The sequence below is a fragment of the Proteus sp. G2626 genome (assembly GCF_009915985.1).
GTDB lineage: Bacteria > Pseudomonadota > Gammaproteobacteria > Enterobacterales > Enterobacteriaceae > Proteus > Proteus vulgaris.
On the sequence record NZ_JAABNH010000013.1, the window covers coordinates 115,343 to 230,685 of the forward strand.

The 115,343-nt window shown below is 37.3% G+C and carries 91 protein-coding genes and 1 riboswitch (2 of these 92 running past the window's edge); of the genes, 50 read left to right on the forward strand and 41 right to left on the reverse strand.

Annotated features, from left to right (window positions below):
• From mraY to leuO, 10 genes are all read right to left on the reverse strand, one after another.
• Positions 1-493, reverse strand: the beginning of a protein-coding gene (mraY, locus tag GWJ05_RS07195) for a phospho-N-acetylmuramoyl-pentapeptide-transferase (protein ID WP_036934981.1). 590 nt of this gene lie to the left of the window's left edge; the window shows 493 of its 1,083 coding nt (coding positions 1-493); its start codon is at positions 491-493; its stop codon lies beyond the left edge, outside the window.
• Positions 487-1,869, reverse strand: coding sequence for a UDP-N-acetylmuramoyl-tripeptide--D-alanyl-D-alanine ligase (murF, locus tag GWJ05_RS07200; protein ID WP_161681251.1), 1,383 nt, complete (start codon positions 1,867-1,869; stop codon positions 487-489). Before murF ends, mraY begins: the two co-directional genes overlap by 7 nt.
• Positions 1,866-3,353 carry a UDP-N-acetylmuramoyl-L-alanyl-D-glutamate--2,6-diaminopimelate ligase gene (gene murE / locus GWJ05_RS07205; protein WP_161681252.1) on the reverse strand — a complete coding sequence of 496 codons (1,488 nt, stop codon included), beginning with the start codon at positions 3,351-3,353 and terminating at the stop codon, positions 1,866-1,868. The genes murF and murE overlap by 4 nt, the downstream gene beginning before the upstream one ends.
• Positions 3,340-5,136 (reverse strand): peptidoglycan glycosyltransferase FtsI, encoded by a 1,797-nt coding sequence (gene ftsI, locus GWJ05_RS07210; protein ID WP_036934985.1) that lies wholly within the window; start codon positions 5,134-5,136, stop codon positions 3,340-3,342. The genes murE and ftsI overlap by 14 nt, the downstream gene beginning before the upstream one ends.
• 11 nt (positions 5,137-5,147) lie before the next feature.
• A complete protein-coding gene (ftsL, locus tag GWJ05_RS07215) occupies positions 5,148-5,465 on the reverse strand; it encodes a cell division protein FtsL (protein ID WP_036934986.1) in 318 nt (105 codons plus the stop codon).
• Positions 5,466-6,413, reverse strand: coding sequence for a 16S rRNA (cytosine(1402)-N(4))-methyltransferase RsmH (gene rsmH / locus GWJ05_RS07220; protein ID WP_036934988.1), 948 nt, complete (start codon positions 6,411-6,413; stop codon positions 5,466-5,468).
• Between the two features lie 3 nt (positions 6,414-6,416).
• The gene (gene mraZ / locus GWJ05_RS07225; RefSeq protein ID WP_036934989.1) at positions 6,417-6,875 is read right to left on the reverse strand and encodes a division/cell wall cluster transcriptional repressor MraZ; all 459 of its coding nucleotides are present in this window, start codon (positions 6,873-6,875) and stop codon (positions 6,417-6,419) included.
• Positions 6,876-7,560: 685 nt separating this feature from the next.
• A complete protein-coding gene (gene cra / locus GWJ05_RS07230; protein WP_036934990.1) occupies positions 7,561-8,568 on the reverse strand; it encodes a catabolite repressor/activator in 1,008 nt (335 codons plus the stop codon).
• Positions 8,569-8,791: 223 nt separating this feature from the next.
• Complete coding sequence (locus tag GWJ05_RS07235; protein WP_036934991.1) at positions 8,792-10,597, reverse strand: AMP-dependent synthetase/ligase; 1,806 nt, start codon at positions 10,595-10,597, stop codon at positions 8,792-8,794.
• Positions 10,598-11,100: 503 nt separating this feature from the next.
• A complete protein-coding gene (gene leuO / locus GWJ05_RS07240) occupies positions 11,101-12,045 on the reverse strand; it encodes a transcriptional regulator LeuO (protein WP_036934992.1) in 945 nt (314 codons plus the stop codon).
• An 868-nt stretch (positions 12,046-12,913) separates the two neighbouring features.
• Between leuO and leuA the strand changes: the two genes are divergently transcribed.
• The 6 genes from leuA to mutH all read left to right on the forward strand — a co-directional run bounded on the left by leuA (position 12,914) and on the right by mutH (position 20,867).
• Complete coding sequence (gene leuA / locus GWJ05_RS07245; protein ID WP_036934994.1) at positions 12,914-14,473, forward strand: 2-isopropylmalate synthase; 1,560 nt, start codon at positions 12,914-12,916, stop codon at positions 14,471-14,473.
• A gap of 2 nt (positions 14,474-14,475) precedes the next feature.
• Positions 14,476-15,567, forward strand: coding sequence for a 3-isopropylmalate dehydrogenase (leuB, locus tag GWJ05_RS07250; protein WP_036934995.1), 1,092 nt, complete (start codon positions 14,476-14,478; stop codon positions 15,565-15,567).
• Position 15,568: 1 nt separating this feature from the next.
• Positions 15,569-16,978, forward strand: coding sequence for a 3-isopropylmalate dehydratase large subunit (gene leuC / locus GWJ05_RS07255; RefSeq protein WP_036934996.1), 1,410 nt, complete (start codon positions 15,569-15,571; stop codon positions 16,976-16,978).
• Between the two features lie 8 nt (positions 16,979-16,986).
• Entirely contained in the window at positions 16,987-17,592 is a 606-nt protein-coding gene (leuD, locus tag GWJ05_RS07260) for a 3-isopropylmalate dehydratase small subunit (RefSeq protein ID WP_036934997.1), read from the forward strand.
• Between the two features lie 264 nt (positions 17,593-17,856).
• Positions 17,857-19,566 carry an HTH-type transcriptional regulator SgrR gene (sgrR, locus tag GWJ05_RS07265; RefSeq protein ID WP_115370719.1) on the forward strand — a complete coding sequence of 570 codons (1,710 nt, stop codon included), beginning with the start codon at positions 17,857-17,859 and terminating at the stop codon, positions 19,564-19,566.
• A 623-nt stretch (positions 19,567-20,189) separates the two neighbouring features.
• Entirely contained in the window at positions 20,190-20,867 is a 678-nt protein-coding gene (mutH, locus tag GWJ05_RS07270; RefSeq protein ID WP_103004921.1) for a DNA mismatch repair endonuclease MutH, read from the forward strand.
• An 87-nt stretch (positions 20,868-20,954) separates the two neighbouring features.
• On the opposite strand, the gene GWJ05_RS07275 is transcribed toward mutH, so the two are convergent.
• The 3 genes from GWJ05_RS07275 to speA all read right to left on the reverse strand — a co-directional run bounded on the left by GWJ05_RS07275 (position 20,955) and on the right by speA (position 25,002).
• Positions 20,955-21,734: an acetoin reductase gene (locus GWJ05_RS07275; protein WP_087803189.1), complete on the reverse strand. Its 780-nt coding sequence runs from the start codon at positions 21,732-21,734 to the stop codon at positions 20,955-20,957.
• A 336-nt stretch (positions 21,735-22,070) separates the two neighbouring features.
• Entirely contained in the window at positions 22,071-22,991 is a 921-nt protein-coding gene (gene speB, locus GWJ05_RS07280) for an agmatinase (protein ID WP_087803187.1), read from the reverse strand.
• 103 nt (positions 22,992-23,094) lie between these two features.
• On the reverse strand, positions 23,095-25,002 hold the full coding sequence (speA, locus tag GWJ05_RS07285) for a biosynthetic arginine decarboxylase (protein WP_103004922.1): 1,908 nt from the start codon (positions 25,000-25,002) through the stop codon (positions 23,095-23,097).
• 688 nt (positions 25,003-25,690) lie between these two features.
• Between speA and metK the strand changes: the two genes are divergently transcribed.
• Positions 25,691-26,845 (forward strand): methionine adenosyltransferase, encoded by a 1,155-nt coding sequence (gene metK, locus GWJ05_RS07290; RefSeq protein WP_036935002.1) that lies wholly within the window; start codon positions 25,691-25,693, stop codon positions 26,843-26,845.
• Between the two features lie 180 nt (positions 26,846-27,025).
• On the opposite strand, the gene bcsG is transcribed toward metK, so the two are convergent.
• Complete coding sequence (gene bcsG / locus GWJ05_RS07295; protein WP_087803185.1) at positions 27,026-28,759, reverse strand: cellulose biosynthesis protein BcsG; 1,734 nt, start codon at positions 28,757-28,759, stop codon at positions 27,026-27,028.
• Between the two features lie 860 nt (positions 28,760-29,619).
• Here bcsG and bcsR point away from each other — a divergent pair.
• From bcsR to bcsC, 5 genes are read left to right on the forward strand one after another with little or no spacing between them, the layout of a single operon-like run.
• Positions 29,620-29,811 (forward strand): cellulose biosynthesis protein BcsR, encoded by a 192-nt coding sequence (gene bcsR / locus GWJ05_RS07300; protein ID WP_036935006.1) that lies wholly within the window; start codon positions 29,620-29,622, stop codon positions 29,809-29,811.
• Positions 29,812-29,819: 8 nt separating this feature from the next.
• Positions 29,820-30,557: a cellulose synthase operon protein YhjQ/BcsQ gene (locus GWJ05_RS07305; protein ID WP_036935008.1), complete on the forward strand. Its 738-nt coding sequence runs from the start codon at positions 29,820-29,822 to the stop codon at positions 30,555-30,557.
• Complete coding sequence (gene bcsA, locus GWJ05_RS07310; RefSeq protein ID WP_052038459.1) at positions 30,557-33,142, forward strand: UDP-forming cellulose synthase catalytic subunit; 2,586 nt, start codon at positions 30,557-30,559, stop codon at positions 33,140-33,142. The genes GWJ05_RS07305 and bcsA overlap by 1 nt, the downstream gene beginning before the upstream one ends.
• Before the next feature lie 59 nt (positions 33,143-33,201).
• Positions 33,202-35,523: a cellulose biosynthesis cyclic di-GMP-binding regulatory protein BcsB gene (gene bcsB, locus GWJ05_RS07315; RefSeq protein WP_161681253.1), complete on the forward strand. Its 2,322-nt coding sequence runs from the start codon at positions 33,202-33,204 to the stop codon at positions 35,521-35,523.
• Between the two features lie 3 nt (positions 35,524-35,526).
• A complete protein-coding gene (gene bcsC, locus GWJ05_RS07320; protein ID WP_161681254.1) occupies positions 35,527-38,835 on the forward strand; it encodes a cellulose synthase complex outer membrane protein BcsC in 3,309 nt (1,102 codons plus the stop codon).
• An 87-nt stretch (positions 38,836-38,922) separates the two neighbouring features.
• Here bcsC and GWJ05_RS07325 read toward each other — a convergent pair whose 3' ends face one another.
• The 3 genes from GWJ05_RS07325 to GWJ05_RS07335 are packed head-to-tail and all read right to left on the reverse strand — an operon-like array spanning position 38,923 to position 40,102.
• A complete protein-coding gene (locus GWJ05_RS07325) occupies positions 38,923-39,336 on the reverse strand; it encodes a DUF6691 family protein (RefSeq protein WP_087803177.1) in 414 nt (137 codons plus the stop codon).
• A 4-nt stretch (positions 39,337-39,340) separates the two neighbouring features.
• Positions 39,341-39,775: a YeeE/YedE family protein gene (locus GWJ05_RS07330; RefSeq protein WP_087803175.1), complete on the reverse strand. Its 435-nt coding sequence runs from the start codon at positions 39,773-39,775 to the stop codon at positions 39,341-39,343.
• A 3-nt stretch (positions 39,776-39,778) separates the two neighbouring features.
• Positions 39,779-40,102 carry an ArsR/SmtB family transcription factor gene (locus GWJ05_RS07335; RefSeq protein WP_036935017.1) on the reverse strand — a complete coding sequence of 108 codons (324 nt, stop codon included), beginning with the start codon at positions 40,100-40,102 and terminating at the stop codon, positions 39,779-39,781.
• Between the two features lie 105 nt (positions 40,103-40,207).
• Between GWJ05_RS07335 and GWJ05_RS07340 the strand changes: the two genes are divergently transcribed.
• Positions 40,208-40,714, forward strand: a complete 507-nt coding sequence (locus tag GWJ05_RS07340) for a SprT family zinc-dependent metalloprotease (RefSeq protein WP_141124184.1) — start codon at positions 40,208-40,210, stop codon at positions 40,712-40,714.
• Between the two features lie 78 nt (positions 40,715-40,792).
• Here GWJ05_RS07340 and mgtE read toward each other — a convergent pair whose 3' ends face one another.
• The 4 genes from mgtE to hcp form a co-directional block, all read right to left on the reverse strand.
• Complete coding sequence (mgtE, locus tag GWJ05_RS07345) at positions 40,793-41,866, reverse strand: magnesium transporter (RefSeq protein WP_036935022.1); 1,074 nt, start codon at positions 41,864-41,866, stop codon at positions 40,793-40,795.
• 75 nt (positions 41,867-41,941) lie between these two features.
• A riboswitch (M-box (ykoK) riboswitch) is annotated at positions 41,942-42,113 on the reverse strand.
• Positions 42,114-42,329: 216 nt separating this feature from the next.
• A complete protein-coding gene (locus GWJ05_RS07350) occupies positions 42,330-42,665 on the reverse strand; it encodes a DUF6694 family lipoprotein (protein WP_036935025.1) in 336 nt (111 codons plus the stop codon).
• A 269-nt stretch (positions 42,666-42,934) separates the two neighbouring features.
• Complete coding sequence (gene hcr / locus GWJ05_RS07355) at positions 42,935-43,939, reverse strand: NADH oxidoreductase (protein WP_036935027.1); 1,005 nt, start codon at positions 43,937-43,939, stop codon at positions 42,935-42,937.
• A 57-nt stretch (positions 43,940-43,996) separates the two neighbouring features.
• Positions 43,997-45,649, reverse strand: a complete 1,653-nt coding sequence (gene hcp / locus GWJ05_RS07360) for a hydroxylamine reductase (protein WP_161681255.1) — start codon at positions 45,647-45,649, stop codon at positions 43,997-43,999.
• A gap of 492 nt (positions 45,650-46,141) precedes the next feature.
• Here hcp and GWJ05_RS07365 point away from each other — a divergent pair, with 492 nt between their 5' ends.
• A complete protein-coding gene (locus GWJ05_RS07365) occupies positions 46,142-47,623 on the forward strand; it encodes an aldehyde dehydrogenase family protein (RefSeq protein ID WP_036935032.1) in 1,482 nt (493 codons plus the stop codon).
• A gap of 184 nt (positions 47,624-47,807) precedes the next feature.
• Here the strand turns inward: GWJ05_RS07365 and GWJ05_RS07370 are convergent, their stop codons facing one another.
• Positions 47,808-49,208 carry an alanine/glycine:cation symporter family protein gene (locus tag GWJ05_RS07370; RefSeq protein WP_161681256.1) on the reverse strand — a complete coding sequence of 467 codons (1,401 nt, stop codon included), beginning with the start codon at positions 49,206-49,208 and terminating at the stop codon, positions 47,808-47,810.
• 195 nt (positions 49,209-49,403) lie between these two features.
• On the opposite strand from GWJ05_RS07370, the gene clcA reads away from it, so the two are divergent.
• Entirely contained in the window at positions 49,404-50,825 is a 1,422-nt protein-coding gene (clcA, locus tag GWJ05_RS07375) for a H(+)/Cl(-) exchange transporter ClcA (RefSeq protein ID WP_036935036.1), read from the forward strand.
• Between the two features lie 70 nt (positions 50,826-50,895).
• On the opposite strand, the gene tehB is transcribed toward clcA, so the two are convergent.
• The 6 genes from tehB to GWJ05_RS07405 form a co-directional block, all read right to left on the reverse strand.
• The gene (gene tehB / locus GWJ05_RS07380) at positions 50,896-51,750 is read right to left on the reverse strand and encodes an SAM-dependent methyltransferase TehB (protein WP_161681257.1); all 855 of its coding nucleotides are present in this window, start codon (positions 51,748-51,750) and stop codon (positions 50,896-50,898) included.
• A 78-nt stretch (positions 51,751-51,828) separates the two neighbouring features.
• Positions 51,829-53,001: an NAD-binding protein gene (locus tag GWJ05_RS07385; RefSeq protein WP_036935041.1), complete on the reverse strand. Its 1,173-nt coding sequence runs from the start codon at positions 52,999-53,001 to the stop codon at positions 51,829-51,831.
• 22 nt (positions 53,002-53,023) lie between these two features.
• Positions 53,024-54,109, reverse strand: coding sequence for a linear amide C-N hydrolase (locus GWJ05_RS07390; RefSeq protein ID WP_036935043.1), 1,086 nt, complete (start codon positions 54,107-54,109; stop codon positions 53,024-53,026).
• Between the two features lie 244 nt (positions 54,110-54,353).
• Positions 54,354-54,932 (reverse strand): YceI family protein, encoded by a 579-nt coding sequence (locus GWJ05_RS07395; protein WP_036935045.1) that lies wholly within the window; start codon positions 54,930-54,932, stop codon positions 54,354-54,356.
• A gap of 33 nt (positions 54,933-54,965) precedes the next feature.
• A complete protein-coding gene (locus GWJ05_RS07400) occupies positions 54,966-55,520 on the reverse strand; it encodes a cytochrome b (protein WP_161681258.1) in 555 nt (184 codons plus the stop codon).
• Between the two features lie 322 nt (positions 55,521-55,842).
• Positions 55,843-56,043, reverse strand: a complete 201-nt coding sequence (locus GWJ05_RS07405; protein ID WP_036935049.1) for a hypothetical protein — start codon at positions 56,041-56,043, stop codon at positions 55,843-55,845.
• A gap of 494 nt (positions 56,044-56,537) precedes the next feature.
• Here GWJ05_RS07405 and GWJ05_RS07410 point away from each other — a divergent pair, with 494 nt between their 5' ends.
• The 8 genes from GWJ05_RS07410 to GWJ05_RS07445 all read left to right on the forward strand — a co-directional run bounded on the left by GWJ05_RS07410 (position 56,538) and on the right by GWJ05_RS07445 (position 70,357).
• Complete coding sequence (locus GWJ05_RS07410) at positions 56,538-57,368, forward strand: MurR/RpiR family transcriptional regulator (RefSeq protein WP_161681259.1); 831 nt, start codon at positions 56,538-56,540, stop codon at positions 57,366-57,368.
• A 230-nt stretch (positions 57,369-57,598) separates the two neighbouring features.
• Positions 57,599-58,348 (forward strand): YadA-like family protein, encoded by a 750-nt coding sequence (locus tag GWJ05_RS07415; RefSeq protein ID WP_036935053.1) that lies wholly within the window; start codon positions 57,599-57,601, stop codon positions 58,346-58,348.
• Positions 58,349-58,576: 228 nt separating this feature from the next.
• The gene (locus GWJ05_RS07420; protein ID WP_036935055.1) at positions 58,577-59,068 is read left to right on the forward strand and encodes a hypothetical protein; all 492 of its coding nucleotides are present in this window, start codon (positions 58,577-58,579) and stop codon (positions 59,066-59,068) included.
• Between the two features lie 326 nt (positions 59,069-59,394).
• Positions 59,395-60,951 carry a sulfatase-like hydrolase/transferase gene (locus GWJ05_RS07425; RefSeq protein ID WP_161681260.1) on the forward strand — a complete coding sequence of 519 codons (1,557 nt, stop codon included), beginning with the start codon at positions 59,395-59,397 and terminating at the stop codon, positions 60,949-60,951.
• Positions 60,952-61,097: 146 nt separating this feature from the next.
• Complete coding sequence (locus GWJ05_RS07430; protein ID WP_036935059.1) at positions 61,098-61,982, forward strand: OmpG porin family protein; 885 nt, start codon at positions 61,098-61,100, stop codon at positions 61,980-61,982.
• A 36-nt stretch (positions 61,983-62,018) separates the two neighbouring features.
• On the forward strand, positions 62,019-64,184 hold the full coding sequence (locus GWJ05_RS07435) for an autotransporter family protein (protein ID WP_036935061.1): 2,166 nt from the start codon (positions 62,019-62,021) through the stop codon (positions 64,182-64,184).
• An 11-nt stretch (positions 64,185-64,195) separates the two neighbouring features.
• Positions 64,196-67,261, forward strand: coding sequence for a chondroitinase family polysaccharide lyase (locus GWJ05_RS07440; protein WP_036935063.1), 3,066 nt, complete (start codon positions 64,196-64,198; stop codon positions 67,259-67,261).
• A 54-nt stretch (positions 67,262-67,315) separates the two neighbouring features.
• Complete coding sequence (locus GWJ05_RS07445; protein ID WP_161681261.1) at positions 67,316-70,357, forward strand: chondroitinase family polysaccharide lyase; 3,042 nt, start codon at positions 67,316-67,318, stop codon at positions 70,355-70,357.
• A gap of 695 nt (positions 70,358-71,052) precedes the next feature.
• Here the strand turns inward: GWJ05_RS07445 and GWJ05_RS07450 are convergent.
• The 11 genes from GWJ05_RS07450 to agaR all read right to left on the reverse strand — a co-directional run bounded on the left by GWJ05_RS07450 (position 71,053) and on the right by agaR (position 81,071).
• Positions 71,053-72,114, reverse strand: a complete 1,062-nt coding sequence (locus tag GWJ05_RS07450) for a glycoside hydrolase family 88/105 protein (protein WP_036935067.1) — start codon at positions 72,112-72,114, stop codon at positions 71,053-71,055.
• Positions 72,115-72,131: 17 nt separating this feature from the next.
• Positions 72,132-72,887, reverse strand: coding sequence for a 2-dehydro-3-deoxy-D-gluconate 5-dehydrogenase KduD (kduD, locus tag GWJ05_RS07455; protein ID WP_036935070.1), 756 nt, complete (start codon positions 72,885-72,887; stop codon positions 72,132-72,134).
• Positions 72,888-72,966: 79 nt separating this feature from the next.
• On the reverse strand, positions 72,967-73,797 hold the full coding sequence (gene kduI, locus GWJ05_RS07460) for a 5-dehydro-4-deoxy-D-glucuronate isomerase (RefSeq protein ID WP_036935072.1): 831 nt from the start codon (positions 73,795-73,797) through the stop codon (positions 72,967-72,969).
• A gap of 43 nt (positions 73,798-73,840) precedes the next feature.
• Positions 73,841-75,010, reverse strand: a complete 1,170-nt coding sequence (gene nagA / locus GWJ05_RS07465) for an N-acetylglucosamine-6-phosphate deacetylase (protein WP_036935074.1) — start codon at positions 75,008-75,010, stop codon at positions 73,841-73,843.
• The gene (gene agaF / locus GWJ05_RS07470) at positions 75,007-75,441 is read right to left on the reverse strand and encodes a PTS galactosamine/N-acetylgalactosamine transporter subunit IIA (RefSeq protein ID WP_036935076.1); all 435 of its coding nucleotides are present in this window, start codon (positions 75,439-75,441) and stop codon (positions 75,007-75,009) included. Before agaF ends, nagA begins: the two co-directional genes overlap by 4 nt.
• A 99-nt stretch (positions 75,442-75,540) precedes the next feature.
• Entirely contained in the window at positions 75,541-76,431 is an 891-nt protein-coding gene (locus tag GWJ05_RS07475; RefSeq protein ID WP_023581442.1) for a PTS system mannose/fructose/sorbose family transporter subunit IID, read from the reverse strand.
• The gene (gene agaW, locus GWJ05_RS07480; RefSeq protein ID WP_036935079.1) at positions 76,421-77,188 is read right to left on the reverse strand and encodes a PTS N-acetylgalactosamine transporter subunit IIC; all 768 of its coding nucleotides are present in this window, start codon (positions 77,186-77,188) and stop codon (positions 76,421-76,423) included. The genes GWJ05_RS07475 and agaW overlap by 11 nt, the downstream gene beginning before the upstream one ends.
• A 47-nt stretch (positions 77,189-77,235) precedes the next feature.
• Positions 77,236-77,730 (reverse strand): PTS N-acetylgalactosamine transporter subunit IIB, encoded by a 495-nt coding sequence (gene agaV / locus GWJ05_RS07485; RefSeq protein WP_036935083.1) that lies wholly within the window; start codon positions 77,728-77,730, stop codon positions 77,236-77,238.
• A gap of 24 nt (positions 77,731-77,754) precedes the next feature.
• Positions 77,755-78,945: an SIS domain-containing protein gene (locus tag GWJ05_RS07490; RefSeq protein WP_036935086.1), complete on the reverse strand. Its 1,191-nt coding sequence runs from the start codon at positions 78,943-78,945 to the stop codon at positions 77,755-77,757.
• A 12-nt stretch (positions 78,946-78,957) separates the two neighbouring features.
• Positions 78,958-80,238, reverse strand: a complete 1,281-nt coding sequence (kbaZ, locus tag GWJ05_RS07495) for a tagatose-bisphosphate aldolase subunit KbaZ (protein ID WP_036935088.1) — start codon at positions 80,236-80,238, stop codon at positions 78,958-78,960.
• A gap of 53 nt (positions 80,239-80,291) precedes the next feature.
• The gene (gene agaR, locus GWJ05_RS07500) at positions 80,292-81,071 is read right to left on the reverse strand and encodes a transcriptional repressor AgaR (RefSeq protein WP_036935089.1); all 780 of its coding nucleotides are present in this window, start codon (positions 81,069-81,071) and stop codon (positions 80,292-80,294) included.
• A 535-nt stretch (positions 81,072-81,606) separates the two neighbouring features.
• On the opposite strand from agaR, the gene GWJ05_RS07505 reads away from it, so the two are divergent.
• The 8 genes from GWJ05_RS07505 (at position 81,607) to GWJ05_RS07540 (ending at position 90,711) form a co-directional block, all read left to right on the forward strand.
• On the forward strand, positions 81,607-82,842 hold the full coding sequence (locus GWJ05_RS07505; protein WP_036935092.1) for an anaerobic sulfatase maturase: 1,236 nt from the start codon (positions 81,607-81,609) through the stop codon (positions 82,840-82,842).
• Between the two features lie 38 nt (positions 82,843-82,880).
• The gene (locus tag GWJ05_RS07510) at positions 82,881-84,491 is read left to right on the forward strand and encodes a sulfatase-like hydrolase/transferase (RefSeq protein WP_161681262.1); all 1,611 of its coding nucleotides are present in this window, start codon (positions 82,881-82,883) and stop codon (positions 84,489-84,491) included.
• A gap of 54 nt (positions 84,492-84,545) precedes the next feature.
• Positions 84,546-86,021, forward strand: coding sequence for a DUF2264 domain-containing protein (locus GWJ05_RS07515; protein WP_036935098.1), 1,476 nt, complete (start codon positions 84,546-84,548; stop codon positions 86,019-86,021).
• A gap of 114 nt (positions 86,022-86,135) precedes the next feature.
• A complete protein-coding gene (locus GWJ05_RS07520) occupies positions 86,136-86,990 on the forward strand; it encodes a tagatose bisphosphate family class II aldolase (RefSeq protein ID WP_036935101.1) in 855 nt (284 codons plus the stop codon).
• On the forward strand, positions 86,987-87,958 hold the full coding sequence (locus tag GWJ05_RS07525; RefSeq protein ID WP_072024196.1) for a sugar kinase: 972 nt from the start codon (positions 86,987-86,989) through the stop codon (positions 87,956-87,958). Before GWJ05_RS07520 ends, GWJ05_RS07525 begins: the two co-directional genes overlap by 4 nt.
• A complete protein-coding gene (locus tag GWJ05_RS07530) occupies positions 87,939-88,580 on the forward strand; it encodes a bifunctional 4-hydroxy-2-oxoglutarate aldolase/2-dehydro-3-deoxy-phosphogluconate aldolase (RefSeq protein ID WP_103004935.1) in 642 nt (213 codons plus the stop codon). The genes GWJ05_RS07525 and GWJ05_RS07530 overlap by 20 nt, the downstream gene beginning before the upstream one ends.
• 5 nt (positions 88,581-88,585) lie before the next feature.
• The gene (locus tag GWJ05_RS07535; RefSeq protein WP_036935106.1) at positions 88,586-89,167 is read left to right on the forward strand and encodes a DJ-1/PfpI family protein; all 582 of its coding nucleotides are present in this window, start codon (positions 88,586-88,588) and stop codon (positions 89,165-89,167) included.
• Positions 89,168-89,973: 806 nt separating this feature from the next.
• Positions 89,974-90,711: an ankyrin repeat domain-containing protein gene (locus GWJ05_RS07540; protein ID WP_179951908.1), complete on the forward strand. Its 738-nt coding sequence runs from the start codon at positions 89,974-89,976 to the stop codon at positions 90,709-90,711.
• Between the two features lie 110 nt (positions 90,712-90,821).
• Here the strand turns inward: GWJ05_RS07540 and GWJ05_RS07545 are convergent, their stop codons facing one another.
• A complete protein-coding gene (locus GWJ05_RS07545) occupies positions 90,822-91,115 on the reverse strand; it encodes a helix-turn-helix domain-containing protein (protein ID WP_036935109.1) in 294 nt (97 codons plus the stop codon).
• A gap of 760 nt (positions 91,116-91,875) precedes the next feature.
• Here GWJ05_RS07545 and GWJ05_RS18785 point away from each other — a divergent pair.
• Complete coding sequence (locus tag GWJ05_RS18785) at positions 91,876-91,983, forward strand: DUF2569 family protein (protein WP_072024218.1); 108 nt, start codon at positions 91,876-91,878, stop codon at positions 91,981-91,983.
• 65 nt (positions 91,984-92,048) lie between these two features.
• Here GWJ05_RS18785 and GWJ05_RS07555 read toward each other — a convergent pair whose 3' ends face one another.
• Positions 92,049-93,464, reverse strand: a complete 1,416-nt coding sequence (locus tag GWJ05_RS07555; RefSeq protein ID WP_036935111.1) for an NAD(P)/FAD-dependent oxidoreductase — start codon at positions 93,462-93,464, stop codon at positions 92,049-92,051.
• Positions 93,465-94,392: 928 nt separating this feature from the next.
• Here GWJ05_RS07555 and GWJ05_RS07560 point away from each other — a divergent pair.
• The 18 genes from GWJ05_RS07560 to GWJ05_RS07645 all read left to right on the forward strand — a co-directional run.
• Positions 94,393-94,734, forward strand: a complete 342-nt coding sequence (locus tag GWJ05_RS07560) for an RHS domain-containing protein (protein ID WP_036935114.1) — start codon at positions 94,393-94,395, stop codon at positions 94,732-94,734.
• Positions 94,731-94,877 carry a hypothetical protein gene (locus GWJ05_RS07565; protein ID WP_158482376.1) on the forward strand — a complete coding sequence of 49 codons (147 nt, stop codon included), beginning with the start codon at positions 94,731-94,733 and terminating at the stop codon, positions 94,875-94,877. Before GWJ05_RS07560 ends, GWJ05_RS07565 begins: the two co-directional genes overlap by 4 nt.
• 744 nt (positions 94,878-95,621) lie before the next feature.
• Complete coding sequence (gene tssB / locus GWJ05_RS07570; RefSeq protein WP_036935117.1) at positions 95,622-96,119, forward strand: type VI secretion system contractile sheath small subunit; 498 nt, start codon at positions 95,622-95,624, stop codon at positions 96,117-96,119.
• A gap of 20 nt (positions 96,120-96,139) precedes the next feature.
• Positions 96,140-97,618, forward strand: a complete 1,479-nt coding sequence (gene tssC, locus GWJ05_RS07575) for a type VI secretion system contractile sheath large subunit (RefSeq protein ID WP_036935118.1) — start codon at positions 96,140-96,142, stop codon at positions 97,616-97,618.
• 5 nt (positions 97,619-97,623) lie between these two features.
• Positions 97,624-98,061, forward strand: coding sequence for a type VI secretion system baseplate subunit TssE (gene tssE / locus GWJ05_RS07580; protein WP_036935121.1), 438 nt, complete (start codon positions 97,624-97,626; stop codon positions 98,059-98,061).
• Between the two features lies 1 nt (position 98,062).
• Entirely contained in the window at positions 98,063-99,847 is a 1,785-nt protein-coding gene (gene tssF, locus GWJ05_RS07585; protein ID WP_161681263.1) for a type VI secretion system baseplate subunit TssF, read from the forward strand.
• Positions 99,811-100,860, forward strand: a complete 1,050-nt coding sequence (tssG, locus tag GWJ05_RS07590) for a type VI secretion system baseplate subunit TssG (protein ID WP_036935126.1) — start codon at positions 99,811-99,813, stop codon at positions 100,858-100,860. The genes tssF and tssG overlap by 37 nt, the downstream gene beginning before the upstream one ends.
• 5 nt (positions 100,861-100,865) lie before the next feature.
• Entirely contained in the window at positions 100,866-102,107 is a 1,242-nt protein-coding gene (gene tagH, locus GWJ05_RS07595; RefSeq protein ID WP_087803163.1) for a type VI secretion system-associated FHA domain protein TagH, read from the forward strand.
• A 1-nt stretch (position 102,108) separates the two neighbouring features.
• Positions 102,109-102,663 carry a type VI secretion system lipoprotein TssJ gene (gene tssJ, locus GWJ05_RS07600; protein WP_161681264.1) on the forward strand — a complete coding sequence of 185 codons (555 nt, stop codon included), beginning with the start codon at positions 102,109-102,111 and terminating at the stop codon, positions 102,661-102,663.
• Between the two features lie 2 nt (positions 102,664-102,665).
• Positions 102,666-104,024, forward strand: a complete 1,359-nt coding sequence (gene tssK / locus GWJ05_RS07605) for a type VI secretion system baseplate subunit TssK (RefSeq protein ID WP_036935135.1) — start codon at positions 102,666-102,668, stop codon at positions 104,022-104,024.
• Positions 104,017-104,772 carry a type IVB secretion system protein IcmH/DotU gene (icmH, locus tag GWJ05_RS07610; RefSeq protein ID WP_103004936.1) on the forward strand — a complete coding sequence of 252 codons (756 nt, stop codon included), beginning with the start codon at positions 104,017-104,019 and terminating at the stop codon, positions 104,770-104,772. The genes tssK and icmH overlap by 8 nt, the downstream gene beginning before the upstream one ends.
• A gap of 9 nt (positions 104,773-104,781) precedes the next feature.
• Entirely contained in the window at positions 104,782-107,418 is a 2,637-nt protein-coding gene (tssH, locus tag GWJ05_RS07615; RefSeq protein WP_161681265.1) for a type VI secretion system ATPase TssH, read from the forward strand.
• Complete coding sequence (locus tag GWJ05_RS07620) at positions 107,415-108,212, forward strand: hypothetical protein (protein ID WP_036935142.1); 798 nt, start codon at positions 107,415-107,417, stop codon at positions 108,210-108,212. The genes tssH and GWJ05_RS07620 overlap by 4 nt, the downstream gene beginning before the upstream one ends.
• Positions 108,209-108,859 carry a type VI secretion system-associated protein VasI gene (gene vasI / locus GWJ05_RS07625; RefSeq protein WP_036935145.1) on the forward strand — a complete coding sequence of 217 codons (651 nt, stop codon included), beginning with the start codon at positions 108,209-108,211 and terminating at the stop codon, positions 108,857-108,859. Before GWJ05_RS07620 ends, vasI begins: the two co-directional genes overlap by 4 nt.
• 5 nt (positions 108,860-108,864) lie before the next feature.
• Entirely contained in the window at positions 108,865-110,328 is a 1,464-nt protein-coding gene (tssA, locus tag GWJ05_RS07630; RefSeq protein ID WP_036935147.1) for a type VI secretion system protein TssA, read from the forward strand.
• Between the two features lie 2 nt (positions 110,329-110,330).
• Positions 110,331-113,879: a type VI secretion system membrane subunit TssM gene (tssM, locus tag GWJ05_RS07635; protein ID WP_161681266.1), complete on the forward strand. Its 3,549-nt coding sequence runs from the start codon at positions 110,331-110,333 to the stop codon at positions 113,877-113,879.
• 39 nt (positions 113,880-113,918) lie between these two features.
• Positions 113,919-115,250 carry a VasL domain-containing protein gene (locus GWJ05_RS07640; protein ID WP_087803153.1) on the forward strand — a complete coding sequence of 444 codons (1,332 nt, stop codon included), beginning with the start codon at positions 113,919-113,921 and terminating at the stop codon, positions 115,248-115,250.
• 48 nt (positions 115,251-115,298) lie between these two features.
• Positions 115,299-115,343 carry the 5' portion of a type VI secretion system baseplate subunit TssF gene (locus GWJ05_RS07645; RefSeq protein WP_036935156.1) on the forward strand. The gene runs 1,692 nt beyond the window's last position, so 45 of the gene's 1,737 nt are visible here — the first part of the coding sequence; its start codon is at positions 115,299-115,301; its stop codon lies beyond the right edge, outside the window.

Consider the following 115,343-nt stretch of genomic DNA (forward strand, 5'->3'; position numbering starts at 1 on the left):
AGAATGGAACAACTAGCTGTGTTGCAGATGTATCTTTACCAATGGCATACATACTAAAGGCAACCACTAACGCCAGTACGGATTGCCAGAAATATTTCCAGCGTGCGATTAAACCACGCGTATCTTTACGCACAACTTTGCGATAATCATCAACAAAGCCGATAACACCATAACCAATTAAAACCAGCAACACGCACCAAACATAAGGGTTATCTAATCTTGCCCAAAGTAGCGTGGAGATAGAGATAGAGAACAGGATCATAATCCCGCCCATTGTCGGTGTGCCACGTTTACTAAAATGAGACTCAGGCCCTTCACTACGAACCACTTGTCCAATTTGCATTCTTTGTAACCAAGCGATGAGATGAGGTCCCATCCACAAAGCAATAATTAAAGCCGTCAATAAACCAACAATCGCCCTGAATGTCAGATAAGAAAACACATTAAAAAATGTATGGTATTTAACCAAATATTCGGCTAGCCAAACTAACATTCAAAGCACTCCTTTAATGCGTTCACGATATCTTCCATCGCGGAGCTTCGTGAACCTTTTACTAAAACTGAAACAACATCATGCTGCTGTAATAATGGAATCAATTGAGCAAGTAAGTCGGCTTTAAATGTAAAATGCTGACCACCTTGGTTTTCATCACTAATAAAGTGGCTATGCTCCCCTACGGTAAAAACACAATCAATCCCTGCATTGTGTGCAAAACGCCCTACATCACGGTGACATTTTTCTGAATCTTTACCTAACTCAGCCATATCTCCCGCAACAAAAATCTTATATCCCGGCAATTGTGATAAAACTTGTAAGCCCGCGATCATCGAACCATCGTTCGCATTATAGGTATCATCTAACACCATTTTTCCTGTGGTTAACGCCACAGGATACAATCTTCCCGGTACTGCTTTTAATGTCGATAAACCAAGGCGAATTGTATCAAGCGTTGCGCCTGCTGAAAGAGCTAACGCACTAGCAGCTAAAGCATTGGCAATATTATGACGTCCAGGCAATGGGAGTGTGACTTCAACACAGCCTTCTGGCGTATGTAGGGTAAAGTTAGTGGCGAATTGCTTAACAACAATATCAGTGGGATAAAAATGAGCGTTGCTTTGCGCAGATAAAGAGAACGACCATTGCGTTTGACGCGCATTTAGATGGTGTTGCCATAGAGGTAAGTCATTACTATCAAGATTAATAATGGCTGTACCTTGCTCTTTTAAATGAGTAAAAATTTCACCTTTCGCTTGAGCTATGCCTTCAAGTGAACCGAAACCTTCAATATGTGCAGAAAAGAGATTATTTACCAAGGCACTATCTGGTTTAACCATATCCACGGTATAGGCAATTTCACCAATATGGTTAGCACCTAGCTCGATAACAGCAAAACGATGCTCTGGCGTTAAACGAAACAGTGTTAAAGGTACACCAATATCATTATTTAAATTACCGTAGGTATATAAAGTTTCACCGCAATGACGCAAAATTGAAGCCGTCATTTCTTTGACGGACGTTTTTCCTGAAGATCCTGTCAATGCTACGATTTTTGCATTGCTTAGTGAACGAATATGAGTGGCAATCGCCCCCATTGCTAGACGAGTATCTTTCACAATGATTTGTGGGCAATCAATATCAATTTCACGATTAACCAATACAGCAACAGCGCCCTTTTCTTTGACATCAGCAATAAAGTCATGCGCATCAAAACGCTCACCTGCCAATGCAATAAAGAGGCAATATTCATCTATATTGCGACTATCCGTCGAAATTGACTTAATCGTTAATTGATTCGCTTGGCTTTGAGCCATGTGGCTCAATTTACCATCAGTGACTTGTACAATGGTTTCTAGGGATAAAGGGATCATGCAATCACCCCCAATAACCGTGCAACGGTTAATCTATCTGAATAGTCAAGGCGACGTGAACCAACTAACTGGTAATCTTCATGTCCTTTACCTGCGACTAAAATCATATCATTCGCGTCGGCTTGCATAATTACGTTAGTCACTGCTTCAGCACGACCTTCAATAGCAATTGCACGGCCGGGATCCATTAGACCAGAAAGAATATCTTGAATAATAGCTTGTGGCTCTTCACTACGCGGATTGTCATCAGTGATAACAACTTTATCAGCCAATTCTTCTGCAACCGCTCCCATTAGTGGGCGCTTACCTTTATCTCGATCACCCCCACACCCAAACACACACCACAATTTACCGCTACAGTGTAAGCGAGTAGCTTGAAGTGCTTTTTCTAGCGCATCAGGGGTATGAGCATAATCAACAATAACGGTAGGGCGATTATCAGCACTAAATACTTCCATTCGCCCACAAACAGGAGTAAGTGCTGATGACGCGTTAATCACGGCATCTAGTGGATATTCCAAAACCAACAATGTTGCTAAAGCACATAAAAGGTTACTGACATTAAATGCCCCAATTAATGGACTTTCAATTTCCCCTTCCCCCCAGCTTGAACTAAAGCGAATGGTTGCCCCCTCATCGTGGTAATTAATGTTTGTTGTTTTAACAAAGCGACCTTGCCAATTTGCTGGCAATTTATTGTCCATTGTCACTGCAACAGCATCTGGCACACGTGATAACCATTTTTGACCAACGGTATCATCAGCATTAATGATTTTTTCACCACTATGGTGTGTAGAGAAAAGTAACCATTTTGCCTCTTCATAATTTGCCATATCACCATGATAATCGAGATGGTCACGGCTTAAATTAGTAAATACGCTCGCCACAAAAGGTAAAGCACTAACGCGACCTTGTACTAAGCCATGAGAAGAGACTTCCATCGCGGTTAATGTCGCGCCTTGATTGAATAGTTGTTGTAACTCTAATTGAATATCAACTGCCGAGCCCGTGGTGTTCATAGCTGGAACAACGTGACCTAACAGTCCGTTACCGACTGTTCCCATCACAGCACTGGTTTCGCCTAATCCTTGAGCCCACTGCGCTAACAATTGTGTTGTTGTCGTTTTTCCGTTAGTCCCAGTAACACCTATTAATTTTAATTTTTCAGCGGGTTGATAATAGAAATGACCTGCTAATCTTGATAACTCTGCATTAAGATTATCAATGTAAACAACAGGAACGCCGTGGCTTTCACGAATTTCCCCATGCGTTGCAACACCTTGTGCCTCCGCTAATACCGCTGAAACACCTTGAGCAATAGCTTGAGGAATATAGCGTCTACCATCAGTTTCATGACCTTTAATGGCGATAAAAAGATCACCGCTTGCCGCTTTTCGGCTATCGAGTGTCATGTCTTTGAGCATCAATGACGGTGCTTGTATCCCGAGTGCCCCTAATAGGTCACTTAAGTTAGGATCGGCCACTTGTATCCTCTTCTTTTTTAATTACAAATTCATTTTTATCGTCTGGCATCAATGCATCAGGTTCTACGTTCATCGTTCGTAAAACCGCGCCCATAATTGTGCCAAACACCGGTGCAGATACTGCGCCCCCGTAATATTTACCCGCTTTAGGTTCGTTGATTATCACAACCAACGCAAAACGTGGACGACTCGCAGGCGCAACACCCGCAGCATAAGAGATATATTGATTGATATATTTTCCGTCTGGCCCTACTTTTTTCGCCGTACCCGTTTTAATCGCAATGCGATAACCTTTAATAGCCGCACTTACGCCACCGCCACCAGGCAATGCAACACTTTCCATCATATGTACGACAGTTTTCATCACAGGCTCAGGGAATACGCGTGTTCCCGGTACAGGAGGGTCAACTTTCGTAATTGAGAGCGGACGATAAATACCAAAACTACCAATCGTTGCGTAGACACGCGCTAATTGTAACGGCGTTACCATAAGCCCATATCCGAATGAGAAGGTGGCCCTTTCAAGATCGGACCACCGTTGTTTTTTTATTGGAAATATGCCACTACTTTCACCAACTAGCCCCAAGTTAGTTGGCTTCCCGAATCCAAAGCGTGAATAAACATCCACAAGTTCAGATGCAGGCATCGCTAACGCCAGTCTTGAAACACCAACGTTACTCGATTTCTGTAATATTCCTGTTATCGACAGCTCATTATATCGCCCAACATCTTTGATTTGATGCCCGTTAAGTCGATAAGGAACAGTATTAATAACACTATTTTCTTCAATAATATGATTGTTAAGTGCACTCATCACAACCATCGGTTTTACTGTAGAACCTGGCTCAAAAATATCGGTAATAGCGCGATTACGCATCGCATCTTTAGGCGTACCCGTTAAATTATTTGGGTTATAAGATGGGCTATTTGCCATCGCCAAAACTTCGCCTGTATTCACGTCAACTAAAACGGCTGTCCCAGATTCGGCTTTATTCTTGATAACGGCATTGGTTAATTCACGATAAACCACGGATTGCAGGCGCTCATCAATACTTAACATCAAGTTATGGGCAGCTTGACTATCCGTTTGAGCGATATTTTCAATGACACGGTTGAAACCATCTTTACGAACGACTCGCTCGCCAGGAGCCCCTGTCAGCCATTGATTAAAGCTTTTTTCAACACCTTCAATACCATCACCATCAATATTCGTTACACCAATTATGTGAGCAGTAACTTCACCTGATGGATAATAACGTTTCGATTCTTGACGCATGTTAATCCCTGTAATTTTTAATTTACTGATGTAATCGCTAATTTCAGGGTTAACTTGACGGGCAAGATAGATAAAACGAGCAGAAGGCGCTGCGACAATTTTCTGTTCAATTTGATTCACGGAGATTTTTAGTGCATCAGCGAGGGCTAACCAACGTGAGTCGGTCATATCAGGGTTAGCATCTAGTACAACTTTAGGATCCGCCCAAATGGCATACACAGGAACACTGACTGCAAGAGGCCTACCCATTCTATCGCTGATCATCCCCCTTGCTGTTGGGACTTTTTGCACACGTAGAGAACGCATATCCCCTTCACGAATAAGAGGATCTGGATTAATAATTTGTAAATAAGCAACACGGATTAATAGCGCGACTAAAGCGATACCAATACCAGTACAAAGCAACGCAAAACGCCAACTCACAAACCCTGTTTTTTCCTCAGGTTTGCGTAGTTTGGCATTTGACTTTGTCTTTGCTTTCGCTTTTGCCGAACGTGAAAATTTCATACTTACCTTATTTATTTAGTAACCACGATGTTCTCTTTTGTTGGATCAACATGAATCATTCCCAAACTATCACTTGAAAAACGTTCTACTCGGCTATGATCAGCCAGTGCATTTTCTTCAAGAATGAGGTTACGCCATTCTATATCCAATACATTTTTTTCTAGCACTAAGCGCTCTTTCTCTGCTGTCAATAAACGCGTCTTATGTGCTGTCGTCACGACATACACCGCAGAAATAATCACAGCAATCAGTAAACATACAGGTAATTTGCTATGACGCAGTAAATCCTGCCATATAACTCCTGGTAGTGTGTGTCGTTCTGTAGACATTTATTCCTCAATACGTTGCGCGACACGTAATACAGAGCTTCGTGCTCGTGGATTTTCTTCCACTTCTATACCTGTCGGTTTCATCTTGTGAATACTCGATAAGCGAGCACTTCCTAACTCTTTTATCTGAGCTTCTGTGAGTGGGATCCCCGCTGGAACCACAGGCCCTTTGCTCTCATCACGAATAAATCGTTTTACTAATCGGTCTTCTAACGAATGGAAGCTAATCACCGATAAGCGCCCTTCTGGCGCTAAAACTGAAACGGCACCTTTTAATGCTTTTTCAATTTCATCCAATTCGCTGTTGATATAGATTCGAATTGCTTGAAAACTTCGTGTTGCTGGATGCTTATGGCGTTCTTTTACAGGGCTTGCTTCACTAATTAAATCAGCCAATTGCTTAGTTCGAGTCAACGGCTCTTCTGTTTTATTACGAGCAACAATGGCGCGAGCAATACGTTTAGCAAAACGCTCTTCACCAAATGTTTTCAATACCCAAGTAATGTCATCTTCTGCTGCTGTCATTAGCCATTGTGCTGCTGATTGGCCCGATGTTGGGTCCATCCGCATATCAAGAGGCCCGTCACGCATAAAAGAGAAACCACGTTCAGGATCATCCAGTTGAGGAGAAGACACTCCTAGATCCAGTAAAACACCATCAACTTTCCCCACTAAACCTAACTCATTGACATACTGTTCAATATTTGAAAAAGGCCCATGAACAATAGAAAATCGTGCATCATCTATTTCTTTAGCAACTGCAATAGCTTGTGGATCTCTGTCTATCGCTATCAAGCGACCTTTCTCACCTAATTGCGATAAAATTAAACGGGAGTGGCCTCCGCGACCAAATGTTCCGTCGATATAGATACCTGAAGATTTAATGTTCAAGCCATTCACTGCTTCATCCAGTAATACACTGGTATGACTAAAATTATTTGTTGTCATTATTTAAAGTGATAAGTCCAATAGTCGTGTCGATAACGGTTCCTGTGAGGTTTGCTCGGCAACAATGTCTTTTTCAATCTGGTTATACCAGACCTGTTCATCCCACAATTCAAATTTATTGAATTGACCGACTAACATGACCTCTTTGGTTAGCCCGGCATGCTGTCTTAGCGTGCTAGCTAACAAAAGACGTCCTGCACTATCCATTTGGCATTCGCTGGCATGTCCTAATAACAAACGTTGAACTCGACGCTCAGACGGGTTCATGGAAGACAAAGCGGCCAATTTTAATTCAATCTTTTCCCATTCAGGCAGTGTATAAAGCAATAAACACGGCTGATTGAGATCAATGGTACAAACCATTTGACCTTCAGAAATCTCACTCAGCGTTGTTCGATAACGGGAAGGAACTGTTATTCGCCCTTTGCTGTCAAGATTAACGAGTGTTGCTCCACGAAACATCCTCATTACCCCCAGCGTTATAATTTACACCACATTATCCCACAAATCCCCACAAATAGAGTTTACGGATGGTATGAAAACGTTGTCAAGCCAGATATAGGAAGCTTTATTTATATTTACAGTAATTTGATAGGCGTACCGAAATGTTTAAATTATCGACAAAGAGGAAAAAAGAAATATTAACATCATGATTAATAGAGGTTATTTTTCAATTTCTATTTTTAGTTACGAAAAGTAATTATTTATAACGATTACAAGGAAGAAAAACAGATAAAGAAATCATAATGAGTAAATAATAATTTTAATGATAAAAAACTAATTTATTGCAGTTCATTTACCTTTAGCCAACATAATAATTTGGGGGTACTTTTATATAAATAAAAGCTGAACAATCTAAAAAAAACAATTCAATATCATGAAGATAATTATTTGTTTTCTTCTTATCCCTCCAAAAATAAAATTACTTACTTATTAAATTTAAGCAATATCACTTATGGGTAAGTCAAAATTTAATCTATTCACTTAATGAAATAAGAGAAATAGTAAAAAAAGGCTTAAGATTAATCTCAAATTTAATATTCTCTAAGCTATTCGACATTCTTAAATCAAATAAAGCATCCCTGTTTTAATTTAATAAAACAGGGATGAGTATAAATGCAGATAATGGCCAACTAAGGGATATCAATTAACGCGCTCGCCCCAAACTACCACGACGACATAAGTCACGACGAATACGCGTAATACCTGCTTGTGGCTTTTGCTCTTCTTCAAGACTAGCAAGAACAAGTTCTAATACACGCTCTGCAATATCTCGATGTCGTTGAGCAACAGATAAAACAGGACATTCAAGGAAATCCAATAGTTCATGATCACCAAAAGTCGCAATAACCAATTGTGTTGGTAAACGGCCACTTCGTTGTAATGTCACATCCATAACTCCTTGCAACAAAGCAAAAGAAGTCGTGAATAATGCATCAGGCATTGGATTGTTGTTTAGCCATTCAGAAAAAGCAGCCGCGGCAGCTTCTCGTTCATAACTATTTGCATACAAGTAGGTTACTTCACGAGGATCATCTTTCCAAACCTGACGAAAACCTTGTTCACGTAAAAAACTCACGGAAAGTTCAGGAAGAGCCCCTAAGTAGAGTACAGATTGCGAAGGAAAAGCATTTAGTTCAGTTGCCAACATTTTAGCATCTTCTAAGTCATCACCGACAACGCTGATGAAATGCTCACTTTCTAATGCCCTATCTAGCGCAATAATCGGTAACGAACGATTAGCCCAACGCTGGTAAAAAGGGTGTTCAGGTGGTAATGCTGTTGAAACAATAATAGCATCAACTTGGCGTTGTAATAAATGCTCAACACAACGAATTTCGTTGTCAGGTTGGTCTTCTGAACACGCAATCAGCAACTGATAACCGCGTTGGCGTGCTTGTCGTTCAAGGTAATTTGCGATCCTGGTATAACTGGTGTTTTCCAAATCAGGAATAACCAAACCAATAGAACGCGTACGACCAGCACGTAATCCCGCGGCAACAGCGTTCGGGTGGTAATTATGCTCTCTGACCACCGCCATCACTTTTTCAACAGTCTTGTCACTTACACGGTACTGTTTCGCCTTACCATTAATGACATAACTTGCCGTTGTTCGTGAAACACCAGCCAAGCGGGCGATTTCATCCAGTTTCACATTAGCCTCTTTTAATTATTAAATGTGTTATTTATTACATATTGCTATGAATTTCAGTCATTATGCTGATCTGATTTTGCATTTTAACACAATTTACTGATAAAACCGTATGCGTCAACGTTTCCGTTTATGTCTTTTATCAATTATTTCAATCATCATTATCTATCAGCCAACGATTTTACAAGAAAAAAGCACCTCTGCGGTGCTTTTTTCTCACTTAAATTTAATCTTGATACATCAATTCGATTTCATTTCGATAGCGTTCTGAAATAATTTTACGACGAAGTTTTAATGTTGGTGTTAATTCACCAGATTCCATTGAAAAACCTTCAGGAAGTAATGTAAAGCGCTTCACTTGATGAAAACTTGAAAAGTTTTTTTGCATTTCACGTAAACGTTCATCAAACAGCTCTTTAATTTTGGTATGACGCAATAATTCGATACGATCTTGGTATTTTAGATTTAATGCACGAGCGTGCTCTTCTAGTGCATCAAAACAAGGCACAATGAGCGCTGAAACAAACTTACGCGTATCAGCAATCACCGCAATATGCTCAATAAAACGGTCTTGTCCTAAAGTACCTTCAATCATTTGTGGCGCTATATATTTACCATTCGACGTTTTCATTAAGTCTTTTAAACGTTCAGTAATAAATAGTACACCATCACTATCAAGTGCGCCGGCATCACCGGTACGTAACCAACCATCTTCTGTAAAAGCTGCGGCCGTATCTTCTGGCTTATTGAAATACCCTTTCATCACAATGCTGCCACGGACTTGGATTTCATTTTCAGCCCCAATCCGTACCTCAACACCAGGTAATGGTGTGCCAATAGAGCCTAACTTATACGTATTTTCTTCCCAGCATGAAACCGTGGCACAGGTTTCTGTCATGCCATAACCGTATTTAATATTAATGCCCGTTGCTAAAAAGAAACGAATAACCGTATCATCTAAACGTGCACCTGCCGCGGGTAAAAAGCGAACACGTCCACCTAAAATTTGACGTAATGGTTTTAAAATCTTCTTATCAGCAAAGCGATAACATAAGCGAGAAATAAAACCAAGCTTGCGCTGACTAAGCTGTGCTTCGCGCTGCTTCTCACCCTGTTTGATTGCCCATTTAAAGATAAATTGGCGCAACATTGAAGCCTGAGACACTTTGTCTTGAATTGCGCTATACACTTTTTCATAGAAACGCGGAACAGCACACATCACGGTAGGCTTAACGGTACTCATTGCTTCTCTAACAGCATGTGTATCCGTTAAATACACATTAACAGCCCCCGTGTGCATAACATAGAAGCTCCACGCACGTTCAAAAACATGAGAAAGTGGTAAGAAGCATAATGAAACGTCTTCATCTGATAACGAAAGGCGTTCGTCATGGAGATAGAGTTGAGATGCAAGGCTCGTATAATCGAGCATTACACCTTTAGGTTCGCCAGTTGTTCCTGATGTATAAATCAAGGTAAACAGATCGTCTAAGTTACATTCATGAATACGTTGTGCTAACACGTCATCATGCTGATATTGTGTATTATTTATTAAACTATCGAGGTAACATGAAGGTGTATTTGCGTTTAATACAACATCAGAATTAAACACAATAATATGTTCAAGTTGAGGACATAACGCTAATAATGCAGAAGCGATATCGTATTGTTTTTGGTCACCAACAAAAAGAATGCGAATATTTGCATCATTTAAAATATAAGCGGCTTGTTCAACACTGCTTGTAGCATAAAGAGGAACCGTTACCGCACGCAATTGCAAAGAAGCAATATCAGCCAAAGACCAATCAATGGTATTTTGAGAAAAGATCCCAATATTTTCTTGAACACTCACACCCATTTCTAATAATGCATTTGAGAGCGCGCGTGTTTTCTTTTCAACCTCTTCCCATGACATTTCGATATTGTGCTTAACATCCCACTGACGATAAGCAATATTATTCCCGCGGTGTAAAAACTGCATTTGCAATCTTCTAATTATATGATAATCATGAAGATTATTATTAGTTATCATAATTTTCCTGCTATTTATGGAAAAGCGACCGTGTTATGAAACTGAAATGGGTAAAACACGCCACTTACAATTTCAGCTTACACATGTTCGCTGACTCGAATAAAAGTCTAAGTGATCCACCAAAATAAAGGAATTCAATTTTACATAAATTTGTAAAATTGTGAGTTATGAAAAGTTTTGTCAAAAGACGCTATCTCACAAAAGTAAGAAAACGAGATCTTAAGATCTTATTTTTTATGAAAGGAAAAAAGGAAAAGCTGATAAATAACAATAAGTAATTGTTACAACTTAATCAGTGATAATATAAAGAAGCATAGGTTCTTGTAAAAAACAGGTTTAACGTAGTAATAATACGAATAAGAGTTATTATGACAAATAAAGGGCAAAAATAGTGACAGCAATCCAATTTTAAACGCTATCTTGGTCATTAGCCGAATGGCTAACGTTATCTGCCACTATTTCTGCATAATTAGTAATAAATACTAATTATGAGCGAAAACACTCTAGTTTTGGCAAACTTCACTTAATAAGTTTTTCATCCATAAGTGGCCTTTATCACGTGCTGTTGACTCATGCCAAATTAAGTAACATGGACGTTCTGTTTTTTCCCAAGGTAATGACACTGCTTTAATATCTAATTGCTCAGAGTAATACTCAACTAACCATCTTGGTGCAATAGCAACCAAATAAGTTTTAGAGACAATATTTAATACGCTATTTAAATCGGTTCCCTGATAAGTGATTAAATCTTCTAAATGAGTATCTTTATAATAAGGTGTGCTAAATGAACCAATATCATCTAAAGAAACAATTGAGTGTTGCTCATTTAATAACATATCTTGAGTGACACTCTCTTTAATACGAGGATGTTTATTTGAAACCACTAAAACAACTTCATCATTAAATAAAGGCTGAGAATGAAACTCTGTTCTTTCAAATTCTTTATAATTAATAAAGAATTCGACTTCTTGATATTTTAACTGGTGTTCTATATTGCTATTTAAATAAGATTTAATATTAACATTAATATTAGGTGTTTTGTTTTTAATTTGTTCAACTATTTGGGGTGCTAATTTTATATCTAGAGGGCTACAAATAGATAAATTAAATATACGTTCACTTTGCTCGGGTTCAAATCCAGCACCAGGAAGTTCATTATGAACCAATTGTAAAGCTTGTCTTACTGGGCCAAAAAGTTGTTTAGCTCTTAATGTTGGTTGAATACCACGTCCATAACGGACAAATAATTCATCATTAAACATAACTTTAAGTCGAGAAACAGCATTACTTACTGCGGGTTGTGACATACCTAGCACCTGTGCGGCACGGGTAACATTTTGCATTTGCATGACAGCATCAAATACCGTTAATAAATTGAGATCAACATTACGTAAATGCATATCTGTTGATTCTCTGTTGGTAACTGTTGCTGATGTGTAATCCGTCATTTCTTACTCCACTATGTTATCATAATAACTAAATAAATATTATTAACTAAAATATTATTAATAATAGATATGTTTTAACTATTACTTTAACTATTTATTAAAATTTATTATTCATCATCCATGCATATAACTAAACATATAAGTTTCATATCAATAAAAAAACATACTTCATATAAAAAGTTTAAATTAATATCGAAATTAAATGTATAGAAAATGATTATATCAATATATATTACAACCTGTTTTACCTTCTGCCTTGCAAATAATAAAACAAAGTATGATAAAAATCATAATAAAATAATGTACTTTCATTCCTAAAATAGGCAATCAATAGTGATTATCTTTTATAATACAATGATTTTTATTCTTACATTCAAAACGTTGCTCACATTCCTCTTCTCCTCTTTCTCTTACCTTTCTTTTTTTCTGACTTGCTTAGTTGGTGAAAAAAAAAGCAAACAATTGTTTAATTTTGTATTTCACTCCTTTTTAAACCATGCACGGAACATTAACCCAATCAATGATTCACCGATAGTCATAATCATTAGTAAAAATTTAGATATTAGTCAGAATCACTATGAAAAACTTATAAATAATCAGGTCAAATGATTTAATAAATTCCAACACTTGACATCTTTATTGGTATTAGGTATCAATAAATAAAGATTATTGAGAACTTATCTAGGGATGTTTCATGCTGAACGCAATTTTACTATCAAGCCTACTACTACTCGCAACGTTTATGCGCGGTCGGCTTATGGGTAAAAAGTGAAACACACCTGCCCTTAGAGAGAAAACCCGCGCTAGTCGCGGGTTTTTTTATACCTGGGAGAGCGCAAACACTAAATAAAAAGAGAAGGAACAAATTATGAGCAACAACGTGATTATTTTTGATACCACATTGAGAGATGGTGAACAAGCGTTACAAGCAAGCTTAAGTGTGAAAGAAAAATTACAAATTGCTTATGCCTTAGAGCGTTTAGGTGTGGATATCATTGAAGCTGGTTTCCCTGTTTCTTCTCCGGGCGATTTTGAATCGGTGCAAACTATTGCACGTGAAATCAAAAACAGCCGTATTTGTGCATTAGCACGCTGCGTTGATAACGATATTGATGTTGCCGCAGAATCTTTAAAAATCGCAGACGCTTTTCGTATTCATGTTTTTTTGGCAACGTCAGCATTACATGCTGAACATAAATTAAAAAAATCATTTGAAGACATTATTGACATGGGGGTAAGTTCAATAAAGCGAGCCCGTCGTTATACTGATGATGTAGAGTTTTCTTGTGAAGATGCAGGTCGTACTCATATTGATAATTTATGTCGAATCGTTGAAAGCGCAATAAATGCGGGTGCAACCACAATTAATATCCCAGATACGGTGGGATATACGACACCTTATCAATTCGGTGGCATTATCACGAATTTGTTTGAGCGTGTACCCAATATTGATAAAGCCATTATCTCTGTTCATTGCCATGACGATTTAGGTATGGCGGTTGCTAACTCTATTACCGCAGTACAAGCAGGAGCAAGACAAGTAGAAGGCACGATTAATGGTTTAGGCGAACGCGCGGGCAACTGTGCATTAGAAGAAGTTATTATGGCGATAAAGGTGCGTGAACAGATGATGAATGTTCAAACACGCATTAATCACAAAGAAATTTATCGAACCAGCCAATTAGTAAGCCAATTATGTAATACACCCATTCATGCGAATAAATCAGTTGTTGGCTCCAATGCATTCGCACATTCCTCTGGTATTCACCAAGATGGTGTACTGAAAAACCGCGAAACCTACGAAATTATGACTCCGGAATCTATCGGATTAAAAGAAGTACAATTGAATTTAACTTCGCGTTCTGGCCGAGCGGCTGTCAAACATCGTATGGAGGAAATGGGATATCGCGAACAAGATTATAACTTGGATAATTTATATGCGGCCTTTTTACGTTTGGCCGATAAAAAAGGCCAAGTCTTTGATTATGATTTAGAAGCGCTAGCGTTTATTGGTCAGCAACAACAAGAACCTGATGAGTTTGTTATGAACTATTTTAATACACAGTCAGGCTCATCAACCGTTGCCACCGCAAGCGTTAGTATTACTCATGGCAATAAAGAAATTACCGAAGCGGCAACAGGTAACGGCCCCGTAGATGCCGTATATCAAGCAATATCCCGAGCAACAGGTTACCCATTAAAGTTAGTGACTTACCAATTAACGGCTAAGGGTGAAGGTCGAGATGCTTTAGGACAAGTTGATATTGTCGTTGAATATCAAGGACGTAAATTTCATGGGATGGGCTTAGAAACGGACATTGTCGGCTCATCCGCCAACGCCATGATCCACGTTATCAATAGCATTTGGCGCTCAGAGCAAGTCGAAATAGAAAAACGCAAACAACATACAACACAAGAAGCGGTTTAATTATGTCAAAAAATTATCATATTGCAGTATTACCCGGAGATGGTATTGGCCCTGAAGTCATGGCCCAAGCACAAAAAGTAATGATGGCGGTAAGTGAACGTTTCTCACTTAATATCACCACAAAAGAATACGATATCGGTGGTATTGCCATCGATAATCATGGCACCCCCTTACCAACAAATACCTTAGCCGGTTGCGAGCAAGCCGATGCTATTTTATTTGGCTCTGTCGGTGGCCCTAAATGGGAGCATTTGCCCGCAAATGAGCAACCTGAACGTGGCGCGCTATTACCTTTGCGTAAACATTTTAAATTGTTCTGTAATTTACGCCCAGCTCGTTTATATGAAGGTTTAGAAGCTTATTGCCCATTACGTGCTGACATTGCACAACGTGGCTTCGATATTTTATGTGTTCGCGAATTAACTGGCGGTATCTATTTTGGTCAACCTAAAGGCCGTGAAGGTGAAGGTGCTCAAGAGCGCGCTTTTGATACTGAAGTTTATCATCGTTATGAAATCGAACGTATTGCCCGTTTTGCGTTTGAATCAGCGCGTAAACGTCGCCATAAAGTGACCTCAATTGATAAAGCGAACGTTTTACAAAGCTCTATTTTATGGCGTGAGGTCGTAACAGGCATTGCCAAAGAATACCCAGATGTTGAAATTCAGCATATGTATATCGATAACGCAACAATGCAGTTAATTAAAGATCCCTCTCAGTTTGATGTATTACTGTGCTCCAATATTTTTGGCGATATTTTATCTGATGAATGCGCCATGATCACCGGTTCAATGGGGATGTTGCCATCCGCAAGCGTTAATGAAAAACGCTTTGGCTTATATGAGCCAGCCGGTGGTTCAGCACCAGATATTGCAGGTAAAAATATTGCTAATCCTATTGCACAAATTTTGTCTGCTGCGTTATTACTGCGTTACAGCTTTAATGAAGACAAAGCGGCCCAAGCCATTGAAGATGCTATCACTCAAGTATTAGCAGAAGGCCATCGTACCGCAGACTTAGCTGGAGATGGTAACGCAATCACAACCGCCGAGATGGGTGATCGTATCGCACAATATATTCGTGAAGGGGCATAATATGGGTAAAACATTATATCAAAAAATCTATGATGCACATGTTGTCAGAGAAGTGAGTGATGAAACACCCATTTTATATATCGATCGACATTTAGTGCATGAAGTGACATCACCTCAAGCCTTTGATGGATTAAGAACAAAAGGTCGCCCTGTTCGTCAACCTAATAAAACCTTTGCAACGATGGATCACAACGTATCAACACAAACAAAAGATATTAACGCTTGTGGTGATATGGCTAGGATCCAAATGCAAGAGTTGATGAAAAACTGCCAAGAATTCGGTGTCACACTGTATGACTTAAACCATCCTTATCAAGGAATAGTCCACGTGATGGGCCCAGAACAAGGCTTGACCTTGCCGGGAATGACGATTGTTTGTGGTGATTCACATACCGCAACACATGGTGCTTTTGGATCATTAGCTTTTGGGATCGGTACTTCAGAAGTTGAACATGTTTTAGCAACTCAGACCTTAAAACAATCTCGCGCCAAAACATTAAAAATTGAAGTTCAAGGCAAGACCGCCATTGGGATCACTGCAAAAGATATCGTTTTAGCCATTATTGGTAAATTAGGTAGTGCAGGTGGTACAGGTTATATCGTTGAATTTGCAGGCGAAGCAATTGAGGCATTAAGCATGGAAGGTCGAATGACCTTATGCAATATGGCCATTGAAATGGGAGCAAAAGCAGGATTAGTCGCACCTGATGACACGACATTTGCGTATTTAAAAGATCGCCAATTTGCTCCTAAAGGTCAATCATGGGATGAGGCTGTCGCTTATTGGAAAACCTTAAAATCTGATGACGATGCAACCTTCGATGCTACTGTTACCATTAATGCTGCTGACATTGCGCCACAAGTCACCTGGGGCACTAACCCGGGGCAAGTTATTGCTATTGACCAAATTGTTCCCTTATTAAACAGCTTTAATGATCCTGTTGAACGAGCTTCGGCTGAAAAAGCTTTGGCTTATATGGGATTAAGTGAAGGCATCAATTTAACAGACGTTGCTATTGATAAAGTCTTTATTGGCTCTTGCACCAATTCCCGCATTGAAGATTTACGTGCGGCAGCTGAAATTGCGAAAGGCCATAAAGTTGCCTCTCATGTTCAAGCGATTGTTGTTCCTGGCTCAGGACCTGTTAAAGCACAAGCTGAAGCAGAAGGCTTAGATAAAATCTTTATTGAAGCGGGTTTCGAATGGCGCTTACCGGGTTGTTCAATGTGTTTAGCCATGAATAACGATAGATTAAATCCAGGCGAGCGTTGTGCATCCACCAGCAACCGTAACTTTGAAGGTCGCCAAGGTCGTGGAGGCAGAACGCATTTAGTTAGCCCAGCCATGGCAGCAGCTGCGGCCATTAATGGTCATTTTGCAGATATTCGTACATTTGCAGTGGCATCTTAAAGGAGAGCATGATGAATAAATTTACTCAACATACAGGTATTGCGGTTCCTTTAGATGCTGCAAATGTGGATACCGATGCCATTATTCCTAAGCAATTTTTGCAAAAAGTCACCCGTACTGGCTTTGGTAAACATCTATTTCACGATTGGCGTTTTTTGGATGACGAAGGTACACAGCCTAATCCAGCTTTTATTTTGAATCAGCCTATTTACCAAGGTGCTTCTATTTTATTAGCACGAGAAAATTTTGGTTGTGGCTCATCACGTGAACATGCTCCTTGGGCATTAACAGATTATGGTTTTCACGCTGTTATCGCTCCGAGTTTTGCTGATATCTTTTATGGTAATTCATTTAATAACCAACTATTGCCAATCAAATTAAGTGATGATGAAGTCTCACAATTATTTGATTGGGTAAAAGAACATGCCGGTATTCCAATTACCGTAGATCTCGTCGCACAAGAGGTCAGAGCGGGTGAATTATGTTTCTCTTTTGAAATTGATTCATTTCGCCGTCATTGCATGATTGAAGGATTGGACAGTATTGGATTAACACTGCAACACCAAGATGACATTAGCGTTTATGAGGCAAAACAACCTGCCTTTATGCGCTAATAAGGGCAATTTTTCACCTTCTTCTACTTTCTGTGATGTTTACTTTGTTATTCTTGCCGTAAATTCATTTACGGCTTTTTTTACCAAATAAAAAAGCCAGCGATCAATTATCACTGGCCGGCAATCACCGAATGCTCAAATGGGGAGTCTGTCAGTATTCATAATTTGTGATAACTAACATAAGAGCTAACTTTAAACACAAACATTATCGGTCTAATATAAGGAAATTAAAATTGATCACTTTATTAAGGGATTTCCTCTTTTATGACCACCCCCCGCTTAGAGTTGCAATTTATTCGCCTATGGCAAGCCTTTCAGGGAAAGACATCTGAAACTACCTTACAAGAATTAGCACAAACGCTACATTGTACGCGTCGTCATGTCCGTTCTTTATTAAATAAAATGCAAGAAATAGGCTGGATAAATTGGCAAGCAGAAGTAGGTAGAGGCAAAAAATCCACACTGAGTTTTCAATCTAATGCACAAGAAATTCAACAAAATCGTGCTGAGCGTTTAATAGAAGAGAACGATATTGAAAAGCTTGTTGCACTGATGGGTGATAAAGACTCTGTACGCCAAATGGTACTCTCACAAATTGAAAAAAGCTTTCACCCCGGTCAACAATTACTGCGCATTATTTACTATCGCCCTTTTAGGAATTTATTACCTGGAACACCATTAAGACGTTCTGAATTACATTTAATGAGTCAAATATTCAACTCATTAGTCCATCTAAAAGAGGAAAATGGGGAAGTCGAAGCTGAATTAGCTCATCATTGGCAGATGATCACAGAGCAACATTGGCGATTTTATTTACGCCCTTCTATTTATTTCCATCATGGTCGCGAGCTCACACTTGAAGATATCAGCTCTTCTTTAATGCGCATGAAACACTGCAACCCACTTTATGCACATATAGAACGTATTTCCTCGCCCCAACCTTATGTGCTTGATATTTTCTTAAACGAAGCCGACAAACAATTTGCAACGCTATTAGGAAGTCCACAAGCGGTTATTTTGCCAAAGGAATGGGCATCACTTCCGACCTTTGCACAGCACCCAATAGGAACTGGTGCTTATCAAGTCATGGCTAATGATCAACATAAACTGCAAATCAAAGCCTTTAATCGCTATTTTGGCTTGCGTGCATTATTAGATGAAATTGATATATGGGTTGTACCTGAACTAAATAAAAAAATGGTCTGTTCAACCATTCATTTAACAGATGATGATACCAACAAAGATCCCCTAGAAAGCCGTAAAGAAGAAGGATGTTATTTTTTACTTTACGACAGTCGCTCAGCGCAATGTCAACAAACAGAAATAAGAGCTTGGTTAAGTAGCGTACTAACCCCGGTTAATATGCTGACGCATTGCGATCCGTTCTATCAACGCCATTGGTCTCCTGCTTATGGATTATTACTTCATTGGCATCACAGTAAATTAATCCGCCAACATCCTAAACCAACTTCATTAACCAAACTGACTGTCACTCTTTATAAAGAGCATCATGAATACAGTACTATTGCAGATTTAATAGAAAGTATTTTATCTCAATATGATATTGAACTTACTATTCAAGTCCTCGATTACGAACAGTGGTATTATGGTGAAGCAGAAAGTGATATCTGGTTAGCGACAGTAAATTTCTATAAACCCTTAGCGTTTTCTATTTTTGCAACCCTCTATGAATTACCCCTTTTTCATCAATGTTTAGGGCGTTCGTTTACACAAGACCTCTCTTTATGGCATCAAAAAGCACTACCGCTAGAAGCGTGGTGTCGTCAACTGACACACGATATTTGGCTTTATCCTTTATTTCATCATTTACTTGAGCTACAAGGGCAAAGAACCATACGTGGTGTCAAAATGAATACTTTTGGTTGGTTTGATTTCAAATCGGCATGGTTTACACCTGATACTGATACTGATACTGATACTGATACTGATACTGATACGCCAAAGTTAACATAAGCTACCGACCTCTTACGATAATTCAATGAGTCATTATTTGTGTTAATTCACAGAAATCTTGAAAGTTATAAACACCCACACAAATGCTTAGGGGATTTATTCACTTTTTCTGTGGATATCTATGTGAAAAAGGGTGAGATAATCAGGGTATAGTTTTTATATTGTTAAAAAGGTTGTTGATATAAATTTTAAAATATCACTTATAATTCAAATTAGTAGCTAGTTTTTAATGCCTATTTCTACGATTGGATAAAACAATTAAAAGCCCCTCTCGCTTAAATCGTACAAAAAACAACCACAGAATGTTTTATCCACAGGTTATGCCGATTAGTTAGGCAAAATGGGATAATTTTGGCAAATATCTGCAAAAGTCAAGGCTGTAAATCAGAACAGTGATCTCACTTTCTGTGAGTTATCCCATAAAGCTGTGGATAACCTAGTGTAAAAGCCTGTTTATGATTTCAGGATAACCGTGCACAACTTGAAATTATAAATTTCAATGCGAGAATTAACCCAAAAAAATGATGATATATCATGCTATTATGATTTAAATAAAATAAAGCTAAATACGTTACCAACAACCTGTTTTTTCTGTCTATTATTTATACAAGAAGATAATAACTATGTTTACGCCACCTGTAGCACCTGAAAATGAGCACGTTTTATTTGAACGAGCAAAAGCACTTGCAGGTTACACTTTTGGTGAACTTGCAGCTTTTGCACAATTGCCTATCCCAATTGATCTTAAAAGAGATAAAGGCTGGGTAGGCATGTTGTTGGAGTATTATTTAGGTGCAAGTGCAGGTAGCAAACCTGAGCAAGACTTCAGTGAATTGGGTATTGAACTTAAAACAATTCCAATTGATAGATTCGGTATGCCTTTAGAAACCACCTTTGTGTGTGTTGCCGCATTAACCGGAAACAGTGGTATTACATGGGAAAATAGCCATGTAAAACATAAACTCTCTAAAGTATTATGGGTGCCTGTTGAAGGTGAAAGAGAGATCCCATTAGCACAACGTCGCGTTGCCTCTCCACTACTCTGGAGTCCCAATCATCTAGAAGAAGAATTATTACGCCATGATTGGGAAGAATTAATGGATATGATTGTACTGGGCAAAGTAGAAAGTATTACGGCACGTCATGGACAGGTGTTACAAATTCGCCCCAAAGCCGCAAACAGTAAAGCCTTAACCGAGGCTATCGGTGAAAATGGGCAACGCATCATGACATTACCTAGAGGATTTTATTTGAAAAAGAATTTTACAGCCCCGTTGCTTGCCCGTTATTTTCAGCTTTGATTTCGTTATAAATCACCCACAAAAAATACCCTGTGTCATTATCTTAAATAACACAGGGTATTAACAAGTCACACTCTATTTTAGTGATTAACGATAAACAATACCGCCATCAGTTAAAATCGCTTGGCCTGTAATATAGTCAGAATCATCACTCGATAAGAAAGCAACGAGGGCTGCAACATCATCAGGAGTTTGAGCGCGCCCTAATGCAATACCTTCAACATACTTCTTATAGGTTTCGCCTTTTGGTGCTCCGGTTATCTCGGCAAAGCGCTCATCAATTTCAACCCACATATCTGTGCCCACGATACCTGGGCAGTAAGCATTTACAGTAATGCCAGCGCTGGCATACTCTTTTGCTGCAGCTTGTGTAAGCGCACGCACAGCAAATTTAGTTGCTGAATAAACACCTAACATTGCAAAACCATCATGCCCGGCAATAGAAGATGCATTAATAATTTTACCTTTATGGCCTAATGCTTTAAATTTCTCCGATGCTGCTTGGATCCCCCACATAGTACCATTTACGTTAATTTTGAAGATCCTATCCATATCTTCGGGTGTTACGTCAGCCAGAGGTTTAACTTGTGCAATACCGGCGTTATTGATCATCACATCAAAACCACCTAACGTCTTTTCAGCATGTTCAACAGCAGCAAAAACCTCATCACGATGGCTAATATCAGCAGCAAAAATTGTTGTTTTACGTCCTAGTGCTTCAATTTCTTTTGCCACATCTGCTAGCTTATCTGCCTTCAAGTCAACCAGAGCAATATCAGCACCTTCTTTTGCTAAACGCAATGCAATGCCACGGCCAATTCCCTGAGCAGCGCCTGTAACCAAAATTACTTTACCATTCAAAGCCATTGTCTTTCTCCTGAATATTCACAGATGAAAAAGCTCTTCTAAAAAAAGAACTTTGTTAATAGATTAACAGTAGCAATTAAACAGGCGAGTGACAAAATAACGATCATTCACTAGTAAACGCAATAATAGTGATTAAACACTCTATAAATAATTATCATTTAGAATAAGCGCTCAATAAAAGATAAAATAAACACTAAAAAAAGCAGAAAAGACATTTGAGCAGTAGATTAATTTATTAGCAAAAAATGCTTAACTCATTAATTCATAGAGTAAAAAATAAAAAAGCGATACCTAAAAAGATATCGCTTTACTTCTAATTTCTAAGATTAACAGAAATTATTTTTTTGCTGCTTGCAGATATAACATATCAAGCGCAATCGTCGCCCCTGCAAGTGCTGTAATATCAGATTGATCATAAGCAGGAGAAACTTCAACTAAATCCATACCGACGATATTTAACGGTTGTAATGCACGTAAGATCTTCAGGGCTTTATCGGTTGTTAAGCCACCGACAACGGGTGTACCCGTTCCTGGCGCAAATGCAGGATCAAGACAATCAATATCAAAAGTCAGGTAAACAGGTAAATCACCAACAATACTTTTGATCTGATCAACAAGATCAGCCACGCCACGATCATTAACTTGTGCTGCATCTAACACGGTAAAACCATTATCACTATCGTGATCAGTGCGAATACCAATTTGAACAGAGTGACTAGGATCAATTAGCCCTTCATTTGGCGCATGAAAAAACATGGTACCATGGTCAAATTTACTGCCATTACCATAAGTATCTGTATGCGCATCAAAATGGACTAATGCCATTTTACCAAAATGTTTAGCATGAGCACGTAATAAAGGTAATGTGACAAAGTGGTCACCACCAAAAGTTAAACATTTTTTTCCGGCTTCTAATAGCTTCTCTGTATGAGCTTGTAGTTTATCGCTCATATCCTGCGCATCACCGAAGTTAAAAACTAAGTCACCACAATCGACTACGCTTAAGCGCTCACGCATATCAAAATCCCAAGGCCAGCGATTTCCTTCCCACGCTAAATTAGTTGAGATTTGGCGGATTGCACCCGGTCCATGGCGAGTTCCCGCACGACCCGATGTTGCCATGTCGAAAGGTACACCCGTAATAACCCAATCTGCATCACTGCTATAAGGCTGAAAATTCAGTGGAAAACGTAAAAAACCAAATGCATTAGAGATCAATGAATTATCTGTCTCATTACCTAACGTACTATTTTTCATGCTATTACCTCTGTCACTTATTTAAAATAAGTAACATACAAATCAATATGATAGATAAAGAGTGATGTTTAATAACATCACTCTTGCATTGGAAAATTAAGAATTACTCTTCTTCTTCCAGATACGTATAACCGTATAAACCACTTTCAAATTCAGTCAGGAATTGTTCTTGCAACGCTTCATCTAACTGCGCATTTTTTACTTGAGTACGGAAACGTTCTAACAACACCGTTGGATTTAACTTAACGTACTGAAGCATATCGGCAACAGTATCACCCTCTTCGCTTTGGACGTAAGTAAGATTACCTTTTTCATCAAGATAAACGTCAACAGCCGCAGTATCACCAAATAAATTATGCATATTGCCTAAAATTTCCTGATAAGCCCCAACCATAAAGAAGCCAATCATAGGCGGGTATTCAGGATCATAGGCTGGCATAGGCATGGTTGTTTCAACACCATCACCATCCACATAATGGTCAATAATACCATCTGAGTCACACGTAATATCGAGTAGCACCGCACGACGATCCAGTGGTTTATCTAACCCTTCAATCGGTAATACAGGAAATAATTGATCAATGCCCCATGCATCAGGTAAAGATTGGAACAATGAGAAGTTAACATAGAACTTATCTGACATACGTTCTTGTAACTCATCGATAATTGGGCGATGAGCACGATTACTTGGATCTAAATCGTATTGAATACGACGACAAATATTTAGATATAACTCTTCTGCCCATGCACGCTCTGTCAGACTTAACATGCCATGAACATATTGAGTATGCACATCGTGTAAATCTAATTGACTATCATGTAACCATTCACGTAATGAACGGCTATGCCCTTTGGTTTGCATCTCTTCCCATGTTTCCCAAAGGCTAGAGATAGGTCTTACGGCATCTTCTTCAGGTGGCGTAATCGCGGTAAATTCATTACGTTCAACACCAATAACATTAGAAATTAATACGGTATGATGTGCCGTTAACGCACGACCTGATTCGGTAATAACGGTTGGATGTGGTAAGTCATTTTCATCACACGCATCACCTATCGCCCAAATAACATTATTTGCATATTCATTAAGACCATAGTTAACCGAGCAATCAGATTGTGAACGAGTCCCTTCATAGTCCACACCTAAACCGCCACCCACATCAAAATACTGAATATTCACACCCAATTTATGCAGTTCAACATAAAAACGTGCAGATTCACGCACTCCGGTTGCAATATCACGGATATTCGCCATCTGTGAACCTAAATGGAAATGCAGTAATTGCAGACTCTCTAGGCGATCAGATTGACGTAACATATCAATTAATTGCAGAACTTGTGTCGCAGCTAAACCAAATTTTGATTTTTCACCACCACTTGCCTGCCATTTACCGGATCCTTGAGAGGCAAGACGAGCGCGAACCCCTAAACGAGGAATAACGTCTAAACGTTCAGCTTCTTCAAGTACCATTTTTATCTCAGACATTTTTTCAATCACTAAGAAAACTTTATGTCCAAGTTTTTCGCCTGTAAGTGCTAAACGAATATACTCACGATCTTTATAACCATTACACACAATCACAGAGCTTGTCATATTGGCATGAGCAAGCACGGCCATTAATTCGGCTTTAGAACCAGCCTCTAAACCTAAAGGCTCTCCAGCATTGACTAATGACTCAATAACACGACGTTGTTGGTTAACTTTAATTGGGTAAACTAAAAAGTAGTCACCTTTATAACCATAAGATTCACGTGCACGATGAAACGCCGCATTAATCGAACGTAAGCGATGCTGTAAAATTTGAGGAAAGCAAAAAAGTGCAGGTAAGCGCAGATTGGATTGCTCTTCTTGAACCCGTTTAACCAATTCAGTTAAATCAAAAGTGGCATCAGGAACATCAGGATTAGGGCAAACGCTAATATTTCCCCGATTATTCGCTAAATAGTAACCGCCACCCCAATATGCAATATTATAGGTCTGCTGCATCTTACGAGCGATGTTATCATTCATGACATTCTCCTTAGGGAGTATGAGTTTATACCTTGCCTGTCACTATAGTAGTCAATAATTTATTGAAAATCTGAAACGACTGATAAATAACAGTTGGAAGTAATGACTCACTATATTTTTATATGATTATCCAGCTATTCGCAGGACATAATAGTAGAAAGTTCTTGAGTTAACTTATAACGAGTTAACACAATCACCTATTGGCAAGTAACAGACAACTTCGCTCTAAAGAGAAAGAGCTCAAAGAGGAAATCACTCTAGATATACTACGTGTATAGTATTGGCGAGTACTGTTTTGGTTTTTGAAAAGATTAACCTGTAGACAATGGATCATTACCCATTCACTCCACACATGACTTAAACCTATAAGCCATTTCCCTAACAGAGAAACAGAATTCGAAATTCTGCGGTTTACACTGTGTTCAGATTTCACAGTAACCGCGAGTTTATACCTGTAGTTAACTTAAAATGCAAAAGCAAAATGCACAAAAACCTTTTTTTTCTTATTTCTAATTTTTCATCATCAGAAAATAGCGCGTAATAAAAAATAAGATTGACTGTTTGATTCTGCTTTATCCCTATATTTGATTAAAAAAAGCTGGAATTAAAGAGAGAAGAGTCATAAAATGGACGTCTAGATGTTAAAACATCCATCCTTAAACCGTTTGTATTAAGGTAACGAGATATAATGACTACACACCTATTTACTTCTGAATCAGTCTCAGAAGGTCATCCAGATAAAATTGCAGATCAGATTTCTGATGCTGTTTTGGATGCTATTTTAGAACAAGATCCAAAAGCACGCGTTGCCTGTGAAACTTACGTCAAAACAGGCATGGTCATGGTAGGCGGAGAAATTACCACCAAAGCTTGGGTCGATATCGAAGAAATTACACGTAATACCGTTCGTGAAATCGGTTATACCAGTTCCGATATGGGCTTTGATGCTAATTCCTGCGCAGTTATCAGTGCGATTGGTAAACAATCACCAGACATCAACCAAGGTGTTGACCGAGCAGATCCTTTAGAACAAGGCGCCGGTGACCAAGGTTTAATGTTTGGTTACGCAACGAATGAAACTGACGTATTAATGCCTGCACCAATTACTTATGCTCACCGCTTAGTTCAGCGCCAAGCACAAGTTCGTAAAAGTGGCACTTTACCTTGGTTACGTCCTGATGCGAAAAGCCAAATTACCTTCCAATATGACAACGATAAAGTTGTCGGTATTGATGCCGTGGTATTATCAACTCAGCATTCTGAAGATATTTCACAAAAAGACCTGCATGAAGCGGTGATGGAAGAGATCATTAAACCGGTTCTTCCAACAGAATGGTTAAATGAACAAACTAAATACTTCATCAACCCAACGGGTCGTTTTGTTATCGGTGGTCCAATGGGCGACTGTGGTTTAACGGGACGTAAAATCATTGTTGATACATACGGTGGTATGGCACGTCATGGTGGTGGTGCTTTCTCTGGTAAAGATCCATCAAAAGTAGACCGTTCTGCCGCATATGCCGCTCGTTATGTTGCTAAAAATATCGTGGCTGCTGGTTTAGCAGATCGTTGTGAAATCCAAGTTTCTTACGCGATCGGGGTAGCAGAGCCAACCTCAATTATGGTAGAAACCTTTGGTACAGAAAAAGTGCCAACATCACAACTGATCTTGTTAGTGCGTGAATTCTTTGACTTACGTCCTTATGGATTAATTCAAATGTTAGATTTACTGCATCCTATCTACCAAAAAACAGCCGCTTATGGCCACTTTGGACGTGCTGAATTCCCGTGGGAAGCAACAGATAAAGCAGAAATCTTACGTGAAGCAGCAGGTTTAAAATAAATCTCTATCCATAATATCACGCTATTGATTGTTTGATAAAACCACCTCTTTTTAGAAGTGGTTTTTTTATTACTCTTTGTTTTATGTCTAACTCCATAAAAAAGCCCCGTAATCAATACGGGGATCTCAAAAGGAGAAAACAAGAACATAGAGTTATGACGAAATTATTTCTGCTACAGGTTAATTAGGATAATTAATCCACTCACCACCATTTAACTTGATATAAGACAGACCTTGATAATCAACCACAACAGTAGCTTGATTTTCTGCGACATTGGCTGTTTGCGGTAATTCACTCGCTAATCCATTCCAATCAATAGCGGATTGATTAAAAACATCACCATTCACATTACGAGAAATAAATTCAGATAAGGCCAAATAGCTACTTGGCTCTTCAATAATCACTGGTGGATAAAATTGTGCTCTATCTTTGATCCCGGTAAACCGAATACCGACGGGTACTGTAGTAATACTTTGACTAGGAATGTCCCTTAAACCTGACATTTGTGTTTTATCACCTTGTAAAGCGGCGCCATGCTCCGGCACAATGACGACCATCACTTTTCTTTCTTTTTTATCTAACTCATTCATAAAGTTATCTAAATCATCTAATAAAGTGCTGGCGCGTTTACCATAATCAGCCGTATTATTTTCCCCCACAAAACGATTACCATCATGTAATGACACTAAATTCACAAACGTCACACTACGACTCTCATTCGATTGTTCACGGCCTTGCAACCAACGCATCAATGTCTCTTTATCGTTATAAATTTTAGTACCATCAAAAGCCGTTATTTGATGAGAAAGATTTTCTTGATCTTGCAAAGTGACATTAAGATTACCGAGTTGCTGAATTTCTTTGAGGTAGTTACCAAACTTTCCGTTATGATCCAATACTAATTTCTTCGCAAAACCGAGTGAAGATAAATTATCCATTAACAAACACTGTGTATCAGCCGGATCGTATAAGTCAGAATGGTGAGCCTGCCCACAACTTGATCGTAATAATCGTAATGATGCAGGGCCACTATAAGATGAAACCGTATTAAAGTGACTAAATAGCACATCAAAATTACCCCAAATAGGGTGCTCTTGTAAGCCAACGGCGGCGGCATCCGCAGTCGAAAGCGAACAAATATTAATAATCAAAATATCGAATGGTTGGGCATTGGTAGACAACTGTGTAGGAAAAGGTGTTATGCGTTTTTTCTCATAGCTATAAAATTGTGTTAACCAATCATCCAATACCTTATTATTGACCTTCTGTTTTTGGGGCGGATAAATGGTTCCTACTGATGCTATGTCTACAGTGTTTTCAGGAACAGCAGTTGGCTCGACTGATTCAGGCAAGACTTCAGTGACATTTGCTAATGCAGTCATTTTTTCAGGATTAATATCATTTTCTTGGGTAAAACTATTTGCTGAAACGGCAGGCACCATACCTTGTGAAAAATGGGTGAATCCTCCAATATTTAACCACAGCACTCCCGCAATGACAAAAACAGAAACCCTTATCCACTGTTCAATAAAAAGGTAGGCTACCAGCAAAATAAAGGCGACACCTATCATTTTGATATTAATAAAATTAACCGCTAATTCAACAAGATAATCAAACGAAAACTGTTTAAGTTGCCCTCCTTGCGCTAATACCGTTGAAAAACTGGGTAACCAAGTATCATGATAAAATAAAATGATCCCAATAGGGATAGCAATCCAATTACGCATTTTATGCCAAATATTTTTAGGTAATGGAAACAATAAAAATGCGAGAAAAAGTAGATTACTAAAAGCATCAAAATTTAAATAACCATACCAAAGGAAAAAAAACTTTAGTAAAAAATAGAAATTCCATGCTCCCAACCCATGCCAGTAATGTAAAAAATCGAACTGGGTTGAATTAGACTTGTTCATTTTGATTTCCTACTTATTAGTATAAATAAATCCAACTCGACAATTATATGATAACTCACATCTGCCTTTTCATTACCTCTGATATTAAATTAACTACTAAATAAAGATATAATAGAATATTTATTTAACCACTTAGTAAAACCCCTTAAATAAAAATCAATAAAAAATAAAACTAACAGAGGAACACTATTTCTCTGATAAATACAATAATAAAATCCAACTTGTTTAATTCAAATTTAAAAGAAAATACTCAAGCTTCTATTTATATAATAGCTACTATTTTTAAAAACAGCTCATTATTTACATTAAATAATGAAACACAGAGTTATCTTATTTTTTATATTTCGAAACAAAAACAAAATAAACCACATATAAATAACAATTAACAACAAGCTACCAATATAAACAACAATAAAGAAATATATAACTTGATATAAAAACATAAATAATCAACAGGAGATTATCAATTAATGATTATTTTATTAAAAATGATTAAAATCAATATATAATAACTAGAATTTAAATTAAATAATTTAATACATTGTTATAAACAACTAATTTACAATTATTGTTTATCCCCTTACTTTGCAGTAAAGCGCCTTTTCTATTACTTTTAATTATTTTCATAAAAGAAATAAAAATAAAAAAACGAAAAGCAAAACCAACAATTAACTTCACATTCAAAAGATAATAAATATCTATTTTATGTGTTTTTACGTAATTGAAATAATTATTTTTAAAGCATACCCTAAATATGAAAACCTAAAAAAAACCAGCAATAAAAATTAATTAAACACTCTTTTAACGGAAGTTAAAATTCGGAATGAAATTTATTTTTCTTTTATCTGGAGATTATTGATGTGAAAAATGAAATTTTTATTAACTCAAATATAAAAATAGAAAAAAATAATCTAAATAAGGATGTAGATAAATTAAAAAAATTATTTTCATTAAATAACTATCACTATCAGGATATTAATAAAGAAGAGGAAAATAGTGTGCTTGTTTATCGATGGCCATTACTTAATGCATTTCATTACATGACTAAATGAGGCTAACTATGCCACTTATTGTATTAAAAGGAATACGAGGCGGAGTGGGTACAACATCCACGGCAATTACGCTTGCTCGACAATTTAATCAACAAAACAAAGAAGTCCTTATTATTGATAATTGTACTGAAAATATTTTACCTTTTTATTTCCCTGCACAACAAAAAATGCCCCCATTAAGTCAGGCATTATTGGCTCAAACCCCCGTAGAGGAGTGTATTTTTAACTATCAACCACACTATCAAGTTTTACCGTTTGGTTTGGTTAATACGAAGGATAATTTACTCTTGCAGTTATCATTTTCAGCAAAACAGCATTTCAATCATTTTTTATCATCCTTTATTCAACTGCATCCAGACGCCATTATTTTAATGGACTTGCAACATACACAAGATACGTTATTTACCCCTTGGATAGAAAAAGCAGCTATTTTTTTCACCGTTGCAATGGCTGAAAGCAACTGCCATATCCGTCTGAATCAACATGAGTTTGTTAAAAATGAATACATACTCATTAATCAATTTCGTGCAACTAGCCAAATTCACCAAGACTTTTATCAATTTTGGCAAACAACCTCTTTTCCCTTATGTCCTATTGTTCTTCATCGAGATGAGGCGTCAGTAGAAGCATGTGCCTCACGTTTACCTTTATATGATTATCAAGCTAATTGCATGTTAGTGGAAGAAATCACACATCTGACCCAATGGTGTTTCCCATTATTTGAGAGGAAAGAAGGACAGCCATAATGCCATCATCTTTCGATGCCACGAAAAAAAAAGAAAAGAAGGTGCCACAACACATTCTTATTCGATACTACAAGTTCTATCGTCATAACGGTGCCTCTCGTAGCGCTACCATTGTTAGTGAGCTATTTATGGGCATTATGTGGATATTCTTACGAATGGAATCACCTTTTTGGCGAAAAATTGCCAGAAAACAACGTTTGTTATTTCCTCACATCAATCCTCGTTGCCCTAAAGTTTTCGATCCTCTACGCTATTTATTACAAAGCATTTGGCTCATTTGCCACTACCTTGTGCAATTATTAGTGAAAAAACCAACACAATTTATTTCTTATGTCAGAAATCTGTACAAAAAACTCTTTGTCCATGTTTCACCTATCGCTATTGAAATTATTGAGCATAAGAAAAAAAATACATCCATTTGGCAATATCTGCTTTATTCAGCTATTGCTGTTTTGGCTGTTTTCTTTATTTTACTCAGTATTACCCAACCTTTTGATCTCACATTTCAATTTGTTTTTGTGATTGTTCTTTGGTTAGTGGCTTTAGCGCTCCGCGATATTCATGGGCGTTTTGCTTCAATTGCCATGATTATGTTGGCTCTAACGATTGCATGTCGATATATCTGGTGGCGTTATCAATCAACCCTGTACTGGGTTGATAACATTAGTCTTTTTTTCGGTTTACTACTATTACTTGCTGAAACTTACGCATGGTGTGTGCTATTTCTCAGTTTTATGCAATGTATTTGGCCACTGCATCGAAAACCGATTTCTATGCCTGAGGATATTACAAAATGGCAAAGTGTTGATATTTTCATTCCTACCTATAACGAAGATCTACAAATCGTTAAACCTACCATTTATGCCAGTTTAAATTTAGATTGGCCTAAAGATAAACTCACTATTTATCTGCTTGATGATGGTGATCGTCCTGAGTTTAAGGCGTTTGCACAAGAGGTCGGCATTCGTTATATCGCACGAGAAAAACACAATTTTGCCAAGGCAGGTAATATCAATCATGCTTTATCCCTCGCCTCTGGTGAATTTGTCGCCATTTTTGACTGTGACCATATTCCAACACGTTCATTTTTACAATTTACCATGGGATGGTTTTTACAAGATGAAAAAATGGCCTTAGTACAAACACCTCACCATTTTTTCTCCCCCGATCCTTTTGAACGTAATCTAGGTAATTTTCGCGAAACACCTAATGAAGGCACACTCTTTTATGGGTTAGTTCAAGATGGCAATGATACTTGGAATGCTACCTTTTTCTGTGGATCGTGTGCAGTTTTACGTCGTACTGCATTAGATGAAATTGGTGGTATTGCCGTTGAAACAGTCACCGAAGATGCACACACCTCATTACGTTTACACCGTCATGGCTGGCGATCTGCCTATATTCGCATACCACAAGCTGCAGGTCTCGCAACTGAATCATTATCGGCACATATCGGACAACGTATTCGGTGGGCAAAAGGCATGGTACAAATATTCCGCCTTGATAATCCTCTCTTCGGTAAAGGATTAAGCATTCCTCAACGCCTCTGTTATTTAAATGCTATGTTGCATTTTTTCTCGGGCATTCCTCGTATGATTTTCTTACTCGCCCCCCTGACATTTCTTATTTTTCACGCCTATATCATTTATGCGCCTGCTATCGCTATAGCCTTATATGTTGTGCCGTATTTGATCCACATTTCTCTGGCAAGTTCAAAATTACAAGGTGCCTATCGCCACTCATTTTGGGGAGAGATCTATGAAACAATTTTGGCGTGGTACACCACTCGCCCTGTATTAAGCACACTATTTTCCCCGTATAAAGGCAAATTTAACGTCACTGAAAAAGGTGGAATGATGGAAGAAGGTTTTGTGGATTGGAACATTAATCGCCCTTACTTACTCTTTTTCAATTTGAATTTACTGGGAATTTTGTTTGCTTTTTGGCGCATTGCAACAGGCGATCCTGACGAAGCTTGGGCGACTGTCATGTGTTTATTATGGGTTTGCTATAACCTTATCTTGCTAGGTGTTGCTATTGCCGTTTCTGTTGAAACCAAACAACAACGCCGATTTCCTCGAGTTCGAATAAAAGCGCCTGCTATGTTGTTGTTAAACAATGGTGCACTCTACCGCTGCTATCTTTATGATTTTTCAGATAATAGCTGTGCCATTTTATTGCCTGATAACGTCATACTTTCACTTTCTCAAAATGAAAACATCACACTATTGCTCACTCAAAATCAGCGTGAACATGCATTTAAAGCCAATATTTCACGTATTGAAGGGCAAATCATCGGGTTGCAACTCCTTGAGATGACAACGCAAAAAGCGATCGATTTTACCGCCTGTACTTTTGAGCGGGCTGATACTTGGGCTGATTGGCAAAACGAACTTCCAACCGACAAACCGTTAAGTAGCCTCAAAAATATTATTTTTATCAGCATGCAAGGTTATAACACCTTGTTAAAGCGTGCTCCTTACTTTATTTACGCCACTTTTCGCTTACTCGGTCTCTTTTTACTGTGGCTTTCATCATTACTCCCTCAACGCGTTAATGTTTCACAAATATTTCATCAATCTTGAAGGAAAAACTCACTTTTCTGGGAGTTTATTAATAAACAATAAGATCATGGGTAACAATAATGAAAAAACGTTTTCTCATATTTGCCTTATTTATGCTCACTTCTTCAGTTTATGGAGATGAAACACAAGAAGTGCAAACAACCATTTCAAAACCATCTGTTACATTAACTGAAGTGGCTCTTGATGTTACTTCTCAAGCAGAGCCTGGAAATACACAATTACCTTCTGGTGAGCTCACGTCGTCTACTCGTCAGAAGATATTAAAATTTGCAAATGCAGCACCGAGTTATGGCGCCATGCATTTAACTGGTGTTAGCCCTGATGGCTATTTAGAATTCGGTGTGCGTAGTGATGAATATGTTTCAAAGGCAACTCTTGATTTAGAATTTACCCCCTCTCCATCACTACTTCCAGTAGAGTCTCATCTTAATGTCTATTTGAATGATGAAATGATGGGCGTGATTACCTTAAAACAAGAAGATTTAGGTAAGAAAAATCAAATTACGATACCGATTGATCCCTTATTTATTCAAGATTTTAACCATATAAAACTCTCTTTTATTGGCCATTATCGTGAAATTTGTGAAAACCAAGCGAATACAACACTCTGGCTTGATGTGAGTAAAAACAGTCAATTAAATCTGACCTTTCAATCACTCCGTTTAGGTAATGAATTAGCGTATTTCCCAGAACCCTTTTTTGATAACCGTGATTTTGGTGAGTTAACACTGCCGATGGTGTTTAGTCAGTCACCTCATTTAACCCAACAAAAAGCAGCTGCGATCCTCTCTTCTTGGTTTGGTACTCAAGTTGATTGGCGTCAACAAAATTATCCTGTTTATTACAATGAGTTACCAAATCAACACAGCATTATTTTCGCAACGAATCAACAAAAACCCACATTTTTAAAACAGCATCCTGATGTTAAAGAGCCAACCATCGAAATACTGACACATCCAACTAATCCTTATATTAAGTTACTTCTTATTATGGGACGTGATGATAATGATTTGATCACGGCTGTAAATGGTATTGCTCGTGGGCAAGTTATTTTTAGAGGTGATGTTGTCACGATTAATGAAGTAGAAGCATTAATCCCTCGTGAGCCTTACGATGCTCCAAAATGGGTACAATTAAATAAACCTATTTATTTTAATACGTTACAAGATTATGAAGGTCAATTGCAATCTCGGGGATTAACACCCAATCCGATTACGTTAAATATGACCTTACCGCCTGATCTCTTTATGTTTAATAATACGGGATTACAAATGCAATTGCGTTATCGCTATACCGCACCTGCATTTCAAGATGACTCTCGTATGTCTATCTCAGTAAACGACCATTTCATTAAAGCTTATCCTCTTGAAAAAGATAAAAAAGATAACCTTGTTATCGCTTATTTACCGCTTATTCAAGGCTGGATTGAGCATAAGAATTTATTGAATATTCCTGCAGTAAAACTGGGGGAACGTAACCAAATTACATTTGCCTTTGATTACACCAACCCAATTCCGGGTGGTTCACTAGATCAATGCATTACTTATCAACCTGTTCCAAACGCAGTTGCTATTGATGAGTTATCAAGTTTCAATTTTACAGGCGATTATCGGCATTATATCGCCTTACCTGATTTACGTGTTTATAGCCACGCAGGTTTTCCATTTAGTCGTTATGCTGACCTTTCTGAAACTGTCATTTTTGTTAATCAGCAACCTTCTCCAACTCAATTATCAACCTTATTGATATCAATGGGAAATATAGGTGCTCAGACAGGCTATCCTGCTCTTAATGTCTCATTAACAGACTCATTAGAAGAGGTACAAAAAAGAGATGCGGATCTATTACTAATAGGAACCATTCCACCCGCATTAAATAATGACAAACAGATGAACGTATTGATCGATAAGGCACGCAGTGAAATCATATTACCTTCTCGTGAAATCAGCATATTTAGCCACACAAGCTATCAACCTACAGATAAACGCTCTGATAGCCGAGTTTCATTGACCTCAAAAGGATCCATGGGTGCCATTATTGGATTCCAATCACCCTTCTTTTCGCAACGTAGCGTAGTCGCTCTGTTAGCTGATAGCACCCAAGGTTACAAATTATTAAATGAAGCTATCAGTGATAGTGGTAAGCGTGATGCAATGCATGGCTCCGTAGTATTAGTCAGAGGATCTGGCGTCAATAGCTTACGTGTCGGTGATACTTATTACGTCGGTTACTTACCTTGGTGGGAAGAAGTTTGGTACGTCTTTGCCTCTCACCCTGTATGGCTTGGCTTAGCGGCAATCATCGGTATTATTCTTGTCTCTCTTCTTATTTGGCGAGCAATGAAAATAAGAAGCCAACGTCGTTTAGCGGCTAAGGATTAAGCTATGTGGCATTTTGGTCACTCGCATCGACAGTCTATTATTACCCTCTTTTTGCTGACAGGCTTTTTGCCTGTCACACAAGCGGGCAATGAGACAACCGAAGCCTTTTTGCAAGAGCAAGTGAGATTAGGGACATCCACAGGAAATGAAGCTTTGGTGGCTCAATCTCTACATCGTTTATCTTTAATTAAACCCAATGATCCTCATATCCTATTAATGCAAATTCAATTTGCTGTAAAACAAAAAGACAATGCAAAAGCACAACTGTTATTTACTCAATTAGGCACTCAATTCCCACAATCAGAGCAATATCAACGTGCAATAAAAACGTTATCATTAACAACAGATGTAAATCGGCAAAAACAGCAAAGAGCTCAGCTTTATCGTACCGCTGGGCGTTATGATGATGCCTTAACTTTATACGATGAAATCTATCAGGGGATACCACCTGATGAAACCTTAGCACTAGAGTATATCCAAGTGCTAATGCAATCCTCACACAAGGATAAAATAGACCGACTTAATCATATTTACAGTCAATACTCTCAAAATGCAAAAATTGCGAGTATTTATCAGCAACAAACAACCATGGCGACAACAAGCACCATGGCAAGTATAAAGTCCAAATCTGATGTCTCGTCATTACCTCTTGTTACATTGAGGGAAAAAGTACGGCAACAACCTGATAATGCCGATATTGTGGGTGCCTTGGGGGTACGCTATTCCCGCGCTGATCAACGTAGCGCTGCAATTTATTATCTTTCTCAGGCGCTGAAATTAGCACCTAATCATGATAATAGCGGTCAATGGCAAGCAATATTGCACTCTAATCAATATTGGTATTTGCTGTCAAAAGCAGATGATGCCCTGCTAAAACGGGATTATGAATTAGCACAGCGCTATTTCAACCAACTCAATAAGTTAGGCCCTTATCAGAGTGAGCCTTATATTGGCTTAGGTGATATTGCTGTTGCACAGCACCAATTGGAAATAGCTGAAAATTATTATTTACAGGCATTAAAATATCACCCCAATCACCCAGCCACTTTACATAGTTTAGCGAAACTTTATCGCCAACAGTCCCATGAAAAAGCACTACAATTTATTTCTCATTTAACGCCAAGACAATATAAAAATTTAGCAGAAGATTATAGCTATATAATTTCAGGTATAAAGCAAGATGTAGCGGCCGATGATGAGCATAACGAGCAATATTTTAGTGCAATTGAAAAGCGTAAAGCCATCGCTAAAGATTACCCTAATGATGTATGGAATATTTATCGTCTTACTGATGATTTATTAATGACGCAACAAGCACCAATTGCCGAAGAATATTTTAATCAACTAAATCGTCGCCTCCCTAATGACGTATCTCGCCTTTACGCTTATGCGCTATACCTGAACAAAACAAATCGAGAAACACAAGCGCTCGATACGCTAAAAAAAATTCCCTTATCTCAACGTAGTGAAAGCATGAAAGCGTTAGACAGCCAATTACGTTTTGATGAAGCATTAGCACACGCGGGATCTTTGCGCGAAAAAGGACAAGAACAACAAGCTGTTGATTACCTTTTTGCTCACATCTCGCCAGAACAAAAAGCACAGACTTATTTACTCTTAGCTGACTGGGCTCAAGAGCGAAATAACGTTGAACAAGCCTTAAGTTATTACCATACCACCTTAAATTTAGAACCTAACAACGAAGCAGCATTATTAGGCGCAACAGATATTGCCTTAGCACAAGGGAAAAAAATACAGGCAAAATACTATCTTGCGAAAATAGAAACCCTTTCCCCCAACCAGTTTGATAGTAATTCTCTTAGACGTGTTGCTAATGCAGAAAAAGAGGTGGGTAATACAGAAAAATCACAACACTATTTTGCGTATTTAACACAGCAAATTGAAAAAGAGCCAGAGAGTGTTGATCCTTTAGTATTACGCGATATTGCCCGTTTTCAGCGTGATAGCCAACATCGTCAGCAAGCTCACTATTATTATCAACAAGCGATGATCAAGGATGGGATCACAGATAAGTTGCCAAAAGATAATATTGAGTACACGACATTAATGCGTAATGACGATAAAGATAATTGGCTGTCTCGAAGTCTACGAGCTGATACTCACTCTCTTTATCGTCAACAAGAATGGCGTTTTACTCTTGAGCATGATTATTGGGGCGCTAGTGGTAGCGAAGGCTATTCAAAACTACGCGCCCACACTACGATGTTACAACTTGATCATCCTGTTTATGATGGCCGTTTTTTTTGGCGAGCAGATTTAGTCAACCTCAATAGTGGCAAACTTGGCACATCACCTTATGACTCTAAATTTGGGACTTGCTACCGTACCGGTTGTTCTCCTCTAGCACAACAAGCCTTTGGCGTCAGCCCTGCAATTGGTTGGGAAAATGAACAATGGCAATGGGATCTGGGAACAACACCATTAGGTTTTAAAGTCACTGATTGGGTCGGTAGAATTGCCTATAGCTATGATCTTTTTAATGTGGGTTGGACACTTGATGTTCACCGCCGCCCAGTTAATAGCTCTTTGCTTGCTTTTGGTGGTCAACGAGATATTTGGACAAATAAAACATGGGGCGGAGTTAGAAGAACCGGTGTTCGTTTAAGTGGAAGCTATGATTTAGGTGGAAAAGACGGTTATTGGGGCGAGGTTTCTGTCGATAAATTGACGGGAAAAAATGTTGAAGATAATAGTAGTCTTCGAGGAATGGGGGGCTACTATTATAAAGTGATCAATGAAAATAACCGTCTAGTTTCCATTGGATTAAGTTCAATGCTCTGGCATTACGATAAAGATTTAAGTGGCTATACCTTAGGTCAAGGTGGCTATTATAGTCCTCAAAAATATGTTTCTTTAGGGATCCCTATTAATTATCGTGAACGCACTGAAGATTGGTCTTGGGAGTTATCAGGATCCGTTTCTTGGTCATACTCTCAAACTGATGACAGAAAACGCTATCCCTTACACAATCTCGTCTCCGTCGATAAGTTTAATCGCTATATGAATGAACTTAGCCCTGAAGATCGAGAAGAAATGATGAGGCTTTATTATCAAGAACATAATGAGGTTGATGATGGTGACTCCAGTACTGGCTTTGGTTATACCGCAAGAGCATTAGTTGAACATCGTATTACACCACACTGGTTTATTGGTGCAGCTATCGATATTCAACAAGCTAAAAACTATACCCCAAGCCATGCATTAATGTATTTACGCTATTCGTTTGATGGCTGGAACGGAGATTTAGATTTACCTCCTAATCCACTTATTCCTTACGCTGACTTTAAATAATATTCAAATAGTAAGACACAAACGGGAGGCACTAGGCTTCCCGTTTAACTTTTTCGCGAATACTGCGATTACGATATTAAATTATCATTACGGTGCTTTATGCAAAAGTCCGACTAATAACCACCCAGCAATCATGGCAAGAACAAATAAAATACCTTGATAAAATCCAGCCCCCGCTAATACTAAACTAGGACCAGGGCAAATCCCTGCTAATCCCCAACCAATACCAAATAGTACACTGCCTAACACTAATGGTTTATCAATAGCTTTATTCGTTGGAATATTCAAAGGGCACGCTAATACGCTTTGTTGTCTATGGCGTGTTAATTGGTAGCCAATAACACTGACAACCAGTCCAGCGCCCATAATTATCAATAAAGAAGGATCCCAATTTCCAGTAATATCTAAAAATCCTAAGATTTTTTGCGGATTGCTCATTCCACCAACAATCAATCCTGCACTGAATAGAAGACCACAAAAAAAAGCAACAAGCTTTGTCATTTTTTTAGCCTCCTATCACATGACGCTGAATATAAACGGTGATAAATGCCATCACCATAAAGATTAAAACTGCCACTATAGAACGGTGTGATAATCGTGCTAATCCACAAATACCATGACCGCTAGTGCAACCATTCCCTAAACGTGTACCAACTCCCACCAGTACACCAGCAATAATTAACATCCAAGGTGATGTTTCAATCACTGGCGCTAAAGGCTTATCAAAAAAATAAAAGAGTGTGGGCGCGATTAACATGCCAAGTAAAAATGCCCAACGCCAACCATTCCCCTGTTGTTTTGTTGTTAAAACCCCGCCTAAAATACCGCTTATTCCGGCGATGCGACCATTAAATAACAATAAAATAGCGGCGGCTGCACCTATCATAAGCCCACCAATTGCCGCACTTAAAGGCGTAAAGTGAACCCAATCTATATTCATAACTTAACCTGCTATAGGGCAATAAAGCTGATAAAGCGTATTGAGAAGCACTAATACTTTTTCATCAGCAATAGAATAGAAGATACGTTTCCCATCACGACGAGTATTCACTAATCCTTCATTGCGTAAAACAGTCAGCTGTTGAGAAAGCGTAGGCTGACGGATCCCTAAACTCTCTTCTAATTCACTCACACTTTTTTCGCCCTGACTTAGTTGACACAATAACAAGAGGCGATCGCCATTTCCTAAGGTCTTAAGTATGCTAGACGCTTCATTGGCTGCCAGTTTCATTGCATCTAATAAATCAGGTTGAACTCGTTGTGTCATGGTAAACTCCATAATCAATATACTTTTTAATAATATGTTAATTTATATATTGTGCAAGTTTTCTTTTTATTGCGTGTTTGTATAAGGCGCTATATGCTCTGTGACATGAAAACGGTAAGAGTCCCCATCGCCTTAGTGCAAAGCGTTATGCGAACACTGCGTGAAAAATTGCAGCAGGCGAATCTTTATCTTAATACAAATTACCCAGAACCTACTCTACATTATAATCAGAGAGGAACTATTGCAGGCAGTGCCTATTATGCAAATTGGGAAATCCGTATTAATCCTACATTATTGATTGAAAATAAACAGAATTTTATTGAAGAAGTTATTCCTCATGAATTAGCGCATTTACTAGTTAGTCGCCATTTCGGTCGTGTAGCACCTCATGGAAAAGAGTGGAAGTGGATGATGGAAACAGTATTACAAGTTTCAGCTAAACGTACTCATCATTTTGATGTTACAGCCGTTAAACCCAAAACCTTTCCCTATGCTTGTCATTGTGAAGAAGGGCATCAACTCACCATTCGTCGTCATAACAAGGTATTACGTGGGGAAACACAGTACCGTTGTCGCCATTGTCAGGCTATTTTGCAATTTATAGAAGATTAAAGCCAATTGATAAAAATTAAGCCGATGTATTGGTTAAATCACATCGGCTTGATCTTAAAAAGAATAGGTTAATTCGTCTTAAGCAAACTCGCTCATCACATGAGATGCAATTTCAAAGTAAATAATAAGACCTGTACCATCAATTAACGTTGCGATAAACGGTGCTGATACAACGGCTGGATCAATACCTAAACGCTTTAATACCATTGGAATAACAGATGAAACAATAGCACTCCAAACAGTGATTGAAATAAGCGTTAATCCAACAACAATCATCACTTCCATTCCAACACCTAAGAACCAAGCTCGGACAAAACCCGCGATCCCCATGGTTAACGCAACCATGATAGATGTTGTTATCTCTTTTCTTAAAACAGACCACACATTGCGTAAGCTCACTTCACCTAACGCCATCGCACGAACAAGCGTTGAGGTAATTTGTGTTCCGCTATTTCCCCCAGTACCAATCAGTAATGGAATAAAGAATGCCAATGAAATAGCGGCTTCTAGTCTATCTTCAAAAGCATGTAATACCGTACTGGTATACGCTTCTGCCACAAACAGCATCAATAACCATACAACACGTTTACGCCATAATGTTACTGGACTGGTTTCTAAATAAGGCTGCTCTAATGGTGACGTTGCCCCTTGCATCTGTGCATCAAGGGTATTTTCATCTTCAATCAATTCCGCAATATCTTGAGGACGTAACACACCCACTAATTTTCCAAAATGCATCACAGGTACACTGTCTAAACCGCTATGGCTAATCAATTGATACACATCATGTCGATTCTGTTCAGGTGATACAGAGAAAAAAGTTTGACGCATAACATCAGACACAAACAGATCATTTGTCGCGGTTAATAATGATTTAACAGGTAAAATTCCATTAAGATAATTATCTTTATCAACAACATAGAGATAGGTTGGAATTAATTCATCTTTTAAATCATTAACCAGTTGGTTTTTTACATTTTCAACCGAATCTGCAACTGAAACCGCAATATAAGACTGGCTCATATACGCACTAACAGTTGCATCGTCTTTTAAACGATGATATTGGTCTTGAGTGGAATTATTTTGTGGTGTATTTAAGGATGCATCTGCAACTAAGACAGCATCCATTTTGTTTTGAGTATTGAAAGTCATTTTGTGGTTCCCTATTACTGTTTGTGTTTAGCAAATCAGTTCTCCATAGGGGCGAAACCAGAAGCGAGAATGCAAAAGCTATCTACACGTCTCGGTTTTAGCACTATACAACGTATCCGATGAATACTGGAAGTTACATGGGGATATACCTTCGGTCGATATATCCTGTCCTAATCTTGGGCGTCTCTCGACGTCGTCAGATCAGTAACCTGTGTTTGTATAGGAGCCTCGCCTAACGAGATACTGCCATTTTCTTGCGAATGCGGCGCGCATTATAACCACTCACACTATAATGGAAAGCACGATAACGATTTTGTTTAAGTTCTATTGAAAATGACGCCAAGAATATTCATCATACAACTAAATAATATAATTCCATTTGGAATTAATATATAAAAAAGAAATAAACCTCTTCTACGAAAGTGAAAATCGCATAATCAGAGATAATCTGTTTATTAATTGATTATTTAAATGCTAATTTTTGCACTCTTATTTCTTCTGCCTGTGAAAATATCTCTTTTACTGTTTTACCATCTAATGATTGGCACATTTTGCGGGTGATCATATCGCCATTCTTATGACGCCCCGCAATCACTAAATCATTAAAATTAATATCATTAAGAATAGCCAACTCTATTGCTTCGTCAAAACGCGCTTGCTCATCGAGGGGGAGAGAATTACGCATTTCAACAATTGACATACGTAATGACTCTACATTAGAGCCATCAAGGGTTTGTTGAGGTTTTTCACAGCCAGATAACATGACACTAAATAAACAAATAACTAACAATTTTTTCATATATCCCCCCTTACCCAATCAATGGTTTAAATAATAGCAGAATGTTTATAAGGAAACTCCACACTGATTAAAATATATTTTTATTAACTCTCACATTTCAATATTCTTATTATTCTGAATAAATAAAAATGGAGTTTAAATTAAAATAAAGGGGGTATTTTCCAGATTAATGCCACATTTAATGGGAAGAATAGACATAAAAAACCCCGTTAATAAATTAACAGGGCAAAAAATAGAAGAATAGAAGGAAAGAGTTTAATAAAAAGCGATTATGCTAGCTCAACATCACCTTTTAAACGGCAACTACACGCTAACACATAACCTTGCGCAATCTCTTCAGGCGTTAATGTACTGGTGCTGGAAACATCATAATCACCACTAACAATTCTCGTTTTACAACTGCCACAAACACCTGCACGACAAGCAGCAAAAACGGGTACTTTATTCTCTTCCATTGCCGTTAACAAAGTGACACCAACAGGAACTTTAATTTGCGATAATGGATGACGAATAGTCATGGTTAATTGTTCATTTTCATCAACACAAACGGGTTCATCACCAAAACGTTCCATAAAGATATTCTCAGCAGGTACACCAAGATTTCTTGCAAAACGTCCAGTGTCTTCCATATAACTATTTGGGCCACAACACATAACAATGCGACTCGCAATATCAGGGACTAATACAGCTAATTTTTCTTGAGAAATACGACCACTAAAGATCCCTTTATTGTCAGGTAATTTAGGCATCATAATAAAATTGAGATTATAGGGATACGCATTGGCTAATTCGATCCACTCTTTCTCAAAGATAAACTGACTTTGCTCACGAATATTAAAAATAACGGTGATATTCGCTTTAGGTTGATTGTTAAGCAACCAGCGTGTCATTGACATCACAGGGGTAACACCACACCCTGCGGCTAACATTAAATAGCGGGCATCTTCTTTACCTGCACATGTAAATTCACCTTGTGCATCAGATAACCAAAGATAATCACCCGGTTTTACTTGTGATGTTAACCAACCCGAACCGACGCCATTTTCTAAGCGGCGAACAGTTAAAGTGACAAAAGGGCTTAGCCCTGGCGAAGATGAAATAGTATAAGCTCGCATTACTTCATCACTATTATTAATACTCACCAACGCAAATTGGCCTGGTTTATATGAATAAAAGTCATGATTAATTAAATTTAGTGTCCACACTTCAGGGGTTTCCTGAACAATTGAGTGAACTTGCATACGATTAGGGCAAAGGGAACTAGGCATCGTCATGGATATTTATTCCTTACCGAAGCCCTCAGGCTTCGGCAATGATGATGAATTAAACGATTAAGCTGACAGGATCTCTTTAAGATCTTGTTCTGGTGTAGTGATTGAGCGCATACCGAATTTCTCATTTAAAACCGCAAGCAAATTGTCTGTTAAGAACGCAGGGGCTGTAGGACCGGTATAAATATTTTTTACGCCTAATGAAAGCAGAGTTAATAAAATAACAATCGCTTTTTGCTCAAACCACGACAAAATTAAGGACAGTGGTAAATCATTGACACCACAACCTAATTTTTCAGCTAGATTAACAGCTAGCATAATCGCAGAATAAGCATCATTACACTGACCCACATCAAGTAAGCGTGGTAACCCTTCTAAAGTACCAAAATCTAATTTATTAAAACGATATTTACCACAAGCTAAGGTCATGATTAAACAATCTTGTGGAATTTCTCTTGCTAAATCAGTGTAATAACTACGTTCACCACGGCTACCATCACAACCACCAACCAAGAAAACATGACGTAATTTTTTCTGTGAGACTAAATCGATCACAGTATCAGCAGCATTTAATAGTGTTTCACGACCGAAACCGACAGTAATTAAATGCTCAATTTCATTGTATGGGAAACCTTCTAATGATTGTGCTTGTTCAATCATTTCAGAGAAATCATCGCCAGTGATGTGTTTTACACCCGGCCAACCAACAATACTGCGAGTCCAAATACGATCGCCATAATTACCGACATTAGGATCAATAATACAGTTTGATGTCATTAGTACAGGGCCGGGGAATTTCGCAAATTCGATTTGCTGATTCTGCCAGCCACTACCATAGTTACCCACTAAGTGTTTATATTTTTTAAGTTCTGGATAGCCATGAGCTGGTAACATTTCACCATGAGTATAAACGTTGATCCCTTTACCTTCCGTTTGCTCAAGTAGCATTTGTAAATCTTTCAGATCATGGCCTGAAATTAATATTGCTTTACCCGCAACAGGACGCACATTAACAGTAACTGGCGTTGGGTTACCGTAAGCTTGAGTTTCGCCTTTATCCAGAATCGCCATAATGCGGAAGTTCATTTGGCCAATGCCCATCGCATTTTCTAACAATTCATTCATATCAGCAGGATCCGTTCCTAACCACGCCATATAACGGTGATATTCTGCATAAATCTCATTATCGTATTGACCTAAAACATGCGCATGCTCCATATAAGCAGCAGCCCCTTTTAAACCATACAAACACAGCATACGTAAGCCATGAAGATCATCACCGATTTGTGCTTTATCACCATTTAAGGCAAAAAGCTGGGCTTGTTTTTGTAAACTGTCTAAATCGTTACCTGCTAATTGAATTTCAGCTCTTGGATTAGTGACTTGAATTGCGGCATTTTTCGCTACAGTACGAGATTTCAAACTTTCACGGAAATAGATAGCTTCTTTCGCATAACCGACAATGCGATCAGAATCGAAGTTGACGTTGGTTAACGTAGAGAAAAAAGCGCGAGGCGCAAAGCTATCAACATCATGATCAATAATACCAACACTACGTGCTACTAATGCCCACGCTGAAAGTCCTTCTAATACTGCAACCAGTAAATCTTGAAGATCTGAAGTTTCTGCTGTTTTACCACACATACCTTGCGCATAGGCACAACCATTACCTACAGGCGTTTTCATTGTTTGTTCACATTGCACACAATACATATCGTATTCCTTCTAATAAGAGATAACGCTTTATTTTTATAAGTTGCATTATAGATGCAACATAAGAATACGCCATTTTTATAAGAGCGAAAGTGCAATATTGAACAATTTAAATGTTGTTTGATCTAACGCAATTTCTAGCAAATCTTTCAATATCTCTTTTTTTATCTTTTGATTTCACATAAATCTAAAACCTTTTTTTTAAACAAATTGATTAATCGCATTACATCGTTAATGAGTAAATAAGAAAGAATATTTAAGAATAACTGATGGGTGTTTTTTGTTTAATCATATAAAAGCTGAGAGATGAAACGATTAAGTTTATTCATTTTTGTTAAATCAGTAATATTCATTACTATTTTTTATCGTTAATATCACCTATTGCATCAATAGCTAATCAAATTATTTCATTTGATATATGTTATTAGCACGAGTATTACAAAATGAAACTATAAATTTAAATGATACTCACCCCTACATTGGAGATTAAAAATGATTAAATTAAATAATGTTCCATCAGAATTTCGTCCTCTAGAAAGCTACAAAATGCTAATTGGTGGAGAATGGGTAACTAGCACATCACAAAAAACAACCAAAACCTATAGCCCTGCAACCGGTGAATTATTAAGTGAATACCAATCTGGAAGTGCAGAAGATGTCAACCGTGCAGTCACGGCTGCACGTAACGCATTCAAAACATGGAGTAAAACTTCTCCAGCAGAACGCCAAGCCCTCTTATTAAAAATTGCAGATCGCTTAGAGCAAGAACAAGAACGCTTTGCTTGGATTGAATCATTAGATAATGGTAAGCCACTCAATGAGTCGAAAAACATCGATTTACCTGCCTCTATTGACCATTTTCGATATTTTGCAGGCGTGATACGCTCTCATACCGATGAAAGTGCCGTCCTAGACGAAAATACCATTAGTCTTGTTATTCGTGAACCGATTGGTGTTGTAGGACAAATTATTCCATGGAACTTCCCACTATTAATGGCAGCATGGAAATTAGCACCAGCCATTGCAGCAGGTGATACTGTTGTGATTAACCCAGCAACATTGACTTCCCTTTCATTATTAGAGCTAGGTCGTATTTTAAATGAAATATTACCGGCAGGTGTGATTAATATTGTTACAGGACGTGGTTCTGTTGTAGGACAAGCTATTTTAGAACACGAAGATATTGATAAACTTGCATTTACAGGTTCTACCAATGTGGGTTATACCGTGGCAGAAGCGGCTGCGAAAAAAATGGTTCCTGCGACATTGGAATTAGGCGGTAAATCAGCCAATATCGTATTCCCTGATGCAAATATGAAAAAAGCAGTCAAATATTCAGCATTGGCAATATTAATGAACCAAGGACAAGCGTGTGAATCAGGTTCACGTCTGTTCTTACATAAAGATATCCATGATGAATTTCTGAAAGCATTAAAAACTGAATTTGAGAGTATTCGTGTTGGTGATCCGCTTGATCCTAATACGCAAATGGGTACACAAGTTAGCCAAGATCAAATGGATACTATCTTAGGCTATATTGAACTCGCGAAGAAAGAAGGTGCCACCGTTTTAACAGGAGGTGAACGCATTACAGGTGAAGGTTACGACGACGGCTTCTTTGTTCGTCCGACCATTATCATCAATGCAACTAACCAAATGCGTGTTGCTCGCGAAGAAATTTTTGGACCTGTATTGTGTGTTATTCCATTCGATAACGAAGATGAAGTAATCGAAATGGCTAATGACTCTGAATATGGTCTCGGTGGCGGTGTTTGGACGCAAGATATTAACCGTGCTTTACGTGTTGCAAAAGCGGTAAGAACAGGCCGTATGTGGGTTAACACTTATCACGAACTCCCTGCCCATGCTCCATTTGGAGGCTACAAGAAGTCAGGTTTAGGTCGTGAAACACACAAAATGATGCTAGATGCTTATAGTCAAGTGAAAAACATCTTCATCAGTATGAAAGAATAAATTTTCTCTTTTTTCTAAATTCTTATAAATATAATATCTATACTCATCTCTTCGCCTTCTCCCCAGAAGGCTTTTTATTATCTATACCCGTCATATTTCAAGTTGTGATCCTAAAAAACCGCATACTTCTCTCTATAAAGCATGCGGTTTTATGTTGTGTTGTTAGCCAATAAGTAAGAACGAGTTACTCTACTTCAGCTTTTTTTTTGCTCACTGCATCAGTTTCTTTATCTAACCCAATATGATCGGCATTAACATCTTTTATATGATCTTTTGTTAAGCGATAAACAACAGGGCTTAATAAGGCTAATGCAATTAAGTTAGGAATAGCCATCATTGCATTAAGAGTATCGGCTAGTAACCACACAAACTCTAACGATTGTGTAGCCCCCACGGGTAACGCAATCAGCCATGCAACACGAAATGGCATAATCGCTTTAGGCCCCAAAAGATATTGCACACATTTTTCACCGTAAAAACTCCATCCTAAAATCGTAGTGAATGCAAAAATAGCTAATGCAATCGCCACAATGTAGTTACCGCCAGGAATAGCAGCAGAGAATGAAGCCGCAGTTAACGTTGCCCCGCTTTGCCCGGTTAACCATTGGCCAGTAATAATTATGGTTAAGCCTGTAACTGAACACACTATAATGGTATCGATAAAAGTTCCCAACATCGCAATCAAACCTTGGCGAACAGGGTTTTGTGTTTTTGCCGTTGCGTGTGCAATCGGTGCACTACCCAATCCAGCTTCATTAGAGAAAACACCACGCGCGACACCGAAACGGATAGCAGCCCAAACCGCGGCACCGGCGAATCCACCTTGAGCAGCAATTGGTGTAAATGCTGATTTAACAATAAGAACAATGGCATCAGGAATGGCTGTCACGTTGAGTGCTAAAACCACAATACCTGCACCAAAATAACCGACAGTCATAATTGGAACTAATTTACCTGCAACATCAGCAATACGTTTAATTCCCCCAATTAACACCGCTCCGACTAAGACAACTAACACAATAGCGGTAATCGTGGTTGAAATACCAAAATTACTCTGTAATACATCCGCGACAGAGTTAGCTTGTACTGTATTACCAATACCGAAGCCAGCAAAACTACCAAAAATAGCGAACAGTGTACCTAACCAAATCCAATTTTTACCCAAACCATTTTTGATATAATACATTGGGCCACCAACATAGTTTCCGTATTTATCAACTTCACGAAAACGTACTGCTAATACGGCCTCTGAATACTTCGTTGCCATCCCCACTAATGCCGTCATCCACATCCAAAACAACGCGCCGGGACCACCTAATACAACAGCTGTTGCAACACCAGCTATATTACCTGTTCCGATTGTTGCAGAAAGTGCAGTCATCAGGGCATTAAAGGGCGATATTTGTCCTTCACCTCTTTTATCATTTTTTTCAAATAGAAGCTTAAACCCTGTACCCAATTTTCGTATAGGTAAAAAACCGAGCCGGAACTGCATAAAAAGACCAATACCAAGAATACCGACAAGCATCGGTACTCCCCATACCACGCCATTTATAGCACTTAATATATTCGTGATGAAATCCATAAGTTACCCTTTCTCGTCCAAATGTTATATAAATATGTATTTTTTGTTATCAATTACACTAAAGATGAAAAAGTGGAAATATGCTAGAAAAAAAAACGACTAACTCTAAAATTGATTACGTTATGTGAGAAATATCACTTCAATACAAAATTACGCTATCATTATGTTCATTGTTACAATACATAAATCAAAGTTATGCATAACCGTAAATCTATCCAAAATAGCCAAAATGAACGACGTTTTAATTTATTCAGAAAAGCACAAGAAACCAATCTCGCACCACTGAAAGTCCTGCTACTGTCTGCCATAGTCGGTTCGCTTGCTGGGTTAGTGGGTGTTTTATTTGAAAAAAGTGTGAGCTGGGTTATAAACTTCAGGCAAGAAGAACTCGTCAAAACCTTCACTAATCCTTATATTCTAGCTATTAGCACATTACTTTTTTCTTCTATTTTAGCCATGTTAGGTTACTATTTAGTCAAGAAATTCTCGCCTGAATCAGGTGGCTCTGGTATCCCTGAAATTGAAGGAGCAATGATAGATATTCGCCCTGTTCGTTGGTGGCGAGTATTACCGGTAAAATTCATTGCCAGTATTGGAACATTGGGTTCAGGGATGGTATTAGGACGAGAAGGCCCGACAGTTCAATTGGGTGCCAATATTGGCCAATTGGTTAATGACATTTCTCACTTAAAAGATAAAGAATCACGCCACACATTATTAGCAACAGGTGCAGCCGCTGGGTTAACCGCAGCTTTTAATGCTCCTCTTGCGGGTATTTTATTTATTATTGAAGAGATGCGACCTCAATTTAAATACAGCCTTATTTCAATTAAAGCAGTTTTTATCGGTGTTATTATGTCGTGCATTGTCTTTCGCTTATTTAATGGCGAAGGCGGTGTGATTCATATTGGTAAATTTTCATCCGCCCCACTCAATACGCTTTGGTTATATTTAGTTTTAGGTATGCTATTTGGCATTATCGGTGTCATATTCAGTAAATTACTTTTTTATGTTCAAACTCAATTTCAGCATTTTTATCAAGATAAAATTTCACGTTTTGTTTTAACCGGCGGTATTATTGGTGGGCTTTGTGGCCTATTAGCACTAATTATGCCTGAAATTACTGGCGGTGGATTCAGCATTATTCCAGCACTCAGCACTGGACAATATTCACTTATTGCAGTGTTACTTTTCTTTATTTTACGAACTATCACATCCATTATTAGCTTTGCATCTGGCGCCCCTGGTGGCATATTTGCCCCCACTCTCGCATTAGGTACTCTATTTGGTAGTGCATTCGGATTAATGGCAACATTACTTTTTCCTGATTATCAAATTCAAATCGGTACTTTTGCCATTGCCGGTATGGGTGCTTTATTCGCTGCAACGGTAAGAGCGCCACTGACAGGAATAGTTTTAGTATTAGAAATGACAGATAATTATCAGCTTATCCTGCCTATGATAATCACCTGCTTGGGTGCTACTATGTTGGCACAGCTATTAGGTGGCCGCCCTATCTACACCGTTTTATTAGAACGCATTTTACAAAAGTCTGAAGCAAAAGAACAAACAGACCAAGTTAATGACATAAAAAATACTAAATCACTACAACAATAAACGTGCTCAAACAGATAAAAAAATACCCCAACTAAATTGGGGTATTTAAAAATAAATGATATGAATTGAATTATTTTTTACGGGCAATTAACGTCGCAAAATTCAAAGCAATACGATTACCATTGGCATCGGTTTTATGTAAATGACCCGGATTTTCATTATATTTGATGATTTCCCAGTCTTTATAGTAATCCGCTAATTCTCCTTGGCGTAAAAAGGTCTTAAATGGAATTTCAGCAGGATCACTATTTTCTGTTTCAACTGGGCAAACAATCACATTAATACCATTATTATTGGTACATGCTTGCATGTTTTTAATAATAGTTGCAATACGTTCTCGTTGACAAAACATCAACACAACAGTTGAAATAATAATGTCGTATTTTTCAGTCAGTGAAGCTTCATTGATATCGTATAAACCACTTTTTACTGACAAACCTGTTTTAGTTTTAACGCTTTCAATCGCCTCAATATGAGAGGCATTAATATCTAATGCCGTGACATCATACCCTTGAGACGCCAAATAAAAACTATTTCGCCCACGCCCTGCACCTAAATCCAAGACCTTACAAGGGTGAGTTAATGTTGCCATATAGCGCACTTCAGAATGCGGTAGTGACAAGTCATTTTCTTTAAAGAGTTTATTTTCTGGCGCACATAAAAACGACAGTTGGCAACGTACATCATCACTCGCTTTATCAATTTTATGCCACTGTTGAGGTTGGATTAAAGGGGGTTGATTTTCTGTATCACAGTCCACCGAAATTTGTGAACCATCCTCATTAAATACGACAAATGTCATATTCCCTTGTAGGACACGCATTTGAGCATAAGTACCTTCCTTTGTATTGTGACGTTCTAATAACGCTAAAGGAATTGATGTTCGTGTCCACTCTGGCATTGTTTTATAACTAACAAGTTCCATAATCCAACCTCAATTAAGATGCATTTTAAATACATCTTATGGCAATCATTATCGTTCGTAAAGATACTCTGCTCAAAATTATGATTTTAAATATTTATTTAAAAGCAAATTCGTCACATCTGATGAAGAAATAGATTCACCACATAAAACTTTCATCATAATTTCTTTACCTAACGACGCTAAAGAAAACAGCATATCAGGACGTAATCGACTGATCTTATCTCTATTTTCATCTTGATTAATAATAGTAATTAACTTGGCATCGACATTAGAGCACTCTTGGATAGTAAGTAAGATAAACGTATTTTCAGCATCACTTTCAGATAAAGTTGCTACCCAATTGGCTTTAGCAATATTAGCGGATTGCAACGTTTTAAGGTTAGTTGGATCACCTTCAATAATATTAGCTTGCGCATCATAGACAGCTTTACTTTTATCAGTACAAATCGCAATAACTGGTTTTCCTTGCTCTCTTAATCCTTTTTCTAATTGTGAAGCCAGTGCCGAAGATCCAATAATAATAAAATGATTATGCATTTTAGCGATCCTTTTCTTAACAATATCGCGAGTCCCTCGGGCAAGAAACCCCATCACATACACAATAGATGTAGTAAAAACAGTTATTCCTAAGATAACAACAGTTAATGTAAAAATACGGGCATTTGTACTAATTGGCACAATATCGCCAAATCCTAATGTCGTCATGCAGACAATAGAAAAATAAAATGCATCCATTAACGTTGTAATATGAGGTTTGAACTCGTCCCCAATATAGAGGCTTCCCAACATTGAGAATAACAGTAAAGAAAGGGTACAGATAAAAGCCACAAAGCCAGCACTAGTTAAACTATGATGCGGAAAGGCACGCCAACTTATTAATAATCCAATCGCCAAAGCAAAAGAAAAATAAGCCTGAAAACCAATTTGCTGATAAACCGCAACATCAAGAAAAACAATGGTAGCTAATAAGATAAGAGACACACACCACGCAATCCTTGCGCCTAAATACATAAATATTGAGAGCAAAATTAACGCACAAGCTAGCATCACCTTAGGGATATCTAGTAATTTTAATACCCCTAATGATTTAAGCCACGCAGAAAAGCCATGAATTTCCCAATTCAGATAAATACCACGAGATAACAGAATTGAGTAAATGATAAACATACCATTTAAGATAAGTAATAAAGACATCATCTTTCTTGTCACTTTAGATGTCTCTATCACATTTAGTATTACGGATAATTTCATATTAGGTATCGTGAATACTCAACTAGTTATTTAAAGGAATATTATCTAATCCTTGAAATTTAAAAGGTTCTGCGGGTTTAAAATGGCTTGTCGCATTAGCGGAATAAATGATTGATTGTTCTTCACCTAATACTAAGGTCATAACTTTCCCGCTCTCTTTTGAAAAATCAATTTCCTTTAAATTAACCCAAAAGGTATTCGGTGATAATGCTGATTCGAAAAAATATAGTTGGTTTTTATGATCAGCAACCGTTCTCCAGCGTGTAGATGAAATTTCAGGTGATTCAATAGTACTTAATCCATAGGGAACAGAAACATTTCTGATCACGCCAAAGACACTGGCAAGCGATTTTTTACTCGATTGTGCCTTAGGAATGGCATTCACATAAAAAGAAGCTCTGGTAAAACGATCTGATGCACGATTTGTTCCTGGCAACATCACAGTTCCACCAATTTGTTGCCAATAACTATTTAATGCTAATTGCTCTGAAAAAATGGGCGAGTTCGTCATTACTTGATACTCTTTACTATGATGAATCACTTGCTTGCCGTTAATATATTCAATAATAGCACTATCACCAGAGGCATCAGAAAGAGAAAGATGTAACGTCGCCATTCTGTCCTGCCCTGGTACTTTATCCGTTAATACAATAAAAGGTTCACTTTCTAATGCTGTCACGGCGTCTTCTACGGTAGCAAAATTATCTAGCACATACTGAGCCCATGCTGAAATCGAAATAGCGGGTTTTTCTTTGGTATAAGCAGGATAATCAGATTCCGCCAACCACAATAAATTAGCAACCAATCCCTTTTCATTCATCCCATCTGTTGTTGAAATATCGTAACCAGATGCAACAACACTTCCATATTTAGATGTCCATTTAATGGAATTATCACCCGCTTCACCTGAACGTTGCATACCTTGTGGGAATATCCATAAGTTTGTTCCTATGTCATATTTCCAGTCCATTGAACGAGCTGTAATAATTTGATTATTATCGCCTAAATAGACAAGTCGAGTACATGCATTAACCTCTGTCACTCCTGTTGTTAAAAAACCAGAGATAAGTAGAGTGCCCAAAAAAGTATGGCGTAATTTTTTCATTATTGACTCTTTTCCTGTTAAATAAATGGATGAGATGGCGAAAATTCCTCTTTTTTATTTTTTGCTTTTAAATAAAACAGATAAATTGATATATAGCTCTTGATTAACTCGATTAGAAAATAAGAACTGTTACCTAAGTATAAAACAACTCATCTTAATTGCGCATAAAAAAACCGATACACTAAGGTATCGGTTTATCAATCATCTAGATAACCAGGAATTTTATTTCCCTACAAAAAGCATTTAATTAAGCCTTTTTAACACCTTCAACAGAGATTATTAATTCTGCTTCTTGTGATTTTGGTCCTAAGTCTGATTTAAAATTAAACTCTTTCAGATTTACTTTACCTGTCGCTTCAAAACCAGCACGGTAACCTTTCCAAGGATCAGTGCCTTCACCAATTAATTTTGCATTTAATGATATAGGTTTCGTCACACCATTTAATGTTAAATCACCGACTACCACATAATGCTCACCTTCACGAGTGACTTTGGTTGATACAAATCGTGCTTCAGGATATTTGCTCACGTTAAAGAAATCAGCACTACGTAAATGTTTATCACGTTCAGCATGATTTGTGTCTAAACTTCCCGTTTTAATCACAACATCAACTTTATCTTTAGATGGATCTTCTTTGTCATAACTGAAAGTACCATCAAAATCTTTAAAGGTGCCATATAACCAGCTATAACCTAAATGTTGAATACGAAACTGTACAAATGCATGCTGGCCTTGTTTATCAATAGCATAATCTGCAGCTAAAGTAGTACTCGCATTAAATAACAACGCACCTGCTGTTAAACCCAATAAAGCTTTCTTAAACATGGTTATCTCCATAATCTTGTTCTATCAGTTTAATTATTTAGTTCGCATTCCTAGCATGCGTTTTAACGTCACATCTTTATCAATAAAATGATGCTTTAAGGCTCCAGCTGCATGTAATAGTGATAACAAAACCACTGACCATGCTAAATAAAGATGAACGTCACCAGCTAAATCTGCTTGTTCGGCTTCGCCTGTAAAAATAGCGGGTACAGAAAACCAATCAAAAACAGATATCGCTTGACCATCAGCAGTGGAGATTAAATACCCACTAATGAGAATAGAAAATAAAATGAAATATAAGAGCATATGTGCGATATGAGCACTAATGCGAGTGAATTTACTGTAACTTGATAATGCTTTAGGCGGAGGCGACATCCAACACCATATCACACGCAAGATCAGAACAATAAATAAAAGAATACCGATACTTTTATGTATTTCAGGAGCTGAATGATACCAACTATCATAATAGCCGAGCGTAACCATCCATAACCCTAAAGCAAACATACCGTAAACGGTAAGTGCGGACCCCCAGTGTAAAATGAGTGACAAGTGCCCGTAGCGAGACGTGTTATTTCGCCATTGCATAATAAAAACCCAATAGTTTCTAATTCATTAAAATAATGTTATCTAGTTTAGTATATTGAGAATAAAATGTTAGCCCATTATTCAACAAATTATTTGCTTATCTTTATCAATAATAATCAATAAGTAATAAGCTCTTATTAGTCACTTGGTTTATTATTTAATCAATAGTATTGTTGTAAAATAGTTTATGGCAGAAATCGGATAAACAGATGACGGAGTTATCACGCTTAATAATAGAATAAAATATAAGAGAAATAAGAATATATAAAAATAAGACCAATGTAACTATTGTTCAACCTTAATAACAATTGTATATTTTTACTTACCCTAAATTAGAACTAATTAAGCAAAATACAATAATAATTAAAGGGACGGTAAAAAAAACAGATAACCAACGCATTTCACGTACGACACCAAAAATAATCCCCACAATACATACAAAAAAAATAATAGGCATCATTTCTGAGTAGTGATCATGAAAATAGTGCATTAATAAATTAATCCACGAATGATCGTTTTGCATATAAAAATTTCAACCAATAAAAGTAAATTTAAATTAAGATAGTGATAAATTACTATCATTAGCAAATAAAACAAGTGCTGTATTATGAATATCAATCATTGCGCACAAAGATATTAAAATACTTCAAATCTTAAATAAGAGAAATATCAATAATAAAAAATAACAACCTAAGTTAAATTAACAATAATATAAAACAATGTAGGTTAAATAAAATAAAATTGAGCAAATAAAAACGATATCATTATTACCATCACATTAACAAAATGAAACAATAATTTCATTTAATTTCAATTAAAGAAAATTAATTTCGATAGGTGACAATAAAATCAATAAAGAATAAATAAAATAGAGTTTTAAACATCAAATAATTACCTTTAGGTTATTCATTTACTTTGAATTAACTCCATATTTCATTTTAATTGCTATTAGCTAAAAACATTCAATTCCGACTCAAAAAACACTACAATTACAACAGTATTTTTATTGAGGGTACTATGTCTACTGCAACAAATCTGAATGAACTACAGGAACAAGTTCGCTCCCGCTATAATGGATTAAGTAAAAGGCTACAGCAGGTTGCACATTATCTACTTGATAATAAAAACAGTGTGGCATTTGATACAATTGCAATCCTTGCAGATAAAGCAAATGTTCCTCCATCGACATTAATTCGTTTTGCCAATGCGTTTCATTTCACTGGTTTTAATGAAATGAAACAATTATTTCAACATCATTTGATGAATGAAATGGTAAATGAAAATGAAAATTTAACTTATAAACAGAAATATAAAGAGGACCCCCCTAATCTGAATGAGCCTGCCTATATTTTGCAAGAATTTGCACAAGCAAATAGCCATTCATTGCAACAATTGGCAAATCAGACTCACAGAGAAATGTTAAATAAAACATTACAATTACTTGAACATGCTGAAACAATTTATATTTGTGGCTTTCATCACTCATTCAGTGCTGCGAGTTATTTCTTTCATGCTCTCTCGCACATTCCTTGTGAAACTGTTTTTGTAAACAGCTTAGGAGGAATGTACAAAGAGCAATTGAGAAATATTACACATCGAGATGTACTTTTTGGCATTCATTTCCATCCATACTCAAATGAAATGCAAAAAATGTGCGAAATGGCTACATATAAAGAAGCTAAACAAATTATTGTTACAGACAGCCCCATTAGCCCATTGGCAAGTTTGAGTGATGTTTGTTTAACGGTAAAAGAAGCTCAAATAAAAACCTTTCGCTCTCAAACATCAACAATGTGTTTGCTACAAGCGATTTCTGTTGCTTTTGCCTTTAGAAAAAAAATTAGTTAACGTTTATCCCAAACTGCATTTTAATAAAGATGCAGTTTTTTATTTAACAGCCTATCGATTATAACTTTATTTAATAGAATGACTACAAAATAATTAACTTTATATTAAATAACTTAGAATTTTGTTTGAAATTGTTTTTAAGAGTAATTTCAGAATATTTTATTTGTGATGAAAAAAACAATCCTTTAGCATTAATTTACGCCAAAATTCTGCTGACAGGATTAAATTAAATGTTATTTAAAAAGTTGTTTTTATTTTTACTATTATTTCCTTCACTTTCTTATTCAAATACGACTTCAATAAAAGAAGATATTGAAACACCTATAATCGTTAATATCCCTAGTATTTCATTCGGTGATAACAGTAATGCTTCAGGTAATGGTTCGATTGCCATAGGCGTCAATAGCCAAGCTAAAAATACACGCGCTGTTGCCATTGGTCATAATGCATTAGCAACAGAAGAAGATACAGTTTCATTTGGTAACATTGAAAATAACCAGACTTCTCGATTAGTGAATATTAGTGATGGTAAAAATAATACAGATGCTGTCAATCTTATCCAAACTAAAAAAATGGTAGATAAAAACAGAATAACAACAAATAATGTCATCAATCAGCTAAAAAGAAGTATTAGTACAGACATCGATAATATAAAAACCCATGTTAATGATTTTGATCACTATTACAGGAAAAGGCAAGCTGAAATCACAGACTCAATTGCAAATTTAGATAAAAAAATCATCGTATTAGAAAAGAAAGTATTTGCAGGTATTGCTTCATCTGTTGCAATGACGAATATTCCTTATCTTAGCCATCACACCTTAAGTAGCGGAATTGGTATTAGTAATTACCGAACTGGTACGGCTATTGCCGGAGGAATACAATATAAGCCAAATAACGACATTGCATTTAGATTAAACTCATCAATAAATAGTGAACAAGAAATTATTATTGGGGGGGGATTAGCCTATGGCTGGTAATCATACTTGTTGTCTATAAATATAGAATAAAACTCATATTATTAATTAAGCAGTAATAAATATATTCTATTGCTGCTTTAATTACATTTTACCCAAAATAGATTTAACAAAAAATTAAATAACTACCTTTAGATTGATAAATTTATCTTTAGTATCTTTAATATCTTTTTATAAGATACATTATTTTTATATACTAAGATTATAATTTAGCATAAAAAGGAATAAAAAATGGGTTATATATTTCGAAAAATGGTGTCTAAAGATATCAGTTCAGTAGCAACATTATTGCAAGCAAACTCAGAATCTCAACAAGGTGGTTTATATGGCGAATATCCCCAAAATAAAGTTGAGGCAATGTATCAAAGTAGTACAAATACTATTGTTGCACTTTACCAAGACAATATCGTTGCGGTTGTTTTCAGCTTTCCTGTCACGTCTTTTTCAATTCCCCCTATTGCTCAAGAGATTAATCGACGCTTTCCAGAAATAACACAAAATAATTGGTTTTATGGTCCTGTTTGTATTGATAAATCACATCGAGGAAAATCACTATTAAGCGATCTTTACCAACAAATCTGTACTTTACATGGTGGTCACCCCATTGCATTTGTTAACAATGAAAATATTCGCTCACTAAAAGCACATCAAAAGTTAGGTATGGAGATAGTTAAAACCTTTGAGTTTAATGGAACATCTTGGTGGGTCATAAAGGGGCAATGAAAACAAACGAAAGAAAAAGACTTACACTTTCTGTTATCTCTATTTCTCGCTAAAAAGGAAAACTTTTAGATTTTTTTGTTACCGCCATCACAAAACAAAAGATATCAAATAAAATCAATAACATATAAAAACAAATAAAAAGTTAATCTATTCTTAACAATATTCCAACGCCTATTTTATCTGTCAAATTGCTTACAAATTGACACTATTCTGTGATCTCCCTTTCAATTCTTGATCTTTCGTTAACTTACTTTTTGATCTTATACAAAAGTATAAATAAGATAAAAGACACCAATTCGAAAGTAAACGTAAAATAGGAGGAAGCAATGACTGTTTCCCGCAGAACTTTTATCAAAGGGCTAGCAGCCAGCGGTGCAGCAATGACTGTTTCTACCCCTGTTATTGCTAATTCAGTGGGCTCATCTAACACACGATCACGTCCGGAAAACGCCCCTAACCTATTAATTGTTTTTCCTGATGAAATGCGCGCTCACGCGTTGCAGTTTATGGGAGAAGATCCCTCAATTACACCAAATCTGAATAAATTTGCGAAGCAAGCCAAAGTAATGACACAAATGGCTTCAAATTATCCTCTGTGTTCTCCTTTCCGTGGCATGTTTATGACTGGGCAATATCCTGTTCGCAATGGAATTACAGGAAATGCCCATGATTATGGTGGCAAAGTAGGTATTGATTTATCGCCTTATGCAAAATGTTGGTCTGATGTTTTAAAATCGCTCGATTACAGCACAGGCTATATTGGCAAATGGCACCTTGATGCACCTTACGAGCCGTTTATTGAAAGTTATAATAATCCAATGGAAGGCCGTTATTGGAATGAATGGGCAGCGCCTGATAGACGCCATGGTTTTGACTTTTGGTATTCTTATGGCACCTACGATCTACATTTAAAACCTATGTATTGGGCAAACGATACTCCTCGTGATAAGCCGATTTACATTGATCAATGGGGGCCTGAACATGAAGCAGATATGGCAATCAAGTTCCTCAAAAATGAAAATAATCAATTTAGAGATAATTCAAAACCATTTGCATTAGTGGTTTCAATGAACCCACCTCATTCGCCTTATGACCAAGTACCGAAAAAATATCTCGATGCTTATCAAGGTAAAACGTCAAAAGAACTCAACACTCGCCCGAACGTACAATGGGAAAGTGAATACCAAGAAGGCTATGGGCCTCAATATTTCAAAGAATATATGGCAATGGTCAACGGTGTTGATGAGCAATTTGGTCGCATTGTCGATGAATTAGAAAAACAAGGTCTTGCAGATAATACTCTCGTGGTTTTCTTCTCTGATCATGGCAGTTGCTTAGGAGCCAATGGACAAGCAACAAAAAATAATCCTTATGAAGAATCCATGCGTGTTCCTATGATGTTTCGTTTACCGGGTAAAATTAAACCAGGCACTGACGAGGCACTAATGTCAGCGCCTGATATTTACCCAACTATCTTAGGTCTACTTGGCTTATCTGAATGGATACCTGATTCCGTTGAAGGCAGTGATCTTTCAGATCGAGTGGTCACAGGCAAAGGCGACACAGCAAACTCGCAGCTTTATCTCTTTATTCCTTATGGAGAACCTTCATTTGGTAAGCGGGGCGTCAGAACCAAAACACATACATTGGTTATCGATAGGCAAGATGGACAGCCATTGAAATATACCTTATATGACAATGTAAATGATCCTTATCAAATGAAAAATATTGCTCAAGACAATATGCCTTTAATTGAGAAATTAATTAAAGAAGAATTAACCCCTTGGTTGGAAAAAACAGGAGATTCTTGGCGTGCCACTGAATTTATTACAGCAACGACCAATAAATTAAATAAAACAATATCGACATGTAAAGAAAAATAATAAAAATATCTGCGCCATAATTTTATGGCGCTATATATAAACCCAATTCGCTAATATAAAAAGTCCTTTTAATAAAATAAAAGGAAAGACGTCCTACACCTAAAATTTGGCACTCATAAAAGCGAATAAAGAATTGGATATATACCATGAATAAACTTCGTATTGCTTTTTTCTTACCTCTTCTTGGCTTAGGTTTAACTTCTTTTCATTCTCAAGCAGCTAATGTCAACGCTATGTTTTCTTGGGAAACAGCAGATTATGATACGTCCAATAACTATGCTGGTTACCGTGTTGATTTTAATATTAACCCAGATAAATCTAACTGGTATTTCGATGTTGGTTTTCGTCAACGTGAACATGATAATAAAAACCGATATCAACGCTATGATTTACAAGGCAGTTATCGCTTTAAGTTGAATAATGGCTGGATCCAGCCTGGTTTAAAAATCCGTCAAGATCTCACTAACTATGATAATGGTAGCCGATTAACTATTGATTTTTATGAATCAAAAACTAATTACCAATTTCCAATTAATAAAGATTGGGTTTTAACGGGTAGTGTTCTATTTGGCTTACAAAAGAAAGAAGATAAACGTAGCAATGGTATCACCAATACTGATTATTTAGGCTGGGAAATTGAACCTGGTATTCGTTATTTTGTAACACCGAATATTAATACAACCATTGCTTATTTTGATGGAGGGAAACAAGCAATACGACATCAAGAATACGACAAAAAAGAAACAAATCATAATCAACAATTACGTATGTATGTAAACTGGACAACGCCAATAGGGCTAATTATTTCTCCATCAATGCGTAAATCTATTTTTGGAAAAATAGAAGATAGAACCAATCAAGGCATTTATATCGAAAAAGATATGACTCGTTATACCCTACAAATGGCTTATCAAATATCTCCTCAATGGCGAGTCATGACGGAATATTATAATGAACGAGTTGAAAATAAAAATGACGGTAGTAAATCGACTCAGGATTATTTCAAAGTGTCATTCCGAGCAACATTCTAATAATTAAAACCATATAATTGTTCATGGAGTTATATTGTGAAAAATAAAAAATTGTTATTTTTGAGCGTGGCTATTTTATCAGCTATTTATGGTTCAGCATGGGCGACAGAATGTGATCCCACTCTAAATATCTGTGAAACAGTTAATGTTAATGACGGTAACACAGCTCAAATAAATAAAGATGTCACTGTTTCGCAAGGTGATGGCGTTGTATTTAATGGCTCATCAACAGAATACAAAGCACAAGCAATTACAAAAAATATTACTGTTACTGGTGAGGGCGCAAGTGCCATCAAGATAAATCAAGGCGCTTCTTTTAGCAGTAACATTAATTTGAATGGTGCCAACGTAACCAGTGAAAAAGGTACAGCCATATTGGTTGAAGGTAACTTTCCTAAACGTGGTACGGGTGTTTATGTTAGAGATGGTGCCATTATTCGTGGAAAAACAGCGGCTATTGATTTTAGAACACTAAAAACGGGTTTTAGAAGTGATGTAAATGGAGAGATCCACGGCGATATATTAGGAAATGGTCATGCTGACACTAAAATAAACTTTGCATATCAAGGTGGGGCTCAAAATGCCTTATTTGATGGTTATCAAATCACAGGTGTTCCTTTAATTGAAAACCATGGTAATTTAACCATTCAAGGAAAAGACAAGACTATTCACTGGGATGGTAATTTTATCAACAAGGAGAATAGCCAACTTATTTTCCGCCTCGATGACAATACCAATACCGATGAAACCATTCTCCATATTGATGGCGATGTTACCTTTAAAAAAGGTAGCCAAGCAAAATTGGATTTTAAAGGTACCAGTGTTGATAACATCATAAATAAAGATATTGTCTTAATTTCTTCTAATTCAGCGATTAAAGATGAAGCAGGAATTACGGTGACTGATGCCAATGCCATTGCACCAGATATTTCACCTTTATTAGAAAAAACAGATTCATGGTTAGAAACTACGCCACCGAATATTAGTGGTGGTGTCAGTGGTAATCAATTAGTCGCACGTTATGGTATTAGCTATGAAGGAGGAGATAATTTTATTAGTGCGGCTAAACGAGGCAATGTCAGTGAAAATGGATTAGTGGCAGCTAATTTTATTATTCCAACAGTTTTAAATGAATTTAATAATACGCGTAGTCAAGTTTCAGATGAAGCTCTGAGTTTATTAGTTGCTGCAGGAAATGACGATAATAATATTGCTACGTTATCGAATGACTTAGCCCCTATTGTTGATGGCAGTGATATTCAAGCTGGATTAATCATGGTTGAAGATATGCGTAATAATATTGCTCATCGCTATTTACGCTATGATAACCAATTACCTATTGAAGAAAGAGAAGCAGGCTGGAATAGCTGGGCTAATGTGTTGTACGGTTACGGCACACAAAGTAATCAAGGTGGAATAAACGGTTACAACACTTATCGCACTGGTATCCAAATTGGTACTGATTACGAAATTAATCAAGATGCTCTTATTGGTGTTTCTTTTGCTTATAACTACGCAAAAGCTGACGCGAAACAACGTAACGCAAGTAAAGAAATTAGCCATTTTGAATTTATGCCTTACACCGGTTGGTATAGTGACACATTATTCCTAAATGGTAATTTAAATATTGGTTATTACACCGTAGATAGTGAGCGAGATATCGGTGGCAATACCGGATGGGAAGGAAATACCAAAGCAAAAGGTGATTATTCTAGTGTGCAATTAGGTTATCAGATTAATGCCGGAACCTATTTTGATTTTGATTTCATCCATATTAAACCGATGCTGACTTACCAATATCAGTGGCTCAATATTGATTCTTGGGAAGAAACTGGCTCTGCATTATCCATGCGCACTTACGGCCAGCGCTACGCAGTTAATCAATTAGGTGGGTCTGTTGCTTTATGGAATAGCTATCAGACTGCTTATGGCAAATTAACCCCCTCTCTTAATCTTCGTTATTTCAAAGATATTGCAGGTGACAATGATATCAATCAACGCCACAGCCTTACCTATTTTAATACAGGGGGAAGTACCTTTGATATTAAAGGAAATACCGTTGGTGGTGACATTATTAGTGCGGAATTAGGTGCAAATCTCGATATCACTCAATCATTAAATTTAGGCACAACGATGGGCTATCAGCGTTATGACAAATTTAATGAAGGACGCATTGGTTTCACTGTTAGCCAGCGTTTCTAAGGAGAAAAATAATGCCGATATTTCGTTTTACTGCACTTGCAATGACATTGGGGCTATTATCAGCCCCTTATAACGCGATGGCAGCCACCAGCAATCCTGCATTTGATCCTAAAAATCTGATGCAGTCAGAAATTTACCATTTTGCACAAAATAACCCATTAGCAGACTTCTCATCAGATAAAAACTCAATACTAACGTTATCTGATAAACGTAGCATTATGGGAAACCAATCTCTTTTATGGAAATGGAAAGGTGGTAGTAGCTTTACTTTACATAAAAAACTGATTGTCCCCACCGATAAAGAAGCATCTAAAGCATGGGGACGCTCATCTACCCCCGTTTTCTCATTTTGGCTTTACAATGAAAAACCGATTGATGGTTATCTTACTATCGATTTCGGAGAAAAACTCATTTCAACCAGTGAGGCTCAGGCAGGCTTTAAAGTAAAATTAGATTTCACTGGCTGGCGTGCTGTGGGAGTCTCTTTAAATAACGATCTTGAAAATCGAGAGATGACCTTAAATGCAACCAATACCTCCTCTGATGGTACTCAAGACAGCATTGGGCGTTCTTTAGGTGCTAAAGTCGATAGTATTCGTTTTAAAGCGCCTTCTAATGTGAGTCAGGGTGAAATCTATATCGACCGTATTATGTTTTCTGTCGATGATGCTCGCTACCAATGGTCTGATTATCAAGTAAAAACTCGCTTATCAGAACCTGAAATTCAATTTCACAACGTAAAGCCACAACTACCTGTAACACCTGAAAATTTAGCGGCCATTGATCTTATTCGCCAACGTCTAATTAATGAATTTGTCGGAGGTGAAAAAGAGACAAACCTCGCATTAGAAGAGAATATCAGCAAATTAAAAAGTGATTTCGATGCTCTTAATATTCACACTTTAGCAAATGGTGGAACGCAAGGCAGACATCTGATCACTGATAAACAAATCATTATTTATCAACCAGAGAATCTTAACTCCCAAGATAAACAACTATTTGATAATTATGTTATTTTAGGTAATTACACGACATTAATGTTTAATATTAGCCGTGCTTATGTGCTGGAAAAAGATCCCACACAAAAGGCGCAACTAAAGCAGATGTACTTATTAATGACAAAGCATTTATTAGATCAAGGCTTTGTTAAAGGGAGTGCTTTAGTGACAACCCATCACTGGGGATACAGTTCTCGTTGGTGGTATATTTCCACGTTATTAATGTCTGATGCACTAAAAGAAGCGAACCTACAAACTCAAGTTTATGATTCATTACTGTGGTATTCACGTGAGTTTAAAAGTAGTTTTGATATGAAAGTAAGTGCTGATAGCTCTGATCTAGATTATTTCAATACCTTATCTCGCCAACATTTAGCCTTATTATTACTAGAGCCTGATGATCAAAAGCGTATCAACTTAGTTAATACTTTCAGCCATTATATCACTGGCGCATTAACGCAAGTGCCACCGGGTGGTAAAGATGGTTTACGCCCTGATGGTACAGCATGGCGACATGAAGGCAACTATCCGGGCTACTCTTTCCCAGCCTTTAAAAATGCCTCTCAGCTTATTTATTTATTACGCGATACACCATTTTCAGTGGGTGAAAGTGGTTGGAATAACCTGAAAAAAGCGATGGTTTCAGCGTGGATCTACAGTAATCCAGAAGTTGGATTACCGCTTGCAGGAAGACACCCTTTTAACTCACCTTCGTTAAAATCAGTCGCTCAAGGCTATTACTGGCTTGCCATGTCTGCAAAATCATCGCCTGATAAAACACTTGCATCTATTTATCTTGCGATTAGTGATAAAACACAAAATGAATCAACTGCTATTTTTGGAGAAACTATTACACCAGCGTCTTTACCTCAAGGTTTCTATGCCTTTAATGGCGGTGCTTTTGGTATTCATCGTTGGCAAGATAAAATGGTGACACTGAAAGCTTATAACACCAATGTTTGGTCATCTGAAATTTATAACAAAGATAACCGTTATGGCCGTTACCAAAGTCATGGTGTCGCTCAAATAGTGAGTAATGGCTCGCAGCTTTCACAGGGCTATCAGCAAGAAGGTTGGGATTGGAATAGAATGCCAGGGGCAACCACTATTCACCTTCCTCTTAAAGACTTAGACAGTCCTAAACCTCATACCTTAATGCAACGTGGAGAGCGTGGATTTAGCGGAACATCATCCCTTGAAGGTCAATATGGCATGATGGCATTCGATCTTATTTATCCCGCCAATCTTGAGCGTTTTGATCCTAATTTCACTGCGAAAAAGAGTGTATTAGCCGCTGATAATCACTTAATTTTTATTGGTAGCAATATAAATAGTAGTGATAAAAATAAAAATGTTGAAACGACCTTATTCCAACATGCCATTACTCCAACATTAAATACCCTTTGGATTAATGGACAAAAGATAGAAAACATGCCTTATCAAACAACACTTCAACAAGGTGATTGGTTAATTGATAGCAATGGCAATGGTTACTTAATTACTCAAGCAGAAAAAGTAAATGTAAGTCGCCAACATCAGGTTTCAGCGGAAAATAAAAATCGCCAACCGACAGAAGGAAACTTTAGCTCGGCATGGATCGATCACAGCACTCGCCCCAAAGATGCCAGTTATGAGTATATGGTCTTTTTAGATGCGACACCTGAAAAAATGGGAGAGATGGCACAAAAATTCCGTGAAAATAATGGGTTATATCAGGTTCTTCGTAAGGATAAAGACGTTCATATTATTCTCGATAAACTCAGCAATGTAACGGGATATGCCTTTTATCAGCCAGCATCAATTGAAGACAAATGGATCAAAAAGGTTAATAAACCTGCAATTGTGATGACTCATCGACAAAAAGACACTCTTATTGTCAGTGCAGTTACACCTGATTTAAATATGACTCGCCAAAAAGCAGCAACTCCTGTCACCATCAATGTCACGATTAATGGCAAATGGCAATCTGCTGATAAAAATAGTGAAGTGAAATATCAGGTTTCTGGTGATAACACTGAACTGACGTTTACGAGTTACTTTGGTATTCCACAAGAAATCAAACTCTCGCCACTCCCTTGATTTAATCAAAAGGAACGCTCTTGCGTTCCTTTTTTATTTGCAGGAAATCTGATTATGCTAATAAAAAACCCTTTAGCCCACGCGGTTACATTAAGCCTCTGTTTATCATTACCCGCACAAGCATTACCCACTCTGTCTCATGAAGCTTTCGGCGATATTTATCTTTTTGAAGGTGAATTACCCAATACCCTTACCACTTCAAATAATAATCAATTATCGCTAAGCAAACAGCATGCTAAAGATGGTGAACAATCACTCAAATGGCAATATCAACCACAAGCAACATTAACACTAAATAATATTGTTAATTACCAAGATGATAAAAATACAGCCACACCACTCACTTTTATGATGTGGATTTATAATGAAAAACCTCAATCTTCCCCATTAACGTTAGCATTTAAACAAAATAATAAAATTGCACTAAGTTTTAATGCTGAACTTAATTTTACGGGGTGGCGAGGTATTGCTGTTCCTTTTCGTGATATGCAAGGCTCTGCGACAGGTCAACTTGATCAATTAGTGATCACCGCTCCAAACCAAGCCGGAACACTCTTTTTTGATCAAATCATCATGAGTGTACCGTTAGACAATCGTTGGGCAGTACCTGACTATCAAACACCTTACGTAAATAACGCAGTAAACACGATGGTTAGTAAAAACTGGAGTGCATTATTGATGTACGATCAGATGTTTCAAGCCCATTACCCTACTTTAAACTTCGATACTGAATTTCGCGATGACCAAACAGAAATGGCTTCGATTTATCAGCGCTTTGAATATTATCAAGGAATTCGTAGTGATAAAAAAATTACTCCAGATATGCTAGATAAACATTTAGCATTATGGGAAAAATTGGGGTTAACACAACACGCTGATGGCTCAATCACAGGAAAAGCCCTTGATCACCCTAACCGGCAACATTTTATGAAAGTCGAAGGTGTATTTAGTGAGGGGACTCAAAAAGCATTACTTGATGCCAATATGCTAAGAGATGTGGGCAAAACGCTTCTTCAAACTGCTATTTACTTGCGTAGCGATTCATTATCAGCAACTGATAGAAAAAAATTAGAAGAGCGCTATTTATTAGGTACTCGTTATGTCCTTGAACAAGGTTTTACACGAGGAAGTGGTTATCAAATTATTACTCATGTTGGTTACCAAACCAGAGAACTTTTTGATGCATGGTTTATTGGCCGTCATGTTCTTGCAAAAAATAACCTTTTAGCCCCCACTCAACAAGCTATGATGTGGTACAACGCCACAGGACGTATTTTTGAAAAAAATAATGAAATTGTTGATGCAAATGTCGATATTCTCAATACTCAATTGCAATGGATGATAAAAAGCTTATTGATGCTACCGGATTATCAACAACGTCAACAAGCCTTAGCGCAACTGCAAAGTTGGCTAAATAAAACCATTCTAAGCTCAAAAGGTGTTGCTGGCGGTTTCAAATCTGATGGTTCTATTTTTCACCATTCACAACATTACCCCGCTTATGCTAAAGATGCATTTGGTGGTTTAGCACCCAGTGTTTATGCATTAAGTGATTCACCTTTTCGCTTATCTACTTCAGCACATGAGCGTTTAAAAGATGTTTTGTTAAAAATGCGGATCTACACCAAAGAGACACAAATTCCTGTGGTATTAAGTGGTCGTCATCCAACTGGGTTGCATAAAATAGGGATCGCGCCATTTAAATGGATGGCATTAGCAGGAACCCCAGATGGCAAACAAAAGTTAGATACCACATTATCCGCCGCTTATGCAAAATTAGACAACAAAACGCATTTTGAAGGCATTAACGCTGAAAGTGAGCCAGTCGGCGCATGGGCAATGAATTATGCATCAATGGCAATACAACGAAGAGCATCGACCCAATCACCACAACAAAGCTGGCTCGCCATAGCGCGCGGTTTTAGCCGTTATCTTGTTGGTAATGAAAGCTATGAAAATAACAACCGTTATGGTCGTTATTTACAATATGGACAATTGGAAATTATTCCAGCTGATTTAACTCAATCAGGGTTTAGCCATGCTGGATGGGATTGGAATAGATATCCAGGTACAACAACTATTCATCTTCCCTATAACGAACTTGAAGCAAAACTTAATCAATTACCTGCTGCAGGTATTGAAGAAATGTTGCTTTCAACAGAAAGTTACTCTGGTGCAAATACCCTTAATAATAACAGTATGTTTGCCATGAAATTACACGGTCACAGTAAATATCAACAACAAAGCTTAAGGGCAAATAAATCCTATTTCTTATTTGATAATAGAGTTATTGCTTTAGGCTCAGGTATTGAAAATGATGATAAACAACATACGACCGAAACAACACTATTCCAGTTTGCCGTCCCTAAATTACAGTCAGTGATCATTAATGGCAAAAAGGTAAATCAATTAGATACTCAATTAACTTTAAATAATGCAGATACATTAATTGATCCTGCCGGCAATTTATATAAGCTCACTAAAGGACAAACTGTAAAATTTAGTTATCAAAAACAACATTCACTTGATGATAGAAATTCAAAACCAACAGAACAATTATTTGCAACAGCTGTTATTTCTCATGGTAAGGCACCGAGTAATGAAAATTATGAATATGCAATAGCTATCGAAGCACAAAATAATAAAGCTCCCGAATACACAGTATTACAACATAATGATCAGCTCCATGCGGTAAAAGATAAAATAACCCAAGAAGAGGGATATGCTTTTTTTGAAGCCACTAAGTTAAAATCAGCGGATGCAACATTATTATCCAGTGATGCGCCGGTTATGGTCATGGCTAAAATACAAAATCAGCAATTAACATTAAGTATTGTTAATCCTGATTTAAATTTATATCAAGGTAGAGAAAAAGATCAATTTGATGATAAAGGTAATCAAATCGAAGTTAGTGTTTATTCTCGTCATTGGCTTACAGCAGAATCGCAATCAACAAATAGTACTATTACCGTAAAAGGAATATGGAAATTAACGACACCTCAACCCGGTGTTATTATTAAGCACCACAATAACAACACTCTTATTACGACAACAACCATACAGGCAACACCTACTGTTATTAATTTAGTTAAGTAAATTTCGTAACTTTTAAACTAAAGAGTCTCGACATAAAAATATCGAGACTCTTTTTATTAAAAAATTAAAAACAAGTTAACGAATGAATTAATTATTTGAAAAATAAAAAATAAATCGATAGCTTTATTATTGATAATAAATGTGTTGTGCTCAATGGTTATTTTGTTATTCTCTGCGCGGATGCTTGGATCAATCTGGTTCAAGCATATCGCAAGCACCAGAACGAAAAAAGCCCCGGGTAATATATTCATATTAACCGAGGTGGACTCAAACACAAACAATTTGTTTCTGCCTCCCTTTTTATAGGAGTGTAAGAGGAAATGAAAAAATATTCTTAAATCGGGCTAATGATCGTAACTATGATATTACCAAGTCACGTATTATTAGAGCGTAAATATCTTATTGACTCATACCAAACAATGAATATTTAATTATTCAGGTTAAGATAGCTTTTACTTTATATTAATCTTGTGGGGCAGTGCCCCCCCACAGTTTCCATCTTCAATTATTGTGTGTTTATCTCAGCACCCTGACTTATAAGAAGAGGTAACAATAATCTGTTACTTCTTATTATATTAAATATAAAAAAAGCCGACCCCTATTTTTGGTCGGCTCCTAGATAGGAAAATATTGCGCGGAAGGAATATAAAGCGCAAGAAAAACAACAAAGCGTCAATATCAAAGGTCTAGCAATTTTACAAAAGGTTTAAAACTTCACTTCCTGCTAATAAATAAGCACCTGCACCATAATCCATATTATGTTCAAACTTCACTTCACGAGGGTTAAATGCTGGAAGTTGAACCCAACCTATCATGCCATTGTCATGAATACAGGTTTGTAATGCCGACCATGCTTTATTTAAAGCAGGAAAATAAATTTCTTTCTCTAATATTCCCTGATTAATTCCCCATGCTAATCCATAACAAAATAGCGCAGTTGCTGAGCTTTCTGGTGCAGGAAAATTATCAGGATCGAGTAAACTTGTTCGCCAAAAACCATCTTCATGTTGATAATCTAGGATGGATGTCGCTAATTCTTTAAACAGTGCAATATAACGTTCACGACCATGATAATCATCAGGCATATATTTTAAAATACGCGGTATCGAAGCTAAGACCCAACCGATACCACGACTCCAAAATACTTTTTCACCGTTAGCTTCGCGTAATTCATTACCTTGCCCATCAGGAATATAGCGATGATCACGGAAGATAAGCCCTGTTTCAGGATCACGTAAATGCTCAATCGCATCCCAATAAGCTGTATGCATGTAATCTAAATAGCGTCGTTCACTGGTCATTTCAGCTAATGCAGCAAATCCAGGAGGCGCCATAAAGAGAGCATCACACCACCACCAGTCTTCACGACCCGGTTTAGGATCATTAAGCATAATATCGAATGCTTTGATTGTTGGTTCAATTACTTCAGAGTGCTCAAAAAGCGGGCTGATAGCCAAATAAGCTTGTGCACAAACATGATCATCTGCAAAACGTGCGTTGGGACCTGTTCTAAACCCAGTATGTAAAGTGTAATTCAGCACACCATTGAGATACTCTTCATCTTGCGTTGCCTGCCATGCTGCGCTTACACAACTCCATAAAACACCGCGTTCCCAATCAGTATCTTTAATAAAACGGGTTTTACCACTACGACGGCGAACACTACGAACTTGATTAGCCGATTGATAACGATACACTCGCTTCATGTTTTGTAATACAAGCTCTCTTTGCAAAGTATCTGTATTAGCGTGTTCCATCCTATTTCTCCAAGAAATTAACGAGCTAACCAACCACCATCTACAGCAATTGTGTATCCATTAACATAATCACTAGCTTTAGAGGCTAAGAAAATGGCAGGGCCAGCAACATCTTCGGGGGTTCCCCAACGTCCTGCAGGAATACGTTCTAAAATAGCGGCATTACGCGCTTCATCAGCACGTAACGCTGCTGTGTTATCTGTTGCCATATAGCCTGGAGCAATCGCATTTACATTGATGTTGTATTGAGAAAGCTCGGTTGCTAATGCTCGAGTTAATCCCATGACTGCAGATTTACTTGCTGTGTAAGAAGGTACTCGAATACCGCCTTGATAAGAGAGCATAGAAGCGATATTAATTATTTTTCCACCTTCACCTTGTTTCACAAATTGGCGAGCCACTTTTTGTGATAAGAAAAACAGTGTTTTTTGATTAATATCAATCACATCGTCCCAATCTTTCTCACTAAATTCCAAAAGATCTTCACGACGAATAATCCCTGCGTTATTCACTAAAATATCAATGCGCCCCATCACCGAAACGGCTTCATCAACTAAAGCATCTAGCCCATCTTGTTGCATTAAATTCTGAGTAATGTAATGAAAACGGCGACCTAATGACTCTACTTGTTGACGAGTTTCTGGTGCATCTTGAATACCCACTCCCACAACATCAGCACCCGCTTGAGCTAAACCTACAGCCATGCCTTGACCAAGTCCTGTATTACAACCTGTGACGATGGCAACCTTGCCACTTAAATCGAATAGATTCATAACAATTAACCTCTCAGGTGTGACTTTATAGCCACACCTTTTTATATGTAGGGTAAAAATAAAACGTGACTATTTGTGGTTATTTCAGATCTTTCATTGCAACATGATCCATATCGTGGAAAACCTGGTTTTCACCCACCATTCCCCAAATAAAAGTATAAGAAGCTGAGCCCACGCCGGAATGAATTGACCAGCTAGGGCTGATAACTGCTTGCTCATTACGAACAACCAAATGACGAGTTTCCGTTGGTTCCCCCATATAATGGAAAACCACGTTGTCATCTTTCATATCAAAATAGAGATATACTTCCATACGACGTTCATGAGTATGGCAAGGCATGGTGTTCCATAAGCTGCCTGGTTCGAGAACCGTCATTCCCATGGATAATTGGCATGTTGGCAACACTGAAGGATGTAAGAATTTATAAATAGTACGAACGTTGCAATTTTCCGTATTACCTAATTTTTCAGGTGATGCTTGTTGTTGAGTAATTTTACGTGTTGGATAAGTGTGATGCGCTGGCGCACAGTTCATATAAAAACGAGCCGGTGTTTCCACACTATCACTCATAAATTCAACACTTTTAGCGCCCATTCCAATATAAATGGCTTCACGAGAGCCTATTTCAAACACTTCGCCATCAACAACCACTTTACCAGCACCACCGATATTAATGGCCCCTAACTCACGTCTTTCTAAAAAGAAATCTACGCCTAGCGCTTTACCAGCCATTAATGCTAAAGGTTGAGTTGTGGGGACAATTCCCCCAACAATAATACGATCTATATGGCTATAAGTGAGATTCATTTCCCCTTCACAGAATAGGTTCTCAATCAGGAACTCCTTACGAAGACCGTCTGTATCAAGCCTTTTAGCATGTTCACTATGAATTGGCTGACGAATTTCCATTATAAATACCTCATTTTTACTGATGGGTGCATAACTGAAAAAGCTATGCATTTTCCCCGGATACAGAGTAAATATGATTTCCTCTGATGAATGTATCGGTGAGATGAAAACACTCATCCACCACAGCAAAGCTGGCTTGTCGCCCTACTTTGATATAACCCAATTTATCGCCGATGCCGAGATACTCCGCTGGGATGGCACTCGCCATTTGTACGGCTTCCCACTCAGGTACATGGGCAAGTTGCACCATATTTCGCAATGCGCTATCTAAGCTACAAGTACTCCCAGCCAAAGAGCCATCGGCCGTTTTTGCCTGACCATGAGTAACACTCACTGTTTGTGCACCCAGGGTATAATCACCATCAGGCAATCCCCCTGCACGCATACAATCAGTAATTAACGCGACTTGTTGATAGCCTTTCATGCGATACGCTAATTGCATCATCACGGGATGAACGTGAATGCCATCGGCAATCAACTCCGCTAATACATTGTGATATAACACAGCACCACAACATCCCGGCTCACGGTGATGAAGTCCCGTCATGCCGTTATACAAATGCACACCGCAATCGGCACCATGTAAAAAAGCATCTGAAGTTTGCTCGTAAGTTGCCGCTGTATGCGCCACACTTGGTTTAATACCTCGATTGACCAACCAATCAATCGCTTCTATTGAACCTTGTGCTTCTGGCGCAACAGCGACACGCAATAATGTGTCACCAGCACTTTCAAGCAGTGTTTCTAACTCTGATATTGTTGGTGCTTTTAGATATTTCACCGGGTGAGAGCCTCTATGACGCTCGGTAAAATAAGGCCCCTCTAAAAAGCTTCCAAGTAACAATGCGCCCGACGTTTGTGGTTTTGATAAAAACTCACGCACTTGTGATAATGCGAGGCGAATATCATCTATAGGTGCAGTAACGGTTGTCCCCACCCAAGCAACAACGCCTGTTTTTACTAAAGCATCAGCAATGGTTTGTAACCCATGTTCAGTCGCATCCATGACATCCGCACCTTCACGGCCATGAATATGGATATCCACAAAACCGGGTAATAACGATTTCCCTTTTAGGCGAATAATAGGGCAATCTGTTGGTGCGTGAGTGGTGATCGATTCAATGACATCGCCCCTAACACAGACATAACAGAGATAACGAATGCCTTCAGGCGTAAACGTTCTATCTGCCAAAATGGCGTATCGCTGACTCATAAGCCGTCTTCTTCATCAGCGTCATTGCTGTCTATTTGTGCCAATTGCTCACGAATATCTTGAATACTATCTTGACCTATTTCGCGTAACGTTTGCACTAACTCTGACGTTGAACATCCTTCTCGTTCAAAAGCCGCATTAACAATCATCGGTAGATTCACACCCGCTAACACTTCAACAGCAGGATTTTGCATCATAATGGCCATTGCCCGATTACAAGGGGTTCCACCAGGTAAATCTGTTAAGAACAGATATTGCTGACATGACATTGAGTTAATCGCTTCACGCATTTTTTCTTCAAGTTCATCAGGAGAAATTGACTCAACAAAATCGATAAATGCAATATCTTCCTGTTCACCGGCAATCGCTTTTACGGCTGATGCCATGCCAGAGGCAAAATTAAGATGTCCTGAAACAATAAGACCTATCATGAGTGACTCCTTGCGGGCAACAGAAGACTCTCCTGCCCGTTTATAGCAAGTTAATAATGTATTTCGATTGACAATAACGACGGTGGTAAAGGCTCTCTGTTATAAGAATCCTAATACGTGGCCGACAACGCCAAATGCAAGAGTTGAGAAAATCAATACCGGAGGTTTACCCCAAAAACCGGTGCTTTTTACCATTTTGTACATCAAGAAAACTAAGCACAGAGGCAGTAAATTCGGCATGATTTTGTCAAAGAGCGCGGTTTGCAATTCAACCACTTTCCCTCCCAGCTCTAACGAGGCGGTGGTTTGCACCTTGATAAAGGTCGCAGAGAGCGCTCCAATGACAAAGATCCCCATAATATTGGCGGCTTTAGCCAGTTTTTCAGTAGCATCACTCATATTGACCATCGCTGCTGTTCCCGCGCGATAGCCCATAAACATCAGCCCGAAATACACTAAAAAGTGTACAATTTGGTATAAAAAGAAGAAAACAAAAGGCCCCGCAATCGAACCTTCCATTGCAATAGATGCGCCCAATGCTAAGGTCAATGGCATCAAGGTCATATGGTCAATAGCATCACCTATCCCCCCTGTTGGCCCCATTCCTGCAACTTTCATCACGTTAACAGTAGACGGTTTTTCTTTGTTTTCTTCCATTGCCACCGCTGTGCCTAATAAAAAGGTAAACAGCTTAGGACTGGCATTGAAAAATTGTAGATGGTTTTTCAGTGATGTTGCATAGTCACGTTTATTATTTCCATGAATTTTCTTTAATGCTGGGATAATTGAGAAGGCAAACCCACCACCTTGCATACGTTCAAAGTTAAAGTTACCTTCCATAAATAGACCTCGGAATGCACACTTCCAAAGATCACCTTTAGTGATAACTTTTCTGACGGTGGTATCTTGATACTCATCAATGCCATCAATCAAAGAACCCGTTTCTGGTTTATCCTGCGTTTTCAATGCGGTGCTGTTATCAGATACCATCTTCGAAATCCTCATTTTGCTGATTTGTATTTTTGTTGTTACCACTAAAGAAGAAATAGAGCGCGGCGGCTGATGCACCTAAAATAGCGACAGCCATAATTGGGAGTTTTAAATAGGTTGTCATGACGAAACCAATGAAGAACACACCTGCAACTTCTTTTGACCACATGATTTTCAACAACATGGCGAAACCAATAGCAGGAACCATCTTCGCACCGATACCTAATCCTTCTAACAAGACTTTTGGTGTATTTTCATCAATCCACTGAGCCGCATGCTCACCGAAATAAACCGTCACAAAAGCCACTAAGGCGTAGAGCAATGAACGCACCGTAATGGTGATAATAAGCAACCGTGAAATACCCGCCGCATCGGCTCTTTCAGCATATCTATCCGCTTTTCCCATCGTGAAAGCGGTTACAGCAAAGAAGCCAATCACCAACATTTGCATTAACACTGCAATTGGCATACCAATACCCATAGCAACTTCAGGTGATTGCTTTGTCATCACAGCAAAAGCAACCGCTGCAATCGTACCTAAAGTCACATCAGGTGGCTGAGCGCCTGCGTTAGGAACCAATCCTAGCCACGCGAGTTCTAACGTTGCACCTGCAATTAATCCAACTTGCATATCACCCATAATTAGGCCAACAATAGGCCCTGTAATTAATGGTCTGTGAATATTTAATGCAACGTCATACTTATCTATACCGCAAAAGAAGGCCCATAAAGCCACTAAAGAAGCTTCAAAAATCATAAATCATCCTCAAACCTGCTAATGCAGGTTTTTTATCCAGGAAATTATCAGGCTGATGCGAGCGCTAATACATCAACAGGTGTCTGATCGGGGGTGTTTTGGATTGTGCAAGTGACGCCGTTTGCGACAAGGCTTTTAAACGCATCAATATCGGTTTCGTCAACGGATACCGTTTTCGCAATTTGGCGTTTCCCTTCATGAAAATGCATATTGCCAACATTACAGTGAGTAATGGGCACTCCACCTTCCACTAAACGGGCAACATCTGTCGGGTTATTACACAAAACAAAAATTTTCTGACGAGGTGATGCTTTACTAATCACATCAATCGTTTTTTGAATAGAGAAGAAGCGAACTGCGTATTCACCACCGGCTGACGCTTTCATTCCTGCTTGCATAAATGCGGCATTAGGACCTTCGGCTGCATCATCATTAGCCACTAAAATCAGGTTTGCTTCTGTATGTTTACCCCATGTAATGCGGATTTGACCATGGAGTAAACGTTCATCAATGCGGGTCCAGACAATATTCGGTGTGTTCATGATTAGCTCTCTTATTATATTTTATTAATTTAAAACAGACTGTGTGTCGTCTTTTTTGTGTGAGAACGGATAAATTGTGACGCCTTGTACAACGCGGTTGATTTCTCCTGTCGGAGACGGGTTATCAGGCGTATTCCCTAGTGCAATGGAACTGTGAAATGCGAATGATTGCGCCAACATCAAGTAAGGGAACAATAGCGCCACATCAGGACAGTTCTCTAACGCAGGAATATAAACAAAACTCTCAGGCGAAAAAGCGTTATCATTTCGTGCGGTGATCGCGATCACCTTGCCTGATGCATTATCGTGAATAACCTCTCGTAATAAGTCAGTCTCATATTGACGTGTATAAGGATCATTAGAGAAAAACATCACCACTAAAGTTTCTTTATTTACGATAGACTTAGGCCCATGTCGAAAGCCTAATGGAGTATCAAAGCTTGCAACCACTTTACCCGCTGTAAGCTCTAACATTTTCAACGCGGCTTCTTGGGCTAAACCTTGCAAGCCACCACTTCCTAGATAAATAACCCGTTTAAATTTACCTGCGTATTTATCCCGAATAATTTGATTTGCTTTATTAAATTGCACTTTATAGTGACTAAAAAAGGGAGCGATAGAATCACTAAAGACGTTATCCCCTAAAAAAATAGTCACAGCCGCCATCATCATGGATGAAAAGCTAGAGGTCATCGCTAAAGAACGATCATTTGATTCTTCAGGCATCAGTAATGCCAATGCGTAGCGGTTATTCTGGCAATACTCATAAAGCTTGCCATTTTCATTACATGTCAGTACTAAGTGATAACACTGCGATAAGCATTCAGTCGCAACATCTAACGCTGCCACACTTTCAGGGCTATTCCCTGAACGTGCAAAAGAAATCAATAATGTTGGGATATCTTCTGCTAAGTATTCTTGTGGGTCAGCCACTAAATCGGTTGTTGCAATCGCATCGACTCGACGTTTTGTATGACCACTTAAAATAGGGGCTAATGCTTTTCCAGCAAACGCAGAAGTGCCGGCGCCCGTTAAAATAATTCGCGCATGAGGTACTGCAAGCGCTTTATTTAAAAAGGCTTCAATATCGGCACGTTTTTCTTTCACTGACTGCCATGTTTTCTTCCAACATTCCGGTTGTTGCTCAATTTCTTTCGCAGTCCAAAATGCATTCAGTTGCTCTAATTGAGCGGTCTGATAACTTAAATATTCCATGGTTTCCCTCAATTAATGGACATAGCACGCATCGGCATACACCGATAACACATCACGAATTTTCGCAATAACAAACGATTCAGGTGTTCCGTCAATCATGCCTTCTCTAAATTGAGTAAATTGATAAGGCAGATATTGGCTCAGTAGCGGTAGTGGAATGGGTTTAACGGATAAGTTATCCATTAGCGTGTCGATAGCGTCATTAATTTCAGCATCGGGCCAGTAATAGCGAATGCGATCGCTAAAACTATACACTCGGGCAAAAGCTTGTTGACGCTCATCACCATGATAATATTTTTGCCAAAATCCTGGCTCACGGCACATCAGTTGTTCCATTTTTTCACGCAATTTTGAGCACTGTTCTTGCGGAAATAAAGTTTCTTCAATGGCACAAAGTGCATATAAACCTTCACGCATAGCAAACGTGAGTGCAGGCCCAACTTTTAAAATAGCAAAGTGATCGTGAACTAATTGTTTATAAGCCTCTTTAGTTTGGTAATCCGTTGAGTGCGCTTCAAAAACGAGATGAGAATAATCGTTTACGACTTGGCTTAATGCTTGTGCATCTTCAGTCTGATAATCAATAATACCCGTATGATCAAATTCGACACCCGGTTGAACCACTAAACCAATCACACGTGTCCAACAATCACCAATGCCCGCATCTTGAAAAGCTTGGCGATGACACTCTAATGTTTTACGCGCAGCAGCAGGTGAAGTCACTTCAACGGTATCTAGCTCTTCAGCAGCACCACCAGGAACAGGCACTTCTGTGCCAACAACATAAACAATATCACTAGAGCCGAAGGCCTCTTTTGCTGTGTTTTCTGCAATGACAGCCAAACGTGCTGCACGAGATGCCACAATTTCATCAGTTAAAGGAATAGGATCGTCAGCGCAAGACATACTGCAATCAAGGTGGATTTTTTTGAAACCAGCGGCAACATAATGCGCAATCAGCACATCCGCATTTGCCATCGCTTCTTTAGCGTTAAGATGTTGCCAACGATTAGGCCCTAAATGGTCACCACCCAGAATAAGTTTCTCGATAGGAAAACCGACTTTTTCAGCCTGTTCAATAACATATTGGTAGAAGTCAGCGGGAGTCATTCCCGTATAACCACCAAACTGATCAACCTGATTAGAGGTGGCTTCAATTAGCAGAAAGGAATCATTATCCAGCGCTTGTAATAGAGCTGCTTCTATTACTAAAGGATGGGCAGAACAAACAGAATAAATACCATTCTGTTTGCCTGATTTGTGTTGCTGAACAATCTTTTCTAAAGGATGCATTAAATACTAACTCCATAATCAACACCGGCGGTGTTGCTAATGGAGTTAGCAAATTACGATGCCTTATCGTCGACGATAATTACTTCGATTTTGTGATCTTTCAGTTCCTGAATATATTCTTCAGGAATACCTGAGTCGGTCACTAAAATATCGATATCACCAAATTCTCTGATCATATGACAGCTGCGTTTACTGAATTTCGTAGAATCTGCAACCGCAATAATCGTTTCTGAGATATCACACATTAAACGGTTAAGACTAGCTTCCTGTTCATTGTGTGTAGTAATACCAACACGTAAATCGAATCCATCAACGCCTAGAAAAACCTTATCAAAACGGTAATTTCTAAGACTATTTTCAGCTTGTGAGCCTGAAAAAGACAACGCACTTTTTCGCAATACACCACCGGTCATTAATACTTCCACACCTGAGGTATTTGCTAACTCCATTGCGACATCCAGACCGTTAGTCATGACCACTACATTTTCGCGCGACTTTAAATGTGTCGCGATTTCGCGAGTAGTTGTCCCCGAGTCAAGAATGACGGTGTCTCCATCCTTTATCAGCGTTGCGGCTGCTTTCCCGATTAATGTTTTTATGCCCGCATTTTGTCCACGTTTTTCGTGGATACTCAATTCGGCAATAAATCCTGTATTAGGAATTGCTGCACCATGAGAGCGAACGATATAACCATTTTTCTCAAGAAAACTTAGATCGCTGCGGATAGTGACACTTGAGACTTTAAATAATTCAGCAAGATCTTCGACTCTGGCTTTACCTTGCAGGTTTACCATATCGAGGATCTCCATACGCCTCTCAACTGCCGCTTTCACTTTCGTCTCCTTACGAAACCAAAAGACTTTCTTTCGATTGGTTTCGAATGTAGTTTACTACGCCAATTTTAACCGACAATGCAAAAAAACAAAACTTTTGATCTCTTTCACAAAGTTTCGATTCATCATCGAATGCTTACGATTATTTTCGTGTCATTTCAATGATAGCCTTCAGGCCATCAGTTTCCAATAAATAAAATGATATAAGGCAACACTATACTTATGATTACACCATATATAGCTAGATAAAACACAATAATGTAGATTTAATTTCGCTACATTTCACAAAATACAGATTAAAACTTCACTGAATTCATTTATTTTCGAAAAGTAAATCAAAATAAATAGCTTATTTAGTTAATTGAATATGAAATAGTATCAAATCGAAAGAATTTTTTTCGAAAATAACGGTACTTATCTTTCGAAAAACACTTTCATTTACTTTCGATGTTTCGTATTTGTGATTTTAATCTCTTTTGTTTTGATAAATTTTACGTAATGTAACAGGATAAAAAAGAGACTCAGGAAATGACTAATGGCATTAAATCAACCTGCTTATTTTCATATAATGGCAAAACCTACAAGCTACCACTGTAATATTAAGTGTGAATACTGCTTTTATCTGGAAAAAGAAAATATTTTTCAAGATGAAACTAAAGAAACAGGTCACACCGTGATGCCAGATGGTGTACTACGTCGTTATATTAAAGACTATATTCAGTCACACGGTGGCGAACAGGTTGATTTTTCTTGGCAAGGTGGTGAACCCACACTTGCCGGATTAGCCTTCTTTGAACAAGTCGTCAAATACCAAAAGCAATTTGCTAACGGTAAAACGATCACAAATAGTGTACAAACCAATGCCATTGCCATTAATCGCCAATGGGCGCAATTCTTTGCAGATAACCACTTTTTATTAGGGGTTTCAATTGATGGTATTGAAGCGGTTCACGATAAATATCGTATTTCTGTCAATGGAAGCCCTACTTTTGAAAGAGTAAAGCGTGCAATTAAGCTACTCAATGAATATGGTGTTGAATTCAATACACTTACTGTCGTTAATGATCAAAACTGGAATAAAGGAAAAGAAACCTACCAAGCCTTAAAAGAGTTAGGTTCAACCTTCTTTCAGTTTATCCCCATCGTCGAAGTCGATAGACGCTTTCCTCATACTCATGGCGGGCATTATGCGCCTGGACCCAATGCCCAATTAGCGCCGTTTTCAGTTCCAGCTGAAGGTTACGGGCAATTTATGACAGACGTATTTAATGAATGGATACGACAAGGCGACATCGGGAAAATATATATTCGCTTATTTGACAGTTTACTAGGCACATGGATGGGCTATCCTGCATCAACCTGTATTCAATCTAAAACCTGTGGCCAAGCATTGATCATTGAAGCCAATGGTGATGTTTATTCTTGTGATCACTATGTCTACCCCGCCAATAATTTAGGCAATATTCATCAAAATAGTCTTGCTCATTTGGCCACATCAAAACAGCAACAGCGCTTTGGCCAAAATAAATATGATAAACAAACGAGCCTTTGTAAGCAGTGTGAAGTACAAAGCTTATGTTATGGCGGTTGCCCTAAACATCGCATTATTGCTATTGAAGGCGAAAAATATCGCCATAACTACCTATGCCGCTCTTATAAAAAAATATTTCATCATACGGCGATAGGTATGCAATTAATGCAACAAGCTATTTCTCGTGGGGGTCTTGCTAGTGACGCGCTTCCTGCAATGAAAAAAAACTATCTAAAGTAACCCTTTTTTATTTTATCTTTTTATTATGGAGACAATCCGTGATCTTACCTTCTGTTAAAAAAAGCTTACTCGCAGGGCTGATTGCTACATCATGTTTAAGCATCCCAATATCAGCCAATGCTGGTGGAACACCTGAAAAGCCCAATATTTTACTCATCGTGATGGATGATTTAGGCACAGGACAACTTGATTTCGTACTGGATACCCTAAATGCTGATGAATTAGCGCAACGACCAACACCTGCGCGTTATGAAGGCGATATCAATAAAATGATTGAAGCCGCACGCATTTCGATGCCAAATGTCAGTGAAATGGCAACAAATGGTGCCAAAATGACCAATGCATTTGTTGCCCACCCTGTTTGTGGTCCTTCTCGAGCAGGTATCTTTACGGGGCGGTCCCCTGCAAGCTTTGGCACTTACAGCAATGACGATGCTATTTTAGGTATTCCCCAAAATATCAAACTATTACCTTCACTTTTCCAAGAAAATGGCTATGCCACTGCAAGTATTGGTAAATGGCATAATGCAAAAGTGATCCGCAAACCGAAAATTAATGAAAGTAAGCAAACTCGCGATTATCACGACAATATGATCTCAACGCCAGAAGCGGGTTATGCACCTCATGAACGTGGTTTCGATTATGATTTTAGCTATTACGCATCGGGCGTGGCTTTATGGAATTCGCCAGCATTTTGGCGTAATGGTACTAATGTTCCAGCGCCGGGCTATACCACGCATCTATTAACAGATGAAACACTAAAATTTATTGATGAGCACAAAGATAAACCATTCTTTATTAATCTCTCCTACAGTGTTCCTCATATTCCGTTAGAACAAGCGTCACCAGCTAAATATATGGAGAAATTTGATACAGGTAATGTTGAAGCTGATAAATACTTTGCTGCCTTAAATGCAGCCGATGAAGGTATCGGCCAAATTATTACAAAATTAAAAGAAAACGGTGAGTTAGAAAATACGCTGATCTTTTTCTTATCAGATAATGGAGCTGTTAATGAATCACCAATGCCAATGAATGCAATGGATAAAGGATTCAAAGGACAAATGTTTAATGGTGGCGTTAGAGTACCTTTTATAGCCTATCAACCTGGTACTATTCCTGCGGGTACAAAAAGTGATGCGATGATCTCCGCTCTTGATATTTTACCGACCGCGCTACATACAGCAGGTATTTCTATTCCAAACAATTTAAACGTTGAAGGAAAAAACATCATGCCTTTACTTAAAGGCGAAACAACAAAATCTCCTCACAATTATCTTTATTGGGCAGGCCCAGGCACTAAACATTACAGTGAAGAAAACCAAGAATTTTGGCATGGGTATCACCAATGGATAACCTACCAACGCAAAACACCGCCTACGAATCCTAATTTAGAAAAACTCTCTAAAGGTGCCTGGGCTGTACGTGACGGCGAATGGGCACTCTATTTTTATGATGATGGGAAAAATCAGCCTCAACTTTTTAATGATAAAGATGATCCGGCTGAATCAACCGATCTGGCTAATCAAAATCCACAAAAAGTAGCAGAATTAAAGAATGCTTATTATCAGTGGATAAAAGATAAACCGAAACCCGTTCTTTGGGGACAAGATCACTATCAAATACTAGTGGATTCTGCAAAACCTTAATATTCAACTTCCGTTTTGTTTCGCAAGGATGCGTCTTTTTTCTGAGATACGAAAATGGCTATTGAAATTGCATCTTCAGCACGTCCAAAACTCCCTTATGAGCATCCAAACGTAAAAATTTACCGTCGCTTATTTAAGGAAAATATTATACGACGATTAGTCAGAAAATCGGCTTATCGTCGCTATGATAAAACGATTACTGACTTTTTTAATGACGAAACTCAGTCACTTTTCTCTTTATGTGAAATGTTGACACAATACGTCACTCAGGCTTTTCATCATTATCAAGTCTGGGGTTATTCACATGCCTATTATCCAGGAAGTCCGGGTCAACAGACCGTAAGAACGGATGCCCTTGAAGGTGTGAGTCGGGTTCTTCCTCTATTGGCAGCATGGACTGTCAGCAGTAAAAAAAGCACCTTAATGGGATTAAATCACCAAACCTTTAATTTACCATTAATGATCAAACAAAGCTTTATTCATGGTACTGATCCACTTCATAAAGGATATTGGGGAGAACTTGAAAATTACGATCAGCGAATTTGTGAAGCTGCCGATTTAGCACTCACACTTTGGATAAGCCGTGAATGGGTGTGGGATACATTAACACCCGTAATACAACAACAAATTATTACTTGGTTCGAACAAGTTAATCACTGTGAAATTGTTGATAATAATTGGCATTTTTTCCCACTTACTGTTCAATTTGTCATTAAAGCACTTACAGGAAAAGATACCATTGCTCATTGGCGTTATGAACGATTAAAAGAGTTTTATGTTGGTGATGGATGGTTTCGTGATGGTGCGAAAGGTAATTATGATTACTACAATGCATGGGGTTTTTACTATTCGCTATATTGGTTAGCACAAATTGATCCCCAATTTGATACCACATTTATTACTCAATCACTTAATACCTTTAATCAACATTATCTTTATTTTATGACCCCAAAAGGTATTCCTTTCTTTGGTCGTAGTGCCTGCTATCGCCTAGCGGTTTCCGCACCATTATTAGCCGGAGTTGATTTACAGTGCCCTTCCGTCAAAGTTGGTGAGGCAAAACGTGCCTTTGAAAGTAGCTTACGTTATTTCATTTCTCAAGGTGCATTAAAAAATGGTGCACCTACACAAGGTTTATTTACTCACGATCCCCGTTTAGTTGATAACTATAGTGGTCCTGCCAGTAGTTTTTGGTCATTACGTGCCGTGATTATTGCGCTTTATTGTGCTGAGCGTATCAATTTATGGCAAACTCCCTCGCTCCCTTTACCCATCGAAAAAGATAACTTTCGTTTCGACATTCCCTCTATTCAAGCATTCGTCAGTGGCGTAAAAGCAACACAAGAGGTCAACGTTATTTTTTGCGAAGATTATACAACTCAGCAAACTCCATTAACTCGCCGTTTAGAAAAACAGACCTTAGCACAAAAAGTTGCTGAAACCGTGATAGGACAGTCAAGACGCCCAAAAAATAATTTGTTACGCAAAGGGATCACCAGTTATAGCTCTAAAATGGCACATTTTTTCTAACCTACTTTCATTTGCTTTCAGTGCGAAGGGTATAAAAATGTGATTTAGATCTTTTACCTTTCTATTTCTTTCGTTTATTATAATTCGTAATTAAACGAAAGATGAGAGGCAAACATGTATCTGGTTTCTACTCGTAATATGCTCAATAAAGCACAGCGTGAAAATTATGCTGTGCCTGCTTTTAATATTCATAATTTGGAAACCATTCAAGTTGTGATGGAAACGGCAGCTGAGATGGCATCACCTGTTATCTTGGCTGGTACACCAAGCACGTTTGCTTATGCAGGTAGCGATTATTTGATCTCTATTTGTCAACAAGCAGCTGAACAATACCGAATTCCTGTTGCACTGCATTTAGATCATCATGAAGATATTCCTGATATTTGCAATAAAGTCATTTCAGGTGTGCGTTCTGCCATGATTGATGCCTCTCATTTTCAGTTTGAAGAAAACATTCGTATCGTCAAAGAAGTGGTTAATTTCTGCCATCATTGGGATTGTACTGTAGAAGCTGAATTGGGTCGTCTGGGTGGACAAGAAGATGATCTCGTTGTTGATGCTAAAGATGCCCTATACACTGATCCTGATTCAGCAGCACAATTTATTAAAGCAACGGGCATTGATTCACTGGCTGTAGCAATCGGCACAGCACATGGTATGTACAAACATGAACCACATCTTGACTTTAATCGCTTAGCGATTATTCGCCAAAAGACCGATATTCCGTTAGTTCTTCATGGTGCATCAGGGATCCCTGATAATGATGTACGCCGTTGTATCGATTTAGGCATTTGCAAAGTTAACGTTGCAACTGAACTTAAAATTGCTTTCTCTAACGCAATTAAGCAGTATTTTTTAGATAACCCTGATGCAAGTGATCCTCGTCATTATCTTGTACCAGGCAAAGCCGCAATGAAAGCCGTAGTTGCAGATAAAATTCGCGTCTGTAAAAGTGATGGGAAACTGTGAAAATAAAGAGAACTGTCGCCATTATTGGCGAATGTATGATAGAGCTTAGTGGTCAACCTTTTTTACCCCAACAACAGCGTTTTGGTGGTGATACATTAAACACAGCACTGTATTTAGCGCGGCTTATCCCTACATTACATCCGCACTATATAACAGGTTTAGGCACTGATACTTACAGTGCCTTAATGCAAAAAGCATGGGAAGAAGAAGGGATCAACTGCCAATCTGTCATGACTATTCCTGAAAAACTCCCAGGTCTATATGCCATTGAAATTGATGCTTGTGGTGAGCGTAGCTTCCATTATTGGCGTAGTGACGCTGCTGCACGTTATATTGCAACTGATAGTCGCTTTACCGCACATCTCAATGCATTACCGAATAATAGTGTGATTTATCTCAGTGGAATTTCTCTTGCTATTTTAACGCAGGAAGGAAAAGAATCGCTACTCACACAATTAACCCACCTTAAACAGCGCGGGATCACCTTAATTGTGGATTCTAATTATCGATCTCGCTTATGGGATTCAATACCTCATGCGCAAGAATGGTTTGAAAAACTGTATAAGCTTAGCGACATTGCCTTAGTCACGGGTGATGATGAACAAATACTTTGGCAGCACCCCTCTTTAACAGAACAAAACATTGCACAACGCCTACATCAATGGGGTAATCAGAGCGTTATTGTCAAACTGGGGGCCAATGGTGCTTTTTGGTCTGATGGCCAAAATACGGGATATATTTCGCCCAACCCCATTGATTCTGTTGTTGATACTACAGCTGCAGGCGACTCGTTTAATGCAGGCTTTATTGCCGCTTGGCTACAAAATCACAGCTTACCCACCTGTTGTATATGGGGTAATACTTTGGCAGGACTGGTTATTCAACACCATGGTGCCATCATTCCTCATCAAGTTACTGATTCATTCTATACACTCATTAAGGATAACCATGACACAGTCAATTGTTGATACACTTTCATCACTGAAAGTGATCCCCGTGATCCAAATTAATCGCGCCGAAGATGCAATCTGGCTGGGTGAAATTTTAACCCAAAATCAACTTCCTGTTGCCGAAATTACTTTTCGTACTCCTGTAGCCGCTAAAGCGATTAAGCTAATGCATGAACACTTTCCTGAACTTATATTATGCGCAGGAACTGTATTAACTGCGCAACAAGCAGATATAGCAAAAGAAGCTGGAGCAAGCTTTGTTATATCCCCGGGTTATAACCCAAGTACAGTCGATTATTGTCTGAATAATGGCATTGACATTGTGCCGGGAATTAATAACCCAAGCCAAATCGAAGTTGCCCTTGAAAGAGGCCTCACCTTACTTAAATTCTTTCCAGCAGAAGCCTCTGGCGGTGTAAAAATGCTAAAAGCGCTTGTAGCACCTTACACACAAGCGCAATTTATGCCAACCGGCGGTATTAGCTTAAGTAATGTCAGTGATTATCTTGCTATTCCACAAGTCGTCGCTTGTGGAGGAAGTTGGGTTGCTACAGCAGAGATGATTGATAAACAAGATAAAGAGACCATTGCTAATCATATTCAAAATATCCACTCATTACTAAAAACAAATAAGGGATAAACAAAATGAAACAGGTTGCCGTTTTATTAGCGGATGGATTTGAAGAAGGTGAAGCCGTTGTTTTTATTGATATCATGCGTCGCCTTGATATCCATGTTGATGTACTTTCTTGTATGGATACCCTAGTATTGAATACCTATTTTGAAACTAAAATCAGTGCTGATTATCTATTAACAGAAAAGCTGACACACAGTTATGACGCCATAATGATGCCGGGTGGCCCTAAAGGTACCGATCGTTTATGCGCTAACGAGCAAGTTATTCAATTTATTAAACGCCATATTGCTGAAGATAAATATATTTGTGCGCTATGCTCTTCTGGAGCAAAAGTATTAGCTGCACATCATCTTCTTGAAGGTCGTAATTACAGTACAGGTGATAAATTGGCAGATAAATATGATGATGGCAATTATCTTGATCAAGATGTCGTTGTCGATGGAAAATTTATCAGTGCAAAAGGGTTAGGTGTTAGCTTTGAATTTGCCTTTACTGTGGCTAAACATTTACTCAGTGATAATGTCCAAAAGGTCGATTGGCAAGCTAATCATATTTATTTCAAACACTGGCCATTAAGCTACCTTCAATAATTAAACTTAATTATAATTTATAGAAAGAGGAGTTAATCTTCTTTCTATTTATATATAAAGTAATTACCCTCATAAAAACGTTAGATTAACCATAAATTTCTTTCTAATACTTTCTTTTTACTCATATTAAAAACACTCTCATAAAGAGCTTAATTTAATCAATTATTATGTTATTTTCTTTTTAACATAAAAATCCCATTCAAATATCACTCTCAATTTTATAAAAAAAATTACGATAATGGTATTTAAACAATAGGAATAATTAAAATTCATTTATTTCCTCATTAATTACACTTAATAAAATAAAGACCCGAAACTAATTAAATGGAAATATTCAAAATTAAAATAAAAAATCATAATAGATAAAAAAGATTATAAAACCCAAAAAACACCTATTATTAATTTAAATACAAGAAATCATAAATATTATAATTGTACTATTTTTAGTAATAGTAACATAAATTAAAAAGTAACCAATTATTACAGAGTAACTCTCAAATTAAAAAAATAAAATAAAGTGAATAATAAAATTATAGTGATAAAACATGAGGATATAATACAATTAAATGGTCATATGATGACAAAAAAAGAATAACTCTCATTATACTCTATGAAATGCAAGTAAAAACACTTATATTTAATCACTAAAGTCGCAAATCAATTAATAAGATTTATCTGCATTAAAAATACTTATTACCCTAGCCTCTCACTTACATTCTGTTTCAATTACCAACACTAATAAATATTAATCTTCAATAAAATAACTGTCATAAGTTTTATTAATTATTATATTACAAGGTGTATAAATGAATATGAAACCGTTTGTTATTTCATTATTATTAGTTTCTTTTGGCGCACAAGCATTGATTATCAATGAAAATAATCCACCAGAATATCAATCTTTTAAATCGAATTATTCTGATATGATTGAATTGGCTAATAAATCACGTTTACCACATCGTATTTTCTATACTTCACCAAGCACAGGTAGAAATGCATTATGGTTTGATGCGGTTAAACATGGTGATTTAAATGAAGTTAAAAAAATGCTTGCTAATGGTCAAGATATTGAAGCCAAAGATACTGGTAGCTTAGACCAAACTGCACTAGGTTGGGCTGCATTTATTGGTGATGAAGAGATGGTTGATTATCTTATTTCTCAAGGTGCTAATTTATGGGCTACAGATAAAGGTGATGTTTATAATGTCTTTAAGTCAGCAGTATTAGGAAATAATGTGAATGTAGTAAAAAAAATTCACGCCCTAATGAGAAGTGATATTGAACTCAATAATCAAAGAGTAGAAAGTGATGGTGAAACTTTTGTTATGATTGCTGCAAGCAATAATCGCATTGATACTGTAAAATATCTTATTTCTAAAGGCGCAGATGTTAATCTTGTTACCACAACACAAGATACATCTCTATTTTCTTATAATCATAGTGCATTAAGCTATGCTTGCCAAAATAATCTTAAAGACATGCAAATACTACTGATTAAAAATGGTGCCATAAATCATAGAACAGGAACTACATCCTGTGACTAATTCCCAAAATGCCATCTTATATAAGATGGCATTCCTACTATTAATTATCATCTTTTAAAATAGAAATTTAATTAAAAAATAAATCAATAAAAATATAGCAATACTATTTTTCAAATTATTTTTTTCTTTCTAAATATTACTATCTCACTGGGTTGTGCAATCGATTCTTTATCCTCAAAAATTATAAAATCTGTTTTTTTAGCCTCTAAAATAATACTTTGAGGTGTAACACCGAGAATATAAGAAATAGTAATCAATTGATCTACGGTTATTTTTAAATGTCCATTTTCTAATTGAGAATAATGTAATATACTTATTCCCAACCTTTCAGACATCTCATTTTCCGTGATCTTCAATTGTCTTCTTATCATTTTTATTCTACTTCCAACTTTGGTGTTAATCATCCCATTATTCTCCTTCTTTTATTAGATGATTATATCGATAGAACACCGAATTACAGTTTAAAAACGATTACATCATAAACTGAAGACACTTAATCATTAATTATAGAATGCTAGTAACACTACTTATTTTTATTAACCCTGTTAATAAGGTTATTCCGATATTTTAAATTTAAAATAATTTATATTTCTATAGATTATTTTAAAATAACTCACATTTAGAGTGACTCCATAGTATTAAGCACTAAAATAAAAATAAAATATTTTCCACTTTAACTGATTATATTTATTGGTTATTTTTAATTTTAATTTATTTTTTATAAAATTATTTACATATTATTTTCACATAAAAATACATTAGAATTTATTAATAATTTAGCAACAATAAGAAATAAAAATGATAAAATAAACTTGCATTAAATATGGTGAAAAAGAAATACCTCAATATACTGAGTATTGTGACGAACGTGAAAAAACCTTTAAAAAGATAGGGAGATAGATTTTACTTCCTGCGTTACTCTTACTATTTATGCTTGCTTCAGGAATATGTAGCTTCTATCAAACACTCGTTGAAGTGGTTCCAATTTATAGTTGTGCCACAACAATGGGACACTATTTTATTGGTTTAGGATTTACTTTAGATATAGTATTATTCGTGCTTATCGTGATCACCACAATTTTTTCTTTCAAAAATGTAAGAAGCCCCCACTCTTGATATTAGCCTTCTAATAGCGAATATTGCATTAAAGGAAACTATGACTTTATTGATGTACAATGTATTCTAGATATTACTAGAAGTATTTTCCATGTGGTAATTTGGATATCTTATTTTAAAATCTCCGTTCACATTAAAAGCACTTTTGTGAATTAAAAAAATAAAGCTGTTATTGGATATAAAAAACCCTCTATTAAGAGGGTGTTGGTATTTTAGCTAAATTAGAATCTATAAAGACTAAATGGTTTTGGATCTAAAACAGGTTTTTTACCAAGTAATAAATCAGCCGTTAATTCTGCTGATACTGGGCTTTCAGTCATACCCCAACCTGTTGCAGTATTAATCACTAAACCTGGATATTCTTTAACTTCTGAGATAATTGGATTCTCATCTGGTGCGATAGCCATTGCACCACTCCACTGATCAATTAATTTAGATTCTTTAAAGGCAGGAAATTCTGCTTTTAATTTTTCTAATGAAGTATTTAGCTCAGGTAAATCTGGCAGTGCTGTCATATTTCTAAATTGCTCAAACGGAGAAACTTCATCTAAGTTCCAATGCGTTGATTGCATAAATGAATTGATTAATTGTTCATTTAAAGAAATATGCACAGGGAAATCAGGTAGTGCTAATAATGGCAGATATTTATAACCATAAGTAAAGGATTCTTTCACTACTGGTGCCACAATAACACGAGGAGAAGTTGCATAAGTACCATCAGCTTGTTCACGGAAGAAAATACCACCTGGTAAAGCGACGTTACCACCCGGTGCCGTTGGTGAACCACTGATTAACTGTTGAGACTGATATGCAGGCAGTGTTGGAACATCAACATTGAGGTTTTGCATAAATAGGCGCGACCAAACACCACCAGCAACAACTACTTGAGAAGTTTTGATTGCACCTTTCTCTGTAACAACATCAGAAATCACACCCGCTTGCGTTTCTAAGCCACGAGCTGCACATTGCGTGTAAATTCGAACGCCCATTTTTTTAGCATATTCAGCCATAACGAAGGTTGCAACCTCAGGATCAAAGCTACCAGAATCTTCTTCAAAGCCAGCAATTTTCCAATCTGTTGTTGCGCCACGAAGACGTTGATTTAATTCTGTCCCTTCAATAATTCTGGTTTTAAATGGAATATCTGAGCCAACATTCTTACTTCTCTCGTCAATCCATTTTCTTACGTTTACTAAATCTTCTTCATCAAGAGGAACTTCTACACGACCTTGTGTACGGTAAGTGGTATCAATACCTACTTTCGCATTCATTTCACGCCAGCGATATTTCCCTAAATGGTGTAATAAGAATGTTTCATCAGGCATTTTATAGCTAATTGCTTGCCCGTAGAATCTAGAAGATTGCTCACCCGCGATATTACCTTTCTCTACAATCACAACAGATAAACCACGTTCTACAAGGTTAATGGCGGTCATAATACCGAGGATCCCCGCACCAATAACAACAACATCAGCTTGTTTTGGCAAAGCCCCCTCTGTACCTTCAACAAAACCATGTCTTGGCGTACCCGGAACAAAACGTCCTTCACGAGTTAACATTGGTGTTAAAATTCCGGCCCCAGCTGCCACAGCAACGACTGTTCCACCAATGATAAATTTTCTTCTAGATATCGCCATTTACACTTTCCTTTTACTATATGAATTATTAGCATTGAAATAGTAACGCCATTTCATTTCATTTGTAAAGTATTGGTAAAGTGTTTGTAAATTATTTTCTCTGTTTTTTTCATCAAAATTCGTACTATTTTATTTACTTATATAAAAAAAGAAAATTATCATCACATTGTTTTTTATCGATTATTTAATGGTATTAAGTCAAAAAAAAGCTTTCCAAGCTAGTCATTTCCTTGGTTTTTTAGCCTAAATGCAAAATATTTCACTACGATTGTTATATAGCCACAGACTAAAAATATGCTTATTTTTCATTCATAGCATGGGGAAAATTAATTGAGGATAATAAATTGATTAACAAATAATCCACAAAATTACTAATGTTACTAAGATAATAAGTTGGGTATATAAAAAAGGAGATAATGATAAGAAATATAACAATGGGCTGGTTATTTGATAGTGATTCAGAAGAAAATAAGGAGGTAATTGAAATGACCATACTTAAGATTATATTTATCTCTTTGCACAACCAAATTTTAAGTGTTTACTTTTAAACTAATAACAAAATAAGTCTTTTTTTGATTATTTTTGTAAAATAGACCTTAATTTTTCCTTATAAATCAACACTATTACAATTTGAAACAAAACATACACTTTGTTACATATTAAAAACCCATGTACATCAGAACGGACTGGCTTTAGCGAGATTTCGGATATTTACGAAAGTTAATTGTATAAGTGAATACGCTTATTACAAGAAACGAAAGCAGTAAATATCGTGTGAGCAATTACTTTACGCTAAGTCACTTATCCTACGAGGATACAACCCCCTTTCTCTCCTCTCCTTTCTTTACTTCCCTTCAAAATTACTTAAGCTACTCTTATCAGATCGCAGTGTGCACTGGCTGATTTTTATCGAAAGGACTTCAACAAAATGATTTTGTTGAGAAACGATTATTTACAACTGGCACAACAGCAACAAAAAGGCCGTGTCACTCGCCGTATCACCGCCAAAGGTTATCAAGACTATCACTACGATATTAATGGTCGATTAACGCAAAAAGTGGTTCATCAACACGGTGAAATCACCCCAAAGGCACGTTATCAACGTGGAAAACTGCATTATGTCGTCACTGACCATCAAGGTACACCACGCGAAATTTTTAGCGAAAAAGGGATTGTCAGCTGGGCGGGACGGTTAAATACCTGGGGGAAAATGACGTTTTGGCAATCCCATGATGATTATGCCGATAACGACCAGAAGAAACCGGCATGAAGCTCCCGATTGCAAGTCAAAAAATGCATATCGGTGTCTCTTACGATCCGTTGAATTGTTCAGGCTCTATCGTCTGCCATTATCGTTCAAATTTCAATAACGATATCGAGTGGAAAGCATTCCATAAACGAAATAAAAGATAATAATAACGGATAAATTATCTTCCATTAAGTGAAATAATATATTCTCTAGAGGTAGAGATAAATAATATTTTATCTCCACTTTTTATCAGTCATATTCAAGTGACATAAGATTTCCTTTTTGTTTTTCTTAAATAATTTCACTTAATATTATTTTCTTATATTAAAATTAACTTTCAAGCATAATAATAACACTAGGTTACATTATTTCTACTTATATCATAGTTTTATTTTTCATCAAAAAAAGCATTATATATAAAAAAATAAAATAAATAACAAATGGGAATTAAAGTAAAATTAACGTTAAATATCTTATATTTATAGAATTACAGAATAAATAATTCATAACGAAATTTTCATTTTCAATATTTATAATTTAAATTAAATATAAATTAATTTGTTCCTATCAAGTTGCATAAAATGAGTAAAATAGATAAAAAAACTTACTTATAAAGATAAATCATTATATTTAAATTAAATACAAAACTAATTAATTGTAAGGAAAAGTAAAAAACGTTAAATATTTCTTATTGACTCAAGAACTGTTTTATATAAAACTAAATGCATATATTAGAAAAAGTTATTTATTATTTTATTTTTAGTTATTATTTTATTTACGCCAGGAAAATTGAACTCATATAAGGTAATTATATTATTGCCTAGGATAGGTATTTCTTAATTTAAATTATTCATCAATACGCTGAGCATTTAATTAAGAACTTAAGCTAAATAAGGAGCTTAGTTTAAATGAGTAAAAATACTCTTGGTAGTGTTGCCCCCAAAGAACGTATTAATATCAAGTACATCCCTAATGATGGTGGTATTCAATCTGAAGTCGAATTGCCTTTAAATATGCTTATTGTGGGCGATATGAAAGGAAAGACAGAAGAAACCCCTATTGAAGATCGTAAAACCATTTCTATTCATCAGAACAACTTTAATTCCGTTATGGAAAGCGCTGGTATTAATCTTAATATTGCGGTTCCAAATACCTTAAATGAAAAAAGTGAATCTGATCTTAACGTCAATTTAGAGATTAAATCACTACAAGATTTTTCTCCTGATAATATTGCACGCCAAGTTCCTGAGCTAAAAAAACTATTAGAACTAAGAGAAGCGCTCGTCGCATTAAAAGGCCCTCTTGGCAATATCCCTGCTTTTAGAAAACGTCTGCAAGAACTTCTGGAAAATGAAGCAACTCGCGAACAATTACTGAAAGAACTTGATATTGCTAGCCAAAAATAATATTTACAGAGGATGACCTTATGTCTTTAGTTAATGAAGCCCAACAAGAGCAAGTGGCAATATCTGGCGGTTCTTTACTTGACGAAATTATGGCGCAATCAAGAATGTCGCCAGAAACGGAAGCCTATGATATTGCTAAACAAGGCGTTGCTGCTTTTATTAGTAATATTTTTGCTAATCCGTCAGAAGAAGAGCCTATTAATAAGCTTTTGATTGATAAAATGCTCGTTGAGTTGGACTCTCAATTAAGTGCCCAAGTTGACCAAATTTTACATGCGCCAAAATTTCAAGAAATTGAGTCATCATGGCGTTCATTAAAATTACTCGTTGATCGTACTGATTTCCGTGAAAACATTAAAATCAATATATTACATGCAACAAAAGAAGAACTATTAGAAGATTTTGAGTTCTCACCAGAAATTGTTCAATCCGGTTTTTATCAACATGTTTACTCTTCTGGCTATGGACAATTTGGTGGTGAACCTGTTGCGACAGTCATTGGTAACTATGCATTTAATAACACCACGCCTGACTTAAAATTAATGCAATATGTTAGTGCTGTGGGTGCAATGGCTCATGCTCCCTTTATTTCATCCGTTTCACCTAATTTCTTAGGTATTAATAGCTATGCTGAATTGCCTGCAATTAAAGATCTTAAATCTGTTTTTGAAGGCCCTGCTCATACGAAATGGCGTTCACTGCGAGAATCTGAAGATGCGCGTTATTTAGGTTTAACAGCACCTCGTTTCTTAGTGCGCTTACCTTATTCACCGACAGAAAACCCAATTAAGTTATTTAATTACTCTGAAGATGTGAAGCAAGATCATGAGCATTATTTATGGGGCAATACTGCATTCTTATTAGCAAGTTGTATTAATGATAGTTTTGCTAAATATCGCTGGTGCCCAAATATTATTGGCCCTCAAAGTGGCGGTACTGTTGGTGATTTACCTGTGCATAATTTTGAAGCAATGGGTGAATTACAAACTAAAATTCCAACAGAAGTGTTAGTTACTGACAGACGCGAATTTGAATTAGCAGAAGAAGGTTTTATCACTTTAACCATGCGTAAAGGTAGTGATAATGCCGCATTCTTCTCTGCAAACTCAGTACAAAAACCGAAAAACTACCCTAATACGCGTGAAGGAAAATTAGCAGAAACTAACTATAAGTTAGGAACGCAGCTTCCTTACATGTTTATTATCAATCGATTAGCACACTATATTAAGGTACTACAGCGCGAACAAATTGGCTCATGGAAAGAGCGTCAAGATCTTGAGCGAGAACTTAATATCTGGCTAAAACAATATATTGCAGATCAGGAAAATCCACCAGCAGACGTTCGTAGTAGACGCCCTCTACGCTCAGCTCAAATCCAAGTTCTGGATGTTGATGGCGATCCGGGTTGGTATCAAGTCGCTATTCAAGTTCGCCCTCATTTTAAATATATGGGTGCAAACTTTGAATTATCTCTTGTTGGTCGCTTAGATAAGGAATAAGTGCGATGACAGCTCTGTATAACTTGGAAGATAACCCCGCTTCCAGTTTATTTGAGCGCATACAAGGGAAGAGTGTAGGCTCTTCCCAACGCGCAAAAATCCAGGCGTTACTCATGTCAATTAAGCAAAATTTGAATCAGGTTTTAAATAGTAGACCGTTAGGTTGCCAAAGTACTCCCGCTTTAGGCGTTCCTGATTTAAATGATGCAACATTAACAGGAGTCGATTTCAAGATTCATTTATCCAATATTATTGCGGATTGCATTACCACTTATGAGCCAAGAATAACTAATGTCACTGTTCATTTTATAGAAAATGAAGCCGAACCATTGTCACTGCAATTTAGTATTACTGCTTTTATTTTATTAGAAAATAAAAAGCAGCTTATTGAATTTAACGTGCAATTAGACAGTAACCGTAGATACCAATTGACGCAATTTTAATATGTCTTCAAATCACTATTTTGATAATGAATTAAGCTATCTCAATAAGCTTGAACAGTATGTTGCAACTGAAAAACCGCAGCTTATTAATCAAATATCTGAAAAAGTGCGTGATCCTGACGTCGCACGCCTTTTAGATGGTATTGCTTATTTATCGGGTAATTTACGAGAACAAATAGATAGGCAATTTCCTGAACTAACAAACAGTTTAGTGAATATGTTATGGCCTGCTTACGCTCGTCCATTTCCTAGTATGACGGTTATGGAATACCGCACAGAGCCATCTCAAGAACACGCTATTAAAATAACCAAAGGGCAACCATTTAGTAGTCGCCCACTATATGTTCAAAATGACTTGGCTCAAAATGATGATGATAATTGGCATCAATGCCAATTTACACAATGTCGCGATTTATGGGTTTTACCCATACAAATAACACGTATTACTCAAAATAAAGATACGTTGGATATTCATTTTTCTCTAAACCAATTACAGTCGCTAGCCGCAGTTGGCTTAGAGAAACTGTGTATTTACCTTAATGGGCTTTCTTATACAACGACTCAGTTATTTTATTTATTAAATAGCAAAATAAAAAAAGCAAAAATAGCCACAGTTAAACATCAAATTACATTAGAACATTTTTCTGTTGAGCCTATTGGCTTTCATCCTGAAGACTCCCTTTTGCCTTATCCTAAAAATAGCTATGACGGATATCGCTTATTACAAGAGTATTTTTGTTTTCCTGAAGCATTTTTGTCTCTTGCCATAAAGGGATTAGACAATCTCCCACCTGCATTAAGATCGGATGCTTTTACATTATCAATTCAATTTGAATGTGATATTCCAGAAGCAATGCTTATCACTGAAGAGAGCATCAAGATTAATTGCGTACCTGCAGTTAATTTATTTAAATCTGAGAGTGAGGCGATTAATTTAACGGGAAAAGAAACGGAATATGTTCTGAATAAAAGCCATAAAAAACAAGATTGCTATGATATTTTTTCAATAAATACCATTCAAGGTTGGCGTTATATTCCTAATCAGAAGTCCTATATTACTCATTACACTGCTTTTGAAAGTTTTCATCATCAAAATAATCAAGAAAACCCAGAAAGAACAGGCTATTATCGCTTAAAAATCGCACACCATAAATCTAATTATGGTTATCAACATACCTTGTCTTTTGTGCGAAATAATGAAGAAAATTTACTCGACTGTGAAGAAAGTATTTCAGTCTCAATGAACTGTACTAATCGTACTTTAGCCTCTTCATTATCATCTCATTCAATAAATTTTTATGAGCATACTGCTATTGCTGGCATTTCATCTACCAGCAATATTATTAAGCCAACGAAAGCGCTTTATCCTTTATTAGGAAATACGCTGTATTGGTCTGAGTTGACTAATTTATCCATTAATTATCAATCTTTATTAAGTTTAACGGCACTTAAACAAATTTTACAGTTGTATGATTTTAAAGCGAGTTTTTTTCAACAATCTGCACGTCAGTCTCAAAAGTGTCTTGATGCAATCACTGATTTAAAAACAGAGTCTATCGAATACTTATATAAAGGTTTGCCTGTCCGAGGAGTAAAAACAACATTATCAATACACCAAAATGCGTTTATTTCAGAAGGCGCCATGTATCTATTTTGTTCTGTATTAGCACAATTTTTTACCCTTTATACCAGCGTTAATATGTTTCATGAATTGGAAGTTATTAATTTAGATAATAAGGATATTTATCTTTGGCCAGCGAAAATAAACCAGCAAATACTCAAATAACAGATATTGAGAAAATACAAAGCTGGCTAAATAAAAAAGCGGGCAAATCTGTTACTGAATATAGTTTCTATCAATTAGTTGAGTTGCTTAATAAATTGTATTCTCAAAAAACAGCATTCAATAATGAAAGCTTTATTCAGTTTAGATCAAGCGCCAATACGGCATTTCCAACTCGAGATGTTGTTTCCTTGCGCCAAGATGAACAAGGTCAGTTTGATTTAGAAGTCTCTTTTTTAGGATTACATGGTAGCCAATCACCATTACCCGGTTATTATCTTGATCATTTCGCATGGGAGGAAGCGCAGCAAGCAAATCAATTAACGGATTATCTTAATTTATTTAATCATCGCTTAGTCACATTACTTCATCGTATATGGCGTAAATACCGCTATTACATTTGCTTTGAAGATGGTGGGCATGATGCATTTTCTCGTTATATGTTTTCACTTGTGGGATTAGGAAGTGAAACCAATCGTGGCATAATGAATATCAACCACAGCAAAATGCTTGCTTATGCCGGATTACTTGCTAGTCCAAGTCGTTCTCCTGATGTTATTTGTAGCTTAATTTCTCACTGTTTTGATTTAGAAAAAGTTGAATTAATCGGATGGGAAATACGCAAAGTGCCTATTCCAGAAGATCAACAAAATCGTTTAGGCATTATTACTCGTCATTCAGGACAGAAATCTCGACCTAAAATGGTTTTAGGTGAGAATTTTAATATTGGCTCTCATATTTATGATTGCAATGGAAAGTTCACGATTGAAATCAGTGAATTATCCATTGAACGCTATATGTCGTTTCTTCCCAATGGCAAAGATTTTTTGTCACTCATTACTTTTGTTTCTTACATCATGCACGAGCAACTTGCGTGGGATTTACGCCTACGTATTGCGGACAAACAAACGAATGGAATTTGCCTAGGCAGAGCGCAACACAACCAATTAGGTTGGCAAAGCTTTCTAGGAAAACCTGAAGTCAATCCCAGTGTGACAATGACTATTTTGGAATAATATTTATGGATAATTATTTACCCACAATCTCTTTTCGCTTAATCAATAGTGAGTTGCTGGAAAGTGGCTATGTACCGAATAGTCAATTTACCCAACTTGGTGGCACGATTGGTAGCAATAAACAATCTCACTGGGTGATACAAGATACTCAATCCTCTATTGCTCCTACACAATGCGCTATTGTTTGGCAAGATAAGCAGTTTTGTTTAAAAACGCTTTCAGAGCCTATTTATATTAATAATGCTCTGATCCCTATTCATATTGGGGCGGTCTGTTTATCTCAAAATGATCAGGTCAAAATTGGGCAACTTGTTTTATCCGTTAATATCAATTTAACGCAAAACAATAAACCTGATCTTATGGCGATGACACCACAATCGTTGATCGAGACTGATGATAATCCGCTAGATCCTTTGCTACAAAAAAATTCCCCTTCTGTTCATAAAACCGAAAGCCATATGCCTTTAGCCCCAACGGTTTCAGGCTCCATGACGCATGATCCATTAAAAGCCCTTGAGAGCGAAAGCTTAGAGCTTATTCAGTCATCATCTTCTAACACTCATCACTACTCTCTTTCTTCGCCTCGTTCAGATAACCAGGGAGATCTCATGGTTCAGGAGTTTATGGATTTGCCAGAAATAACGTCTCAAGATAATGAAACAAATGCAGACGTAGACTATGTCGCAATTAATCCATTAATGAAAGGGCTAGGTGTACACCTTAACTTAAAAAACACCCAGCAAGCGAATGATTTTCTTATTGAATTAGGAAAAACGACGCAATTTGCAATTAAAGGTTTATTGGCATTACAACAGCAAGAAAATTTACAAGATAAACAACTGCGACCAATCGAAGATAACCCGCTTCGTTTAAATAATGAATATGACAGTGTTATGCGCTTAATGTTTACGGATGAACGTAGCCCTGTGCATTTATCTGCACCTTCGGCTGTTGCAGAAAGCTTACATAATGTGCAATTACATTATCATGCCAATCAAGAAGCCATTTCCGCTGCATTAGCTACCCTGTTAGATGCATTTTCTCCAGAGCATTTATTAAAACGCTTTTCTCATTATCGCCGTAGTTACGATAACAATTCAAATGACAGTGCTTGGGCTTGGAATATGTATACCAATTATTACAATGAGTTAGCATCTTCCCGCCAACAAGGTTTTGAGAAGCTATTTTACGAGGTTTATATCCACGCTTATGACCGAGCCTTAAGAAAAGGGCTTGATGAGGTGTGATATGCCGATAAAAACACTCATGACTTATCTCTTTCTTATTTTTGCAAGCACTCAACTTAGTGGGTGTAGTGGCCCGTTTGAAGCAATATCAAAAATAGGCAAAGTCATGTGGGATCCTTCAACGCCTGTAGGAGCAGAAAAAGAACAACCTTCCGTCGTTGCATTCACATTATTAGCAGATCCTGAAATCAATCCTAACGATCAAGGAGAGGCAACCCCCGTCCAATTACAAATTGTTTATATGAATGAAGATTCGCTCTTTGCTTCTTTAGATCAAGACCAAATTATTGAAGAAAATTGCGATCTGAAAAAGCTATTAAAAAGAAATTATATCGATCATCAAGATTACACTCTTTTGCCTGATCAATATAAACCACTCGATCTCATTGAGTTGGATAAAAAGAATAAGTATATCGGGATCATCGCTTATTACTCCGATGTCAATATTACTCAATGGAAAAAAATATTAAAAATCAATGGGATTGGTCGCCATTACAATCTACTAGTCCATATCAAAGAAAATGAAATTGAATTTAGAAAAGAAGAGGAACGATAACAGTGTCGACAAAAAATAAAGTGATATGGCATGAAGGGTTATTTATTAAACCTCAACATTTTCAGCAACAGCAACGTTACCAAGATTACATGATTGAAACGCTGATCAAAACCTACCACGCTCATTATTATGGCTTAAGCCAACTGACGCTAAATACGGAATTATTAAGTCTTGGTCGTATTGGTCTTAAAGAAGCCGCCGGCATTATGCCTGATGGCACACTATTTTCTATTCCACAACAAGATAATCTTCCTTCACCTATTGATATTTCACAAATTCATGAAGGCAGTGACAATGTTGTCTATTTAGCATTGCCATTACAAAACAGTACAGTCAGTGAAATCTCTCATTCCCATAATGGCAATCATTTGTTAGCCCGTTATAACGGTGTGTTAACACAAGTACGTGATTTGCATACTGAGAATGGGGATATCAGCCAGCTTAATATTGCGAAGCTCAATCCTATTTTGAAATTAGGAAAAACAGAATTAGATGCTTATGTAATGCTTCCGATTTGCAAAATAAGAGAAATTAGTGCTGATGGGAGTTTAACTCTAGATAAAAACTTCATTCCTACCTGCTTAAACTCAAGAATTTGCCCTATTTTATCGGAATTTTTAGCCGAAGTTGAAGGTGCATTATTTGAACGAGGCCGCCAAATAGCAGAAAGAATTGGCTCTCCCGGTCAGCAAGGAATTGCCGATGTGGCTGAATTTATGATGCTACAGCTACTTAACCGCGCTTATCCTCAATTTTCACATTTATCTAAGCAGACAGTCGTCCACCCAGAGCAACTCTTTAAAGAGCTACTTCAATTTAATGGTGAAATTCAAACCTTTACTAATGGCTCTCGTTTGCCTGATAAATTACCGAGTTATCGACACTATGACTTGGCATCTGGCTTTTTACCTCTGATTAAATCCATTCGACAAGCGCTAAGTGTGGTTCTAACACCAAGAGCGGTACCGATCCCATTACAAAAACAAGAACACGGTATTCAAGTTGCGACAATTCATGATAGGCAACTTCTGCAAACTGCTGAATTTATTATTGCAGTGCGCGCTCAGTTACCTCAAGAGCAACTGCGCCGACAATTCGCACAACAGGCTAAAGTGACTTCAGTGAATCAAATTCGTGATTTAGTCAGTGTTCAGATGCCTGGCGTGGGTTTTATTCCGTTATCCACAGCCCCTCGTCAATTGCCATATCACTCAGGCTATACCTATTTCCGCTTAGATCCTCAAGGCGAATCATGGGCTGATATACAAAAACACGGAAATATTGCATTTCACGTATCAGGACAATTCCCCGAACTTGATATTCAACTTTGGGCAATAAGAAGTGGAACGCAACATGAGTGATCAATCATTAATCCAAGAGATCGCTGAAAAAAAGGTGAGCCATAAATCATATCAATTGCCATTACGTGGTAACAACATTAACCCAATGATTGATACTGCAACGCCATTATTGGGCATGGTGATTAGAATGAAATCAATGTCTGCAACACCACTATCAGACAAACTTTTTCAGCAAGTAGTGACTGACATTCAAGCCATTGAGCAACAACTTCAAACTCACGGTTATGAACCGGGTGCCATTGTTTCATTCCGTTATGTGTTATGCACATTTATTGATGAAACAGCATTAGAGCTGGGTTGGGATCAAGATAATAATTGGGTAAAACAATCCTTACTCGTTCATTTCCACAATGAATCTTGGGGTGGCGAAAAAGTTTTCGTATTAATCGAGCGCTTATTAGGTGAGCCCAAACGCTACCTCGATTTATTAGAGTTTATTTATCTCTGCTTATGCCTTGGCTATCGCGGTCGCTATAAAGTCAGCAATGGCTATGGGGATGACTTTAATAAATTACTTCGCCAACTTCAAAAGCAAATCCAACAACTTAAAGGTGAACCTCAGTCTGTTATTTTATATAAAGAAAATGGAAATAAATCACATCAATACCGTTTAGGACAGCGCTTTGGGGTTCGTTATATCGCCATTGGCTCACTGATCTTCGCCACTATTATTTACACTGTTTATGCTTCTAGATTGAGACATCAAACTCTCAATATTTTGGAACAGCTTAATACACTTCTTAGCTAGGACGCCCTTATGATCCAGATTGATCTCTCAACATTAGTTAATAGACTTCACCCTATTGCTAAACACGCTTTAGAAAATGCGGCTGCGTTTTGTGTAAGTCACCAGCAACTCGAAATTACAGTAGATCAATTATTACAACAACTGCTGGAAACACCACTGACGGATATCCGCACTATCTTTAATAAAGTTGATATCAATCCCACTGAATTAACGGAGCTTTTAAATCTCCACACAGTACAACAACAGAGCGCGACACAAAGTTACCCTAATTTTTCACCACTGTTAGTGGAATGGCTAAAAGATAGCTGGCTACTGGCTTCAGCAGAACTTAGCCATAACGAATTACGTTCAGGTGCTTTATTACTCACTTTATTGCAAATGCCCCATCGTTATCTCTCAAAAGTAGCGGCGGAATTACTATCGCAAATCAATCGAGAACAACTCAAACTCAATTTTAATGAATGGACACTAACATCTGCTGAAGCACCAATAACAGAAGCGAATAAATCATCCAATAGCTATGTTCAATCAGACTCTATGCTTGCACGTTTTACACAAAATATGACACAACAAGCAAAGGATAACCAACTCGATCCTGTTTTATGTCGCGACCATGAAATTGATTTAATGATTGATATTCTCTGTCGTCGTCGGAAAAACAACCCTGTGGTGGTCGGTGAAGCGGGTGTGGGTAAAAGTGCCTTAATTGAAGGATTAGCTTTACGCATTATTGCGGGTGAAATTCCCGAAAAACTCAAAGAATGTGAGTTATTAACACTGGATTTAGGTGCATTACAAGCAGGCGCGGCTGTTAAAGGGGAATTTGAAAAACGCTTTAAAGGCATTATGCAAGAAGTAGCACAATCACCTACTCCTATTATCTTATTTATTGATGAAGCCCATACCTTGATTGGTGCTGGAAATCAGCAAGGTGGCTTAGATATCTCCAATTTGCTAAAACCTGCATTAGCCCGTGGCGAATTAAGTACCATTGCCGCAACCACATGGAGTGAATATAAAAAATACTTTGAAAAAGATGCAGCACTAGCGCGCCGTTTCCAACTTGTTCAAGTCAAAGAGCCCACCGCTGATGAAGCCATTATTATTATGCGTGGATTGCGCTCTATTTATGAAAAAGCACATCACGTCTTTATTGATGATGAAGCGCTTTGTGCATCAGCACAATTAAGTGAACGTTATCTTTCAGGACGCCAACTTCCAGATAAAGCCATTGATGTACTTGATACCGCTTGTGCTCGTGCGGCTATCAATCTTTCAACTCCTCCTAAACAGCTATCAGCATTAAAAACGCAACGTCATCAAACCAAGATGGAATTCGATGTATTAATGCGCGAACAGCAATTAGGTTTAAAAGATCATTCAGGGCGCTTGGCGATATTAGAAAATCAGTCTATTGAGATTGAAACACAAATTGAAATGCTTCAACAGGCGTGGGAAAAGCAGAAAAATATTGTTCGTGAAACTATCGAATTACGGTCAACTTTATTATCAACATTAACTAAATCACTTGAAGAAGAAGCAAACAGTGACGACATTGAAAATAATAAGGCTAAACTGAAATCTCGATTAAATACGCTAAATAAAGAGTTAGATAAATTACATCAACACTCTCTATTAGTCTCTCCCCATGTCGATAAAAAACAAATTACTGCTGTGATTGCGGAATGGACTGGCGTGCCACTTAATCGCTTATCACAAGATGCATTACAAGTAGTGGCAGAGCTACCAACCTACCTTGAGCAAAGTATTAAAGGCCAATCACTTGCAATCAAACATCTTCATAAGCATTTATTAACCGCTCGTGCCGATTTACGCCGTTCAGGCCGTCCATTAGGGGCATTCTTATTAGCCGGGCCAAGTGGCGTTGGTAAAACAGAAACAGTAATTCAAATTGCTCAGTTGATGTTTGGTGGAACACAATATCTCACCACGATCAACATGTCAGAGTTTCAAGAAAAACATACAGTTTCTCGCCTAATTGGTTCACCACCAGGTTATGTGGGTTATGGTGAAGGTGGAGTATTAACCGAAGCTATTCGCAAAAAACCTTATTCCGTTGTACTACTGGACGAAGTAGAAAAAGCACACCCCGATGTTTTAAATCTGTTTTATCAAGCCTTTGATAAAGGAGAATTAGCCGATGGTGAAGGTCGTGTTATTGACTGTAAAAACGTTGCGTTTTTCCTAACGTCTAATTTAGGTGATCACGCCATTATGGCTAATGCCGATAAACCGGATGAATTGCATGATGTGCTCTATCCAGAATTAACCACCTTCTTTAAACCTGCCCTTTTAGCGCGTATGGAAGTGATCCCATTCTTACCGTTAACGCAAGTTATTCTCAAAGAAATTATTGCTCACAAACTAACACGTTTAACCCAATTACTTACGCAACGTTTTCACGCAGAGATCAAACTGGAAGGGGCCGTTTCCGATGAAATATTACGCCGCGCTTCAAGAGCAGAAAACGGTGCAAGAATTTTAGAATCCATTATTGATGGTGCGTTATTACCACCTCTTTCACTTCTTCTGTTGCAACACAGTGCAAAAAATGAAGATATCAGGACGATACGGTTATCAACACAAGATAACCAATTCATTGCAGAGGTAAATGTAGAACTATGAAGCACAGACTGAAAAATGCGCTCTCTCTCTTAACTTGTTTAGATGTGGACTCACTGACCAGCCAATTTCTTGAGCTGAGTATGCCTCGTAGTCCATTCAGCGCGCTCATTGTTTCAATGATTAATAAATCAGAGAACCGTTTAGAGAGCTGGAGTATTGATCTTAGTGAAAAAGTAGAGAAAAAACATTTGGATGTCGATATTACAGAAGCGGATCACCCGTTGATCCAGCTTCTATCACAACCACAACCTATTCTCTGGAATGATTTAAAACAAGGCAGTTATATAAGCGATCATGCTTTACAGCAATTTATCGCCAAACAACCTGTGCATTGCGGACTGTTTAGTATTCCCTTTGTTGATCTTAATAATAAACCTTATGGGCTAATTATTATGTTAGGGGAAGATCTCGATGAAACAATTTATGAGCAAGGTATTTTTTCTATTTACTGCAATGTATTTCATCATCAATTAAAAAGCATTTTGGCATTTTCTCAATCACAACAGAAAATTGCCGATCTGCAATATTTATTGAAATTACAACAAGAAAAAGAAGAGAAAATAAATAAAACCTTACTTTCATTATCCGTATCAAATTTAACGCCAACACAAACTCCAATTCATTCTTTTGCTGAGGTGAACGATCTTACTTTAGCCACTGAACATTATGAAGCGTCAATTCTGCGTTACCAACAAGAAAACAGTAATGACGATCTCAATTTAATTGCTGAAAACTTAAATATTTCAAAGCGATCGCTTCTATATAAATTAAAAAAATATGGATGTCTTAAATGATTTATTTACGATCCCTTTATTTTATATTTCTCGCTCTATTTTCAATAAGTCACGTTTTTGCACAAGAGCAAGAAAATAAAACCAATCTTACTGAACTAGCTCTCTTTGAGTGTCGTAAAGAGCTATCTCAACTTCTTCGCTTATCTTGCTATGACCAAATTAACGTTGGAAACAAACCCGTTTCTACTGTTGATGTTAGTGCGATGGGTGATATTTGGCGTTTAGCGGTAGAGCATGAAATGAAACGTGAAAATCACACCGCTGGATTTATGGTTACAGCTCACAATAAAGGCACTTATCCCGTTATTATGACTATTCCAGCAATGGGATATCAGCCACCTCGCCCCATCCTTATGTTGAGTTGTATCGACAATATTACCCGTATGCAAATTGCGCTAACAAAAAAACAAGCAACCGGAAATGTCCTGCTAATCACAGATAAAACCCAATTAAGTAGTGAATGGTTTCTTCGAGAAGACGGTTATCTGCTTGAAGCGAGTCGCGGTATACCCGGCATTGATGAAATCAAGCAATTACTCTCTAGCACAAAATTAACCATCAAATTAGCAAATGATGAACAACTAACCTTTAATATTTCAGGCATTAACAAAGAGATAAAACCTCTGCGTTCAGCCTGTCATTGGTGATAATAATGACAACAAAAACACTCAGTGCATGGCGAGAACAGCTTTTAGTGCCTTTAGATGAAGCCAAAGTGAGCAGTCAACTTGATGAAAATAGCCCTGATTGGGAATATATCGAAAGTGAAATGATAAAATTTGGCTCACTAAGCCACAGCACTTTAGATATTGATGATATTCAGCGTCGAGCATTACAACTCTTTGCTACACAAACCAAAGATTTTCGCTTGCTTGTACATTTTTTAAGAACGCTACAACACGCAGGTATTCCCGAAGAGCTTGTGATGGCATCGACAATTACGAGTACTTATATACAACATTATTGGGATACTAGTTATCCAAATAATTCACGTTTAAAACTCCGTTTAGCACAACAAATTATTAAACGTTTTGAATCAGTCAAAAACATTTTTTGCCAGCAAGCCACACCTGAACAACGCGATGAAATTTTAGGTGAGTTTGCCTATTTAGCACAATTTTGGCATTCCAATCAGCCTAATTTATCTACACAAGTGGATGAATTAAGCCGAGCATATCAACATATAGAAAATACACAAAAATCAGCCCTTGCTGTGACAGAAAGTGTCAAATTAGAAACAGCGAATGAAATAAAAATATCACCAGAAACATCAGCGAACATGATCCCTGCTCCTGTAATACAGCAACCTCATGTTGAAATTAATCAAAGTGATGATCGCCAATGGAAACAGACATTATTAAAAGTTGCAGGCATTCTTTGTGAACAAGCGCAAAATGACGCCGTCGGTTACCGTCTACGCCGATATGCCATTTGGCACACTATTCAAACACTTCCCATCAGCGATAAGCAAGGTAAAACCCCTTTAGCTGCCGTGGCGATTGATAGAGTGACTGATTACAAAGCGCAACTCTCACACCCCTCAATCTCATTACTTAATGATATTGAGCAGAGCTTAACGCTAGCGCCTTATTGGTTAGATGGGCATTTTATGGCGGCTCAAGCAGCACAACGATTAGGACTAATCGATGTTTCATCAGCAATTGCTCAAGAGCTTTCACTGTTTTTAACCAGATTACCTCAGCTTAATCATCTCTATTTCTCTGATATGACGCCTTTTATTTCAGAAGAAACCCACCAATGGCTAGGGAGTTTAGAAAACCAAGCTAACAATAAAGTAAGCTCTTCGTTATCACGACACAATAATGAGCAACAAGAAATTATGGATTGCTTTGAACAAGAAGGTCTTAATGCTGCATTATTAATGATTGATAACGCTATTTCAGTGACGGCCGAACCCCGTCAACGATTTTATCTACAGTTACTTTCTGCTCAGCTTTTTGAAGCGTCAAAAATGAGTTCCATCGCAAATGTTTATTTTAATCAGCTTTATCAGGATGCGCTTCGATATTCATTATCAGAGTGGGAACCCAATTTATTAAATCAATTGGCATCAAAAATGGAACATCAACAGAACTCGTTTTCTCATAGGGAATAATAATGAATTGGTCATTTCTTTCTGGAAAAAAAATAGCAGATTTTATAAAAAAATTTTTCTATTCTGATAAATCAAAAATTAAATCCCTATTTTTACTTTTAATTGCTTTAATTCCTGCGTTGTTTGTTATTTGGATCTGGTGGTGGGGAGCAAACTACGAATTTAAAGGTGATTATCCATTACGTTCACTGAGTGCACGTTGGTTAGCGACTGTTATCACTATTTTAGTGGTTGTCAGTTGGGTTGGAATTGCAACATGGCTTCGAGTTAAAAAGCTTGAAGGGCTGAAATTAGAGGTAGAATTAGCCATTGTAGATCCTGTCCGTAATGATATTGAGCACCAAACTCGTTATTTAAATTACTGGAAATCACAATTTATTAAACATCAAAATGGACATACCAATGCGTTTTATCAAAAGCCTTGGTATTTTGTTTTAGGTACTGATGAAAGTGGCAAAAATACCTTATTAAAAAATAGCCTAAATACTTTAGATATTGCACCTATTGAAAATATTATTAGCGAGAAAAAACTGCCTTTACATATAAAAATGCGACTTGCTGATCAAGCAATATTATTAATTCCTGAAGGAAAGTTAATTACACAGCCTAATCTCATTTTAGAAAAACCAAAACTTTATCATCGACTATGGAATGAATTATTAATCTGGGTAAATGAACATCGTGCTCGTCAACCGATGAATGGCATTATTCTTACTATCGATATATTACAACTACTGACAAACGACAAAGAGAAAAATAGCCAATTTATTGCCTCATTGCATATGCGGTTACAAGAAATTCGCATCACATTTAATAGTCAATTACCTATTTATATCGTATTTACAAAACTCGATTTATTACAGGGATTTGATGCGATGTTTCAATCATTAGAAACGAAACAACGTGATGATATTTTGGGTGTGACATTTCAATTAAATAATAAAAATAACTGGGAAAAAGAGCTGAATGCATTTTGGGAACAATGGGTAAGCCAAATGAATAGCGCCCTTCCTGAGATGATGATTAATCGTGTAGATGAAAGCCAACGCACTAAATTATTTAGTTTTATTAGACAAATTCAAGGGTTGAAAACTACCGTAACCAATCTAATTGATGCGTTAGCATCTAGTGATAAACAACAGGATATTAAATTACGCGGTGTGTATCTCACATCTGCAACACAAGTCGGGCAAGTTGATAATATCTTTAGCCAAACTGCATCTGTGCAATATCATTTACCAACAGCACCTTTAGCCACTTGGCCAATTGCTGAAACTCACAGCTATTTTACACAATCACTTTTTCAAGATGTTTTGCTATCAGAGCCCAATCTGGCTGCTGAAAGTCAATTTTGGCTTAAAAAGCATCGCAGAAGAGTCCTATTAGCTTCTGCTATCAGTTTTGTTGGCATTATCGCTTTGTGGAATGGCTGGAGTCACTATTACAGCAAAAACTATCAGTCTGGTGAAAATGTACTCAATGAAGTAAAAGCCTTCCGCACTTCTGATACCACTATTACGACAAATACCGCCGGAAAAGAACAACTTGCCGTATTAAATCCGTTATTAGATGCCACATTAGCTTATGGTAATTATCGTGAGAAAAGTGATCTATTTTCTGATCTTGGGTTATATCAAGGAAAGAATGTAGGTCCATATGTCGAAAATGTTTATCTTCAATTGATAACAGAACATTATTTGCCTTCAATAATGAATTCTTTACTTATTGAGTTAAATAAAGCCAAAGCAGGAAGTGAGGAAAAACTCGAGATATTGCGCATTATGCGCATGCTTGAAGACAAAAGCGGACGCAATAATGAGATTGTTGAAAATTTTATGGCTAATTATTGGAGTCGCCTATTTACGGGTCAGCGTGATATTCAATCTCAATTAATGTCACATTTGCAATACGCATTAAAACATACCGATTGGCAAGCTCAACGCAAGGCAGGTGAAGTAACTGCTATTAATGCTTTTACACCATTTACTCAGCCAATCAATACAGCGCAAAAAGAGTTAAGTCGTTTACCGCTTTATCAACGTGTTTATCAAACATTGCGCCTTAAAGCGAACCAAGTTCTCTCATCGCCATTAAATATACGTCATCAAGTTGGCCCTAGCTTTGACTCTATTTTTACCGCTATTAATGAAGATAAACTTCAAATGCCTCAACTTCTTACACTGTATGGGTTAACAAACTATTTTACTCAACATAATGATGAGCTGGTGGATCTGACCTTTTTAGATGCATGGGTATTAAATTTAAGTACAAACACCCAATACAGTGAAAGTGATAGAAAAGAGATCCAACGCCAAATCACGGAACAATATCTTAATGATTATACAGCTCAATGGCGCGCTGCTATCAGTAACCTTGAAATAAGAGAATTTGAATCACTACAAGATGAAATTAATGCATTAGAACAAATTATTAGTGGTGAACAACCAATACGACGAGCATTACAAGTATTAAAAGATAATACAACATTACCCAAAATAGATAACTCACTGCCCGTTGCTGACCAAAAAGCCTTAATGAATGAATTAAAATACAGATTACTCATACGGTTAGATAAAGAATTTGCACCTCAAACTGAAATTTTAGTCAGTAATAATGGTGAAAACCTGCAAAATCTTAATCAAAAATTAAATGAATTACATCGCTATTTATTAGGCATTTATAATTCACCAGTACCAGGTAAAGCGGCATTAAAAGCAGTGACCTCTCGTCTTGAAGATAATAATCGCGACATTATCTTTGAATTATCTCAATCAGCTAAAACATTGCCTGAACCAATGAATCGTTGGGTTGGTCAATTAGCGGATCAAGCTTGGAATGTTGTACAAAAAGAAGCAATCCGCTATATGGAAATTGAGTGGAATGAAACCGTCGTTAAGCAATATCATACCTACATTATAGGTCGTTATCCGTTTAACGCAGTGGCTACACAAGATGTACCTTTAAGTGAGTTTGAACGTTTTTTTAAACCGAATGGCACATTAGATAGCTTCTATCAGCAAAACCTACGCCTTTTTGTTGAAAATAACCTGATTGAAAACAGCGATGGCCAATCACTTATTCGTCCGGATGTATTAGAACAATTTGAAATTGCAAATCGAATTAGAAAGACATTCTTTAATGCACAAGGCAATTTAGAAGCGCAATTTGCTATTGAAGCGCTATCGCTGACTGGTAATAAGCGCCGTAGTGTTTTAAATCTTGATGGTCAATTACTTGATTATTCCCACGGAAGAAACCATACCGTACATATGGTTTGGCCCAATTCAATGCGTTCAAATGTTGAAAGCAAACTCACTTTAGTGCCTATTTCTGGCGATAAATCACCGCGAGCTATTTTATTTAGCGGTCCTTGGGCACAAATGCGACTAATTAATGGTGGCAGACTTACCAACATAAAACCACACTCTTTCGATGTGAAATTCACTCTTGATGGTGGTGATATGACATATCGGATCACAATCGATGAATCTAATAATCCTTTCTTTGGTGGATTATTTACACGCTTCAAATTACCAGAAACCCTTTATTAACTGATTTCCCCTCATATTTATGAGGGGATAGGATCTTTCATGAATACGCCAAAAGAAAAATTTGTGATAAAAATTGCAGGCTCTCCTTTAGATATCCCTGAATTTATCGCATTAAAAGCGGAATTTAATAAACTCAATCATCCTTCTCAGCCTGAGATCAGTTGGACACTTATTGAGTCTCTCTCATTAACGTTATTTAAAACTCACGGTATCGACTTGCAAAGTGGTATATATTACACACTTGCTCGCCTTCATATTAATGGGTTGAATGGTTTTACTGAAGGGTGTGAATTGCTTGCCAATATTGTGGTGAGTCAATGGGATAACCTTTGGCCTTTCCAATCAAATCATCGATGTGATGTATTAAATTGGTTTAATACCAAAGCGGGTACTTTATTACGGCAATTAACCTTTTCTCCTTCTGATTTACGTTTAATTTATCGTTCAGAAAGAGCTCTACAATTAATTATTGATCAAATTGCTTATACAGATTGGCCGAAATTACCAAAGCTAGAAAATTTACTCTGGTTTTTCCAAAATGTAGCAAAAACATTAGAACAAACAACAAAAAGTACAACACAAAAAAGTAACAATGCTACGGTTAAGATCCCCCCTATTGTCTATATCAGCCCATCTGATGAGATAAAGGAAAATAATGCGTCTAAACCTAATCCCATCACCGAAGTTGTTTTATATGACGATCCTCCTATTGAGAAAAAATCAATAAGTGCAAAAAAAGGGTTTCTTATTGGACTATTCACTAGCAGTGTTATTTTTACTGTTATTGGTGTATCGCTATATTTGCCGATGCAAAAAGAGTTATCTGCTATTACATCTCAACCTGAAGGTGCCATTACACAGTGGTTATATCAACCGAATATTAGTTCATACGCAAATAACCTTATTTTAATGGAAAAACAGTCCCCTCTATTTGCCTTAAGAAAATCAGATCATATGCTGGAGGTGGCTAAAAAGCTTTGGCCTAATAATGCTGATCAGTCTTACGCTACACGACAGTGGCAAAATATCCTCACCACGCGATTAGAAAATACACCGATTGACAGTAGTTGGTCTGATACCAATAAATTAATTCAACAACTTTCTGACAGAATTGTTCAGCAAGAACGTAATCGAGGAAGCTTTACTCTTTCTTATTTAAAAACAGCCATTTATGAAATCCAAAAAAGCCATAATAAATCAATTCCTATTGAGAATAAGCTATATGAGTTTTCACAAGCAATAAATAAAGAACAGGCTATCTCACCTGCTTTAATTAATAATCTTGATACAGACGTTAATGGATTATTAGCACGATATTATTTCCTTCAAAAAGAAGCTGAAGAGTTAGGGTTAAAGCCTTATTCGTATTAAAAATAAAAATCATGACAGATATTATTAAAGGTTAGATATTAGATTAATATGAGCGAAATTAAATATTTAAAAGAAAAGCAACATCTACAAAAA

What these genes read in the sequence shown, in the direction of transcription:
- GWJ05_RS07490 (WP_036935086.1), bottom strand. Translation starts at nt 78,945, where the DNA reads ATGGAATATTTAAGTTATCAGACCGCTCAATTAGAGCAACTGAATGCA.
- GWJ05_RS07395 (WP_036935045.1), bottom strand. Translation starts at nt 54,932, where the DNA reads ATGTTTAAGAAAGCTTTATTGGGTTTAACAGCAGGTGCGTTGTTATTT.
- vasI (WP_036935145.1), top strand. Translation starts at nt 108,209, where the DNA reads ATGATTTATTTACGATCCCTTTATTTTATATTTCTCGCTCTATTTTCA.
- rsmH (WP_036934988.1), bottom strand. Translation starts at nt 6,413, where the DNA reads ATGACAACAAATAATTTTAGTCATACCAGTGTATTACTGGATGAAGCA.
- GWJ05_RS07305 (WP_036935008.1), top strand. Translation starts at nt 29,820, where the DNA reads ATGCCACTTATTGTATTAAAAGGAATACGAGGCGGAGTGGGTACAACA.
- GWJ05_RS07405 (WP_036935049.1), bottom strand. Translation starts at nt 56,043, where the DNA reads ATGCAAAACGATCATTCGTGGATTAATTTATTAATGCACTATTTTCAT.
- GWJ05_RS07640 (WP_087803153.1), top strand. Translation starts at nt 113,919, where the DNA reads ATGAATACGCCAAAAGAAAAATTTGTGATAAAAATTGCAGGCTCTCCT.
- GWJ05_RS07325 (WP_087803177.1), bottom strand. Translation starts at nt 39,336, where the DNA reads ATGACAAAGCTTGTTGCTTTTTTTTGTGGTCTTCTATTCAGTGCAGGA.
- hcp (WP_161681255.1), bottom strand. Translation starts at nt 45,649, where the DNA reads ATGTATTGTGTGCAATGTGAACAAACAATGAAAACGCCTGTAGGTAAT.
- tagH (WP_087803163.1), top strand. Translation starts at nt 100,866, where the DNA reads ATGGATAATTATTTACCCACAATCTCTTTTCGCTTAATCAATAGTGAG.
- agaV (WP_036935083.1), bottom strand. Translation starts at nt 77,730, where the DNA reads ATGAACACACCGAATATTGTCTGGACCCGCATTGATGAACGTTTACTC.
- tssH (WP_161681265.1), top strand. Translation starts at nt 104,782, where the DNA reads ATGATCCAGATTGATCTCTCAACATTAGTTAATAGACTTCACCCTATT.
- GWJ05_RS07350 (WP_036935025.1), bottom strand. Translation starts at nt 42,665, where the DNA reads ATGAAAAAATTGTTAGTTATTTGTTTATTTAGTGTCATGTTATCTGGC.
- GWJ05_RS07430 (WP_036935059.1), top strand. Translation starts at nt 61,098, where the DNA reads ATGAATAAACTTCGTATTGCTTTTTTCTTACCTCTTCTTGGCTTAGGT.
- murF (WP_161681251.1), bottom strand. Translation starts at nt 1,869, where the DNA reads ATGATCCCTTTATCCCTAGAAACCATTGTACAAGTCACTGATGGTAAA.
- tssF (WP_161681263.1), top strand. Translation starts at nt 98,063, where the DNA reads ATGTCTTCAAATCACTATTTTGATAATGAATTAAGCTATCTCAATAAG.
- GWJ05_RS07555 (WP_036935111.1), bottom strand. Translation starts at nt 93,464, where the DNA reads ATGGCGATATCTAGAAGAAAATTTATCATTGGTGGAACAGTCGTTGCT.
- GWJ05_RS07475 (WP_023581442.1), bottom strand. Translation starts at nt 76,431, where the DNA reads ATGGTATCTGATAACAGCACCGCATTGAAAACGCAGGATAAACCAGAA.
- ftsI (WP_036934985.1), bottom strand. Translation starts at nt 5,136, where the DNA reads ATGAAATTTTCACGTTCGGCAAAAGCGAAAGCAAAGACAAAGTCAAAT.
- GWJ05_RS07410 (WP_161681259.1), top strand. Translation starts at nt 56,538, where the DNA reads ATGTCTACTGCAACAAATCTGAATGAACTACAGGAACAAGTTCGCTCC.
- tssM (WP_161681266.1), top strand. Translation starts at nt 110,331, where the DNA reads ATGAATTGGTCATTTCTTTCTGGAAAAAAAATAGCAGATTTTATAAAA.
- GWJ05_RS07275 (WP_087803189.1), bottom strand. Translation starts at nt 21,734, where the DNA reads ATGGCTTTGAATGGTAAAGTAATTTTGGTTACAGGCGCTGCTCAGGGA.
- GWJ05_RS07335 (WP_036935017.1), bottom strand. Translation starts at nt 40,102, where the DNA reads ATGACACAACGAGTTCAACCTGATTTATTAGATGCAATGAAACTGGCA.
- nagA (WP_036935074.1), bottom strand. Translation starts at nt 75,010, where the DNA reads ATGAGTCAGCGATACGCCATTTTGGCAGATAGAACGTTTACGCCTGAA.
- bcsB (WP_161681253.1), top strand. Translation starts at nt 33,202, where the DNA reads ATGAAAAAACGTTTTCTCATATTTGCCTTATTTATGCTCACTTCTTCA.
- bcsG (WP_087803185.1), bottom strand. Translation starts at nt 28,759, where the DNA reads ATGAACAAGTCTAATTCAACCCAGTTCGATTTTTTACATTACTGGCAT.
- agaW (WP_036935079.1), bottom strand. Translation starts at nt 77,188, where the DNA reads ATGATTTTTGAAGCTTCTTTAGTGGCTTTATGGGCCTTCTTTTGCGGT.
- GWJ05_RS07420 (WP_036935055.1), top strand. Translation starts at nt 58,577, where the DNA reads ATGGGTTATATATTTCGAAAAATGGTGTCTAAAGATATCAGTTCAGTA.
- metK (WP_036935002.1), top strand. Translation starts at nt 25,691, where the DNA reads ATGACTACACACCTATTTACTTCTGAATCAGTCTCAGAAGGTCATCCA.
- tssA (WP_036935147.1), top strand. Translation starts at nt 108,865, where the DNA reads ATGACAACAAAAACACTCAGTGCATGGCGAGAACAGCTTTTAGTGCCT.
- bcsA (WP_052038459.1), top strand. Translation starts at nt 30,557, where the DNA reads ATGCCATCATCTTTCGATGCCACGAAAAAAAAAGAAAAGAAGGTGCCA.
- GWJ05_RS07450 (WP_036935067.1), bottom strand. Translation starts at nt 72,114, where the DNA reads ATGGAACACGCTAATACAGATACTTTGCAAAGAGAGCTTGTATTACAA.
- GWJ05_RS07340 (WP_141124184.1), top strand. Translation starts at nt 40,208, where the DNA reads ATGAAAACGGTAAGAGTCCCCATCGCCTTAGTGCAAAGCGTTATGCGA.
- sgrR (WP_115370719.1), top strand. Translation starts at nt 17,857, where the DNA reads ATGACCACCCCCCGCTTAGAGTTGCAATTTATTCGCCTATGGCAAGCC.
- leuD (WP_036934997.1), top strand. Translation starts at nt 16,987, where the DNA reads ATGATGAATAAATTTACTCAACATACAGGTATTGCGGTTCCTTTAGAT.
- leuB (WP_036934995.1), top strand. Translation starts at nt 14,476, where the DNA reads ATGTCAAAAAATTATCATATTGCAGTATTACCCGGAGATGGTATTGGC.
- tssB (WP_036935117.1), top strand. Translation starts at nt 95,622, where the DNA reads ATGAGTAAAAATACTCTTGGTAGTGTTGCCCCCAAAGAACGTATTAAT.
- icmH (WP_103004936.1), top strand. Translation starts at nt 104,017, where the DNA reads ATGAGTGATCAATCATTAATCCAAGAGATCGCTGAAAAAAAGGTGAGC.
- GWJ05_RS07520 (WP_036935101.1), top strand. Translation starts at nt 86,136, where the DNA reads ATGTATCTGGTTTCTACTCGTAATATGCTCAATAAAGCACAGCGTGAA.
- GWJ05_RS07540 (WP_179951908.1), top strand. Translation starts at nt 89,974, where the DNA reads ATGAATATGAAACCGTTTGTTATTTCATTATTATTAGTTTCTTTTGGC.
- GWJ05_RS07530 (WP_103004935.1), top strand. Translation starts at nt 87,939, where the DNA reads ATGACACAGTCAATTGTTGATACACTTTCATCACTGAAAGTGATCCCC.
- GWJ05_RS07515 (WP_036935098.1), top strand. Translation starts at nt 84,546, where the DNA reads ATGGCTATTGAAATTGCATCTTCAGCACGTCCAAAACTCCCTTATGAG.
- clcA (WP_036935036.1), top strand. Translation starts at nt 49,404, where the DNA reads ATGCATAACCGTAAATCTATCCAAAATAGCCAAAATGAACGACGTTTT.
- speA (WP_103004922.1), bottom strand. Translation starts at nt 25,002, where the DNA reads ATGAATGATAACATCGCTCGTAAGATGCAGCAGACCTATAATATTGCA.
- speB (WP_087803187.1), bottom strand. Translation starts at nt 22,991, where the DNA reads ATGAAAAATAGTACGTTAGGTAATGAGACAGATAATTCATTGATCTCT.
- GWJ05_RS07620 (WP_036935142.1), top strand. Translation starts at nt 107,415, where the DNA reads ATGAAGCACAGACTGAAAAATGCGCTCTCTCTCTTAACTTGTTTAGAT.
- mraZ (WP_036934989.1), bottom strand. Translation starts at nt 6,875, where the DNA reads ATGTTTCGTGGAGCAACACTCGTTAATCTTGACAGCAAAGGGCGAATA.
- tssJ (WP_161681264.1), top strand. Translation starts at nt 102,109, where the DNA reads ATGCCGATAAAAACACTCATGACTTATCTCTTTCTTATTTTTGCAAGC.
- tssC (WP_036935118.1), top strand. Translation starts at nt 96,140, where the DNA reads ATGTCTTTAGTTAATGAAGCCCAACAAGAGCAAGTGGCAATATCTGGC.
- kduD (WP_036935070.1), bottom strand. Translation starts at nt 72,887, where the DNA reads ATGAATCTATTCGATTTAAGTGGCAAGGTTGCCATCGTCACAGGTTGT.
- tehB (WP_161681257.1), bottom strand. Translation starts at nt 51,750, where the DNA reads ATGGAACTTGTTAGTTATAAAACAATGCCAGAGTGGACACGAACATCA.
- GWJ05_RS07385 (WP_036935041.1), bottom strand. Translation starts at nt 53,001, where the DNA reads ATGAAATTATCCGTAATACTAAATGTGATAGAGACATCTAAAGTGACA.
- leuA (WP_036934994.1), top strand. Translation starts at nt 12,914, where the DNA reads ATGAGCAACAACGTGATTATTTTTGATACCACATTGAGAGATGGTGAA.
- leuO (WP_036934992.1), bottom strand. Translation starts at nt 12,045, where the DNA reads ATGACGGATTACACATCAGCAACAGTTACCAACAGAGAATCAACAGAT.
- GWJ05_RS07440 (WP_036935063.1), top strand. Translation starts at nt 64,196, where the DNA reads ATGCCGATATTTCGTTTTACTGCACTTGCAATGACATTGGGGCTATTA.
- GWJ05_RS07235 (WP_036934991.1), bottom strand. Translation starts at nt 10,597, where the DNA reads ATGATAACTAATAATAATCTTCATGATTATCATATAATTAGAAGATTG.
- hcr (WP_036935027.1), bottom strand. Translation starts at nt 43,939, where the DNA reads ATGACGATGCCTAGTTCCCTTTGCCCTAATCGTATGCAAGTTCACTCA.
- agaF (WP_036935076.1), bottom strand. Translation starts at nt 75,441, where the DNA reads ATGATAGGTCTTATTGTTTCAGGACATCTTAATTTTGCCTCTGGCATG.
- GWJ05_RS07545 (WP_036935109.1), bottom strand. Translation starts at nt 91,115, where the DNA reads ATGATTAACACCAAAGTTGGAAGTAGAATAAAAATGATAAGAAGACAA.
- tssE (WP_036935121.1), top strand. Translation starts at nt 97,624, where the DNA reads ATGACAGCTCTGTATAACTTGGAAGATAACCCCGCTTCCAGTTTATTT.
- GWJ05_RS07370 (WP_161681256.1), bottom strand. Translation starts at nt 49,208, where the DNA reads ATGGATTTCATCACGAATATATTAAGTGCTATAAATGGCGTGGTATGG.
- GWJ05_RS07445 (WP_161681261.1), top strand. Translation starts at nt 67,316, where the DNA reads ATGCTAATAAAAAACCCTTTAGCCCACGCGGTTACATTAAGCCTCTGT.
- mutH (WP_103004921.1), top strand. Translation starts at nt 20,190, where the DNA reads ATGTTTACGCCACCTGTAGCACCTGAAAATGAGCACGTTTTATTTGAA.
- kduI (WP_036935072.1), bottom strand. Translation starts at nt 73,797, where the DNA reads ATGGAAATTCGTCAGCCAATTCATAGTGAACATGCTAAAAGGCTTGAT.
- ftsL (WP_036934986.1), bottom strand. Translation starts at nt 5,465, where the DNA reads ATGTCTACAGAACGACACACACTACCAGGAGTTATATGGCAGGATTTA.
- GWJ05_RS07365 (WP_036935032.1), top strand. Translation starts at nt 46,142, where the DNA reads ATGATTAAATTAAATAATGTTCCATCAGAATTTCGTCCTCTAGAAAGC.
- GWJ05_RS07535 (WP_036935106.1), top strand. Translation starts at nt 88,586, where the DNA reads ATGAAACAGGTTGCCGTTTTATTAGCGGATGGATTTGAAGAAGGTGAA.
- leuC (WP_036934996.1), top strand. Translation starts at nt 15,569, where the DNA reads ATGGGTAAAACATTATATCAAAAAATCTATGATGCACATGTTGTCAGA.
- kbaZ (WP_036935088.1), bottom strand. Translation starts at nt 80,238, where the DNA reads ATGCATCCTTTAGAAAAGATTGTTCAGCAACACAAATCAGGCAAACAG.
- GWJ05_RS07425 (WP_161681260.1), top strand. Translation starts at nt 59,395, where the DNA reads ATGACTGTTTCCCGCAGAACTTTTATCAAAGGGCTAGCAGCCAGCGGT.
- bcsC (WP_161681254.1), top strand. Translation starts at nt 35,527, where the DNA reads ATGTGGCATTTTGGTCACTCGCATCGACAGTCTATTATTACCCTCTTT.
- mgtE (WP_036935022.1), bottom strand. Translation starts at nt 41,866, where the DNA reads ATGACTTTCAATACTCAAAACAAAATGGATGCTGTCTTAGTTGCAGAT.
- GWJ05_RS07330 (WP_087803175.1), bottom strand. Translation starts at nt 39,775, where the DNA reads ATGAATATAGATTGGGTTCACTTTACGCCTTTAAGTGCGGCAATTGGT.
- GWJ05_RS07400 (WP_161681258.1), bottom strand. Translation starts at nt 55,520, where the DNA reads ATGCAATGGCGAAATAACACGTCTCGCTACGGGCACTTGTCACTCATT.
- GWJ05_RS07565 (WP_158482376.1), top strand. Translation starts at nt 94,731, where the DNA reads ATGAAGCTCCCGATTGCAAGTCAAAAAATGCATATCGGTGTCTCTTAC.
- GWJ05_RS07560 (WP_036935114.1), top strand. Translation starts at nt 94,393, where the DNA reads ATGATTTTGTTGAGAAACGATTATTTACAACTGGCACAACAGCAACAA.
- GWJ05_RS07505 (WP_036935092.1), top strand. Translation starts at nt 81,607, where the DNA reads ATGGCATTAAATCAACCTGCTTATTTTCATATAATGGCAAAACCTACA.
- GWJ05_RS07415 (WP_036935053.1), top strand. Translation starts at nt 57,599, where the DNA reads ATGTTATTTAAAAAGTTGTTTTTATTTTTACTATTATTTCCTTCACTT.